Origin of the sequence: Anditalea andensis, from assembly GCF_000714815.1 — a bacterium.
Lineage (GTDB): Bacteria > Bacteroidota > Bacteroidia > Cytophagales > Cyclobacteriaceae > Anditalea > Anditalea andensis.
Window position 1 is genome coordinate 115,344 of the sequence record NZ_JMIH01000018.1, and the last position, 115,343, is coordinate 230,686.

Sequence of the window (115,343 nt, forward strand, 5' to 3'; positions counted from 1 at the left end):
GGTATAGACCACATCGCCCCTGATAGTGGTCAGGTACTCGCCCTTATTGACACAGGGAGGGAGTACTTTGGCACCTGTGCGCTTCAGCTCCTGAAAGTAAAACTCGGTGCTGTAGAAGCCGCCGAAATTATTGATCACCGCCACCATGAATTCCATCGGATAGTAGGTCTTCAGGAAAAGGCTCTGGTAGCTCTCCACCGCAAAGGAAGCCGAATGGGCCTTGGAAAAAGAATAGCCCCCAAAGGACTCGATCTGTCTCCATACCTCTGCCGTTATTTCATCCTTATAGCCTTTTCCCTTGCAGTTGGCAAAGAACTTCTGCTTGATCAGGTTGAAGTGGTCAAAAGAGCGGTATTTTCCGCTCATGGCCCGGCGGAGCACGTCTGCCTCCCCCATATCCATCCCTGCAAAATGGTGGGCCACCTTGATCACATCCTCCTGGTACACCATCACCCCATAGGTTTCCTTCAGCAGCTCCTCCATCTTTGGGTGAAGATACTCGATGGAAGTGGGATTATGATAGCGCTCGATGTACTGCCGCATCATACCTGACTTGGATACTCCAGGCCTGATGATGGAGCTCGCGGCTACCAAAGTAAGATAATCATCACACTTCAGCTTGGCCAACAGCTGCCGCATGGCGGGACTTTCTATATAGAAACAGCCAATGGTATCCGCATCCCTGATCTTATCGGCTACTTTGGGATCGCTAAAAAACTTCTCTACCTGGCGGATATCCACTTCCACCCCCCTGTTTTCCTTTACCAGGGAGACGGTGTCCTTGATATGGCCAAGCCCCCGCTGGCTAAGGATATCCAGCTTGAAAAGGCCGACCTTTTCTGCCAGGAACATGTCGATCTGTGCGGTACAGAAATTTTTGGGAGGCAGCTCCTTTGCCGTATAGGCGTAGATAGGTTGCTCACTGATCAGCATGCCTCCGGGGTGGATGCTGAGATGATTGGGAAAATTCTCCATCAGGGCTCCGTATTTCAGGAGTGCCCGCTGGATCTTGTCTTCCGGATAGTGGTTTCCCCTCATCACCAGCTGGTCTATTTCAGGCTTGGGCAGACCGAAAACTTTTCCCAGCTCCCGTATGATGGCCTTCCGCTGGAAGGTACTGTACATACCCAGCAGCGCCACATGTTCCTTTCCATAGCGCTTGAATACATAGTCAATGATCTCATCCCTGTCCTTCCAGCTGAAGTCCATATCAAAATCCGGAGGCGAGGTACGGTGGGGATTGAGAAACCGCTCAAAGTACAGGTCGAGCTTCATAGGATCCACATCTGTGATGCGGAGACAGTAGGCCACGATGGAATTGGCCCCGCTGCCCCTACCTACATAGAAGAAACCCCTGTTCTGGGCATAGCGGACCACGTCCACCACGATGAGGAAATAGGCATTAAAGTTCAGCTGATTGATGATCCTGAGCTCCTTGATCACCCGCTCCCGCGCTGCTTTGTTGTTTTTCCCATAGCGGCTGGCAAAGCCGTCCATGGTCAGCTTCTCGAGAAATATCCGGTCATCTTCCGCAGAGGCAGAGTAGTGTTTTTTATTTTTATCTGTATTGAGCTCCATCGAGAGGGTACAGGAATCCAATATCTCCTTAGTCCTCCGGAGAATGTAGGGATACTCCTGAAAAACTTCCTCCAATACATGGGCCTCTTTAAACTGCTCATCCACTCTGGCGATGTCCTCGGGCGTGAGCTTGGATACCAGCGTATTTTTGCCAATAGCCCGCAGCAACCGGTGGAGATTGAAATAGGTCTTGTTCTGAAAAGTCACCGGTTGCAGCACTACCCACTTCTCCGGATGGTGCTCCATTTTGACTCCGTAGAGTTTATTGACCTGATGGGGTCGTATGCCCAGGAGTTCATTTGCCTCCAAGACTTCCGGCGGATGCATTCCATACGCATAGATTACCCAGACCTGCTCCAGCGCCGGCCGCTCCGGAAAAAGAATTGCCCCCTGCAGGTGATGGGTGAGAAAACGGTTGATGTTCAGGAGACCTGTATCGTTTTTGGCCAGGAGGATATAGCAGAAAGCATCTTCATTGCGGATCTCGCAGCCCGGGATGGGTTTGATCTCTTCCCGCCTGCAGAAATCCACAAAATCCCAGACATCGGCCGTGCTGTTGATATTGGTCAGGGCAAGGGTTTCTACTCCCCTTTCCCTGGCCATCTTCACCAGTTCCTCCGTCCCGATGGTGCCGTACCGGTAGCTGAAATATGTCTTACAGTTGAGGTACATCAGCTTTTATTTGTATTGAGAGATACTGCCCTTTGTACCGCAGGCTCGCCATAGCGCTTCCGGATCTTGTCCATGGCCTGGTATAGGCGGACATTTTCTTCTGTATCATCAAAGAGGCTGATCTGCTGAAAGCCGCCCACCATATGGCTGACCCGCACCCCGAGCAGCCTCACCAGCATGCGCCGGTCATACAGTTTTACAAATAGCTCTTTGGCCTTGGACAGCAGTACATGGTCATTGGCCGTATAGGGGATCATGGTCTGGCGGGTGACGGTATCGAAATTCGCATAGCGGAGCTTCACCGTCAAGCAGCCGCAGAGTCTCCGCTGGTTGCGCAACTGGAAAGCCACACTCTCGGTCATACGGATCAGCTCGCTATAGAGAAACTTCATGTCAATGGTGTCACTGTTAAAGGTTTCCTCTTTGCCAATGCTCTTCTGCTCGGTATAGGGCACCACCGGGGCATCGTCCTGGCCGTTGGCTTTTCGGGAAAGCTCTATGCCGTTTTTGCCCAGCAGATTTTCCATCATGGGCACGGGTATCTCGCTCAATACCTTAATGGTCTCCACCCCCATCCTGCGGAGAAGGGAGGAGGTCTTGTTCCCCACACCCGGTATCCTTTCTATGGCGAGGGGTGCCAGATATCCTTTTTCATTGCCATAGGGTATGTAGAGCTGTCCATTGGGCTTGGCATCATCGGTGGCTACTTTGCTGATCAGCTTATTGGAAGCCAGCGCATAGCTGATGGGCAGCCCTGATTCCTTTAGGATGGTCTGCTTCAGCTCGGCGGTAAACTGCCGGCAGCCAAAGAAACGGTCCATACCCGTAAGGTCCAGGTAAAATTCATCGATGGAAGCTTTCTCCACCACGGGTACCCGGTCCCGGATGATATCTGTCACCAGATTGGAATACCGGCTATAGCTGTCCATATCCCCACGCAGGTAAACTGCCGAGGGACAGAGCCGCCTGGCCAGCTTCATCGGCATGGCACTGTGCACGCCAAACTTCCGGGCTTCATAACTACAGGACGCCACCACTCCCCGGTCGGAGTTCCCTCCTATGATCACCGGTTTTCCGTTCAATGCGCTGTTTCCCAACCTGGCCACACTTACAAAAAAGGTGTCCAGATCAAAATGCACCACGTTTCTTTCCATTGTCCTGAACATTCTATATATTTGGTATTATTAATATCAATACTGTGACATCTATAATATCAAAACTCTATGGATAATCAAAATGTTTTTTGGGCTGCCAATCTTAAATTTCTAAGGATGAGGAGGAAATATAGTCAGGATGAGATGGCCGAAAAACTTGGGATCAAACGCTCCAAACTGAACGCCCACGAAAACGGACATACCAAAAACCCACCTCTGGATGACCTGATGAGGCTTTCTTCATTTTTCAAGATGAGCATCGATACCTTGATCAGGGTGGATCTCTCGAAGCTCTCCGAACTGAAGATCCGTGATCTGGAGGCTGGAAACGACGTCTACATCACCGGCAGCAATATACGGGTGCTGGCCACCACCGTAAACCAAAACAACCTGGAAAATGTGGAGCTGGTCCCTATCAAGGCAAAGGCAGGTTACCTCGCCGGATACAGTGATCCTGATTTTATCAGTAAGCTGCCTGCCTTTCATTTGCCACAGCTGGATACGGATAGAAAATTCCGGATGTTTCCCACCGAAGGGGACTCCATGCTTCCGGTACCGGAGGGTGCGTTTGTGATCGGGGAATTTGTCCAGGATTGGAACACGCTGAAGAAAGGCGTGCCCTGTATCGTGGTGACCAGGGAAGAAGGGATAAGCTTTAAACTGGTGAGCAACCTGCTGGAAGAAAAGAAAGTCCTGCGGCTCGAATCACTCAACTCCCTCTACTCTCCCTATGAAGTGGAAGTGCAGGAAGTGCTGGAGATATGGAAATTCCATAGCTACTATACCGACACCATCCCCGAACCGGAGTCTTCCCTGCAGCAGCTTACACAGCAGGTGCATGAGATCAAATTGAGTTTAAGGAAGTTGACCGCGGGAAAACTCATCCTTTGATTAAGCAAGAGCTAAAACGCTCAGGGGACACCAAAGCATACTCCTCCCAGCATATCCAGGGAGGAGTTCCTTCCACATATAGAAAATTTTCTTGAACCAATCAAACTTGGACCGGCCGAAATAGCTGATCATTCCCCGGTATCAGCTCTGTTTATGACAGCGGCTATAACCATGAAAAGTCTCTGGGTAAATTAAGTAAACTATTGATAAATAAAATCTTATTATAGATTTATCTTTTAATTTTAATTATTATTTTTTAAGTTGATGTAGCGTTTGACAGGGATAAGGCGTCAAGACCTAAAAGATGTTCTACTTAATTTGTGTTTCTATGAAAATACGGGCCATATTACGGATTATCCTAATATTCTACTTCAGCGTATGATTACACAATACTTAAATTTTACCTTTGTCTAATTAAGCGACAGTGTTATGATGAAAAATTTTAAATTATCGGGATGGATTTTGACATTAATATATATTCCTTTTTTATGTAGTTGCGAAAAAGATGAAATAGAATGCTTGCCGTATGAAGGAGAAATTTTTCCTGTCTCTTATAAAGGATTGTTCGGCATGTCTTGTAACGGTATTGTTATTAAAGTGACCAACACTTCAGTAAATTCCTTTTTCGAATGGGAAGGGGTAAGGGAGGAGAACATTATAACCGTTCGTATTCCAAATGGGATGGGATTTGAAGAGGTTTTCGGGTTTCCCATCGACGAGAACATAGCAGGCCAAAGATTTTATTTTGATTTTAGGGAACTCCTCCCGGAAGAGTTTAATGTATGTACTATGGAATATGCTGAACCAACCAAGTTGGTCTATATGACCGATTTTTCTCTTATTAAATGTAATGGCAAACAGTTAAATAATATAACACAATAATCCAATAATCAACCTAACACACAACTTTATGAAAGGATTTTTTAAATGGTTTATGGTATCACTTATTGTAGTTTTTCTTTTTTCTAACAATGATGATATCCCTTATTATTGGGAGGGAGAAAAAAAACATTACTATGAAATTGATCCCAAAAAGATTTTAATTGAGTTCACAATTGACCGGATGGAAGAACAAAATCTAAAAGTTTCATTTCCGGAAGCGGAGACATACCGAATTAAAAATGATTCAACTATCCAGTTGATTACAAGTTCCGGACTAAAATTGATGGACAGGCTTTCCGACCAAAAGAATGTAATTCAGTATCCTGCTATCAGGGTCAAAGGAACCTATGGGACTTCATTTATTACCGATGAAATTTCAATCATGTTCAAAAGCCAAAAAAACGAATCAGAATTAAAAGAGTTTGCCGATAAACTGGATTTAAAATATCTTGAAAAAACAAGCTACGGTGCCCACCTTTTCATTGTTCCGAAAAGAACAAGTACTGTTGCCATTGCCAACTCCATTCAGGAGAATGAGCAGGTTTTATGGAGTAATCCTAACTTTGTGCATCTGATATCTCTTTTTAACGACCCTCTTTATCCTGACCAGTATTATCTAAACAATAATGCCCAAGGAGGAGGAACAGCCGATATTGATATCAATGCACCGGAAGCATGGAATATTTCCTTTGGGTGCAATGACATCCGGGTAGCGGTGATAGACGATGGAGTGGAAAATCACGAAGATTTTGAGGGTAGAGTGCTGGCTGGGTTTACAGCAGGTGGTAATAATACAGGAGGGTTACCCCTAAATGATCCTTCCAAAGGCCATGGACTTGCTTGTGCAGGTATACTAGCTGCTTCACATAACGAAATAGGGATTAAAGGAGTTGCCCCTAATTCGCAAATTATCCCTATAAATATTTTTCCAAACGTTCCAGATCTCTTAAATCCCGCCGGAGCAGCTACCAATGCGGAAATTGCGGCAGCTATAAATTGGGCATGGCGGCCTGACCTAGGCAATGCACATATATTGAGTAACTCTTGGGGTGGAGGGACTCCCAATGCTGATGTCACAACCCAAATTACAAATGCCAGAACAATTGGTCGAGATAATTTGGGAGCTATTGTCGTATTTTCATCGGGTAATTCACATGAGATTTTTAGCGGGGTGCTTTATCCTGCCACGATTAATGGCGTGATTACCGTAGTGCTATAAATAGAAACGGTAATATATGGAATTATAGTAGCCGAGGTCCTGAAATGGATTTGGTTGCCCCTTCCGGGAATGTAGGAGGTAACGGGGATGTTGTTACAACGGACAGAATGGGAAATTTGGGCTATGATCCAGGAAATTATACTTTTACATTCGGAGGTACTTCTGCCGCCGCACCTCAGGTTTCAGGTGTTGCAGCACTGATGCTTTCTGTAAATCCTAATCTGACAGAGGTTCAGGTAAGAACGATCCTTCAAAATACTGCCACTGATATGGGTCCTGCAGGCTTTGACAATACTTTTGGATTTGGCAGGGTAAATGCCCATGCCGCTGTGCAAGCCGCATTACCGATCTCCGGTCCCGACCTCCTCTGCTTGTCCAGTACCTATACCCTAGATGATGTGCCAGCGGGAAGTACGGTCACCTGGAGTGCGGCACCGGCTTTTCTATTTACCAACACATCAGGTTCGGGCAATACTTTTACTACAGCTCCGGCCTCTATCAACGGGCAGGGGACCATCACGGCCACCGTCACCGGAACGTGCGGGACTGCAAACCTTTCCCGCAATATCCAGGTGGGGCCTCCCACCAGTATCAATGGGCTTTCCCAAAACCAGATCATCTGTGATAACCAGTACATCAACTTGTCTTCAGAATTTGGTTATCTGTCCTATAACTGGACGGTTTTGGGAGGAACGGTCGTATCAGGACAGGGCACAGCCCAGGTCACCGTACTGACAGACAACAATCCCTTTCAGGGATACAACATGATTCCCGTCAGGCTGAACGTGACCAGTACCTGCATGGATGGCACTAACGAAATCACCGCTTATGTAAATAACTGTGGGGGAAGTCCTATTGACCCCATGATCTATCCCAACCCAGCGTCTGATGAACTGACCATTGAATTGAACCATATAGAGGAAGGAGTAAGAAAAGAAGAAAAGATGGTAGAACTCAGTCTTTTCGACCACAGAGGCACAGAGGTCTTCAAACAGACCACTTCCGAAGACAAGGTGGTACTGAATGTCCGCCATTTAAAAAATGGCTTCTACTACCTCCATATCCGGTATAAAGATGCCTTGATTAGGAAGCAGATACGGGTGGTGCGGTAAGGTATATGCCTGCCAGGTTATTCTAGTTTGGCTATTTACTAGTTGCAGGTCACAATACAGCCTTTGATAAGAATAATTTCCAATGACTACGGAATGGATAATTTGCTTTTTGCATTAATAGCTTTTAACCTATCCTATCCTTTTCAACGAAATATCTAATCCTATAGCAGTTCATTACCGTCTCGCCCAGATGGGTGATCAGTTTATAGTTAGCCACCGCACCAACAGGAGCACCAATTAAGGGGATGAGTTGAGCGAGTTTGACCAGGTCCAATTTAAAAACCTTAATAATATTCATACATCCTTCTCTCCAAAATAGAATAACCCCATTGGGGAGAATTTTCCCGTTCTTCCTTCAACCTACCTTCTTCATCATAAAAATACTGGAAAGCATCACCACCACCATGTATTGTAGTTTGCTTTGCCTGGAGTTGCTCCTGGTCATTATACCTGTATATATACTTCATGTATATAGACTCTCCAATAATATAATTCATTCTTACAAGAATATTATCTTCATATATATATTCATTGCGTTCTTCATCAGAATATTCTGTTACCTGGAGCAGTCCTCTTTCGTTATATATGTTTCTTAATCTAAATCTAGGTGGGGAGCCGTCAGAAAGGATTAAATCAACAGTCTCGATAGTGCCTTCTGCATTAAAGGTACTTCTTAGATTACCTGTCCATGAAAAGCTCCCTTCATTATAGCCATATGATTTTTTAGTTTCCAGCCTCCCTTGATGATCATAGAAATATATGCTGGCTCCTAAAGTATCTTTATCGTGATTTAAATTTACGGTCAGCACTGTATTCAAATCCTCATCATAATAGCGGTGTTGAACGCTTCTATAATCACTTGAATTTAATAAAAAAGTATAAACCATGGCCAATTCTCCGCTGGGCATTAGCAGATTTCCATTTAGAATATCGAAGAGCTCTTGGTTTTCAGTATTATCATCCACCATAGGATGCTCTTCATTTTGACATCCAAAAAGTAAAAACAGCAAAGGAAAATAAAGTGATATTTTGTAGGAAATTTTCACACAAGTTTTTAGTTTAGTCAAAACTAACAAATATTTTTAACTTTTATGATATTTTTATTTTGCACCAATTCGGTTTTTTCTCAAATTAAAACAGAAAAGGTTTCTTTTGAATAAATCCCGGTCAGAATAAATTCTATTCGGGAAAAGCCTATAGCTGTTGAAATTCCGGAGAAAAAAAGCAGACTGCTAAACATAGAAAGAAATATGCTTGAAAAAGAACTAGGAATAGATGAACTTGCATTTGGAATTTTCACAGATTTCTTTTTTGATATTAGTGCGATAAAACCATTTTGTGATCAAGGGATTTGTTACAAGGAAATTGAGATATTATCAGAAGGGTCTAATACACTTGGATTTGTTTTCAAAAGCCTTTACCTGTCAGAAAATTCAAAATTATATATAATAAATGATGATGCATCTTATTTGCAAGGACCATATACCAAAAACACAGTAAACCTGCCAGATAAATTTATATCAGGTCTCATACCAGGAGAAAAGTTACGAATCTTTTTAATTGAACCTTATATGGAGCAAAATAGAAGCAAAGTCGAGATTTCTCAAATATCTCATGGAATTTTAGATTTTTTTGGTGTACAAAAACATCAGTATTCTATTTCTCAATCAGATTGTCCGGGGTTCGATTGTTCCGCTATTTGTAATGAAAACATTAAATGCCATCAAGATCACACATTAGAATCACTTGGCGTAGCATTAATGTTGAGAAAATCGGAAAATACATATTACGCTCATGGCACTGGAACATTGATTAATAATGGGAAACAAGATTTTGAACCAATTATGTTAACTGCAATCCATGTTTCTTCACTTATTCTGTTAGACAGTATGCAATTTATGTTTCATTATAGAAGCCCACAATGTGCACCTACATCAAATGGTCCTATGAATATAACAGTTCAAGGTGCTGAAAATTTAGATATTGTGGCAGAAACTGATTTAAAACTTATTAAATTAAATGTGAATCCATATAATAATCCTGTATTTGCCAATAATCCTGTTTCATATCTCGGATGGAGTATTATTGACCAAAATATACCATATGTTACAGGGATTCATCATTCTTTAGGTGATGTCCAAAAGTTTATGGGAGGTAGTTCTCCATCTAAGGTAACAATAAATGATCAATATTTTTGGGAAACTCACTTAACCAATGGGCTTTTGGACATAATAGGTTCGGGGAGTCCACTTTTTGATCATAATAAAAGAATTATTGGAGCAAATCACGGAAGAAGGCCTGGTGTAAATTATGAATGTAATCATCCAGAAAGTCCACCGCTTTTATATGGAAGAATTGATAAATCATGGTACAAGTTTTGTCAATTTTTGGATCCAGATAACGAAGGGATTGTAGCACTTAATACAATTACTGACCAAGTAAGTACTAAAATAAAAACTGAAATTACTGGCCCCGACCTCCTCTGCTCTTCCAGTACCTATACCCTAGATAATGTCCCGGCGGGAAGTACGGTCACCTGGAGTGCGGCACCGGCTTTTCTATTTACCAACACTTCAGGTTCGGGCAATACCTTTACTACAGCTCCGGCCTCTATCAACGGGCAGGGGACCATCACAGCCACCATCACCGGAACGTGCGGAGCAACTACCATTTCCCGCAATATCCAGGTGGGGCCTCCCACCGGTATCATAGGACTCTCCCAAAACCAGATCATCTGTGATAACCAGTACATCAATCTTTCTTCCGAATTTGGTTACCTGTCTTATAACTGGACAGTTTTGGGAGGAACAGTCGTTTCAGGCCAGGGTACAGCCTAGGTCACCGTACTGACAGACAACAATCCCTTTCAGGGATACAATATGATTTCCGTCAGGCTGGACGTGACCAGTACCTGCATGGACGGAACTTCTGAAACTACTGCTTATGTAAATAACTGTGGGGGAAGTCCTATTGACCCAATGATCTATCCCAACCCAGCGTCTGATGAACTGACCATTGAATTGAACCATATAGAGGAAGGAGTAAGAAAAGAAGAAAAGATAGTAGAACTCAGTCTTTTCGACTACAGGGGCACTGAGCTCTACAAACAGACCACTTCCGAGGATAAGGTAGTACTGAATGTCCGCCACCTCAAAAACGGCTTCTATTACCTCCATATCCGGTATGAAGGGGCCCTTATCAGGAAGCAGATTCGGGAGGTAGGGAATAACCCTGCCCGGTTTTGAAAACCTGGCAGGGTTATTTTTGCTCTCTTAGCTTTGTTTGGAAATGATCATCTACCTTAGCCGTTTAAACATGCAAACCTTTGATAATTAGAATTTTATTTAAAATTTATCTTGCGCATATAAATATTAATAATTAAGTTGTTGTAGCGTTTGATCGGGCTATCGCGTAAAGGCTAAAACGATGTAATGGTTTAATTTTAGCATACAAAACAAACTAATAATGAAATTGAGAATGACAGAAGGCATCACGCATAAGGCTTATTATATCTCATGCAAGATTCTCTCGAATAAATTCGGGACAGGCTATCCCTACCTTCGTCTCGTAACAAGAACTGACTCATGCAATATTAAATTTTAACAAATGAAAAATTCACTGGTTATTTTAGGAACAATACTCTTAATGGGATTTAGCTGTGATAGAAAAGACATATATCCGGATAAAGCAGGATGTTATGATACAAATAAAACAATTAAAACTGCTTCCAACGCAAAAGGTATGATACAGATGATGGAAAAAGATGCGGAAATCATATGGTATATTTTATCCATGGAAGGAATAATCGGTGATGATAGACCAACCTTTGATGCCAGGGATGTGGTAATTCCCTGTAATCTCCAGGATCAATATAAGGAGATAGGGCTTAACGTTGTCTTTTCTGGAAATTTAGAGGATACTGGACAGGATTTTGGTGATTTTCCCCATATATATTATACCAAACTTAGTAAAATAAATTTAATAATAGACTGATTCATAATAGTAAGCTTAAATATTTATCAGGAAATGGACTTTACGACCAGACCACTTCCGGACCAACGACCACCTTAAATGTCCGCCATCTCAAAAACGGCTTCTACTACCTCGGTATCTGGTATGAAGGAGCCCTGATCAGAAAGCTGATCCGGGTGGAGCGGTAAATACACCTGCCAGGTTTATTTTTGCTATCCCAGCTTTCTTGGGAATGATCAAAATATCCTATCCTTCTCAGCAAAGTACCTCAACCTATAGCAATTCATCACCGTCTCCCCAAGGTGCGTGATCAGCTTATAGTTGGCCACCGCACCTACAGGGGCACCTATCACAGGGATCAACTGGGCGAGTTTGGCTAGGTCGATATAGTCGCGGTATTCTAGCTGAAAGGTACGCCAGTCGAAATCTTCTACCTTGGCAGGCAAGTTTTCACAATACAGGTCCCAGTTCTCTATTAAATTGATGATCTCCATTCTTCTTTTGGAGCTGGAGAAAGCCAGTTGAAAAGCATATAATAGAAACAAACGCTCCCGGTAATCCTTTACTGAATAGCCATATACAGATCCTATCTCCATCATCATTTTGAACTTGAGACTAAGAAAAGCAGCAAAATCCACCATACCCATCACTATACCCCCGGCACCGGTTACCGCGCCTTCCACGGCAGCGGTCTTTTTGTAAAACTGAATCCTTTCCCTTACCAAAGATTCCCTCATTTCCAGGGGGGTATTGGGAGCCAGCTCCGTATTGAAAAAAGATGAACCGAACTGGATTCCCTTCACCATTTTTTCAATGATATAAGTGATACTCTGATGGTACTTTTCGGGAAGCCAGCTATTGATTTTCTTTTGGATATAATTGGGCAACTGGCTGATCACTCCAGGTTCTTTCCGCAGGCCTATCTGCCAATAGGTTAAATCTTGCCGGATGGCATCTTCATAGAAGCTCATATTTAATGGATTATTTTAAAAATTACGTCAAATTATGAACCAGAAATTGAAAAATGTCGGTGGATCGATATGAGATGACCGAAGTAAAATATAGTAAGATGTAAAAACTGAGAAAGTAGAAGAAAATATGTACTTCTTTACCTTACATGTTTTGATCACCTTAGTCAAAACTCTAAAAAATAAAAAAGCAGGAAAATGTTTCCTGCCCTTTATAATGAAAACTAAACCAACTATTATTTAACTACCACAATTAGAACAAATTTAACAAAATATTCTATTTTTCATATTAATTTAAGTAATAATTCTCGTGTTGCCTATTTTTAGTTACCTATTTTAATCATATGCATAATTTAATTTGTACTAAGATATCTCTATATCATATTTAAAAACCCATCATAAACCCTATATATCCTACGAATCGTTTTATTATAAAAATTATTTGGAAGTATCCTATAATTGATAAATAGACAGCGTAAGTAAAAAAATAGAATGCTACCTTTATGCAAAATAGGTATGCATTCTAAGATTAGTGTAATATTCTCAATTAACATTTGTATAGTATTATGAGTATAGATCCTGAAAATCCGCTTATTATCAGAGATTATTTGGCCAGACAGCGGACACGTATGGCAAATGAACGTACGCTTTTGTCCTATATAAGAACCAGTTTATATTTTCTGGTAAGTGGTACTGCTCTTATAAAAGTAGAAGACTTAGACAATGTCAGTGATTTAGGCTATATATCCTTTGCAATTAGCATAATTTTGGTATTCCTTGGCTTTTTCGCCTTTTTTCGTGTAAAGAGAAAAATGAAAAAAGGATATTATCATAAAATGTAAGATGACTGTAGAAATCGGGATTGTTTTTTCCATTATAGCCTTGGCTATGTTATTGTTTATAACCGAAAAAGTATCAATAGATACCGTTTCAATTCTGGTTATGGTTTTATTTATGGTTACCGGGATATTGACTTTTGAAGAAGGCGTGTCTGGTTTTAACAACAGCGCCACCATCACAGTAGGGTCCATGTTTATCATCAGTGCAGCTATTTTTCAGTCCGGGGCATTGAATAATATCAACAGAATATTTCTGAGAATGAGCAAACAGAATGAATTTCTGTTTCTGCTCACGATGATGCTTTTTGCCGGAGCACTATCAGCTTTTATAAATGACACCGCTGTAGTCGCTATTTTAATGCCCACGGTGATAAAAATAGCCAAGGATACTAACATTTCGCCATCAAAACTTCTCATGCCCCTGTCCTTTGGTGCACTTATGGGGGGTGTCTGTACCCTTCTTGGCACCAGCACCAACATACTGGTCAGCGGAATAGCCGAAAAGCATGGTTTAGCCCCTTTTGGCATTTTTGAAATGAGTGGCATGGGGTTAGTATTTTTAACAGCAGGGATAGTGTATATGCTTACAGTAGGCAGATGGCTTACCCCTGACCGGCCTGTTCAAAAAGATCTGGCATCCAACTTTGATCTGGGTGATTATATCACTGAAATATCTATAACTGATGATTTTAAAGATATCGGTACTTCGATCAAATCATCACAATTCTTTAATGACTATGAAATTGAAGCTTTACAGATCATTCGCCAGGACGGAGAATTATTAAATGCCTACCCCTATTCTGTCTTAAAAGCAGGGGATACTATCCGCATAAGCTGCGATAAAGAAACACTAAAGGATTTGAAAAATTACCAGGGCGTAACTTTAAAAGTAGACCTCAAGTTCACCGATAAAGATCTGGAAACCAAGGACACCAAACTTTATGAAGCTGTCATTACCCCGCACTCTTTTCTAGTGGATAAGACGCTTAAATCCATCAACTTCCGAAATTTCTTTCAGGGCATTACGGTACTGGCCATACGTCACCGGGATGATATAAAAAAAACTAAACTGACAGACAGTAGGATATCAGCAGGGGATGTATTTCTGATAAGGTCGGAAGGGAAACTGATGGACAAATTAAGAGACAGGAATGAAGATATGCTCATCATATCCGAGGAGCCCAGCTTCAAATTTAATTTGCCGAAAATGATTTTGACCATTTCCATCGTACTGCTGGTCATCCTGCTGGCATCTCTGAAAATATTCCCGATAGGTATGGCTGCCATATTGGGCGTGATCATACTGGTACTCCTCAGGGTGCTGAACGTGGAGGAAGCCTATAGATCTATTGACTGGAAAGTAATATTTATGCTCGCCGGTATCCTCTCTATGGGAGTGGCATTAGAAAAAACAGGGGCTGCCGCTCTTTTAGGTTTGTTTATATCAGATCATTTGGGCCAGTTTGGACCCTCTGTGGTAATGAGCAGTATCTTTGGCATCACTTTTCTGGTGACCAATATTATGTCTAACAATGCTACTGCAGCACTACTGGCACCTATCGCCATATCTGTATCTTCAGCGATGGGGATAAGCGACAGGCCTTTACTGATGGCGGTGACATTTGCGGCATCCTTAAGTTTTATGACTCCGATGGGCTATCAGACCAATACCATGATTTATACACCTGGAAATTATAAGTTTAAAGACTATCTTATCGTAGGTACACCACTGAATATCCTTTATTGGATAATAGCGACAATAGCTATTCCCTACTTTTTCCCGTTTTAAAAAAAAAAAAAATGGATAAAAAAATTTTCGGGATAGCTTATTAATAGGATATTTTAAGGGAAATATACCTATTTATGAATATTGGTCATTTATTTGTAGTAGTGTTTTTATAAACAAACTTCACATTATTATGAAAACTTTTGGTATTGTTTTGATCGTAATAGGCATCATCATGATGGTGGTTACTGGTTTTTCTTATGTCACCCAAGAAACTATCATAGATGCCGGACCACTAGAGGTCACAGCTGACAAGGAAGAAAGTGTCAACTGGCCGCCATACATAGGAGGTATAGCATTGATTACAGGAATTATAGTCTTGGCAATGGGTAGAAAAAAATAACTGTTCAAAAAGAGGCTTCGCTAGAGGCCTCTTTTTTTGGGAACAGGGATTGTATGGTGGAATCAATCTCATTTAAGCTTTTAATTATAAATTCTAATCGGTAAATTACCTTTTTAAAATCATCCATTTTGAAATTAGCAGCAGTAGATATAGGGTCCAATGCAATTAGGCTCCAGATTACCAACGTGACCTTTTACGAAGGCAAAACCAATTTTAAAAAACTGGAATATTTAAGGTTTCCTTTGCGTCTGGGGCACGATGTATTTTTAAACCGAAAAATCAGTGACAGGAACAGAAGGAAATTTACCAAGCTGATGAAGGCTTTCAAGATCCTTATAGACCTATATGAAGTAGACGATTATATGGTATGTGCCACCTCTGCTATGCGGGAATCTGAAAATGGAAAGGAAATCGTAGAAGAGATCAAACAGGATATAGGGTTAAAAATTCAAATAATAGACGGTAACCGAGAAGCAGATTTAATCAATATGGCCCTTTGGAGTTATATAGATCAAAAATCATATCTCCATATTGATGTAGGAGGAGGCAGTACAGAACTCAACATTTACGTTCACAAAAAAAAGGTGGCCAGCAAATCCTTCAAAATCGGCTCTGTAAGGGTACTGGATGACTTGGACAGCCCAAAGGTCTGGAAAAGTATGTATAAATTTATAGAAACCCATATAGATGACAAAATGAAAATCACCTGTATCGGTACAGGAGGTAACATCAATAAGATTTTTGAACTTACCAAACCAGGAAAAAAACGCTACCTTGAAATAGACAAAATAAGGGAAATCCAAACCTATCTGGAGAGTTTTACCTATGATGAAAGGGTAAATAAACTAAATTTGAACCAAGACAGGGCCGATGTGATCGTCCCTGCATCTAAAATATATCTAGGGGTGATGACTGCTGCAAAATCTCAAAGAATGATCGTCCCTGACGTAGGTTTAAAAGATGGGGTTATGAACCTGTTATTCGAAAGGAATAAAAAAGGCCCTGTTTCATAGGGCCTTTTTTATCATTCAATCAAAACTACTTCAACTATATCTTCGGGGCGCAATAAAAAGAATTCTTTGTGTATATTGAATACCGCTTCACCTTCGGCAGGTTCTTTAGCCACATAATTACCATCTTCCTGCATCCTATAGGCATTTACATTATCTTTTAGGTTAAAGGATATTATATTCATCAGTTGCTTTTGGAGCAAAGGGGATTCGACCCGAAAAAGAGATTCGAGTCGCCTGTCAAAACTACGTACCATCATATCTGCACTTCCGACATACGTTCTGTACGAGCCCATATTATGAAAATGATAGATACGGGAATGCTCCAAAAAATCACCTACTATAGACAATACTTCTATGTTCTCACTTAGCCCTTCCCGTCCGGGACGTAAACAACATATCCCTCTTACAATTAGCTTTACCGGCACCCCTGCTTGAGATGCTCTATAGAGTGCATATATCACTTCACTGTCTTCCAGAGAATTGACCTTGATAAATATACCGCATTTTTCTCCCTTTCGGGCATGTTCAGCCTCCTCTTCTATAAAACTAATCAGTTGATTCCGCATATCACGGGGCGCTGTGATGAGATTTTGATAAGTAGACGGCATGCTATGTCCCGTGATGACATTGAAGAACTCTGAAACATCATTGGCCAAAACTTCATTAGTAGTAAGCAACCCAATATCTGTATATAGTCTGGAGGTATCTTCATTGTAATTACCGGAGCCAAGATGGACATATCTGGTGACCTGGTTTTCATCCTTCTTGACGATGAGCAATAACTTAGTATGGGTTTTCAGATTACTAACCCCGTAAATTACAAAACAACCTGCACGTTGGAGTTTTTTGGCCTCCCGCATATTATTCTCTTCATCAAATCTGGCCTTTACTTCAAAAAGTACCGACACATGTTTGCCATTTTCCACCGCCCGAAGTAAAGCAGTAGTAATCCTGGAATCCTTTGCCAAGCGGTAGATGGTCATTTTAATAGCCATGACATTGGGATCATCAGCAGCTTTTTCGATCAGATCCAGTATAGGATCTATATTATTATATGGATGATGCAGGAGCACATCTTTGTTCTGCAGCACATGGAAAATATCCTGGGTCCTTGCTTCCGGATAGGACAATGGCGGAACAGGGGCCGGTACAGCAGGGATTTTATCTTTAAATCTTTTGTTTCCTATCACCTGCCATAGTGCAGTAAAATCTAACATGCTGGTTTTAGCTACCTTAAATATGCTGTCTTCTTTAATAACCCACCTTTCTTTCAGCAGATTAATCATCCAGGTACTGTACCCATCTTCTATTTCTATTCGCACTACCCTGCCCGTCTTCCGTGCATTTAGTTTCCTCTTTACCTCTTCCAGAAAATTGGTATCCATGTCCTCACTTTCTTCGAGTGTAAAATCCCCGTTTCTGGTTATCCTAAATAGGTTAATGGACTCTATATCCACATTTCTGAACAGCGATACGATATGTTCTCTTATCATCTCCTCTATAGGGACATAGATGACAATATCCTCCCGCTCCACTTCAAAGAAGCGGGGAATATTGGAAGGGATCTGAACAAACGAGAGCTTTCTGTTGTCTTTTTTATCACCCGGACTAATGGTGACGACCCCAAAAATCAAAAGTTTGTTCATCAGAATAGGAAATGTATGATATCCATCAAATACCATTGGGGTAAGCATGGGGTATACTGCCTTATAAAAATATTCTTTGATATATTCCTGCTCTTCTGGATAAAGGTTTTTGACATTGCTCAGCATAAAATCCGAATCCTTCATGGAGGGCAATAGATTGTGCTGAAAATGAATATGTAGCCGTTCGTGAAAATCCTGGCACTCTGCCATAAGTTTAACCTTAAAGGGCTCTTCCCTCAATCCCGAATAGTCTACCCGTTCCTTATCATAATCCAGGTAGTTGTACAGGGATCCCACTCTGATCATAAAAAATTCATCCAGGTTAGAAGCAGCGATAGCCAAAAACTTAAGCTTTTCAAAAATGGTACGGCTATCCTTAGTGGATTGGTCAAAGACCCTGTCATTAAATTTCAACCAGCTCAAGTCGCGGCTGATCAGGTCACTGCTCTGTATTAAACTTTCTATTTTATCCGGTATTACCACTTTCATCTAATTCAATTATTTGAATTTAACCTACTTTATGCAGAATATACAATATGCCTGTATTAAACCTGCCATCATTTTCATGCCATATACCCGTAAATTACTTAAAAAGTTTGAAGGGAACAATTGGCCACAAAAAAGGGGCACATAGCCCCCTCTTTATTTATATTTTTACTGAAAGATCATGTATCTATTTTAGCATACTTGGCATTCTTCTCAATAAAATCTCTCCGGGGAGCAACTTCATCCCCCATCAGCATGCTGAACAGATGATCTGCTTCAGCAGCCGAATCAATCGTCACCTGCTTTAAGGTTCTGGTATTGGGATCCATAGTGGTCGTCCAAAGCTGCTCAGGGTTCATTTCCCCCAGACCTTTGTACCGCTGAATGGAAACACTTTCTTCTTTGCCATCTTTGGCCAGCTCTTTTATAGTAGCCTGTCTTTCTTCTTCAGTCCAGCAGTACCTTTCTTCTTTACCACGTTTTAGGAGATAGAAGGGAGGAAGGGCTATATAAACATACCCTTTTTCTATCAATGTCCTCATGTACCTGAAAAACAGGGTCAATATCAGGGTACGGATATGGGAACCATCGATATCCGCATCCGTCATGATGATGATCTTATGGTACCTAAGATGACTAAGGTCAAGCTCTCGCTCATCATTCATAGTTCCTATCTTGACACCTAGGGCTGTGAGTATGTTTTTGATTTCCTCATTGTCATAGATTTTATGCTCGTGCGCTTTTTCTACGTTAAGGATTTTTCCTTTCAGAGGTAGGATAGCCTGGAAATCCCTATCCCTTCCCTGTTTGGCTGACCCACCAGCTGAGTCCCCTTCCACTAGGTATATTTCACATACTGTCGGATCACTGTTGGCACAATCTGCAAGCTTACCTGGAAGGCCACCACCTCCCAATACATTCTTACGCTGTACCATCTCGCGGGCCTTTTTGGCTGCATGCCTTGCCTGAGCGGCTAATACCACTTTCCCTACGATTACCTTAGCCTCCCGTGGATGTTCTTCCAGCCATGACTGTAACACCTCAGATACAGAACTGTCCACTGCACCTACTACGTCAGAATTCCCAAGCTTTGTCTTCGTCTGACCTTCAAACTGCGGTTCGGCTACTTTTACAGAAATAACAGCTGTAAGTCCTTCTCGGAAATCATCTCCGGAAACTTCCAGTTTAAGTTTATCCAGCATCCCGGATTTATCCGCATAAGATTTGAGAGTTCTGGTAAGTGCCCTTCTAAATCCTGATACATGAGACCCTCCTTCATAGGTATTGATGGTATTCACATAAGATACCACATTTTCAGAATAAGAGGAATTATAACTCATGGCTACCTGTACAGGCACGCCGTTTTTCTCCGATTCTATGTATATGGGCTGCTCTATAATTTTCTCCTTATTTTCATCCAAGTATTGGACAAATTCTATCAGGCCGCCTTCAGAGAAAAATTCATCGGATTTTGGCTTTCCTTCCTCATCTTTATCTCTCAGATCAGTGAGTGTAATACGAATGCCAGCATTAAGAAATGACATTTCCCTCAGCCTGGTAGCGATTGTTTCGTATTTATAATCTGTTATTGCAAAGATTTCAGGATCAGGTAAGAAATGGATAGTGGTACCTCTTTTTTCGGTAGTGCCTATTTCTCTTACCGGATATTGCGGTGCTCCTTTGGAATATTCCTGTTCAAATATTTTACCCTGCCTGTACACGGTAGCATGCAGCATGATTGAAAGGGCGTTCACACAGGAAACACCTACCCCATGGAGTCCTCCTGATACTTTATAAGTATCTTTATCAAACTTGCCCCCCGCATGGAGGACAGTCATCACCACTTCTAAAGCGGACCGGTTTTCTTTTTTATGAAGATCAGTCGGTATTCCCCTACCGTTATCCTCCACTCTCACAGAATTATCTTCTAATATAGTAACATGGATGGTGTCGCAATGTCCTGCTAAAGCTTCATCGATAGAGTTATCTACTACTTCCCATATCAAGTGATGTAATCCTTTGATGCCGATGTCGCCAATATACATGGCAGGCCGTTTTCTTACTGCTTCTAAACCTTCTAGGACCTGAATATTGACTGCACCATAATCAGCGCGACTCTCTTCATTTTCTTGACTCATAATAATTTTAATAATATAAATAAAGAGGATAAACACCCTCCTGTATCAAAAGCTTTTCAATCTATAATAATACGTCTTTTTTGGCAATTAACCGCCTAATTTAAACAAAAATACCCATATTTTAAACTATAAATAATTCAATTCTGTACCTTACCTTTTACAGTTGATTTGTAATTAAATATAGGATGGATTATGATTCCCATTTCCTTTGGGTAAATGGCCTGTTAACTTTTTGATAATGAAGCTAAATATGAAATGATGGAACATTTAACCGCCCACCCTCGTGCCAATAGGCGGGGTATTTGGTGTTCATTTGGAATATACAATAAAGAAAACTACCTGGCGAATGATTTTGACGCCTCATAAGGTCTAGTACTGTCCAGAGCGCAACATGACCAGGGTACACCCTATCTCTACTTCAATCCCCTGCTTCCTGGCCATATCCATAAGTTCACGGTTTTCTGTTCCAGGATTGAATATGATCCTTTTGGGTTTTAAGGACAGAATATATGGATACCATTCAGGCTGATTTTGTGGACCTAAATATAAAGTAATGGTATCTATATCATCAATTTCTGGTTTTTCCTTAAGGTTCAATATCGCTTGACCTGCTATTTCACCTTTTTTGATGCCTACCGGCACTACTTCGTGATGATAATCCTTTAGCATGTTAGCGGCTATAAAAGCATATCTGGTGGGATTAGTTGATGCCCCGAGTACTACTGTTTTTTTACTTTCCATTTTGGCTTTATTTAAGTTCGGATCGTGCAGGAAGATATTTGGCGATCAACATTTCCGCGCACCTTTCTCCATCCATAGCAGCAGAAACTATGCCGCCTGCATATCCGGCACCTTCCCCACAGGGATAAAGCCTTTTGAGTTCCGGGTGCTCAAAAGTTTCCCTATCCCTGGGCACCCTTACCGGTGAGGAAGTCCGACTTTCTACCCCTATGATCTGGGCATCATTAGTCAGATAGCCATTCATTTTTTTTCCAAAAGACCTGAAGGCTTCCTTTAATCGACTGGAGATAAATTCAGGTAATACCGAATGCATATCCACAGACTTTAATCCTGGTTGGTAGGAGGTTTCCAAGAGATTTTCGCTTACTTTATGGTTTACAAAATCCAGCATCCTTTGAGCTGGGGCTACCTGGCTTTTCCCTCCAGCTTCCCAAGCTTTATGTTCTATATCTGACTGAAACATCATAGCTGCCAGGGGGCCGTATGACTGATAGCCTGGAAGATCCTCTAACTCTACCGCTACTACCATTCCCGAATTTGCAAACCTACTATCTCTCCTGCTAGGACTCATGCCGTTCACCACCACCTCTTCCTGTGAAGTAGCCGCAGGAACTATAAACCCTCCAGGACACATACAAAATGAAAATACTCCCCTCTGAATCCCTTTATAAATTGTCTGCTGGACCAGGGAATAGGACGATGCCGGAAGGAAAGGGCCCCTATCGGACTGGCAGTGATACTGGATCTTATCTATTAAATGCTGAGCATGCTCTATCCTAACCCCCAGTGCAAATGGTTTGGCTTCTATTAAAATTTCTTTTTGGTGGAGCAGGTGAAAAATATCCCTAGCCGAATGTCCCGTAGCCAAAATGACACCATGTCCTTTGATTTTTTCTCCTGATTGGGTCACTACTCCTACCAGGTGATCATGTTCTATTATAAAATCAACCACCTTGGTGTTAAAAAGTACCTCACCTCCTGCTTGCAGAATACTTTCTCTTAATTCTGCTACTAGCTTGGGTAGTTTATTTGTCCCTATATGGGGATGCGCATCGACGAGAATATCCTCTGTGGCTCCATGTGCCACGAGATTCTCCATTATCCTCCGGATATCCCCTCTTTTTTTGGATCGGGTATAAAGTTTTCCATCCGAATAGGTACCTGCTCCACCTTCACCAAAACAATAATTGGATTCAGGATTCACTATATGGTCTTTGTTGATCGCTGCCAAATCCCTCCGCCGGGCCCTTACATCTTGCCCCCGCTCTATCAAAATGGGCTTCACTCCCAGCTCTATAGCTCTTAGGGCAGCAAATAGCCCTGCAGGCCCTGCCCCCACTATGACAATCTGCTCTGCAGCACTTACATCCGGATAAGGAAATTTGTGGATACCAGTTCCTGTAGGGCTTTCATCAAAACATATTTCAGCTGTTATATTTACCTTTACCTGCCTGCCACGGGCATCAATAGACCTCTTCAGTGGCCTCACACTTACATGTGAAGCACCTAGTGGGACATTGGCCCTACGTAAGACTAAGGATTCAAAAACCTCGGGCTGAAAAGCTTCTTCAGGGCGCAGGGTCAAATTAATTTCTTTTCTCATTTTCTGTAAGGTATTTATCCTTAAATTCTCTCTTATTATTTAAACCAGAATGGCAGAAATATTTTAACTGAATACTTTATAAAATCCATAAGATGATGATTTATAAGTCATCATCCTTTATTCCATAAACTTCTTTTATCACCCAAGGTTTACCCCATTCTTCTTGCTCAGCTGATGTCCAGATATCGGGAAAGAAAATCACTTTCTGAAACCGGGGAGGGAGATATTTTTGCCAGTTGGTACCTCCTGTGGCGGAGATATCCATAGGGTCTTTTTGTAGGTACCTAACAGCTGATTTGTAATGGGCCAGGGGCCAGTGTACGTTAGCTTTAAGATCAAAGGCCCTCATCATCTCCTCCAGTTCGTCGTCTTTATCTTTGCAGCTTTGGTATTTCTTCCAGATATTGATCAGTTCATAATTGGCTATTAGATCTTTAAGTTCCTTCCCATACTTATTTTCAAATGAACGAAGAGTTAAAGTCTTTTCGCCGGTAGCAAGTTCTGTAGCTCCGGATTGCCAGTAAAGCGCATCAAACAGCTCCTCCACAGTAGCGTTTAACGGCAGATTGTCCCTGAGAAGCATGGCTGTCAAATATTTTGCATCAGTGGACATGATCTCTATTTTCCTATACTGGGCACTCTGAAAACCGCTGGAAGGCAATAAAGACATTCTGAACTTTAAAAACTGCTGTTTCTCCATTCCTTTCCACATAACCGCAAATGAACTGATCAAATGATCGAAGTACATGTTCACCCTGCCGAGCCTCTCTTTTAAAAACGTGGCAGAGATGTTTTGCTGCTCCGCTATCTGCTCCAACTCCCAAATAATCAATTTGAAATATAACTCAGTGATTTGATGATAGATTATAAATATCTTTTCATCTTTAAATGAAGTCTTAGGCTGCTGTAATGACAAAAGGGTCTCCAGGTTGATATAATCCCAGTATGTCAAATAATCCGCGTAAAGCAACCCTTCCAGATACGATGAAAGATCCTGGCCTGAAGATTTAAATTTATTTTCAAGCAATGCTATTTTGGAATAAATGTCACTTTGGGGCTGATCCTTATCCATATCGGCTAATTAATATCTATCTATTATAGTTTTTCCCCGAACTTCTTACGTAATTGAGGGTTTTAAAGGTTGGTTTGCTATCCATAGCGAAATGTAAAATTCTATTTAAAAACCCAATAAACCAAAATTATTATGCAGTCAGTTGAGTCTCAGAGAAATTCCCGGCGACATGACCTTTATGAGGGTGTGGATTTTTATAATATAGACGCGCTATTATCAGAAGAGCATAAGCTGGTGAGAAGTTCCATAAGGGACTTTGTAAAAAAAGAAATTTCTCCAAACATAGAAAAGTGGAGCCAAGATGCTTATTTTCCTTATGAAATAGTAAAAAAATTTGGTGATGTGGGAGCTTTTGGCCCACAGATACCCACGGATTATGGCGGAGGAGGGTTGGATTATATAGCCTATGGGCTGATCATGCAGGAGATAGAGCGGGGGGATTCGGGAATGAGATCCACTGCATCGGTACAGGGATCACTGGTCATGTATCCTATCTATAAGTTCGGATCTGATGAGCAAAGGAATAAATACCTTCCAAAACTGGCTTCTGGAGAAATGTTGGGATGTTTTGGCCTTACAGAACCTGACCATGGGTCCAATCCCAGCGGAATGACCACCCATTTTAAGGATATGGGAGACCACTATCTTTTAAATGGTGCTAAAATGTGGATCTCCAATTCACCCAAAGCCGATATAGCGGTAGTATGGGCTAAAGACGAAAACGGAAGAATCCATGGACTAATAGTAGAACGGGGCATGGAAGGTTTTACTACCCCTGAAACGCATAATAAATGGTCACTGCGGGCATCTTGTACAGGTGAGCTTGTTTTTAATGAAGTAAAGGTTCCTAAAGAAAACTTACTTCCCAATAAATCTGGGCTGGGCGCACCACTGATGTGTTTGGATTCTGCCAGATATGGTATATCATGGGGAGCCCTGGGTGCAGCTATGGATTGCTATGACTCAGCCAAAAGATATGCACTCGAGAGAATTCAATTTGACAAACCGATAGCCTCTTTTCAATTGATCCAAAGAAAATTGGCGGAGATGCTAACCGAAATCACCAAAGCCCAGCTATTGGTCTGGAGACTCGGGAAAATGATGGATGAAGGAAAGGCCAGTACTGCCCAGATTTCATTGGCTAAAAGAAATAATGTGGCTATGGCGCTGGACATAGCACGGGAAGCCAGGCAGATACATGGTGGCATGGGTATCACAGGAGATTACCCGATCATGCGGCATATGATGAATCTAGAATCTGTAGTGACTTATGAAGGTACACATGATATCCATCTATTGATCTTAGGCAATGAAATAACCGGCATACCGGCTTTCAAATAAAAAGGTGGTGCTACCGCATCATTAATCTGCGGTAACGCCTTCCTGGGACAATGAAAGTACTGATATCTTTATCCTGTTTTGGAGAATTGTTACATTGACTTCACGGACATCTTCTTCTACATCTCCATCTATTTGAAATTGTGCTCCTTCAAGGTTTTTTATTTTAACTTTATCTACCTTCCAAGTCCTAACCTGAGGATCTTCATCTATCGCACCTTTAAAAAGATTGAGGGAAAGGTTTAGTAATTCGTTAATCCCTGTAGGATTAAAAGCTATTATTTCAAACTTCCCGTCATCAAGTTTTCCGGTAGGATTGATAATGGCCCCTGTTCCGTACATTTTTCCATTAGCAATCAAAAGCATTCGGGCTTCTATTTCTATATCTTTCCCATCGATGGTCATCATGAATTTAGAAGCTTTATTATCAAAAAACTCTGATAAAGATCCCTTGAAATAAGACATCATTCCCCGGGTATCGGATTCGTCAAATTTTTTGACCAATCCTGCATTGAATCCAAAATCACTGAGGTGAAGGGATATATGATCATTAATATTAAGCACATCCATATCTATATAACTTGGCCTCTTCAACACTTCTATAGCAACATCCAGGTCACCTACTCCAAGGCATGTTGCCAATCCATTGGCAGATCCCAAAGGAAGCACAGCCAATGGGAAGTAGAAGTCATATTTTACCATTAATGCTACCAACCTTCTTATGGTACCGTCCCCCCCTCCTACTATCACTAGATCCCAGTTCTCTTTATTCAATATTATTTGCAGCTCCTCATTCCCTTCTTTCTTCTTTTCGAGCTTATGAACAGTAAGCCTCTGTCCGGGTTGGAGGCTATCATTTATTTTTTGGAGAATGTCGTTTTCCTGATAATTATGATTCCCCGATCGGGTATTGTATATAAATAATATAGTATTGCTCATGTTCTGATTTTAATTTAAAAATTTATGGTATTCAGCATGTTCGATCGCTTCTTCAGTATTCTTTACATAGGCTATCGCTATACGATCAGTATGCGCATCAAGTAGTTTCTTCCTTTCTTCATCCATTTCTCTTATGAGCCTGATGTAAACCGCTTTTACCCTTCCGGGATGTTTCTTTATAGCTTCGGCATATAGTTCAGGGTCATGCTGACCACTGTCCCCTATAAGGATAAATTGCATGTTCGGATACAGGTCAAATAAAAAATCAATTTTTTCTCCTTTATGGGCATGACTTCCTCCGCCAGATTTCCAAATATTCTTCAGATTGACATGCAAGTCCTGGAGCAATAATGGTCCTTTGGGAATGTCTCTATAATTTAAAAAATCTTTTATCATTTCGTTTAGATTCCAGTCACTGCTGGATACATAGAAGATAGGGTTCTCACCGTTATTGCTTAATTTTTTATAAAATTTACTGATGCCCGGAAATGGCCTGCGCGTATATGCATTCTTAGATACAGATAACCACAGCTTTTCTCCCACCTGTGTGGCTTTAGAAATTAGGATGGTATCATCTATATCAGAAATCACCCCGAAAGGATGTTCTGTTTTATAGCGCGTTACAGAAAATCTGACCTCTTCACTCTGAAACTTAACATCCTCCTCTTGTACGAAATTAAAACTCATTTTTTCTTCCACTTCTCCCGTGGAAGGGCAGTTGAAATAGCCCTCTACTATTCCTTCTCCATCACTTACCACTAGCACTTCCTGTCCTCCCAGTTTTACCCTTACTTTAATATCCGGCACACTGCTTCCAGAATACCTTCTTATGGCAGCCAGCATGTTTCTGGAAGCTGATTTTTTTTCTGAAGGTATACTTTGTTTATATCCTTCCACCACTCTAGCCTTAAAGTACACTTCTGAAGAATTACCAAAAGCGAATAAAGGCTCCAGCTGTATTGTGTCCAGTTTTCCTACCGCCCTTTTTACTTTAGAAAAAGTATATCTAATCGGAAAAGTCAATATTCTAAAAATCATATGTTGTTTTTTAACTGATTCTATATTCAAAAATCAAGCTAAAAAATATGAATTTTAATTAATAGATTAGATAGGTGGCTATTTAACAGAACTCTTTATTAAAATGGTCCGCGTGGGATTCAAGGGATCGTTGCTGAATATAGTTAGTGTTTTATGATCTATCCCTTGGCGTCCTTTTGGATCCAATGTCAACCTTAAAGTTTCTTTCTGCCCTGGCAACAGATCAAATCTAGGCAGATCATATTGTAAGCAATCACAATTTGATACTACTTTTCTAATATTAATGGGTTCAGAACCTGAATTGGTAAGGGTTACTGATTTAGTCACCTTTTGGTTGGCACTTACACTTCCCATATTTACATTTACTTCAGAGATAGCCAGTTTTGGCTGATTGTTTAATTCTGAGATGGGCAATGGGTCGAAGTATTCGTGGACCGTAGTCAGCAACCTTAAGTGCGTAGGTTCAGTATCTTTGGCGATATAAAAAGAAATATTTTCATCAAAGAAACCTAGGTCATCTTTAATAGCGGCATCGTAAGTGATTTCTAATATCCCCCTTGATTTGGCCGGTACTATGGATGGATTCATTTTCACCTCTATATGTTCTGGTAACTTTGTCCGTAAACTGATAGTGACAGGAATATCTTTAAAATTGTAAAAATCAACATATTTGGTTCTAGGCTCGTTATTAAAAACATTACCCATATTGATGGAATTAAATTTAAAACCCAGATCATTGACTAGGTTTGTGTAATGGCTTTCGACATTTTCTGGGTATGGGATATTATAACCTTCAAGAAACAAGGTATCTCCAGCGTAGTCAATATTAGTCTTTACTATAATCATTTTACTGAAGGCCCCTCCCCTATTGGTGGGGTCATAATCTATTACTACAGAACCGATTTTATCCTGGAAAAGAGTATCAGTAGTATAGGATGCTGTCGTACAGCCACAGTCAGTAGATATTTTATCAATAAAAACCGGAAAATTAGCCTTATTTACAAAATAGTACTCTGTACTGACCTTCCCATTCTCTTCCATCACGGTGCCTATATCAATTTTCTTCTTTTCCCAAATCAGGGGTTGCTCCATAATATCTTGAGCATAAACCAGATAAGGCATCAATGAAAGGGAAAAGATAAAGAAAGTATAAAGTATGTTTGTTTTCATATATGCAAATAACGTCAAAATTGCACCGTAATATGTTTACATTTCCTTAATTTGCGATAAAAAAATTTATCAATGGCACGAGTACTTACGGGAATCCAAAGTTCAGGTAGACCTCATTTGGGTAATTTATTGGGCGCTATAATTCCAGCTGTAACCCTTACCCACGAGCAAAATAACGAATCTTTTATATTTATAGCAGATTATCACTCTCTTACTACGATTAAAGATGCTGCTGTAAGAAAAGAAAATGTAAATGCAGTGGCAGCAGCTTGGCTTGCATTTGGCCTGGACATAACAAAAACGGTGTTTTATAGACAATCCAAAATAAAAGAAGTCACAGAACTCACCTGGTACCTCAGCTGTTACACCCCATTTCCTATGCTGGCCAATGCTCATAGTTTTAAAGATAAAGCAGATAGGTTGGCAGATGTCAATGCAGGGCTTTTCACCTATCCTGTACTTATGGCTGCAGATATATTATTATATCATGCTAATATAGTCCCTGTAGGAAAAGACCAGCTCCAACATTTGGAAATGACCAGGGACATTGCTACTTCTTTTAATCATAAAATAGGAGAAGATATCTTCACCATACCAGAAGCTAGGGTCAATGAAGAAGTAATGATCATACCTGGAACCGACGGACAAAAAATGAGCAAATCCTATAATAATTATATTGACATATTTCTACCGGAGAAACAACTTAAAAGGAACATAAACAGTATCATAACCGACAGCACTCCACTAGAAGAGCCCAAAGATCCAGAAACATGCAACCTGTTTAAAATTTACAGTCTAGTAGCAGAAAAAGAGCAGACTGAGGTATTAAGAGAAAAATATAGAGGGGGAAACTATGGTTATGGCCACGCCAAAAAAGAATTTCTTGAGCTCATTTTGGACAAGTATGCTGACCAAAGAAAAACCTTTGATTATCTGATGGCTCATCAGGATGAACTAGAGGCAAAACTGGCTGCAGGAGAAGATAAAGCTAAAGCTATAGCGGCTGCACTCATGGAGAAGGTAAGATTAAAATTAGGTTTTTAAACTAAAAAGGCTGCTTATAAAGCAGCCTTTTTGGTAACTTATAATCAGCGGGATCTCCATAGATCCTTTAAAGATACCCCATTTATCTGCATCACAAATCTTGCGGGATTAGGTATCAGCACTATCCTGACATCCTGTCTATCAAACTGTTCAGACTCCACAGGGACTCCTTCCGGACCTTTTACTTCATAGCTCACTATGCCGCGTGCATCTGCCAGCATAGGGGTATATTTATTGGCCAGATAGGCTGATGCCAATAAAACATCGTTATCAGGACAAAGCTTATCATATATTTTTTCCAGCTCTGCTTCCAAATGCTGGCTATAAGCCTCATTAAAATCATCCTCCAGATCATGAAGCTCCTCTTCTATATCATCATAATCGGGATCGGCATAAGACTTTTTACTAAGTATGATTCTTTTCTCTACAATAGTGGTCAGGTCCTTATCCAGTTTATCAAAATCCATATTGATCGTTTTAGTTTTTTGTTCTATATATGAAGGTAGATAAATAGAAAAAGGTTTCCAAAATCATTCCGCTAAAACTCCCCTTTTTACTGAAAAACCTTATAGAGGATTGGTTCAATAGAATTATTATTATTATCTAGAAAATTTTATCTTTGTATATGATAGAAAGTAATATAAACCCAAAAACTGACCGCATGCAACAAGATTTTCTTCCTATAAACGGTACTGACCATATAGAAATGTACGTAGGCAATGCAAAGCAATCGGCCTTGTATTACCAATATGCCTTTGGATTTGAACTTATAGCCTATGCGGGACCTGAAACAGGTATAAAAGACAGGGCTAGCTATGTATTGAAACAGGATAAGATACGACTGGTATTGACCACCCCCTTAATGCAGGATCACCCCATAGCAGATCATATCAAAAAGCATGGTGATGGTGTAAAAGTACTGGCCCTCTGGGTGGATGATGCGGCTAAGTCCTATCAGGAAACCACGTCAAGGGGAGCTGAACCTTATGAAGCCCCTAAAGTCCATTCAGATGAACATGGAGAAGTCCAGGTAGCGTCCATTCGTACCTATGGCGAAACCATCCATACCTTTGTGGAGCGAAAAAATTACAACGGCCCCTTTTTACCAGGATATATAGCTAAAAAAAGCTTGTACAATTCTGTGCCTATTGGGTTAAAATACGTAGACCACTGCGTAGGAAATGTAGGATGGGGAGAAATGAACAAATGGGTAGAGTTTTATGAGAAAGTGATGGGATTCAATCTACTGGTTACTTTTGATGATAAAGATATCTCCACAGATTATACTGCACTCATGTCCAAAGTCGTCTCAAATGGCAATGGCTATATCAAATTCCCAATAAATGAACCTGCAGAGGGCAAGAAAAAATCACAGATAGAAGAATATCTCGACTTCTATAACGGAGCAGGTGTACAGCATATGGCCATAGCCACGGATGACATTATCCATACAGTCACTGAACTCAGAGAAAGAGGCGTAGAATTCCTGGAGGTCCCAAGCACCTATTATGATGATCTATTGGACAGGGTGGGAACCATTGAAGAGGATATTGAGCCGCTAAAAAAACTCAACATATTGGTAGACCGAGATGAAGAGGGCTATCTCCTCCAGATTTTTACCAAACCAGTACAGGATAGGCCCACTCTTTTCTTTGAAATCATCCAAAGAAAAGGAGCTAAATCTTTTGGCAAAGGTAATTTCAAAGCCCTATTTGAAGCTATAGAAAGAGAACAGGAACTAAGAGGTAATCTGTAAAAAACTGAATGGTCAGGGTGCTGCATGCTCTCAGGCTTTAATGGTAAAGTAAAGGATTATACAAAAACATATCCAGTACATTAAATTTGCCTAAATCACTTCCTTCATTGGTAGGTCATAAACTATTATAAATTCCATATCTTTTTCTAGACAAGATTATGGATATTCAGGGCTAAATATATAAATTAGAAGATTCATTTAAACTTTTTATTAAAAAAATGGCAGACATAGCAATCATTCAAAAAGCCGAACATTGGCTCAATAGTGACATTGACGAACAGAGTAAAATTGAAATCCAACAGCTTTTGGCATCAGAAGACAAAACCGAATTGACGGATTCTTTCTATAAAGACCTTGAGTTTGGCACAGGAGGTTTAAGGGGACTGATGGGTGTAGGTTCAAACAGGATGAACGTCTATACGGTGGCCATGGCGACTCAAGGCCTGGCCAATTACTTACTTTCCTCTTTTCCTAACCAAGAAATAAAAGTAGCCATTACACATGACAGCAGGATAAACAATACACTTTTTGCGGATACCACTGCCAATGTTTTCACTGCCAATGGTATCAAGGTTTTGTATTTCAGAGACCAGCGCCCTACTCCTATGCTTTCCTTTGCCATTAGACATTTTGGCTGTAAAAGTGGCGTGATGGTAACAGCATCCCATAATCCTAAAGAATATAATGGTTATAAAGCCTACTGGGACGATGGCGCTCAAATAGTCGCTCCCCATGATACAAATATCATTCTAGAAGTTCAGAAAATCGATTCATTCGATAAAGTACGTTGGGATAAAAATGACAGTTTGATAGAGTACATTGAGGAAGATTTTGATCTGGTCTATCTTAACGAAGTTAAAAAACTAAGTATCTCTCCTGAGGCACTTATTACGCAACGAGATATGCCAATCGTTTTTTCACCGATCCATGGATCAAGTGGAAAAATGGTACCGGCTGCCCTTAAGGTTTTTGGTTTTGAAAACATTCATGTGGTAAAAGAACAGGCCGAGCCGGACGGAAATTTTCCTACCGTCATCTATCCTAATCCGGAAGAAGCCGAAGCGCTTTCATTGTCCCTGAAACTGGGTAAAGAAGTAAATGCTGAACTGGTGCTGGCCTGTGATCCTGATGGAGACAGATATGCTGCTGCCATTCCAAATGAATACGGTGAATTTGAACTACTCAATGGAAACCAAACCGGTGCTATACTCATTCACTACCTTCTCTCAAATATGAGAGAACATGGACGCCTTACTGGAGAACAGTTTGTGGTAAGCACCATAGTTACCACGGACCTGATAGGAGAGATCGCCAGAGAATTTGGGGTGAAATATTACAGCACCCTCACCGGATTTAAAAATATCGCCATGGTGATCAGAGAGAAAGAAGGAAGCGAAGTCTATGTAGGTGGCGGTGAAGAAAGTTATGGCTTCCTCATAGGAGACTTTGTACGGGATAAAGATGGTGTTTCAGCTTGTGCAATGCTGGCTGAAGCTGTGGCTCATTATAAATCCAAAGGCATGAATCTTTTTGATGTCCTATCAGAGATTTATTACAAGCATAATTTTTACAAAGAAGCCCTTATTTCTGTCACTAAAAAAGGAAAAGACGGAGCCGAACAGATTCAGCAACTTATGCAGGGATTCAGAAGTTCCAAACCTACCCACATCAACGGAATTAAAGTAAATAGAATTGTAGATGTGGACAGAGGTAGAATTTATGACCTGGAAAACGATACTGAACAGGAACTAATACTGGACAGATCAAATGTTCTACAATTCTATCTGGAAGATGGCAGCAAAATTTCTGCTAGACCTTCTGGTACCGAACCAAAAATCAAATATTATATCTCTGTCAATGAACCGCTTCCAAACAGAGGAGCTTACAGAAAAGTGGAGGAAATATTGGACAATAAAATTGCCGATCTGAAAAAATTCTTTGAATAATTCATCAAAAAAGGGGGGGGGGAATCTCCCCCTTTTTTAGTTTTTTATAAGCATACTATCTGAAAAAAAACCTTCATCATCCATAAAATCTTCCAATATCTTAAACCCTTTCTCTATTCCAAGCTGTTGAATATCCTGTAAACTGAATTTTCTGGATACTTCGGTAAATATGGGTTCAGCACGCACTATCTGAAACTTTTTATTAAGCGCTCCGATATTGACTGTCTGATCTTTTAGACTTACCAGATAACTTTTGCATTCTCCACTATCTGGGTTATAAACAGGCCAATGTTTAAATTGTGCCACATCAAAATCCGCATCTAACTCCTTGTTTATCCTATGAAGTAAATTAAGATTAAAATCCCTGGTGACACCTTTACTGTCATTATATGCATCCAATATGAGCTGAGGGTCTTTTTTGAGGTCAAAGCCTATTAATATGCCATCCTGGGGGTTAAGGGCATGGGTTATGTAATCCATTAAGTCTAAGGCATCCGATTCTACAAAATTTCCGAAGTTGGAACCCAAAAAAAGCATGAGATTAGGGAGGTTTTTTTCCCAGTTGCAGTCTGTGAGTGTAGCTCGGTAAGTTCCTTTGATCGGATATATGGTCAGGTTTGGAAATTCCAGGAGAAACGCTTCTTTTAATTCATCCAATACATTTCCTGAAATATCGATCGGATAATAATTAAATGGCACCTGCCTATCATAAAGGTATTTTATGAGGATTCGGGTCTTATACCCATTCCCGGCTCCAAGTTCTATCAGATTGAATTTCTCCCCTTTATTTATAAACGGCTGGAGAATCTGTCCTGCATATTTTTCTAATATCAAAAACTCTGTTCTCGTAAGATAATACTCCGGCAGGGCCATAATTTGTTGGAAAAGCTTATCGCCTTTTTCATCATAAAAGTATTTCGAAGGAAGGTATTTTACAGGAGAGGTCAACCCATTTAAAATATCTTGAGCAAAAACCTTATCAAATGCTGTAGTGGTGTTACTTTGGTTCATATATATTATTTAGCTAATCTAATACCTGAAAACTGCCATCTAGCGTAAGTATCGAAAAAATTACGATAGGTATTTCTTGAATGCCCAGGAGAAGTGGCGACAGAGGCACCCCTTAGTACCATCTGGTTGATCATGAATTTTCCATTATACTCTCCGATAGCTCCGGGGGCTTTGGTAAAATTAGGATATGGCAGGTAGGATGAATTGGTCCATTCCCACCGGCTGCCCCAATTGAATCTATTAGAAGCAGCTTCCCATTCAAATTCAGTAGGAAGTCTGCACCCTTTCCATGCTGCATAGGCTGCTGCTTCGAAGTAAGAAATGTGTGCGACAGGCGCTTCTTTATCCAATGGCTTAATTCCATTTAATGTATAATACATATACTCTCCATCTATTTCTTCCCAGTACAGAGGCTTGGCAATCTTCTCATTATTGATCCATGCCCAAGCCTCCGAGTGCCAGAGATTATGATCCTGATAGCCGCCATCTACTATAAATGAAAGATAATCTGCATTTGTGACCAATGTGCTGGATATACTAAAAGCATGCAAATAAACCTGATGTCTTCCCATTTCATTGTCATATGAAAATCCTCCACCCTGAAATCCTATGCGATATATCCCTTCCTCTGAGGTAATCCAATCATGAGTTTCCGCTTTGGGATATTCTTCCCTATCTGATACAGATGGGTAAAGCGGATTTAGTGATAGGTTATATTTTAAATCAGTAAGCAGCAGTTCCTGATGCTGCTGTTCATGATTAAACCCCAATTCGATAAGATCCGAAATCTGTGAATTTATAGCCGAGGAGTCAAAAAACAGTTGCATGGCCTCATCCACATATTGTCGGTATTGCATCACCTCACTGACAGTTGGACGGGTCATCAGGCCTCTGATATTCCTTGCGGTCCTATCGCCTTTACCATTATAATAACTGTTGAAAAAAAAATTAAAATGGGGGTTAAATTCTTTATAACCCGCCAATAGCTCTTTCAGTAAAAACGCTTCAAAAAACCAGGTGGTATGCGCCAGATGCCATTTTGCCGGACTTACAAATTCTTCTGCCTGTATTACAAAATCTTCATTTTCAAGATGTTTACACAAATTAACTGTATACGCTCTGATTTCGAGGTATTGTTCATAATTTACCATACTTCAGCATTTTGTAATTTAACACCATATATAGCATTTGGTTATTTTATTTTTGAGTTTTTATACACGTCCTATGTGGACGATGGCATCGCCTGCATTGATGACCGGCAGGTTGTTCAGTCCTACCACGTGTCCGTTCGTAGCGCTTTTTACCGGTACTTTTACTTGTCCATAGGGATCAGAAATTTTAGCCAGCATCTGCCCTTTCTTTACAGGGTCTCCCAATTTGACTGTTGGGATAAAAATCCCTGAAATCTTTGCCCTCAACCATGAGCTTTCTTTTATTATAAGGGGACTTTTATCTTCCAATTGCCCATCTAACATATTCAGATGCTGGAGTACGCGACGTGTACCCGCTATAGCTTCCTCTACAGATAAGTCATCCAGTCGCATAGACTCCCCTCCTTCATATACCAGGATATGTTTTCCGTTTTTGTATGCTTCTTTCCTAAATGATTTGTCTATATGGGGTGAATTGATCACAAAATGAGCTCCAAAAATCCTTGCTAATTCCGTTCCTTTTTCATCTTTGAAATCCACCCTGATCTGGGGGTAATTGGTAAGCATCCTACCCCCTGTATGTATATCTATGCCATAATCTATATGGGGAATAATCTCAGTGGTAATGATATGAGCGATCTGGGCGGCCAGAGACCCTTTGGTACTACCCGGAAAGCTTCTGTTCAGATCCCTTCCATCCGGAAAAGTCCTGCTATTACTTAAAAATCCATACACATTTACCAATGGAATAAATATAATGGTCCCGATTTTTGGTACGAACAGATTCTCTTCCAACATCCGTTTTACGGCCACCACACCATTGATTTCATCCCCGTGTACCCCTCCGCTTATCAGGACCACAGGTCCATCTAATTTAGAACGATGTATAAATACAGGCAGATCAATGAGGGTGTGAGTAGGTAACCTGGCTATGGCTATTTCTATATTAATGGACTGTCCAGGACGTATGCGAATGCCATTAATTATAATCTCTTTCATCTTTTAATAACTTTTTTTCAATGGTCACAGCTTGATCGGGACCGTAGGCAGGAATGAAATCCTGCATCGTTGACAGTCCTACCACGATGTGAAGCTTTTGCCCTAGTCGGTTTCAAGCTACTTTAATCAACTATCTAAAATTTTAAAAAAGCGATCCAAAGCATGTTTAGCTATTTGTCATCAGTCAAAAACGGTTAGTTTCTTTCTTATTGGCCAAAAACTTATTTACTTCGCAGGAATAACTTAAGCATGAATATACAAGAAAACATCTCATTAAGGGAATTTAATACCTTCGGATTCGATAAAAAGGCCAGATTTTTTATTGAAGTACATACTAATGAAGAAGTAAACAAGGCATTGGAATTTGCTAAAGATGTGGATTTACCGGTTTTTATCCTGGGAGGTGGCAGCAATATACTGCTCACACAGGACCTTCATGCGGTAGTGATCAAAATGAATATCCAAGGTCTGGAGTTGATCCAAGAAAACGGTGAAGCAATACTAGTAAAGGTAGGTGCAGGTGTAAGTTGGCACGAATTTGTCCTAAAGGCCATCAAGAACGGTTGGGCAGGCGTGGAAAATCTATCACTTATCCCCGGCACGGTGGGAGCCTCTCCCATGCAAAACATAGGGGCATATGGCGTAGAGATCGAAGAAGTGTTTCATAGTCTGGAAGCCATAGATAGAGCCTCAGGAACTATATCCTTATTTGATCACCCACAATGTATGTTTGGATATAGAGATAGCATATTTAAGCACGCAGCTAAGGATAAATATATCATCACATATGTATCTTTCAGGTTATATAAAACACCCAAGTTTAATATCAGTTACGGTGCCATCACCGATACCTTAAAAAAATTAAACCAAAAGGACCTAACCTTAAAGGCAGTGAGTGACGCTGTCATCCATATCAGACAAAGCAAACTACCTGACCCTAAACTAATCGGAAATGCCGGAAGTTTTTTTAAAAACCCTACCATACCTGCCGAACAATTTAAAGAACTCCAATCACAATATCCCCATATGCCCGGATATGAAAATGAAGCAGGTATAAAAGTACCTGCAGCATGGCTTATAGAACAGGCTGGATGGAAAGGCAAAAGATTTGGGGAAATAGGTGTGCACGAATACCAGCCATTGGTACTGGTAAATTATGGACAAGGAGACGGTCAGGAAATTGTCAAATTAAGCAAAGACATTCAAGCAGATATCCTTAAAAAATTTGGTATAACGTTGCACCCTGAGGTAAATTTTATTTAAATGAGCTTGTCATCAAAAACAATTTCTTTCTCATATTTCTCTATTGCTACGCCAAATTTACTAAGAAAGCTAAGCCCTTCATCTACAGGAAGACCTTTATATTCCGCATAAGAGTACAGATAGACCACCTTTGCTATTCCCATAGAATAAATTATTCTGGCACAGGCCAAGCATGGAGCCAGTGTGACATACAAAGTAGATCCGTCTACATATGTATTGTTTTTAACGGCATATAAAATTGCATTCTGTTCAGCATGGAGGGCCAGGGAACAGCTCCCTTTACTATCTCTGCTACAGCCATGTTCTGGAAACTCCTCATCGCAGTTGTGCGTTCCCGGAGGTGGTCCGTTATATCCTATGGATATAATTCGGGTTTCTTTTGTTAGGACGGCGCCTACATGTTTTTTAATACAATGGGAACGTTTGGCCAGATTTACTGCCAATTCCATAAATATATCATCAAAATCCGGTCTTGCCATCCACTTTCTAAAATGTTAAATAATCGCAAATGTAAGCATTGTAAGGGGATTTGATAAATTGGATCAGGATTTTTTCAAGCTTTGGTTCACAACTCTGCGCTTTCTCCTACGTTATTATAAATATAAATAAATTAGGAGGTATAAATGAAAAGTACAATAAAATTGGGCATTATAGCCTTTGGGTTGATTTGTGTATCAGCCTGCAGTCCAGTCAAAGTCTATACTGAAAAAAATGATTTTGTTGAGCAAAAGAGCTATCGAACCTTTGCCATTTTGAATGAGGTGAAGGGCAAAGCGGCCTTTAATTCCCCGATTATGGAAGAAAGACTTCAAAATCATCTGATAGCAGGTATGGAAAAAAGAGGTTTTCACTATAATGCAGATGCACCTGACCTGATCATTAGGTATAATACAGATGTTCAGCAAAACCAAAGAGTAGTATATCCATCCTATGGTGGATGGGGTATGTGGAACCCCTGGATGTGGGGAATGCCTATGGCCCCGGAAGTCCGAAATTATGACCAGGGTGAAGTCATTATAGATTTCATAGACCCACACATAGACCGGGTGATCATGAGGGCCACGGCAGTCGGCACTGTTAATAATCCGGATCAGAAACAGAAAAAAATCAATACTGCTGTGGAAAAAATCCTGAAAGAATTCAGCACTAAACTTGAGGTAAATGCCTAAATAATCCCTCAATAAAAACAGTAAGTCAAAAAGGTCCTGTATTATGCAGGACCTTTTTTTGGTATGTTAAACCTATTTTTAATATAAAACCAACATTATTCGAAAATAATAATCTGGAAAAAGTGATAAATCAAAAAAATAATTTATTTTTGCATAAACAATTTTGTTTCTCAACACCTGAATTTTGCATTTCAAAAATGGTAAAGATAGTATTAATAGATGATGACCCTATCAGTGCTTTTGTAACAGAAAAGCTAATTTCAAGAAACATAAGTGAACCTTTTGAATTCTATAAATTTGACAATGCCCCTGATGCATTGAAGGATATCTATGATATCAATCCCAACTATTTATTTTTAGATTTGAATATGCCGGAAATGTCCGGGTGGGAATTTTTAGAAGAATTTCATCCAACTGAAACGGACAATCCTGAAATATATATACTAAGTAGCTCTATAGATGAGCGGGATATCAACAAAGCACTGGATTACTCCATGGTTAAAAGATACCTATCTAAACCATTAATCAAAAAATACATTAAATCTATTTTTAGTTAATCCGAAAATCAGAATTTGGCATTTAAATAAATTTTAGATCAGTTATTTTTTAAAGATTTAAATCTCCTCTTGTGGGTAATTTTTCCGATATGGTTAGAGTAAATGACTCTTGTCTACTGATCAGGTCCATTCATACATTCCATTAATTTAATTTTATAATCAATAGAAAAAAAGATATCAAATTTACTTTTAATCCTCTAGGTATTTTTATTCCAATTAATATATTTGCAGTAATAAAAACCAGGTTTCCTATGCTAGAAGATTTTGAAGACGATATGGATGATTTCGATGATACGGATGATATCAACGAATTCGAAGATGAATTTCGAGAAGAAGTTTACGACTTAGATGAGGACAGTGAGTTCGTAGATGATAGCTTTATTGATTTCGATGAAGATGATGACATTGAATTCGATGATGATGATGACTTCGAAGATTTGGATGACGAAATTGATTAAAAAGAAACTATTTATCCAAACAAGGCCAATTTCTTTAATTGGCCTCGTTTTTTAAATAAAGCTTTGTGCTCTGGTATTCCTGTAGTAAATTGCACGACAGTAAGATCATAAACTTCTTTAGCTATGTTATTAGATATTTTCAGTGCTCCAATCGAAACTGGGGCTCAAACATTCATATTAATTGTATGTATCCTTATAGGTCTTGGAGCAGGCATCTCGGCCATAGATTTTAGGAAGACTGTTTTTAAGGAAAAAAAGGAAGATTCCACCGGGCATTGACAAAAAAAAGAGAGGTTTAAAAACCTCTCTTTTTTTTTGAGCGATAACATGCATTGTCATCTACTTCAGGTTAATGCACATTACCCATCAATTTCCTTATAGGTTTACTCAGTAGCAACAGGAGTACCGCTGCCCCCAGAGCAGTATATACAATTACCATGTACTGATCTGGCATCTGACTTAATGCTTCCTCCGTACCCCCACTTACTTCACCTGCAATTATTCCTGCAATAAGATTGCCCAAAGATATAGACAAAAACCAAATACCCATCATTTGCCCGCCAAACTTGGCAGGGGCAAGCTTGGTCACTAAACTCAATCCAACAGGACTTAAGCTCAGCTCCCCAAACGTGTGAAGCATATAGGTAAATATAAGCCAGGTGGGTGCCGCTAGGTCACCTGAAGCAGCAATTTTAGCAGCGAAGTACATGACCAAAAACCCAAGACCCAACAAGAATAGTCCTAAAACAAATTTCATCGGTGAACTGGGCTCCAAATTTCGTCTTCCCAGCCAAATCCATAAGGCTCCAAAAAATGGTGCAAATATGATGATAAACATGGAATTTACGGACTGAAAATACCCAGCTGGTATTTCCCATCCCAAAAAGTTTCTATTTGTAAAACGCTCGGCAAAAAGATTCAATGAGGATCCAGCCTGCTCAAATCCAGACCAAAACATTGCGGAAAATAAAAACAGGATGGCGATCACTATTACTTTATTGCGTTCCGCTGTGGTCAAACCACCGAATAAAATCACATAGCCCAAATACACAAATGCTACCACAGCAATGGTGACTCCTGAAATTCCGGCCAAAGCAGAAACTTCTACCGGGATCAAACCAGCAAAAAGCGCAAACAAAACCAGAATGGTAACGCCAATGATTCCTAAAATTACTTTCCTGAACTTTGCCTGCTGCAAAAGTTTTTCTGGGGAGTCAAAGGCCACAGCCTCCCCATACCCATCCAATGTCCTTGCAGATAATTTGTATTGAATCAAGCCTACAACCATACCTAGCCCTGCCAAGCCAAAACCCAAATGCCAATCTATGGCAGCCATAGTGGCACATGCCAGTGGCGCAATGAATCCACCCAGATTGATCCCCATATAAAATATAGAAAAACCGGCATCTCTCTTGATACTTCCTGCAGGATACAGCTGACCTACTATTGAACTGATGTTAGGTTTAAGTAAGCCAGTACCGATTACAATAAGGATAAGACCGATATAAAATGAATTGTAATCCAATGGAGAGACGCTTACTCGGGCATCCGATGTTTCAGTAAAAAGATCGATGACTCCAGGGATAGCCATAGTAAAATGCCCAATCGCGATAATAATACCACCATACCACACGGATTTTTTTAAGCCAAACAACCTGTCTGCCAACCAGCCTCCAGGCAGTGCCAATAAATAAACCCCCATCGTATATAGTCCATAGATAGCACCCGAGGTTTTATCATCAAGTCCAAGTCCACCGTCCACTACTGCTGCAGTCATAAATAATATCAATATCGCCCGCATGCCATAGTAACTAAATCTCTCCCACATCTCCGTAAAAAACAGGGTCATCAAACCCTTAGGATGGCCAAACAAGGTTGGTCCGGGAAAAAGATCCATAGGGGCACTGCTTAGATTTTCTTGTGAAGGCTTTTCCAAATGAATACTTTTTTAATATCAAGATTAGATTAAAGTGCAATGATAGCAGATTTTTTTTAATTAGGCTTAAAAGTTAGCATTATATCCATGGCCGGTTTTATAAAATTTGGAATAAACATTCCTGTAAATACTTAAAAGTTTGCCCATATTTCAATAATTAATTTTTTTGACTTTAAATTCTAAAACACCCTCCGAAATCGATTGAAATGATAAATAATATTCAATTTTTTAATAAAATAATTTCTTTAATTCCTATCTTTAGAACGCAATTAACGATCATTTTTATACCCAATAATCTCATGCAAGATCTCGAATTAAAATCCTCCAAAGAAAAGCTTTCCCTCATTGGTATTGAACAGGTTTCTCAGGTATTTTGGAATTTATCACCTCCAGAATTAATAGAACATGCCCTAAAAAACAAAGAAGGCCTGCTTACTGACACTGGCGCTCTGATGGCCGATACAGGCAAATTTACCGGTAGGTCCCCTAAAGACCGGTTTATAGTAGAAGATGAAACCACTGTAGACAGTGTCTGGTGGGGAGATACCAATATCCCCATCAGCCAGGAACATTTTGATAGCCTACACCAAAAAATGGTAGGTTTCTTAAAAGACAAAAAGGTATATGTCAGAGACGCCTATGCTGGTGTAGATGCTGATTACAGATTGAATTTAAGGATTATCAATACACATGCCTGGCATAACCTGTTTTGCAATAACATGTTTTTAAGGCCTGATGCAGATGATTTAAAAAGCTTTGATCCAAATTTCACCATCATCTGTGCCCCGGAATTTGAAGCAGACCCAGCTATAGATGGAACCAGGCAAAAAAACTTCGCTATCCTCAATCTTACTAAAAGAATGATCTTAATAGGAGGAACAGGTTATGCCGGAGAAATGAAAAAAGGCATCTTTTCTGTACTGAATTTTATTTTGCCACATGACCACCAAGTCCTTTCTATGCACTGCTCAGCCAATATAGGAGAGCATGGTGATACTGCTATATTTTTCGGGTTATCAGGCACAGGTAAAACTACCCTGTCTGCCGACCCAAAAAGGGGACTAATAGGTGATGATGAACACGGCTGGACTGAAAACGGTGTATTCAATTTTGAAGGTGGTTGTTATGCTAAAGCCATAAATTTGACCAGAGAAAATGAACCTGAGATATGGGATGCCATCAAGTTTGGCTCTATAGTGGAAAACACCCGATTTTATCCTGGCTCCAGAACAGTCGATTACACCAACGGCTCCGTAACAGAAAACACACGTACTGCCTATCCCATACACTATATTGCCAATGCAATTTCCCCCTCAATCGGTGATATCCCGAAAAATATCTTCTTTTTGACAGCTGATGCATTTGGGGTCATCCCTCCTATTTCCAAATTAAATACCAGCCAGGCTATGTACCATTTTATATCCGGGTACACTGCCAAAGTAGCGGGTACAGAAGTAGGAGTAAATGAGCCACAGAAAACATTCTCAGCTTGTTTTGGGGCAGCCTTCTTACCTTTACACCCTACTGCTTATGCTACCTTGTTCGGAAATAAAATGGAAAAACATCAAGTGAATGTTTGGTGGATAAACACTGGATGGACAGGTGGACCATATGGCATTGGAAGCCGTATGAAATTAAAATATACCCGGGCGATGATATCGGCGGCCTTAGACGGTCAGTTAGACCAAGTCCCATTTGAAAATCATGAAATTTTTGGAGTATCAGTACCCACGTCCTGTCCCAATGTGCCAGATAATATATTAAACCCAAAAAATACATGGGCAGATAAGGATGCCTATGACATTAAAGCACATGATTTAGCTAAATCATTTGTAGAAAATTTTCAAAAGTATGCATCCTTTGCAAGTGAAGAAATAATATCTGGAGCACCTAAGGTGAAAAATTAAATAACAGTAAACCCAAATATATAAGGGGATAACCTAGCAGTTATCCCCTATTTTTTAATCCTCCTCTTCTTTATCTAATCCATTTTCCATTTCGAATTTATTCCTTCGAATATCAAACCGCTCCAACTCCTCATTGAGCATATCCAGCGATTCATTATATCTGGTATATAGATCCCCCATGTTTTTTTCCATATTGGGGAAATTAAATTCCATAGCGTCTAGCTGTAACTGGGAGGATTTTTCTATCAGTGCTACCTGACTGTTCTTTAAATCTTCGAGAAGCCTAAGGGCCCTGTCCATTTTTTGCAATTTTTCACGGTTGTTCATGTTGTTTTTGGTTGTTTTGCCTCATCATAGCAAAAACCTATCCCAATATTGAGGATACTATCCCAAATCTTTCTTAAAATGAATTATTGGAGCAGCTTTTGTATACCTCTGAAGATTACTTATTTTTGAAAAAAAAACAAAATATGACTACAGGAGAAATACACACAGCAAAAGGAATAATGAAAGTATCTTTTTATGATGAAGATGCGCCTAATACTGTAAAAAATTTCGTAAAGCTTTCCAAAGAGGGATTTTATGATGGCCTTAATTTCCACAGGGTAATCCCAAATTTCGTTATACAGGGCGGATGTCCAAACGGCACAGGATCAGGTGGCCCAGGTTATAAAATAGACTGTGAACTTACCGGTGACAATCAATATCATGAAAGGGGTGTACTATCCATGGCCCATGCAGGAAGAAACACAGGAGGTAGCCAGTTTTTCATCTGCCACAGCAGAGATAACACCAGTCATCTTGACCGCAACCATACTTGTTTTGGTAAAGTTACAGAAGGCTTGGAAGTCATAGATCAGATCAAAGCTGGGGATAAAATAGAAAAAATTGTTATAAACGATTAAAAAACATTAAAACTCGCCCTTTAAAGGAGCGAGTTTTTTTTTAAATAGTATGTATTAGCTCAAAATTAACTACTGGGTATCTTTTTTCTTTTTAGTGATGTATGTACTGCCCCACTATAAAAAATAGCCAGCATATGTCATCCCCTCACCCAAACAGTGCGCCTGCTATAGTAGCGGTCATCATACAGGCCAGCGTGGCGGCCAATAAAGCCCGCATTCCCAGCTTCGACAGATTTCCCTGCTGGTTAGGCGCTATACTTCCTATACCTCCCACCTGGATGGCGATTGAACTAAAATTTGAAAAACCGCAAAGTGCATAAGTGGCAATTACGATTGATTTTGGAGCCAGGGTACCGGATTCTTTCATATCTGCAAGGCCTAAATAGGCTACAAACTCATTGATAACGGTTTTCTGACCAAGCAAAGACCCCACCTGTAAAGTATCTTTCCACTCTACTCCAATGATAAAAGCAAAAAGCCTAAAAACCTGTCCTAAGATATATTCCAAAGAAAATCCTTGAAATTGGCCATTTGTAGACGCTACTACAAAAGTATTTAACCCAGTGTATTCGCCAATCAGTCCTGACAAAATATAGTTCAATGCTGCGATAACCGCTATAAAGGCCAATAGCATCCCTCCCACATTCAGGGCTAATTTCAAACCTTCTGAAGCTCCTATTGACATGGCATCTATGAGATTTACTCCCATATTTTCTCCAGAAACCTCAAGTTTATCATTTATATTCTCTTTATTGGTTTCAGGTATGATGATTTTTGACATTACGATCGCTGCAGGAGCATTCATTATGCTGGCACCTAATAGGTAAGCCGCAAACCTACTTTGTTCTTCAAGGCTATCTCCTCCCAAAAAAGCAACATATCCTGCCAATACCCCTCCGGCTATGGTAGCCATACCTCCTGTCATCAGGCACATCAGTTCAGATCTGGACATCGTAGGTATAAATGGACGTACCAATAATGGGGCTTCTGTCTGCCCCAGAAAGATATTTCCAGCAGCAGAAAGGCTCTCAGCCCCGGATAGCCTCATGGTCCTGGACATGACCCACGCTATCCCAAACACTATTTTCTGTAAAACTCCAAGGTAATATAATCCCGCAGAAACAGTGGAAAAGAAAATAATGGTAGGCAATACCTGAAACGCAAATATAAACCCAAATGAAGAAGTGGCTAGATCACCAAATAAAAAAACTGCCCCATCCTCAGAAAAGCTTAAAAACTTCACAAATGCACGGCTGACTACAGCAAATATTTTGGCAACATAATCAACTTTGGTGATCAAAAATCCAAAAACACATTGCAGCACCACCCCGATTCCAACCAATCGCCAATCTACTCCCCGCTTACTGGAGGAAAAAACCAATGCTACTCCGAGGAGGACAATTATTCCTATTAAACCTCTTATATAATCCATTTATTTTTGTAATATACTTGGTGCAAATCTATGGGTAAATTGGGTTGTGGTCTAAATGAGTCGGTAAAGATAATGGAATTTGATTGTTATTAACATAATAAAATCAATTCGATTGATTTCAAATAACAATATTTAAGGAACAGATCCACATCATTAAATTATACAAATATAGCCTTACATGACATCATGACTATTATGATAGATAACCAAAAATTAAAATCCTCGATTTTAATAAGCTAAAAAAAAGGCCTGAAATAAATTCAGGCCTATATTATTTAATTTCTACGGTTAATTTCATCTCTTATGCGTGCTGCCCTTTCATAATCTTCGTTATTGATAGCCTTATCTAATAGTTCGTTTAGCTTATCCAGACTAAAATCTTTTAGACTGTTTTCGGTGGAAGATGTTTTTGATTTAGGTGCATCCTTCTTTTTGGAAGATACAGATTCCTTATTATCCTGATCTTCTTCAGAAAACTCTATTGCTGCTTCGGACATCACCTTTTGCGCACAATAAATAGGAGCATCAAATCTCACTGCAATAGCGATGGCATCAGAAGGCCGGGCATCGATCTCTACGCTTTTGACTGAGCTTTGACAGACAATCTTGGCGTAAAAAACGCCTTCCCTCATATCGGATATCAAAATATGATCAATGGAGAAATTAAAATTAGAAGAAAAAGATTTAAACAAATCATGCGTCATAGGCCTATTGGGTATGATCTTTTCTATTTCAATAGCTATGGCCTGGGCCTCAAACATTCCTATCACTATAGGAAGTCTACGTGTACCTTCCAACTCGCCCATTACCAGTGTAAAAGAACCTGATTGCGAGTGATTTGATGATAATCCTAATATTTCTAATTCTATGGTGTTTTCCACAATACCTTATTTTAATGCTTTAACTGCTTCGGTTAGTTTTGGCAAAACTTCAAATGCATCTCCTACTATACCGTAATCCGCTGCTTTAAAGAAAGGTGCATCAGCATCCTTATTTATTACCACTATATATTTAGAAGAATTTACTCCAGCCAAATGCTGAATGGCTCCTGATATCCCTATAGCTATATATAAAGTAGGAGCAACTTTTACACCAGTTTGACCCACATGTTCATGATGAGGTCTCCATCCTATATCGGATACAGGTTTGGAACATCCCGTAGCTGCCCCAAGTGATTTGGCCAAATCTTCAATCAAATTCCAATTTTCCGGCCCCTTCATACCACGGCCACCGGATACTACTATATCTGCCTCAGGTAGTAACACATCCCCTGTAGCCTGATCAGTAGATGTAATTTTAGCAGAAAAATCATCTTCAGATAAGGCTACCTCAAATAGTTCCACTTCAGCCTCTACTCCATCAGTTTTTAAATCTACGGCATTTTTTTTCACTGCCAATATTTTATGTTCTGTACTTATGGAAGTTTCAGCAAATGCTTTGCCCGTATATATACTTCTTTTGACTTTATATCCTGAACTTGTATCTGGGAGATCAGTTACATTGGAAACCAATCCTGCATTCAATTTGATCGCTAGCCTTGCTGCTACTGCATCCCCTAAAGATGATTTTGCTAATATCAGTGTTTTGGCTTCCACTTTTTTATATGCCTGTGCTACTGCAGATGCATGAGCCTGAATAATCCCTGCGTTCAACCTCTCATTATTTACATGAAGCACTTTATCTGCTCCTGCAGCTCCTACTTTTGCCAATTGGCTATTTTCTATACTCCCCATAGCTACAGCAGTCACGCCTGTACCTTCATTATCTGCAAGCGCTCTGGCATATGATACTGCTTCTAATGAGGTTTTCTTGATGGCCCCTTCAGCCTGTTCTATATATACTAAAATTGACATAATTTTTATATTTTATATTGAATGATTAGAGTACTTTGGCTTCATTTTTCAAAAGCTTAACCAATTCCTCTACATTATCTTTATCTATAAGCTTAACGGCTCCTTTGGCAGGGGGCAATTGGAAGGCATCCACTGCTGTGGACGTTTCTTCCGATATGGCCTCGACCACATTTAATGGTTTGGTCCTCGCCGACATGATGCCGCGCATATTTGGGATCTTCCATTCTGATATAGGCTCCTGGCAACCTGCTATAAAGGGAAGTGATACTTCCAAATATTCTTTACCTCCTTCTATCTCACGGGCCATTTTGCCTATATTACCTTCTATATCAAGTTTCATTACAGGCGAAATGGATGGCATGCCCAATATTTCTCCAACCATGCCGTGAACCATACCCCCATTAAAATCGATAGATTCTCTACCCATAAGAATAAGATCGTACCCTCCTTCTTTAGCGTAATGGGCTATCTGATTGGCTACAAACAAAGAATCTTTAGGAAAAGCATTTACTCTTATGGCTTCATCAGCGCCGATAGCCAGGGCTTTGCGGATAGTAGGCTCAGTCTCTGCTTCACCTACATTTAATACCGTAAGACTTCCCCCGCTCTGCTCTTTTAATTCTACTGCTCTGGCTAGGGCATAGTCATCATACGGCCCTATAATGAACTGAACACCGTTTTTATCAAATTTAGTATTATTATCTGTAAATTGAATTTTTGATGTTGTATCTGGCACATGCGTGATGCATACTAGAATTTTCATATATATTTCGGTTTATTTTTCTGTAATTTGTCGTGAATTTAACGAATACCACCTTAATTAAAAAACGTATCCATGAGCAATTTGAATCGTATAGATCAACTCTTAAAGTTTGCCGAAGAGGAACCTAATAATCCCTTCAATCTTTATGCCTTAGCCTTGGAATACCAAAACATCGATCAAGGTAAAGCTGACTTCTATTATGACAAACTATTAAAAGAGCATGAAAGTTATATCCCTACTTATTTTCATGCTGCCGCATTTTTTGTAAATCAGCGATCTTTGGTCCGGGCCAAGCAAATTTATGAAAAGGGAATCTTGCTTTCCAGACAGCAAAATCAACACCATGCATTAAAAGAACTTCAAAATGCCTATAACAACTTCCTATTTGAAGAAGATGTAGATTAAAGTAATCTAATAATTATTTTGCCCATTTGTGTACCTTCCTTCATCTTATCAAAAGCTTGAACAGCGTCTGCTAAGGGATATACGCTGTCTATGATAGGAGTAATTTTATGGACATTTACATATTCTACCATTTTTTTGAAATCTTCATCACTCCCCATCGTAGTGCCCTGTATGGTAATCTGATTCCAGAATACCCTTCTCATATCCACTTTTGAAGGATTGCCCAAGGTAGCCCCATATACCACCAGTTTCCCTCCCGGTATTAGAAGCGGTATCAATGTATCCAAAGTGTCCCCTACTGCACTGTCTACGATAAGATCAAAACCACCGGATGCTTTCTTCGCTTGATCAGCCCAATCAGGGTCATGATATATAAATCCCTCTTCAACCCCATACTGATAGGCCACCTGAAGCTTCTTTTTAATTCCACTGGTAACAAAGACAACCGCCCCTGCCTTCAGCGCAATTTGCGCGGCCAGCTGGGAGACCCCACCGCCAAATCCAGTGATGAGCACTTTATCTCCTGGACTGACCTGACCGTGATAAAATAAAGCCCTATATGCAGTAACCCCGGCTAATGGCAGCCCCGCAGCCTCCTCCATATTCAAATGATCTGGCTTTATCATTAGACGGTCGGCTTTTATATGCACATATTGGGCTAAGGTACCATGCGTGGGCATGCCCATTATTTTAAAATCAGATGATTGGGCTTTTTGGTAAGTCCCCCAGCCCATAGCTGCATTCATGATGACCTGCTTCCCTAGCCATATCGGACTTACCTCCGCCCCTACTTCTACCACTTCACCAGCTCCGTCTGAGCCTAGTATAATTCCGTTTTTTATATTTGGATAACGTCCTTCCCGGCACCACTGGTCACGGTGATTGAGTGCTGCAGCATGTATCCTTACTTTAACTTCATCCGCCCCCAAATCACCAAGATCCACCTCTTTAACAGCTATTTTATCGGGGTTTTCATCTGTCAGGATAATTCCTTTCATATATATTTTTGTTTTGATATGGACTGAAACCCTTCCATGCCTAGTAATACCAGTTAAGTTGAATTTGTTCAAAAGGTAATATTGTAATATATATTAAATGGCAAAATAAATTTCAGCTGCAGGCATGTGCGTAAACTTTACTTACCTTTATGCCAACTTTAACCGCCCGTTAGATGCGCCGTAAAGATTACACATACGGTATAAAACCCGGGCACCCACATTGCCATTCCAGTCTTCCCCATCCGGACCGGGAGCTACTTCTACTACATCAAACCCAATAATCTCTTTACCTGAAAGGACCACCATTTTCATCAGATAAAGCATTTCCTCCATTTCTAACCCACCCGGTACCGGTGTTCCGGTATTAGGACATAATTTGGGATCCAATCCATCTATGTCTATGGTAACATATACTTTGTCGGGAAGCTCTTTTACTATATCTTCACATATTGACTTCCATGACCTGCCCCCATATAAAGATTCTTTAATATCTTTATCATAGAAAGTAGCAATTCTCTTATCAGATGTAGCCATTTCAGCCTCAGATTCAGCATAATCTCTGATCCCTACCTGCACCAATTTACTTACCTGTGGAAGTTGTAGAGCATTGTAAGAAATTGACGCATGTGAATAGGTGAAATTTTCGTATGCAACCCTTAGATCGGCATGAGCATCTATTTGTAGTATTCCGAAAGCAGCTTCATCCTCTGCTATCGCTTTTAGCATCCCGAGTGGGGTAGAATGGTCCCCTCCCAAAAGGGCAACCAATTTGCCCATGGCCCTATAATGTTTGACCTGCTGATAAACCCAAAGGTTCATTTCCTCACTTGCCTTATTGATCAGGTCCGGTACAGCAGCCAATCTTAACATATCATGTTCCGGCTCACCCATTTCAAGAAACTTGATATAATTTTTAGCCAGAGTCCTATAGTTATCGCTTATTTTTTTGATATGTTCAGGTATTTCTATCATATGTATACCCATCTTCCAGGCATCTTTGATATCTCCCTGGTATAAATCTAGCTGGGGGGAAGCATTTAAAACTGTCTCTGGACCATTGACAGTTCCAGGCGAATAGGATACGGTGACTTCCCATGGTACTGGTATTACGATCACTTCTGCCGTTTCCTCATCGAAGGGCAAGCCAAACAAAGAACCTGAACTCCCAATCCCGCTCGGGTCAAACTTATCTATCAATTGGTGTTTTAAAGACATAAAAAGAAATTTTTAAGATTTTGGTTTAATCATCTCCTGAACAAAATTAGGCAGTACAAAAGCCGCGTGGTGCAGTTTAGTATTATAATATTTTAAATTAAATCCCGGTAAATGACCCTTTGCTTTTTCCTGTATCAATTCCGGATTGCAGGTCCCTTTGGCACTGTATGAAAATGACCACATGCCAGTAGGATAAGTAGGGATATGCACCAGATAGCAATGGACATTTTCTTTACCAAAAATACCTCTGTAGCAATCATATATTTCTACAAATACTTTTTCATTAAAACGAGGGGATTCGGATTGAGTTACCATAATGCCATCTTTTTTCAAAATCCTATGTACCTGAGCATAAAATTCCACAGTGAACAAGCCTTCACCAGGTCCTACAGGATCTGTACTGTCTACCAGAACTATATCAAAGGATTCATCTGGAGCTTCATTGACATATTTGATACCGTCTTCAATTTTCAAATTAAGTTTAGGATGCCCAAAAGCCGAAGCTATGGTTGGAAGAAATTCTTTGGAAGCCTCTACTACTTTCTCATCTATTTCAACCATTACTACTTCCTCTAAATCATCATACTTGAGTAGTTCTCGGGCTGTACCGCCATCTCCTCCTCCTATTACCAATACTCGCTTGGGGTTCGGATGAGACTGCATGGGCACATGGGAAATCATCTCGTGATATACATATTCATCCTTTTCGGTGGTCATTACCATCCCATCTAAAGTGAGCATATTACCATAAGCAAATGTTTTGTAAACTTCTACCTTTTGGAATTCGGAGTCTTCGTCATAAAGTTTGCCATCATGTTTAAGCGATAAGGCTATGCTCTCATTTCTTTCCGTAAACCAGACATCTTTGGTTCTCATCGGGGTACCGTCACCTGCAGATTTTTCATCTCTCATCTGATTGATGTCAAAATCCTTATGTGTGAGGAGTGCCATTTCCCCTCTTCTCAGTTCTACTGCAGATCCATGGGCAGCTTCAAATGCATTTTTGAGGTAATTATAGGAAATCCAGGGATTGACTGTTTCCCCACATGTAAACAGATCTACCGAGGCATATCCGTATTCGGGCCAGGTATGTATGGCCAGATGACTTTCCTGGATAACCACTACCCCGGATACACCATAAGGCGAAAAATGATGAAAGGTGGAGTTTATAATGGTAGCACTGGCCTCTTCAGCAGCTTCTTCCATACTGTTTTGGATATGAACTACATCATTCAAAATCTCTGGATTGCAATCATAAAATTCAACAATAATGTGACGTCCTAGTGCACTCATAATTCTATTTTCTTAATTTTATTAATCTTTAACACGTACAAAAAAAATAAAATTTTGTGGTTAAATAAAGAATATGCTCAATCAATAAGTAGATTTCTACTGGATCACTTCCAAAACTGAAGCACTGCCTTGGGTTATATGGGTCCAATCCCCTACATAAACCTCAAGTCTAACCATAGTGCCTGGCTGTACATGGATATGATAATCATTTGTTAGATAGTTTATTAAGGAGGTAATAGATGGATTATGCCCGATGATCAAGGCATTTGATGTTCCCACAGATTTGGTTTTTATGATTTGAAGCAGATTTTCCATGGAACTTTCATAAATAGAATCTTCTATTACTACCTTGGGAATGGAAACATGATCCAATAATAACAGGGCGGTCTCTACCGTTCTTTTAGAAGGACTTTTAAGTAAAAGATCGAAACTGGTATTACGGCTCTTGATTAAATTGGAGATCCTTAATATATCTTTTCTGCCTTTGGCGGACAGGGGCCTTGAAAAATCATCGGGTGCAGAATCCAAAGATTGAGCTTCACCATGTCGAAGTATTGTCAGTAATTTTTTCATGATTTGCTGAATGATAAACACAGCTATATTTAATAATCATGCCAGAATTGGATAACAAATCTTGAATAATTTGGACGAGAATATTATGCCATCTATTTTTACGGTTTTATATCCCTTTGCCAAAACAGGCTATTTAACCAAATCTCATACAGTATGTCCAAAAATTTAGTCATTGTCGAATCTCCTGCCAAAGCAAAAACAATTGAAGGTTATCTGGGTAAGGATTACAAAGTAGCTTCCAGTTATGGCCATGTCAGGGATCTGCCAAAAGGCGATAAGGCTATAGATATAAAAAACAAATTTGCCCCTACATATGAAGTTACCCCTGATAAAAAAGAGGTTATCAAACAGCTCAAACAATTAGTAAAATCTTCAGAAACTGTATACCTGGCAAGTGATGATGACCGCGAAGGGGAGGCTATATCCTGGCACCTGAAAGAGGTACTGGGACTGAAAGATGAAAACACCAAAAGAATAGTTTTTAGGGAAATAACAAAAAGTGCTATCACCCGGGCCATAGAAAATCCCCGGATAATAGATATAGACCTTGTAAATGCGCAGCAGGCAAGGCGAATTTTAGACCGTTTGGTTGGATTTGAACTGTCCCCTGTACTCTGGAAGAAAATCAAAGCCGGACTATCTGCCGGCAGGGTACAGTCTGTAGCGGTACGTTTTATCGTAGACAGAGAAAGGGAAATAGATAAATTTAAATCCAAAGCTACCTTTAAAATTACGGCTGAATTTAACGTAGATGGCAAAACACTACATGCCGAACTTCCTAAAAAATTCGAATTGGAAGCTGATGCAGAAAGCTTTTTAAAAAATTGCCTTCAGGCAGATTTTGCTATCAAAAACCTAGAAACAAAGCCCGGCAAGAAAACACCTGCCGCTCCCTTCACTACTTCTACCCTTCAGCAGGAGGCCAGCAGGAAGATGGGCTTTTCAGTAGCCCAGACCATGAGTGTGGCGCAGAAACTATACGAAGCCGGTAAGATTACCTATATGAGAACTGATAGCGTGAACCTTTCGGATGACGCCATGGCAAATGCCAAGAGTGAGATCATATCTAACTACGGGGACTCATTTCACAAAAGCCGGAAATTCACTTCCAAGTCGGAAGGTGCCCAAGAAGCGCATGAGGCCATAAGACCTACCAACTTTGCGGAGCAAAATGCAGGCTCAGACAGAAATGAACAGAGGCTCTATGAACTGATATGGAAAAGGTCCATAGCATCCCAAATGGCTGATGCCATCCTGGAAAAAACAAATGTGACCATCAGCATATCAAACCAAGAACAGACATTATCTGCCAGTGGTGAAGTGATCAAATTTGAAGGTTTCCTAAAAGTTTATTTAGAGACCACGGATGAAGAGCTGGAAGATGATGAAAACGATAATAAAGGACTACTTCCCCCCCTTCATATAGGACAGTCCTTAGAACTTACGGAAATGAAAGCCAGAGAATCTTTTACCCGTCCGCCTGCCAGGTATACAGAAGCTTCACTCGTAAAGAAATTGGAAGAAATGGGGATAGGAAGACCGTCCACTTACGCCCCTACCATTTCCACGATTCAAAAGCGAAACTATGTCATCAAAGAATCCCGTGATGGCATAGCCCGGAAATATGTGGAAATGAAGATAAAGGATCGAAAGTTTGTAAAATCTGAAAAAACCGAAACCGCAGGTGCTGATAAAAACAAACTTTTCCCCACGAATATAGCCATGGTGGTCAATGACTTTTTGGTAGAACATTTTCCCAACGTAATTGACTTTACTTTCACTGCCAGGGTGGAAAAAGAATTTGATGATATTGCGCATGGTAAACAGGAATGGGAAGAAATGATAGAGAATTTCTATTCCAAATTTCACAACAGGGTGGAGCAGACAGAAAATATTTCACGTGCTGACTCTACCAAAGAGCTGGGAACAGATCCCAAAACTGGCAAACCGGTCATCGCCAGACTGGGTAAGTTTGGGCCGCTGGTACAAATCGGTGATCAAGAAGATGAGGAAAAACAATTTGCCAGTCTAAAGAAAGGGCAGTTTATTGAAAACATCACATTGGAGGATGCATTGGAACTGTTTAAACTACCACGCGATGTGGGTCATTTTGAAGATAAAAAGATAGTGGCTGCCATAGGAAGATTCGGACCATACCTCCGTCATGACAGTAAGTTCGTATCACTAGGCAAAGAATGGGACCCTCTCAGCATTACAGAAGAGGAATCAATTGCTCTCATCAAGGCTAAACGGGAAGCCGATGCTCAAAAACACATCAAAACGTTCGAAGAAAACCCCGAAATTCAAATATTAAATGGACGATGGGGACCTTACATCAAGTTTAATAAAAATAATTTCAAAATACCAAAAGATAAGGAAGCTGAAACCCTTACCTATAAGGAAACATTGGAAATCATTGAAAACCAGCCGGATAAGAAAAAAGGCCGGGTAACTAAAAAGAAAAAATAAAAATATAAGCTCTCCCTATAAGGAGAGCTTTTTTATTACTGTAGTTTTTAGATAGCATTGGAATATCATTTGCTTTTGTCTATATTTAAATAACTCACGACCAACAATGCACTATCCATACCTTATTGTTTTATTATGCTCTATAATAGGAATATCATTTGCTATATACTATTATAAATCCCGCTCCCGAATAGAGGTTAAAGAAGATGATCCGGAGGATCACATCAAAGGAATGTATTTTCTTAAAATGCCCTATGAAAAGATCATCATTGGTTTTTTTGGTATCTCTTCCCTGGTCTATCTAGGAATGCTAATAGTGAACTTTAACATCAGATGGCTAGATCTGAGTATGCTGATTTTGGCGCTGACGATTGCACTTCTATTGGTATATAAGATAGGGATGGCTTTTTCTGAAGCAGGTAAATTTAAATGGGGTACATTAATATTCTTTATTCTTTCTGTGATTATCGCATATAGTATATATGCCCAAATTCCCGATTTTACACAGGTACTGAAAGATGCCAGGGAATACACCCTTACACTTCATCTCTTGGGAATGGTACTTGGATTGGGAGGTACGACAATTATAGACTTTATGATTTTTCATTTTATGAGAAATTATAAAATCAGTTCTCAGGAGGCTGTAGTAATGCACCTCATTTCACAGATTATCATTATAGGCCTCATATTTCTGATCATCAGTGGCGTAGCTATCTTCCTTACAGACATAGATGGCTATTTGGCATCAGACAGATTTCTAATGAAAATGACGGTACTGCTGGTGGTTACCATCAATGGTGCTGTACTAAATTTATATATCGCACCCTACATGGAAAAAATTTCATTGCGGGCGCCAGATCTTAAAAAAGACAATGTTTTTAAAAAAATATCTTTTGCTGTAGGGGCTATTTCTATGGTATCATGGTATTCTGCCTTTTTCCTGGCTATGATAAAAGATTTGAGCTATTTCCGATATACTACCTTACTTATTGCTTATTTGATATTACTGGGGCTAAGCATTGCCGTTAGTCAGTTTTTTAAGTTTTCTATGGAAAAGGAAGTAAAAGAAAAGTTATAACTCTCTATAAAGTGAAAAATTTAGTAGTATTAACCGGAGCAGGAATCTCTGCAGAAAGTGGCTTAAAAACATTTAGAGACGCTGACGGGCTCTGGGAGGGCCATGATGTCATGGATGTAGCCACCCCTGAGGCCTGGCAAAAAAATCAGGAACTGGTACTCAAATTTTATAATGATCGCAGAAAGCAGGCACTCTCTGCTCAGCCTAATAAAGCACATCTGGGTTTAGCAGCCTTAGAAAAAGATTATAATGTAACCATCATCACTCAGAACGTAGATAATCTTCATGAAAAGGCAGGATCCAGTAAAGTGATTCACCTGCATGGGGAGCTTTTTAAATCTCAAAGTACAGTAGATCCTCGTCTGCAATATGAAATAGAAGGCTCGGAGCTTAATCTGGGACAGTATTGCGCTAAAGGTTCCCAGCTCCGTCCATTTATCGTTTGGTTTGGAGAAATGGTTCCTATGATGGAGACCGCCATACATGAGGTCGCTAGAGCAGATATATTTGCCGTAGTTGGTACCAGTCTGCTGGTATACCCAGCGGCCAGTCTTATAGGATATACAAAAGCCGATATTCCAAAATATATCATAGATGTAAAGATTCCGGATATCAGTATTAAAAATAATTTTATTCCTATAGAAGATAAAGCCAGTACGGGAATTGCTACATTCATCCAAATGATCACTTAAATTAATCAGTAGCTAACTCTAAATTAAACTTATTATGAAAAGAAAAGCCACATCAGTTTGGAATGGTAACGGAAAAGATGGAAAAGGTAGTCTCTCCTCCCCCAGCGGATTTTTCGACAGTACCCCCTACAGTACAAAAACACGATTTGAAAATGAAGACGGTAAGCTGGGCACAAACCCTGAAGAACTCTTGGCCGCAGCTCATGCAGGGTGTTTTAATATGGCCCTAAGCTTCCAAATAGCAAGTAAGGGTTTTGATGCCGATGAACTTCATACTGTTGCTACAGTCACCATAGATAAGGAACAGGGCAGTGATGATTTTGGTATCCAAGAGATACATTTAAAATTAAAGGGCAAAGTAACAGGAATGACCAGAGAGGATTTCGATGTAGTAGCCCGAATAGCTAAAGATAACTGCCCTATCAGCAAAGCACTAAAAGCGGTGCCTATCAGCTTGGATATAGAGTTTGAAAATTAAACACAAGGTTGCCTGTCTAAAATCAGGCAACCTTTTTTTATCACCTCACCACTTTTTCCAAAGTGGCTAAATAAACCCATTTTTGATCTCTTGACTGCAAGCCTTTTTCCACCGCTCGCCTTTCTTCCTGAGAAGCTTCTATGTCCTCATATTCCATGGAATTAAAGAACTGAAGGTAATCTTTATAAATATTTATGGTCATATGGGTGGATCTGGCCTCACTGCCAAATGGCAATGCTGTCCTTAATAATCGCCAGGTAGCCATTAAATCATTCTCTATTTTCTTTTTATGAATGGGAAGAAACACTTCTTTTTCTGCTGTTTCATATTCCTCAAATCTGCCTTCTACTGCCTTCATCAGATCAAATGATGCCAGTACACCCGGTTGGAGCCTGAAATTATCTCCTACAGCTACTATTTCTTCCATATACGACCTTACTGCCAGGTCCCTGCTTTTATGTGCTTCAGATATTTTCTCGTGCAAAGCTTTGTGGTCCATATCTTTATACACTTCTTTGCCATAGCTTATGAGCTTTCCCAACGACAGGCCTTCCATCATTTTCACGGGATCATTATAATAGGTTACGGTAAGATAATGGAAATCCTCTTGCTCAGCCCCGGATTTCAGCGACCAAAAGTCCCAGCCCTTAATGTCTCCTTGATTGTTACTTTCCTGATATAATTTTTCCAAAAAATCTTTGTATTCGATATACGGCAGGGTATTACCTTTCTCTACTCTCATATATTCAAATACCAAATAATTTTTCTCTTGGGCGTAAGTGAGCGCCATACCTATGGCCAATAAAGTCAGTATTAGGCTTAACTTTTTCATAAGGTTATTATTTTGGGTAGAAATTTCTTTACCTTTATAATTTATAATATTTTTTCCATAAATAGGCGAATTCCCCTTATTGAATTATAAAACATTTTTATTTTTATATTCTATTGGTTTATTTACGTATTCAATATCTTATTCCGTAATTAACCCATTAAATAAATACATAAGCATTTAACCTTATAAATGAGAATATAAGTGATTTTACTTATAAATCAATAAATTCACATAAATTGCTTATATTTAAAATTATAAGCATATGCAGTAATAATTTTAGTATTATGATTTCAGTGATCACAGGGGACATCATTCATTCTAAACTACACAGACCGGATCTATGGCTGGAAACCCTTAAAACACTATTAGAGGACTCCAGTGATATCGTAGGCCAATGGGACATCTACCGCGGCGACGAGTTCCAGATAGAGGTCCCGGATGCTGAGAATGGATTACTTATGGCCTTGCTCATAAAAAGCGCCGTAAAAAAAACACCTACTTTGGATGTAAGAATGAGCATAGGGATAGGTGAAAAGTCCTATAAAGGCAAGAAAGTGTCTGAATCGAATGGACCGGCTTTCGTACATAGCGGCGAGCAGCTAGCTGGAATGAAAAAGCAGAAAATAAACATGCTATTCAAAAGTGGAAATGAATTGCTGGATAAAGAATTAAACATCATCATTAAACTTGGATCAGTGATTTGGGACAACTGGTCAGAGGTTTCAGCCGAACTTGCCCTTATGCTTTTGCAAAACCCAAACCAGGTGCAGGGAAAAATAGCACAGACTTTGGGAATCAAACAAGCAGCTGTAAGCCAAAGATTTAAAAGAGCAGAAATGGCACTGGTACTTGAAACTGAAAAATATTTTAAAGATAGAATACTTAATTTTAAAAATGAATGAACCTGTTTGTCAAGCTCTTAGTGGCACATTTATTAGGAGATTTTATTTTTCAGTCCAAAAAATGGGTCGAACATAAAATTGAATATACCTATAAAAGCAAATACCTATATATCCATAGTCTTCTACATGGGATATTATCCTGGCTGCTGGTGTTTCAGATAGCATTCTGGCCATATGTACTAGTCATCATGGTCACCCATTACTTCATTGACCTTACCAAACTGATCTTTCAAAAAAACGATAAGCAAAAAGCATGGTTCTTTATAGATCAAGCCCTGCATTTGATGGTCATTGGTATAGTTACCTGGACATATTTAGGTTTTGAAAAAATTCATTTTCCAGATCTCACTACCAAAACCTGGTCCATATGGGCAGCCCTCATTTTTCTCACCACACCTACATCCGTTGTTATTAAAATCCTGATGTCCAGCTGGACCCCGAAGGTAGGTGTTCAAGATAATTCCCTTCAAAATGCTGGCAAATTTATAGGCATACTGGAAAGGCTTCTCATCTTTACCTTTATCACCACCGCACATTGGGAAGGAATAGGGTTTCTAATAGCAGCTAAATCCATATTCAGATTTGGGGATCTACAGGAATCTAAAGATAGAAAGATGACTGAATATATATTGATAGGCACGCTTTTGAGTTTCGCCATAGCCACATTAACAGGCTTAATGATATCACTTTCAGACGATTAAACAAATAAAACAAACCATATATGAAATAGAAAGCCAACCTAAAAAAAATAGAATCCATTATTTAAAAATAAATATTTTACCATAATTAAATTCTTATTATTTTAGCAGATTGTTATAAGATAAATCAAAATTTTTATAGGTATTGTATTAAATAAAAAAAACATGTTTAATATAACTCAATACCCTGATTATTAATGGTATATCTTCTAAAACATAGAAGCAAATACCAGATTAAAAGTTTTAAAACCAATGAGCAATACAGAAGTACATGAAGAGAATAGGGTACTAGCACTCTTGTCATACAATATATTAGACACGCAGATGGAGCCTGAATTTGACCGTCTTACCCAACTGGCGGCATTGCTTTGTGAAACGTCTTATGCTACTGTGGCGCTCATGGATGACAAAAGAGAATGGTTCAAATCCAAAATTGGTATAACTATCACCGAATCCCCTTTGAATCAAGCATTTGGCTATAAAATCTTACAGACTTCTGAATATTTTGAAATTAAAGACACGCATGAAAATGACCTATTTAGCAGCAATCTTTTAGTAAATGATTCGCCCTTCATAAGGTTCTATGCAGGGTTTCCACTGATAGACCCGAGTGGTTTTGTCCTAGGAAGCCTAAATGTACTCGACTCCACACCAAAAACACTTACCCCATCCCAAAAAAATGCCCTGGAACTTTTGGCCCAAGAAGTAATGTCGGCTATAATAGAGCGTAAAAACAAAGAGGATTTAAAAGTATATGAATCCTTGTTTACTCTATCCCAGGATATTATGGCCATTATAGATAAAAACGGCCGATTTAAAAAAATAAATAAAGCATTTGTAAATATATTGGGCTGGGATGAGAACACCATCATCAACCAATCCCCGGAATTGATTCATCCTGAAGATGTGGATACCTCCCTTATGGAATGGGAAACCCTCGTAAAAGAAGGTAAAATAAATATTTTTACCCAAAGACTCAAAACCAAGTCAGGGAACTATAAGACGTTTCAATGGCAGACAAGTCCTGATCCTTCTACCGGAGACATTATAGCCGTAGCAAGAGACATTACCATGGAGCTACGGAATAAGATAGAACTTATAAAGCAAAAAGATTTTTTGGATAACATAGTAGAGGGCATGCAGGAAGGCTTTGCTTTGGCTAACCACAAGGGAACCAAAATGCGTGTAAATGATGCCCTCTGCAAAATGACAGGATACAGCCGGGAAGAACTGATCGGACAATCCACCCCTTACTCCTACTGGCCAGAGGATATGCATAAGAAAAATGAACTGGCTTTTGTAAGGGTATTAAAAGGTAAATCCACTAATGATACACAAGAACTGATATTTCAGAGAAAAAATGGCGAAAGGTTCCCTGTCTGTATCCGCCCATCAACCCTTCACAATCCTACTACAGGAAACAAATACATATTTACCACTATTCAGGATATAACTAAAAGCCAGCAAACTGAAAACGACCTTTTAGTGACCAAAAAAATACTGGAACAAACAAACCGGGTGGCCCAGGTAGGTGGATGGGATGCGGATTTAATCAAAAACACTTTGTATTGGTCTGATATAACCTATGAAATACATGAAGTGGACACCGATTTTGTTCCAGACATACAAAAAGGACTAACTTTCTATAAAAAAGAAAGCCAAGTCATCATGGAGAAAGCATGGAAAAACGCCGTAGATATAGGCATCCCTTTTGATGTAGAACTGGAGATCATCACTGCAAAAAACCATGACAAATGGATAAGAACCAAAGGCCAGTGTGAAATAAAAAACGGTAAGGTAATCCGTATTTATGGTACTTTTCAAGATGTAACCAAACGAAAATTTGCAGAGCAGGAGGTTATAAGGAAAGAAAAGATGCTCAAGGGGATCTCCTTGGCTACAAATGAATTACTTTCAAACAGGGATTTTAACGAAGCGATCACCAAATCCCTGGTAGTGCTAGCCGATACAGTGGAAGTAGATAGATTGTACATTTTTGAAAACCATACAAACAATGAAGGCCAGCTGGTGGCTTCCCAGGTATTTGAATATGCCACCCCAAACGTTATTTCCCAAAAAGGCAATCCCGCTTTACAAAACCTAGAACTTGAAAAATTTGAAAATTTCTACCGTCCTCTTTCTAAAAACAAACCTTATAAAGCCATATTAAAGAATCTGGATCCTGATTCAGATGAGGCACAATTCCTGGAAGCTCAAGATATTAAATCCATCCTGGTCATTCCTGTATTCTATAGTGATAAGCTTTGGGGCTTTGTAGGCTATGATGCTTGCACTTCGGAAAGAAAATGGTCGGATGCAGAGGTTTCTTTACTAAGAAGCTTTGGCATTACCATATCAAATGCTATAGACAGAAGAATAAAAGACAAATTCCTCGTCAAGTCCAAGGAACAGGCAGAGGCAGCCAACATAGCAAAATCAGAGTTTTTGGCCAATATGAGCCATGAAATCCGAACTCCTTTGAACGGTATTATAGGATTTACCGATTTAGTGCTTAAAACAGAATTAGACCCTACTCAGAGCCAATACCTGTCTATTGTAAATAATTCGGCAAATGCTTTATTAAGTATCATCAATGATATATTGGATTTTTCTAAAATAGAAGCAGGTAAATTAGAACTCGATATAGAGCGGTTTGATGTCTTTGAAATGGCTAGCCAGACAGCTGATATCATCAGTTACCAGGCACAAAGCCGACATCTGGAAATGCTTCTCAACATATCGTTGGATTTGCCAAGGTTTATCTTCGCCGATGAAGTTAGGCTTAGACAGGTATTGATCAACCTGCTGGGCAACGCTGTAAAGTTTACGGAAGTGGGCGAAATAGAACTTAAAATCGAAGCACTGGGCCCTATCGAAAATGAAGAGGTATATATCCGGTTTGAAGTAAGGGATACAGGTATAGGGATTAAAAAAGAAATGCAGGAAAAAATATTCGAAGCATTCTCACAGGAAGACGGGTCTACCACTAAAAAATACGGCGGGACGGGTCTGGGGCTCACCATTTCCAATAAGCTATTGGAGCTTATGGATAGCAAGCTCCAACTGAAAAGCAAGCCTGGAAAGGGAAGTAAGTTTTTCTTTGATATAAAAGTAAAAGTGGGTGAAGGTGAGGCGGACATTTTTGAAGATATAGACCAGATCAAAACAGCTTTAGTAGTAGATGATAATTTTAACAACAGAACTATTTTAAAGCAAATGTTAAAATTAAAAGACATCGAAATAGTAGAAGCCGCTAATGGATATGAGGCCCTTCAGCTATTGGACCAGGGAAATATCTACGATGTCATCCTTATGGATTATCACATGCCCTATATGGACGGTCTGGAGACCATCTCCAAAATTAGAAACAATATTACTGAGGCTATAAGTGAACATCCCATCGTTTTATTATACAGTAGTTCCGATGACGAAACAGTTCTAAAAGCATGTCACGACCTAAAAGTTGCCCACCGCTTAGTCAAACCCATAAAGATGCAGGATTTGTACAATATTCTAAGTAGGCTTCATAAGGTAGAAATACCAGAAGAAATACAGCAAACCGCTCCAGGATTTGAAAATTTCGGCAATTCCTTCAACATCCTTATTGCAGAAGATAACCAGATCAATATGTTTTTAGCTAAGACCATATTGAAAAGAATTTTACCCAACGCTACCATATTGGAGGCACCTAATGGTCAAGTAGCCCTAAACCTGTACATGGAAAAAAACCCTGACCTGATCATTATGGACATCCAGATGCCTTTATTGAATGGTTATGAAGTCACTACTGCTATCCGTGAAAAGGAACGTCATGGAAAAAGAGTGCCGATCTTGGCCCTTACAGCAGGTAATGTAAAAGGTGAAAAAGAAAAATGCATCCAGCTCGGTATGGACGATTTTATATCCAAGCCGGTAGTGGAAGAAACACTCGCACTCGTATTGAATAAGTATTTACCATTGAATTCAAATGATTTAATCAATGGGTTAAACCAAGAAGAAACTGCACCAAAAGCTGACAGGTTTGATATCTCTGTACTGGAAGGATATGTTAACAATGATCCTAACCTAATGAAGGTTTTCATAGACATCACTTTAAAAGAACTTGAAAATTCTAAAATAGAACTATTGGATAGCTTAGCACACCAAAATCTCCAGGACTTTAATGCCGCTGGACATAAGCTTAAAGGAACCGCATCCTCTGCTGGATTAAACTGGCTCTATGAAATAGGACTGGAAATCGAAAACATGGTTGATTTTGATTACCGAAAGGCTAAAATAAAAATCTTAAAGGCACATGATGAGATTGATCAGGTTATAAAGTTGATAAAACAAAAAAAGAACACATTATAACTGATTAGCAATAATTTTGGTCAAGAGGGGTATCTCCCAATAGATTTTCTTTAACCAACACCATATCCATTTTCTTACGGCTGAGAAAAGATTGTAAAATATGATGGGTTTCGTTGACCGGCTTTACTGATTTCAGATAACCGGACAGGTCTTCCAAGTTGTGGATATCGGCCTGACTATCTATGAAGCCATATGCTTTTAATATACCGCCTTCAAAAAGTATAGCCGCTTTTTCCTGCGGGTGTCTTCCTTCTTCTTTTATAAGTAGTTGGCCAGAATTATTGAAAATTGAATCAATCCAGTTTTTGGCTTTGAGATTATATAACACAGAAGACTCTTCTCCGGCACAGGCTCCTTGGCACCTACCTATAGGATGATCATAACAGGCCCGGGGAGTTTTCTGAATTCCACTAAGCTTTGGGCATAAGTTAAATGAAGCCACTCCAGCCAATAAATATGACCAAGCTTCAGCATGCGACACAAAACTTACCAACGGTTTATGACCTTTAAGCAGCTTACTTACCTGGAACCTGATGTACCCCTGTCCGTCTTCATATTGATAAACTCCCCACGATACGGATTTTACTTTTTGTGATCGGTTATATTTCGGCCATAGTCTTTTGATTTCCAGTGCTTCCAGCAGCAGTGCCAAAAATTCACTTCCCGCCAGCTCATAGCTGACATCATAAATGTCAGTCTTCAAATCAGTTTTGTTTTTGCCGGTAAAATGGCCTTTAAACCTGCTCTGAATATTTATGGCTTTACCCACATATATCACTTGGTTATTTTTATCATAAAAATAGTATATACCAGGTTTCTTAGGCAATGCATCATATTTTTCCTTGCTGATATGTGGGGGCAAAAAGGTTTCCCCTGAATTTTTATGTAAAGATTTATGAACCACATGGTCTTGGTCCCTCTCACAAATAAGTGTAAAAAGATGTGCCGTAGCCAAAGCGTCACCATAGGCACGATGTCTGTCTGTTATCTGGATACCAAGGTAAGAACAAATGGACCCCAAACTATATGATCGTACTCCGGGGAAAATCTTTCGGCTCAGTTTCACTGTGCATAATTTAGGCACCGTGAAATTTAACCCAACGTTCTGAAATTCTAAATGTAAAAAATTGAAATCAAAATTTACGTTATGGGCCACGAAAACTTTATCCTTTAATAGCAACAGTAAATCCTCGGCTATTTCATGGAAAAATGGTGCTCCCTCTACCATTTCATTGGATATGCCGGTAAGCCCTGTAATAAACCCGGGTATAGCGCGCCCTGGATTGATTAATGTCTGGTAAGTATCTGTAATCTGCGTACCATCATGAATGATCACCGCCACTTCTGTAATCCCCCCATTTTGGGATACCCCTCCGGTAGTTTCTATATCAACTATTGCATAGCGCATCATGTAAAGATAACGTATGTTTATCCCTTTTTGGTAAACTTATTTTGAAATTAAATCAACACTGATATTTTAAAATCTTTTAAATTTTATACTCATTTTCAGAATTCCAACCTTTATATTTGATAAGGTACCCTTATGAGCTTTCAATATTTATTGTGCTGCCTATACATCAATAGCTGTAACGGGTGAACAGAGCATTAAACTGATACCGGCTAGCTTTATAGGCAGCATAGACCAAACCTTTAAACCAAACATTATGGATTGGATATCCGCAATCAACCTCAACACTAAAAATTTCAAAGCTGAATTTGGCGATTGCACACCTGAACAGCTTCTGTTCAAACCTTCTGACCAAACATGGTCGATAGCTGAAAACATGCATCACTTAATTGTATTCAATCAATCCTATTTCCCTATTTTTTCACAGCTCATTGCTAAAACTTTTATCCCCTCATGGTCAAGTAGGTTCTCTTATATAAACAATTTATTTGGTAATTTAATATTGAACGCTGTGAGGGAGGACAGAAATAAAAGAATTAAAACTTTCCCCAAATGGGAACCTGTCAACCTGTTTCCAGACCAAGATATATTCACACTATTCACCATTCATCAATCAGAGCTGGCGGAATGGATCCAAAAACTAGAACCCTTATTAGGTAAAGATAAAATCATCCATTCACCTGCTAATAAACTGATAAGCTATTCCCTGGATAAAGCTATCGAAATCATCGTCACACATGAAAAACGTCACCTTAATCAAGCTATGGAGGTAAAAAAACATTTTAAATGAAAACTATACGATAAATAGAACAGTTTTCATTTAAAATGTGTATTTATAGTTTATCGCGCTGCTGATACGTATAAAAATTAGATCGTCTAACCATACCGATCCGGGCAAGAAACCCAGTATCCTTTAACTTTTATTTTCGTGAATTTCCTTGATTTTCCTTCTTAAAATTTTACCCACATTAGATTTAGGCAATTCATCTACAAAATATACTTCTTTGGGTATTTTATAATTGGTTAGTTCTTTTTTGGTAAAAGCGATAATTTCCTCTGCAGTGACCGATTTATCTTTAGGAACTACGTAAGCTATCACTTTTTCGGTAGATTTATCATCTGCCTGACCTATAACCCCTACCTCCAGCACCTTCTCATGGCTGGCTATTACATTCTCCACTTCATTTGGATAGACATTGAAACCTGATACCAGTATCATTTCTTTTTTTCTATCTACGATCTTCACAAATCCGGTATCCATGATAACAGCGATATCTCCCGTTTTAAACCAAGGTCCATCAAATACATGTTGGGTTTCTTCAGGCTTGTTCCAATATCCCTTCATCACCTGTGGACCTTTGATACAAAGCTCTCCTTTCTCTCCGGCCCCTACTTCATTACCCTCGTCATCGATAATTTTGATGTCGGTATTCGGCAGTGGGATTCCTATGGTACCAAGTTGTTCTGTACCGTCTATGGGATTACAGGTAGCTACTGGAGAGGTTTCAGTGAGGCCATATCCTTCTGCAATGGGCGTTCCGGTGACTTTTTGCCATTTTTGGGCTACCGATTCCTGAACGGCCATTCCCCCTCCTACCGCTATCTTTAAAGCACTGAAATCTAAATTCCTGAAAGCCTCCTGATTCAATAATCCATTAAATAAAGTGTTCACCCCTGTAATGACCGTAAACTTATGTTTACCTAATTCTTTTATAAAAGCCGGCATGTCACGCGGATTGGTTATCAATACATTATGAGCTCCTATTTTAAGCATTGCCAAACAATTAACCGTTAAAGCAAAAATGTGATACAAAGGCAGGGCGGTAATGACCACTTCCTTATGCTCTTTTAATTTTGGCGTCATCCATGCAGATATTTGTTGCATATTGGCAATGATATTAGCATGGGTAAGCTCAGCGCCTTTTGATAAACCTGTGGTCCCCCCGGTATATTGCAGAAATGCTGAATCTGAAGCGATCATTTCCTGCCGTCTAAAGGTACTTTTGCTTCCAGAGGCTATGGCATGCTTAAATGCATGTACATTATCCAGTTGGTAATCTGGAACCATTTTTTTTATATGTTTGACCACTAGATTGACTATACCGCCTTTCAGTGCACCCAGCATATCTCCTATCTGTGAGATAATAATATGTTTGGCATTTATTTCATTCCGGATTTCCTGTAGATTAGCCGCAAAATTGGCCAGGATTACTATCGCATCCACCCCTGCATCATTGAACTGGTGCTTCATTTCGGAGGGGGTATACAGGGGGTTGGTATTCACGACTATAAGCCCGGCTCTTAAAGCCCCAAACATCACCACTGGATATTGAAGAAGATTGGGCATCTGTATGGCTATCCTGTCTCCTTTTTTCATCTTCAGCTCATTCTGAAGATAAGCTGCAAAATTGATAGAATACTCATCAACTTCTTTAAATGTTAATTTTTTGCCCATGCATTCATAGGCTATTGCATTGCCGTATTTTTTGACACTTTCTTCAAAAAGATCCACCAGGCTGTTATAGGCGTTTACATCAACTTCTTTAGATACCGAAGGCGGGTAATGTTTAAACCACGGGTAGTCTTGCATATTTTTATATTTTGGATTTAAGGTAATGATTCAGGTTAATTTAATTCATACTAAGATATAATAATTCTCCTGTTAAAAAAAGAAACCACTTCTCTGATATAGAAAAGTGGTTTTTTGAGCAAAATGTTCATTCAATCAGCTCAGTATTTTTCTGGCGATCAGTTCTTTCATGATTTCATTGGTCCCGGCATATATCCGCTGTACCCGGGCATCTGCATAAGCCCTTGCCACAGGATATTCCCACATATAGCCATAGCCGCCATGAAGCTGTACACATTCATCGGCTACCTCACACTGCAGTTCAGTCATCATGTATTTGGCTGCTGAAGACATCGCTGCATCTACTTTTTTATCATTGTGGAGCATTACCAGCTGATCACAATAGATTCTCGCCTGCTCCAGTTTAGCCGCCATTTCAGCCAGTTTGAACCTAGAATTCTGAAAATCTGCTACTGTTTTGCCAAACGCAGGTCTGCTTTTTACATATTCTATCGTGGTCTTCAGCGTAAATTCTGCAAGAGATAGTGCTGCCAATGAGACTATCAGCCTCTCTTGAGCCAGTTCTGTCATCAGGTATTTAAATCCTTCCCCTACATTTCCGAGTAGATTGGATTTTGGTACCTTTACATCTTCAAAAAAAAGCTCACAGGTATCCTGTGCATGAAGGCCTACTTTTTCAAAAGGAACACCCTTGGTAAAGCCTTCCATTTTATTATCCACGATAAACAAGCTTATCCCCTTGGCTCCTTTGGTAGGGTCTGTTTTTGCTGCCACTACCACTACATCTGATAGATATCCGTTAGTAATAAAAGTTTTGGAACCATTGATCAGGTAGTGGTCTCCATTGTCCTCAGCGGTGGCCCGTATATTCTGCAGATCACTGCCTGCACCTGGCTCAGTCATGGCCACAGCGGAAATGTAGTGGCCGCTTATCATTTTGGGTATATATTTCTCCCTAGCTAATTCCGTCCCATAATGTAAGATATAAGGTAAAACTATATCACTGTGCAGCGGATAACCTATCGCCGGGCCAGAACACCCACTCAAACCGAGTTCTTCTGTGAATATAGCATTATACCGAAAATCCTGTATGTTCAATCCCCCATACTCCTCTGGTGCCTGAAGACATAAAAAACCATTCTCTCCTAGCTTTTGCCATGATTCCCGTGAGACCATTTTGTTTTTTTCCCACTCCGCATTGTACGGGGTGATTTCTTTAGCTATATAATCTTTAAGTGACTGGCGGAACATTTCATGCTCCTCATGGAATATTGTCCTGGGCAATCCAAACATAGTATACTGGGTTTATTTTAAGTTTCCGATTAAAATTGTTTATTTTGGGAATGATCAGTTAAGAACGGTTATTGCAAAGCTCTAACTAAAAATTAAAATTAGCATTTCGCCTATAGCTTTACAAGTATATATAAAACATTAATGTTTAATATAGCCTTTAAATTTAGACCAAAGCTTCTTCAATGGATTTAGTAATATTAACATCATCAGGTAGCAGAACGAAGAATCTTTTTAGACATAGGTATGTTTAAACCTCAAATATTCTGGGAACATCAAACCCTTAACATCATCACCTACTAAATGAAGCCTTTTATTTTCGGAATAGGAATTACCTTATTGGCAGTACTTGGAATTTACTTATGGATAGGTCAACAGGCCAAAAGTGAACAGGTAGAAGTAAACTCATCCATTATCAGAGAGCAAATCAACAATGTAGGCAAACTCGTGGTCGTGGAAGGAAACTATTCCCAGGTCCTTAATTATAAAAACACAAGGCAGAACTACCTACGTATATTTCCGGCCAGTAAAAAGGCGCTGGTGATCATAAATTCTAAAGTTACCGTCTCCTATGACATGAGACTACTTCAAACTGAAGTGGATGAAAACTCTAGGAGCGTTATCATACATTCCATTCCAGAAGAAGAAGTCAATATTTATCCGGAAATAGAATATTATGATATCTCCCAGGATTATTTTAACCAGTTTACAGCAGCTGATTACAATAAAATAAAAACTACAGTCCATCAAATCATAGAAGAAAAAGTAAACCAGTCAGATCTAAAAGAAAGGGCTCGTGCTAATTTTATAGCCGAACTACAGAGAATCTACCTCCTTACAAGTACTATGGGATGGACTTTGGTTTATAATGACCGACCTATAGAATCAGAAGAAATACTGCTGAACTTAAAATAAAATCATCCTTTTTGTAAATAAGCTTTAATAGTCTTCACTCTATGAGCTATAGTCATATCGCTTATATCCATCTGTAAAGAAATGGCCTTGAGATAATCTATTACTGCCCCCTGATGATCAGCCACTTTCCCCTCTGCTATCGTGACATATTTCAGGGTGGTCCACATCAGATTTTTCAGCTCACGTCGATCATCATCCGTCATATAATATTCGATGACAGCTGTATTATGGTCATGCCATAATACCCGTGACATGATCCTTACCCACTCTCCTACCCTAGCAGGCCGCACATAGCTGATATTGTGATTATATATGACCCATGTGGATTTATATTTTCTGATAAAATCCATCATTTCCACACCATATAACTTAGGGACCTGGTCTTCCCGTGCGTTAAAGTAATAATCAAAATATTTAGCATTGTTTAAATGCTGCAATGGATCACAATCCTGAAACCTGACTACTATACGGCTTTCAGTTTCTTTTGGATAGTGTTTTTCTGGATCAAATTCAAACATGTAATTTTCTTTTTTCTATGATTAATCAGCTAACTTTTGGATAATCAATACCTTTCCTTTATAACGTCCATATGGTGATTGAAATGGCCAATGATGATCGCTAAGCAAGCCCTGGAAGACATCACATTCCCGTTCACGGTACCCTGCCTCATAAAATCACGTTCAGAAAAATGTCGGATCATAGAGCGCAGAGAAAGCCTGGATACACGGAAATCCTCCATCAGTTCCTTAACTGGAATATCGTTAAAATGTGCCATTTTCACATAATCATTTTCATCAAAACCAGGTATGGTCCCCCGTTCACCTCTAGCCAAAGAAAGGCACCTGAAGGCAAATATTCTTTCTGTATCTATCACATGACCTATAAGCTCTTTGGGTGTCCATTTCCCCTCCTGATAGGGTATTAAGAACCAATCATCACTTTTGTTTGCTAGAATATCTTCCAGCTCATCTATCTGGGCGTAAATTAATCCGATTATATCCTTTCCATGAGAATAACTGACGTACTTTTCATAAAACGGATCATATTCGCCATATTTAGGCTTCACGGTGTCGTTCATATAAGAATGCTTTACGAATAAATAAAGATGCTTAAATTTAATCATTCAAAATCTTTAAGAGAATAATATGAAAAATATATTGATACTGCTGGCATTTTTCTCATCTACTCTTGGCTCAGCCCAGACCGTTTCTATCAATAGAGACAGCGAAATAGAAGCCATGGTTAATGAAATCAAAGCTGAAAATCTAGAAAAATACGTTTTAGAAATGGTAGGATTCGGTACACGGCATACCCTAAGCGGTACCCAAGGTCCTGATCGGGGTATAGAACCCTCTCAGGAATGGGTTCTCCGCCAATTTAAATCTTTCGAGGCTGAATCTGGAGGAAGGCTCACCTCTGAAATAGATAGGTTTCAGGTAGAGGCGGATAACAGAAGGATCCCGGAAAATGTCAATATAGGCAATGTGATGGCTACGCTCCGCGGTACTGACCCCAACGACGACCGTGTATTCATCATCAGCGGACACCTGGACAGCAGGGCATTGGATGTGATGGATGCTGAAATCGATGCTCCGGGTGCAAATGATGATGGATCCGGAGTAGCTGCTGTGATAGAACTGGCCAGAATCATGAGCAAAAGGAACTTTCCCGCCACCATCATTTTTGTAGCGGTATCAGGGGAAGAACAGGGGTTGATCGGTGCTACCCACCTGGCCAAAAAAGCCAAAGAACAAAACTGGAACCTGGTGGCTATGCTCAATAATGATATGATAGGAAACAGTTTCTCTAGCGAGACGCATCTTAATGATAATACCCGCATGAGGGTATTCAGTGAAGGCATTCCTCTGATGGAAACCGAGGAAATGGCAGCCCTGCGCAGATCTACTAATGGGGAAAATGACAGCAAATCAAGACAATTGGCCCGATACATCAAAGAAGTAGGTGAAAGGTATGTGGATCAGCTGGAAGTAAAGCTCGTTTACCGAAATGACCGATTCCTGCGAGGTGGAGACCACACCCCATTTGCAAGAGAAGGGTTTACAGCTATCAGGATGTGTGAATACAACGAAAATTATTACCAACAGCATGAAAATGTGCGGGTAGAAAATGGTATCCAATATGGGGATCTTCCAGAATTTGTAGACTTCCATTATGTCAAAAAAATAGCAGGGGTGAATTTGGCCACCCTTGCCAATTTGGCCATGGCTCCGGCCTCACCAGAAAACGTGGGGATAGATGTAAGTAAATTATCCAATACCTCATCTTTAAAATGGAATGCCCCTAATAATGGTAATGCAAAAGGATATTATGTACTGATGCGTGAAACAGATCAGCCGAACTGGCAAAAAAAGTTTTTCACAACCGGCACTGAATATAACCTTCCATATTCTAAAGACAATTACTTTTTTGCGGTACAGGCGGTAGGTGATGATGGACATGAAAGTCTACCTGTTTTTCCTGTACCATTGAGAAGGTAACTGAATCGACCGGATAAATAAAACGCAGATGGAAATCGACCTTTTTTATTTAATCTGTCAACTAATACGAATCTATTGGTGTTAGTTTTTTGATTTACTGTTAAATTTTAAAATAAATATTATTTAAATATGAACCCTCTTCTTTTACAGTTTGATACCCCTTTTGAAACACCTCCATTTGACCGCATAAAAACAGCACATTTTCTCCCAGCGATAGAAGAAGCCATCGCACTATCCAAAAAGGAAATCAATGCCATCAAAGCTACTGATAAGCCTACCTTTCAAAATACCATTGAAGCATTGGACGGAGCCGGAGAAAGACTGAATGTGGTCAGTGCTATATTCTTCAACCTTAATGCGGCAGAAACATCAGAAGAAATCCAAAAACTAGCCAGGGACATATCCCCTTTGCTTACGGCCCACAGTAACGACATATTACTGGATAAGGAATTATTTGAAAAAGTTCAAGCAGTTTACCAACAAAAGGACTCGCTCGACCTCGATGAGGAGCAGCTTACCCTTATAGAAAAGACCTACAAGTCATTTGTGAGAAATGGGGCAAACCTGGGTGAGGAAGATAAGTTGAAATTAAGGGAAATAGACAAAGAGCTATCCCAACTAAGCCTTCACTTCGGTGAAAACGTACTGGAAGAAACCAACAAATATGAAATGGTGCTCGATAATGAGGAGCAGCTGGACGGACTTCCTGGACCGATCAAAGAAGCCGCATCTCAGTTAGCTGCCGAAAAGCAAAAAGAAGGCAAATGGATCATTACCTTGGCTTATCCGAGTTATATACCTTTCATGACCTATGCCCATAACAGGGAACTCAGAAAAGAACTTTTTATAGCTTATAACACGAAAGCTTCTAAAGGCGATGAGTTGGATAATAAATCGATCATCCAATCTATTATAAGATTAAAAAATGAGAGGGTAAAACTACTCGGATACCAAAAGTATGCTGACTTTGTATTAGAAGAAAGAATGGCCAAAAGCCCTGATGCCGTCTTGTCTTTTCTTTATGACCTTCTGGAGAAGGCTAAGCCCCACGCCCAGCAAGAAGTGAATGAGCTTGAAGCATTTGCCAAAAAGCTCCATCAAATTGACAGATTGGAAAAATGGGACTTTGGATATTATGCAGAGAAGCTGAAGAAAGAGAAATTTCAGGTAGATGATGAACTGCTCCGTCCCTATTTTAAATTGGAAAACACAGTAAATGGTGTATTTGCGACAGCAGGTAAACTATTTGGCCTCAAGTTTGTCCAAAATGACAAAATCCCTGTTTATCATACTGATGTCACTGCCTATGAAGTCACTGATACAGAAGGCAGGCATGTGGCCGTATTCTATGCTGATTTTTTTCCGCGTCCCGGAAAAAGAAACGGGGCGTGGATGACAAGTTATAGGGGCCAAAAAAATGTGGGGGGAAAAGAACAAAGGCCGCATGTCAGCATTGTCTGCAATTTTACCAAACCGACAAAATCGCAGCCATCCCTATTGACGTTCAATGAGGTGACTACCCTATTCCACGAATTTGGACATGCCCTTCATGGAATGCTGGCGGATACTAAATATGAATCTTTATCAGGAACCAGCGTATTTTGGGATTTTGTGGAATTGCCTTCCCAGATCTTTGAAAACTGGTGCTATGAAAAAGAGTGCCTTGATTTATTTGCTGCGCACTATGAGACCGGAGAAAAGATTCCTGCCGAACTTATTGATAAGATCAAAGCTTCGAGTAATTTCCACCAAGGATACCAGACCATGCGTCAGATCAGTTTTGGATTATTGGATATGGCCTACCATAGTTGCGATATATCCGAAATAGAAGATATACCTCGTTTTGAAAAGGTAACCATGTCAGCAACCGAACTTTTACATCCTTTGGAAGGGACATTAATGAGCACTTCCTTTTCACATATCTTCCAGGGAGGTTATGCTGCCGGTTATTATAGTTATAAATGGGCCGAAGTACTGGATGCTGATGCATATGAACTGTTTCAGGAAAAAGGAATTTTCGATAAGGATGTAGCAGATGCATTTAAACTTCACATTTTATCTGCAGGGGGAAGTAAGCACCCTATGAAGTTATATAAAAATTTCCGCGGAAGAGAACCAAAACCAGATGCCTTACTGAAAAGGGCAGGACTGGTAAGGGAATAGTGTAAAAAATATCCATATCTAGAAAAAACAATGCTGGAGGGGTCTTCCCTCCAGCAATTATTTTTTATTCCTACCCTATCTTCAAAAGAATCGTAAGCATAGGAATCCCAAAGACTCTTTGTGCATAGAACCTTATATAACTATAATGATTCCAACGATCACTGCCCAAATGACAGCCGATACAGCTATCATAATCCGAAATTGTTTGTCCTCATTCATTTGATATAAAATTATTGTATCTGTATGCAAGATACAAATCTATTAATACATTTTCAATTCATTTTTCTGTAAACCCTTGAAAATGAATTAAATCTTGCTTGCCATTCTAAACAAATATACATTAAATATAAAATAATTTTTACAAAATATATAATATTTATTATAGTACACAAAGAAATTTATACCATTTTTAAATATTATTAAACAAAAATAAAATAGCGGTTTAAACAATATTTTTTTATAGCGAAGCGTTTTAAAATGTTTATTAAAAAAGCAACACTGCTATTCAATCATGGTTAGTATAATAAGGGATAAAAATAAGGTTACTCAGTAGGCATAAAACAGTTGGAAATGAAAGAGATCAAATTGCATATTTGATGTTCATGAAGAAACAGCTTGCTAAAAAAACAAGTATAGCCGCAGCGCTAAAATCTTATTTTTTCGAATATTCGTGGTAGTGCTTTTGGTTTTTGGTCAGGTTGATGATGTCCCAAGTGATCTTTTTTTGTAGAGGTTCCTGTCTAACAGCACAATTTTCTACCTGACAATAATGGCAACATTGGGAGGGAACACATGGATCGGCATGGACAAATACTTCTACATATCCACGCATTTCATCTTCTAGGACATTCTCGACGGATTCTACTTCATCATGTACCATTTTAAGATCAAAATAATAGGGCAACGTCAAATGTAAATCTATGTGTCTATCGGTACCATATTGCTGTACACGCATATTATGGATGTCTATCCAGTTGTTTTTTCTATGCTTCTTAAGTGTATAAACTACCGCATCCATAGCCAAAGGATCTGCTTCATCCATTAGGCCCGCTACCGATTTCCTAACTAAAAAATAACCTGTATAAATGATGTATATGGCAAAAACCAAGGAAAAGAAACTGTCCAGTATATAGTAACCCGTAAAATAAATTATACTTACCCCTATGACCAGAACCGCACTGCTAAAAGCATCTGTCATGATATGCTTCCCATCTGCTTCCAGGGTAAGGCTATTTAGTTCTCTTCCATTTTTTATTAAAAAATATCCCAATAAGCCGTTTATTATACCACTGAAAGCTATTATGACAATACCTATGGGCAAACTATCTAAATCCTCTATAAAAAAGAAATTGTAAACAGACTGATAAATGATAAATATACCAGCCAATATAATAAGAACACCCTCAATCCCTGCACTAAAAAACTCGATCTTTCCATGGCCATAGGGATGATTGGTATCTTTTGGGATTGAACTGAGGTATATGCTATAGAATGCAAAACCAGATGCTACTACATTCACTATACTTTCTAAAGCATCAGTGAGTATAGCGGTGGAATTTGTTATATAGTAAGAATAAAACTTCAGGATTAGCAGTACCACGCTAATGATAAAAGAAGCTACTATCCAGTTCCTTTTTTTATTTTGCAACACTTTATCTGTTAAAAGGTAATAAAAGTCCAAAGCTACAAAATATATTTAATCAATAGGATGCACTAAAATACCCTATATGTTAATTAAACAAGTTGAAAGAAAAAATAAATCCACCAAGGACGGATCATTCCAAACAAATTGGCCGACATTTAGCTTAAGCCATCTCAGTATCTATAGATACATATAAAAGACCATAAGTATGGTTAACAATATAAAGCCTTATCATCATCTACCACCAATCTTCCTTCACCTCCATGGGAAAAATAGAACTTCCAGGTTACTTAAAAGTACTCTCCATTACCGTTCTGATCATTATTATAGTCTTTATTCTGATCACGGGCAGAGCTATTCTTATCCCGGTGTTTTTGGCAGGATATATAGCCATGCTCATGACGCCTGTCTGTAACTGGATGGAAGCACGCAAAATCCCCAGGACAATCAGTGCAGTATTGTCCCTGCTGGCAGCCATTGCGATTATCGTAGGCATCATTCATACTGTGATCGTTCAGGTGAAAGGCTTCACAGCAGACCTGGAAGGTGTAGATCAGAGGCTCAATTTTTACCTTGACCGAATTAATGTATTTTTAACATCAAATCTGGGAATTGAGACCGGCTTTGGGGGAGGCATAGAAAGAGATCAGATTGGGCAGTTTCTCCAGTCCAATAGTGCCGCCTTATCGGATTTTGTACTCAATGCCATAGGCTCTCTCGCCGGAGTCATATTGGTCCCTGTATTTATATTTTTTTTCCTGATCTATAGGGATCATTTAAGTGTATTTGTAGCTAAATTCTTTGATCGGCGCAAAGAGGGTGCCGTACAGGAAGAACTCCATTCTATCAGGAAAGTAGTGCAGTATTATATATTAGGGATGTTTAAGGTAATGGCTATATTGGCCGTATTGAATACAGCAGCTTTATATGCACTCGGTGTGAAGCATGCCCTATTCTTTGGACTATTTGCCGCTCTTTTAAATATTATCCCTTATCTGGGGCCATTTCTGGGAGCCATCCTGCCTTTTACCTTTTCGTTTCTAACTACTGACAGTCTATTTACTCCTTTAGCTGTAGTGGCGCTCTTTACATTCATACAGATGATCGAAAGCAACTTTTTGACACCAAAAATAGTAGGCAGTAATGTACAGCTCAATGCTTTGATTACCTTTGTGGGACTGCTGGTGGGCGGGGCCATATGGGGAGTGGTGGGAATGATTTTGATAATCCCCATCATGGCTATATTAAAAAGGACCTTTGAACTCATTCCGTCAGCAGAACCTTTCGCCCATCTGTTTGGTGAGGAAAAAAAACTAATCAAAACACCTATTGAAAAATGATCAGATTATTGCTTATCCCTATTATCACCTTATGTTTATTCAGCTGTGATACTGCTGAGGATAAAAAAGGACGCTTTTTTCTTAAGGGAAATGCCAAAATCCAGGAAAATGATTTTCCGGGTGCCATTAAATATTATAATGAAGCTTTGGCCCTGGATGAAACCTATGCCGAAGCTTATTTTAACAGAGGTATCTCCTATTACAAAACAGCCAATTATGAAAAAGCCATTTCAGATTTTACCCAGGCCATTAATAATCGGCCCCTTTATCTGGAAGCATATTTCCAAAGAGGTATGGCTCATCTGGACAATGGTGAAAACTATAAAGCTTTGGCAGATGCCAAAGCAATGATAAAATCTTCTCCCGAAATCGCTAATGGGTATTTTTTACAGGGATTGGCGCAGGAAGCACTAAAAAACCACCAAGAAGCATTATTGTCTTTTGAAATGGCCATTGAATTGGATGATAACAACCCAGATTTATATGTAAACAGAGCCACCATATATTTTTACATGCACCGGTATGAAGAAGCCAAATCTGACCTAGAGAAAGCAAAAGCACTCAATGCTCAGGAGCCTAATATATACAATCTGGAATCTATGATCGCCTTTGAGGACAAGGCATATCAGAAAGCTCTGGACGCTATAGAAAAGGCTATAGAACTGGATGCCCGACAACCCTTCTTTTACAATAACCGTGGACTTTATCTCCTATTTTTAGGGAAATTAGAAGAAGGGATTGAAGATATAAATTTCAGCCTGAAACAAAACAGCAGAAATTTATATGCGCTCAGAAATAAAGGAATTTATTATGTATTGGTTTCAGAAAAGGAACAAGCCATTCAATATTTGGGTGAAGTGGTAGAAAAAGATCCGAGCATCCCCATGGCCGCCCACTATTTCGAAAAAGCTAATATGCTTAATTGAAAGCTACCAGACTCTGAATCTGGAGAAGGAGTTGTTCTGCATCTATCGGTTTAGATACGTATCCATCAAATCCGTTTTCCTGGATTTCCTCCTTTATTTCGCTTTTTGAGGCTGCAGTAAGTGCTATGACAGGCACTTTTGAGATGGATTTGATGGTTTCTGTAGCCAATAAGCCATTCATTACCGGCATCTGTATATCCATCAATATCACATCATACTTTTTTTTCCCCACTGCATCCACTGCCTCAAGCCCATTGGAAACCCTGTCATAGTCAAATCCCCAGCGCCTAATGATCTTACCTAATACCAGAGCGTTGACCTCATTATCTTCTGCTACCAATATGCTCAGCTTAGGACTGTAATGATCATGAGGCACCGGTGCATCCTTCACTATGGGTACTGCTTCAGATGTGTTGACTTCCAGATTTATGGTGAAGTAAAACTTACTTCCCTGACCAACTTCTGATTCAAGATAGATGGTGCTATCCATCCGGGTTAATAGCTTTTTAGTGATAGACAGCCCTAACCCTGTACCACCATACTTCCTACTAAAAGAATTGCTCACCTGCTCGAAATCATGGAAGATCTTTTCATGGAATTCAGCAGGTATGCCCACTCCTGTATCTTTAACTTCAAAATAAAACGAAACCATATTATCCTTCAATCCCACATTAGACACTTTTACGTCTACCTTCCCACCTTTGGTAAATTTAAGCGCATTGGTAATGAGGTTATTCAGAATCTGCCCTATTCGGACCTTGTCCCCCAATACTTCTATATCCATATTCCCCTCAAACCATAGGTTGAGTTCGTTTCCGGTATCTTTAGCATGGTGCGTTAAGCTATCTACCACCATTTGGGCCAATTTCTTTACCTGAATAGGTCTCTTCTCTAATGTAAGTTTACCAAAATCTAACTTCTGAAAATCCAATAGATCATTGATGATGGTAATCAGGTTTTCAGTAGCAAAATTTATCGTACTTAAAGAAGAAGCTAAATGTTGGGGTAGGGCCTCCTGAAGCATGGAGTATACTGATCCGGATATTGCATTTAAGGGTGTGCGGATCTCGTGGCTTATCATGGAAAGAAAATCAGACTTGGTTTTATTGGCTTCTTCTGCAGCTATTTTGGCCTTTTCTAAACTGTCCTCTGTTTTCTTTATATCTGTTATATCCGTAAAGTACCCATACCAGGTAATTTCACCGTTTGAAAGTTTTTCGGGTATCGAGGAAGCCTGGACCCATTTGTATTTTTCACCATTCTGAGAGAGGATTCTAAACTGTCCATCCCAAGATTTGAAAGTCTGTGCAGACTGTAGTATTCCTTCTACAAAATCATCCACATCCTTAGGATGTATCCGGTTTAACAACGCCTCAAACCCACCGTGCTTTTCAAATTCTTCATCTGATATTCCAAATATCCTATTGATCCCACTACTTATATAAGGAAAATGCAGCTTCCCATCTTCTCCGAATACTAGCTGATACAATACACCGGGCATCTGATCGGTCACCCGTTCCAAAAACCTGGTGGATTCTCGCAATGAGGATTCCAAAGAGATTCTTTCTGATATATCCCTGGAAATGACCAGAACATATTCCTTTTCTTGGATCAAGACCAATGTGGTGTTCAATTCCACCTGCACGGGAGATTTGAGATCATTCAGATGCTCACTGAGCGTAAGCATTGCCTTATTTTTTCTTAATAGATCAATATGTTTTTCCCAAGCTCCAGTTTTATGGAATACCGGTTCGATGTCGCGAAAATTCATAACTGCAGGGGAAGAAGCAGATCTTTCCTCTAGGGCCCTTGCCTTTGCTACTTTGTTTTGAAAAATAAGCTTCCCATCCAAATCGGTAATATGAACAGAATCAGGTGTCAAATCTAAAAGTTCTTTATATAAACGAAGCTCTCTTACCATATCCTCTTCCTCAGTGATATCCTGATAGGTACCAAAAGCTTTAATAATCATATTTCCTGACATCTCTCCCTTTCCGATGATTCTCACCCATTTCCGCTCATTATTATAGGTGGAGATCTGTACCTTCATATCAAAATGCCTCCCTGTTTCTAACAAATTGCCGAAAGAACTTTTCAAATGGCTTTGATACTGGGGCAGGCATAATGATATCCATTCAAAAATATTGAATACCCTTCCCTCTTCTACCTGGTGGATATCATATATTTCCCTGCTCCACACAGTGTTATAGGTATTCAGGTCTATTTCCCATACACCAAATTTTGCCGCCCCTTCCCCCATTCTAAAAAGTTGGTTTTGGGAGTCCAGCCTGATCTGGTCTTCCTTGACCTGATGGATATCTCTCCCTACAGCATGAAATTTATCCTGGATGTAAATAACATTCCACTCCATCCACTTATACGCACCAAATTTAGATTTAAACCTATAGGTATAGGTGGCTACCTTATTGAGGCTTTTTAAGTTATTCAGTTCGGTTTTAAACCCTTCTCTATCCTCTGGATGGACAAATAATACTAAACTAGTATCAGTAAATTCAGAAGGCATATAATCCAGGACAGTAGTAACCGAATTACTCACCCAGGTAAAACTGGTACCTTCCCCTACGCCAAAGACATCCAGACTATTTTCAAAAAAAGAACTGAGGTTATCTGTTAAAGAAATATTGGGTTCCTTTACCAAAACTCCCTTATGAAAAAGCATATAATTTTCGCCAAATCCCTGGTGATGTTTATATTCAAAGGAAAGATGGCGATTTTTAATCTGAATTTTAACGCGCTGATTATCCCTAAAATCGGTTAAATCTACTCCTAAATCTACCAGTGTTTTATCTACTACCGATTCGTTCAGTACTGCTTCAAATGACTTATTGCTGTAAAAGATTTGGAAAGGGTATTGTCCATCAGCCAAAAAAATCAAATCCGTAGATTCGTCTATGATTTTTTTGAATGTGAAATGAACACCTCTGTTTTCCATAATGCTTTTTGTATTTTATTATAGCTTTTTTGTATTTCATACAAAATTGCAGAAAAATTTTTAATTTACAAGCATTGTTAAAAAATTGAATCAAAGAAATAAAGAATTATATTTAATTCACTTTATTAACGGATTTTACATAAGGGCGTATTAATGCGGGTTTCCGTACACCTGGATATTTATTTCATTTCTATGGATAACTGATTTAAATTCCAAAAAACACCTACTATAATTCACCTAAAACGCAAAAAAAGACATGCTTATTAAGCATGTCTTTTTATTCATTTCAAACATCAGTATTCAACTTATTTCTTATTATTTTCCTTGATTATATTCAAAGCAGAACCAGCTTTAAACCATCCGATTTGGCCAGCATTATAGGTATGCTGTACTTTGATCTCATCTGAGGTACCATCTGCATGGGACAGAACCACAGTAAGTGGTGTACCAGGAGCAAAGAATTCCTCCAGTCCTATGATATCAATATTATCATCTTCCTGAATAAGATCATAATCACTAGGATTATCAAATGTCAATGCCAACATACCCTGCTTTTTGAGGTTGGTCTCATGTATACGGGCAAATGATTTTACCAATATAGCCCTCACACCCAAAAACCTAGGCTCCATAGCTGCATGCTCTCTAGAAGACCCTTCTCCATAGTTCTCATCACCTACTACTATTGACCCAATATTATTGGCCTTATAATAGCGCTGTACTGCAGGAACTTCCCCATATTCTCCGGTAAGCTGGTTTTTGACCGAATTGGCTTCGTCATTAAAGGCGTTAATAGCCCCTATCAGCATGTTGTTTGATATATTATCAAGATGACCTCTGAACCTCAGCCAAGGGCCTGCCATGGAGATATGGTCAGTGGTACACTTCCCTTTAGCTTTGATCAATAATTTAAGGCCTTTCAGATCTGTACCTTCCCATGGCTGGAAAGGATCCAAAAGCTGTAAACGGTCAGACTGCGGATCCACGATAACACTGACATTTGATCCATCTTCAGCAGGCTGCTGGTATCCAGCATCCTCTACTGCAAACCCTTTGGCCGGCATCTCTAAACCAGTAGGCTCATCCAGTTTCACCTGCTCCCCGTTCTCATTGGTAAGGGTATCTGTGAGTGGATTAAAGCTAAGGCTACCGGCTATAGCCATAGCCGTGACGATCTCGGGAGATGCTACAAAAGAATGTGTGTTTGGATTGCCATCTGCTCTTTTGGCAAAGTTTCTATTGAAGGAAGTAATGATGGAATTCTTTTCTTTTTTCTCTGCCCCATGTCTGGCCCACTGGCCTATACATGGTCCGCAGGCATTGGCCAGTACCACACCGCCCATAGCACCGAATGTGTCCAGGAATCCGTCTCTGTCTACTGTAAATCTAACCTGCTCAGAGCCCGGCGTGATGGTATATTCTGACCGTGCTCTCAGTTTTTTATCTACTGCCTGCTGCGCCAAAGATGCTGCACGGCTTATATCCTCATAGGAAGAATTGGTACATGAACCTATCAGACCCACTTCCAGTTTTTCAGGCCATCCATGCTCTTTCACCGCTGCCGCAAACTGAGATATAGGCCAGGCCAAATCCGGAGTAAATGGACCGTTGATATGTGGTTCAAGTTCTGAAAGATTGATTTCAATTACCTGATCAAAATAATTTTCAGGATTGGCATAAACACCTTCGTCACCAGTAAGGTGTTCCTTGATGGTATTCGCTAAATCTGCTATATCACCTCTCTCGGTCCCACGCAGATATTCTTCAGATTTTTCATCATATCCGAATATAGAGGTGGTGGCACCTATCTCCGCACCCATATTACAGATAGTACCTTTGCCTGTGGCTGAAAGCGATCTCGCACCCTCTCCAAAATATTCCACTATAGCTCCTGTACCTCCCTTTACCGTAAGGATCCCTGCTACTTTTAAAATCACATCTTTAGCAGCCGTCCATCCAGACATTTTACCCGTAAGTTTAACTCCGATGAGCTTAGGAAATTTTAGCTCCCATGGCAATCCAGCCATCACATCACAGGCATCAGCTCCACCTACTCCTATGGCGATCATACCAAGACCTCCTGCATTTGGGGTATGTGAATCCGTACCGATCATCATACCTCCAGGGAAGGCATAGTTTTCAAGTACTACCTGATGGATAATCCCTGCACCGGGCTTCCAAAAACCAAGTCCATATTTATTAGAAACGGAAGAAAGAAAGTCATACACTTCTTTATTCTTGTCTTTTGCTTTGTTCAGATCAGCAGTAGCGCCTACTTCTGCCTGAATCAGGTGATCACAGTGAACTGTAGAAGGTACGGCCACCTTGTCTCTACCCGCCTGCATAAACTGTAAGAGCGCCATCTGAGCAGTAGCGTCCTGCATGGCCACCCTGTCTGGCTGAAAATCCACATAGTTTATACCTCTTTCATATCCTTGATCAGCTTCACCTTGTGATAAGTGGGAATAAAGAATCTTCTCTGTTAGTGTAAGAGGTCGGCCCACTATTTTTCTAGCAGTCTCTATACGCTGTGGGAATTTAGCGTAAACTGCTTTGATCATTTCTATATCAAATGCCATTTTTGAAATGAATTATGTAAAGAATTTATTTAATTGCGTATTAATATCTGGCAAAGATAAAAAAATAGGGGGATTTTAGAAGCAATTTCAACCGCTGATTCTTATTTATAAAGAGTATAAAGCATAATATAACCCCTCGATGTCACTATTGAAGCGCATATGAAATCACATCATTATCCTATTGGCGCATTCCAGTAGGAATGATACTTGAATCTACCCCTCACACTGTCGTTTTGACCGCTATACCTTTCTATTTCCAAAAACCTGTATGCTTAATTATTACCCATATAAATACCCATCCCATCCTTTTATTTCATGCGGTTATAAATATCCCCCCAATCATGAGAACTTCACTTTTTATACAGGCCTGCCAAAAACTCCATGGTATCAACATTATCAGCATATTCGTTTACCTTTGGATTCTGGGCTTCACCAAAGGGAATACTTCCGGGAATCAATCCTAATCTGCTTACTTTACACTGGATTTTATCCTCTTCACTTTCTATAGCTTGCATTACAGCTTCCTCATTTTCATATAATTCATAATAAAGAACCGCTATCGGTGAAACCAGACTACTGTTCTTAGTCAATAGTAAGAACCCGTTATCCAGATGGGGCTGCTGGTTTACCAAATAGATGGATTTATTGTAATCATAATTATTACGGTACTTGTGATGATGTATGATGGGATTGAACTCCTCTATTGACGCCAGAAAATTTTGCAGTTGCGATTCATCTTTAAGGTAAATCTTAGATATGTTTCTACACCCTAAGCCATAGTATTGAAAAATATCCTTTGCAAGTGATACATAATCCTCCTTACTTTCTTTACCGTCCAGTATGGCTACCGAGGTACGGTTCTTCCTGATGATATGCTCATACTTACCAAAATAATATTCAAAATAACGGGCAGTATTATCACTTCCTGTAGCGATATAAGCATCTTTTCCTTTGAGCATTTCCTCAAAAGTGAGAAAGGGCCCAAATGCTGGCTCTATTTTCAGTAATTCTGCTGCCAACCATTTTATTAGGACCTCATCCGAGGTACTGGGCTTAGCGTGCAGTTCATGGCCTGTCATGAGCACACATAACAGATCATGGAATCCTACAGCAGGCACATTGCCCGCCATCATTACGCCTACTTTCTTTCCTTTTAGGCGATCTGGTATATCATACTGCCCAACCCAATCTTTAAGTGACGAGGCTTCCAGCATAACAGTCAATGCTTTTAGGGCATCAGAGATACTTGCTGAAGTAAACCAACTGTTACCGTTTTCTGCCCTTCTGGCCAGCGATAAAAATTCGTCACCTTCCAATGCTTTTATCCTTTCACCCAATGCTATAAATGCCTTTATTCTTTGTTCTAGTCTCATCTTAAAGTTATTTCTACCTTACAAATATATTTTATAATGCTGACATGATCATTTATAAGCTTAAAATTGTCGCCATCGGATCTATCGGAGATAAGATAGTTATCATGATGAATGATCTAATGCAAATCAATCCTAGATGGCAAAAAGGGGCTGGTCTTCAGATAACATATGTATGGTTCATCCTGCAGTAATATCACACATGAAAAAATGATCTAAAAAACAATTGATTAAAAAGGTGATAAAAAGGGCATTTTAAGCTAGATTCGTTATAAATTATTTAGCATGACAACAATATTTTTGTGAGATTGTTAAATGGTTAGTAGATTTGAAAAAAAAATAGAATAAAGATGGCCATAATGATAACCGACGAATGCATCAACTGTGGTGCATGTGAACCTGAATGTCCCAATACTGCTATATATGAAGGCGGAATAGAGTGGACATGGGCTGGAGGTACCAATTTAAAAGAGGTAGTATTAGAAGATGGAACTGTAGTAGATGCAAGTGAAAAGCAAGAACCTGTTTCAGATGAGTTTTATTATATAGTAACTGACAAATGTACCGAGTGCATGGGTTTCCATGAGGAACCGCAATGTGCTGCAGTTTGCCCAGTGGATTGCTGTGTAGATGATCCTGATCACAGGGAATCAGAAGAAAGACTCCTTGAGAAAAAGAAATTAATGCATGGCGAATAAAATAGGGGTTAAATAACCCTTATTATATCTTATGATGTCGATTTCACAGGGTGATAGGGAATGACACTATCTTTCTTACTCTAAAAGGTAAAAAAAATACCTAAATATTTTGATTTTAATAAGTGAAAACCTTTAACTTGTCTTGATTTTATTTATTGAAGAAAGTAAACTAAATTTTGGACAGTGGAAGAGAAAAATGGAATGAATAGAGAAGAGATTTTCTCTAAAAAAGTAAAAGCAGGTAAGAGGACGTACTTTTTTGACGTCAAGTCGACTCGCTCAAATGATTATTATCTTACCATCACTGAAAGTAAGAGAAAAACAAAAGACGATACGTTCGTTTACGAAAAGCACAAGATTTTTTTATACAAAGAAGATTTTGGGAAATTTGTAGAGGCTTTACAGGATGTGGTTGATCATGTAAAGAACGATTTGATGTCTGATTTTGATTTTTCACAATTTGACGAGCCTGAGGCAGATGCCGAGGTGGTTCCTACTCCATTTGGAGATGAACTGAAGTGGGAATAATTTCCCCAAAAATATTGGTTAGGCATTCTCTCTAGATGATAGAGGGAATGCTTTTTTTTATCTGCCCATAAAGGTCACTATGTAAACATCGTTTATCGACCTCATTTTTGGCCTATTGAATTTGCCTGAAGCCTGAATAAAATTGGAGAAAACACAATTTTCGTGTGGCGCTTTTTATATATTTACTGGGAGGTTATACGATCCATTAGGAATACTTCTCTGGTACATGGGGCAGTCCCGGTCTAACTATACTTTTGTTTTTAATGAATAAACTATTAATATCCATTTTCATCCTAATTCTTATTTTAGTGTTATTGGGATGGTATTTTTCCAATATTACACTTTATTTTTTGTTTTCGGTGGTTGTTGCTGCAGCATTACGTCCACTTACCAATAGGATTAACAGTATACATATATTTGGACAGCACATCCCAAGGTGGACAGCTATTCTGATCTCATTTATAGCCATCATTTCAGTGATTTCATTAGTAAGTCTTTTATTCATCCCGTTAATCAGGGCCCAGATCGGAATCATATATGAAATGGATATTGATTTTTTATATGAGCAGATCCAGCGCCCGCTGAGCATGGTAGAAGACATTCTGATCAGATGGGACCTGGTCAGAAACGAACCTGGCTTCCTTATCAGTATGGTGAGAAATAACCTCATGATGAGCTTCAGTGAAATTAATATCCAGGGATTTATTAATGGCATTATCAATGTGACCAGTAACTTTTTAATAAGTCTGCTGGCCATAAGTTTTATATCCTTTTTTCTACTGCTGGAAAATGGCCTGCTTAGAAGAAATATCATCAATTTGGTCCCCAATAAATATTTTGAGCTATCTGTAGGAACATTTCATCAGGTTGAGACCCTTTTATCCAACTATCTTATAGGCCTATTGATTCAGATGACGGCTATTTTTTCTATGGCAGCTCTTGGTCTGAGCTTAGTGGGGGTGGAATATGCATTCACTATAGCCATTTTTGCAGCGGTCGCCAACCTGATTCCTTATGCTGGCCCCCTGCTTGGTGCCATTTTTGGTATATTGGTAGGGCTGTCCACAGGAAATTTTGGAGGAAGTACGGATGTTATCTTTTTCGCTATCAGAATCATAACGGTATTTTCCCTAGTCCAGGTTACTGATAATATTTTGTTACAACCAATTATTTTTTCTAAATCGGTAAAAGCACACCCACTTGAAATATTTGTTATTATCTTTGTCGGGGCAAAAATTGCTGGAGTTCTTGGGATGATTTTTGCGATCCCTATATACACTATCTTTCGTGTATCATTTAAAGAATTCTACAAAGGGTACAAAGAGTACCAGATATTTAAAATTAATTAAGATTAAGATTATAATTCATGGCATTACAATGTGGGATAGTAGGATTACCCAACGTAGGTAAATCAACTTTATTTAATGCATTATCCAGTGCAAAAGCAGAAGCAGCTAATTTTCCATTCTGTACGATAGAACCAAATGTGGGGGTAGTAACAGTACCCGATCATAGACTTCAGGTATTGGAGAAGCTGGTCAACCCAAACAGGGTATTGCCTACAGTAATAGAATTTGTCGATATCGCTGGTCTGGTAAAAGGTGCCAGCAAAGGTGAAGGTCTGGGCAATAAGTTTTTAGCAAATATCAGAGAGGTCGATGCCATAGTTCATGTGGTAAGGTGCTTTAAGGATGATAATGTCGTCCACGTAGCAGGAGGGGTCGATCCAGTTTTTGATAAAGAAGTCATAGATTCCGAGCTACAGCTAAAAGACCTGGAATCAGTAGAGAAAAAAATACAGCGAATAGAGAAAATCGCTAAATCTGGAGAAGCCAAAGCCAAAAGGGATTTGGAAATCCTTAACAATTTCAAAAAATGTTTGCTTGAAGGCAAGAATGCCCGCGCTCTGGACGTTGATAAAGAAGAGATTGAAGCAGTGAGGGATCTACATCTTCTGACGATTAAACCAGTCCTATATGTAGCCAATGTAGATGAATCCAGTATACTGACCGGAAACCAATACGTAGAGCAACTGAAAGAGAGCATCAAGGATGAAAATGCCGAAATCATTGTACTCTGTGCAGCTATAGAATCACAAATCGCTGAATTTGATGACATGGAAGAAAAGGCCATGTTTCTATCAGAATACGGGTTAGAAGAAAGTGGTTTGAACAAATTGATAGCTGGGGCATACAGTTTGCTTGATCTTATTACCTATTTCACAGCCGGCGTACAGGAGGTAAGAGCATGGACGATCAAAAAAGGTTGGAAAGCTCCCCAGGCAGCTGGCGTAATCCATACGGATTTTGAAAGAGGCTTTATAAAGGCAGAGGTGATAAAACTGAAAGACTATGAGCAGTTCAAATCAGAAGCCGCCTGTAGGGAAAATGGAAAAATAGCTATAGAAGGCAAAGAATATATAGTCCATGATGGTGATATCATGCATTTTAGGTTCAACGTTTAGTGTTTTTAACATTATATTCGCTAATTTTGGAGAATGCTATAAACCACACCCTTTATATATTAAATTTAATTATTGTTTAACTTTTCATTTTTAAAACCGTGAGAATAAGACTTATATTTTCGTTAAAGAACAAAGGAGCTTATTTACCCTTTCATCACCAGTATATATTGGCTCAGTTCCTCAAAGGGCTGATAGTAAAAGGTGGACGTGAAGAGTTTTTTAACTACAATTACTTCAACTTCTCTGGCCTTAAGGGTCAGACCAAAGTAAGTAGAAGTGGCCTGCACTATTATTCCAGTTTAGTCACCCTCGTGCTTTCTTCTCCCAATGAAGACTTTATGGACTACCTTCTGGAGCAAGTGTTTAATACGCCAAAAATTGAGTTAGGAAATCTGATCATTTCCCCAGAATACACCGAGCAGGAAATTGAACCTACTTTAGAGACATCAAACAAATTTGTTTGTATATCTCCCCTGGTATTACTCACCCCATCATTTAATGATGATTCAGGTAAACGTTTTATTAATCCGGATACGGATGAGTTTTCTGACCTGCTCTATGAATCGACTTTGACCCGAATGGAAAAGTCAGGATGGTACACCCAGGAACAAATGGAATCCTTCTATAAATTCCAGGTAGTGCCTGACATGAACTATGTAAACAAGCTCCGTGAACAACAGAAAAAATTTGCTAGAATCTATTCCGTATATGACATGGATGTCAAATATGAAGTAAGAGGTTATACCCTACCCTTTACATTATACGCTGCTCCGGAAGTTCAGGACTTTGTCTTTAGATGTGGACTGGGTGCTTTTACGCATAAGGGATTTGGTATGCTGGATTTAGCCAACCATGCCCCTAGCCAAAAAACAGAACCTTACAAATTTAAAAGGGAAGGATTTATCCCTTATAGAGCACAGGAAGGCAGGCCTCCAAGGCAGGCACCATCCAGTGATGATCAGCCACCTATAGAGGATTAAATAAAAATACCCCAGCTAATAATATAGCTGGGGTATTTTTATTTAAAGCTTATGTAAAAGGGGAAAAGAGAAAGAAGCGGATAACACTCTTTGGGACTATGGCAGCCAATGCGGTCAAGATAACCAAAGAAGTAGCCCTCCGGTCTGAAGGCCGTTTAAAACCAGCTAGGAACAGCCAATCATGGGACCGGTGCGTCCAAACTTAAAATACTAGCTGGATTACACAGAAATGCTCGGTTAGATTGTACTTTGCCGAGCAAAAAAAGAATTTAACAGAAATAGCACAAACAAAAAAAATACAATAATATTTTAAATAAGCTTAATTGTCTTTGGCTGAATGAATTTTCCAAGGATTTAATCTTATGTAAAACGCAGCGCTTTCATATTTTTACATCAGGTAAATATTATGAATTTAAAACCTTCTCTTATTAGGATTCACCACCTGATACCCTATCAATTCATCATACCGGGAACCCATATCGCGGTAATAGATAAAAACCTCATACTCATTTTCAGTCTGAAAATGGGTGCCTTCTAATGGCTGCATATCCCAGCCAAGATTGGTTTTGTATCCATACTGATAGTCATACCAACCCTGCTTAAGAAGTAAAGTAGCCTGGTAGGTACCGGTCTTTTTATTTAACATCATCTTAGCTTCCGCCTCCTGACCCCAGTTGCTTAAAGCTCCCAGAATGTAGGGTGTTTCTGTGATGTTCTCATCCTTCAGATTAAAAGTGACTAAAAGGTATTCACTTTCTAAGTGGTGGTTTTGACGCTCCACATTATAGATCCCAAACTGCCCATTAAGATCAAGGTATTCCACATAGGGCTGAGCCCTACGTACCCTGTCCACTACTGCCTCACCAAATACCACGTCCTCTTCCATTTCTATCTTGACCATGTTTTGGCCGGGCGTCCTCACAAAGCGCAGATCTATAAATCGGAATTCATTTCCACCATCAAAAACGTTGGATCCATCAAAAATCTTATATTCGATTAACTTTTGATCTTCTCTGATAAAGGTAGGCCTTAAGCCATAGATGGCATTGTCCCACCTTTGGTTCTGTCGGATGATTATTTTCACATTTGATAGCGGATCTACCAGTTCCCTGTTATTATAGTTTACCTGTAGGTCCAGCTGCTGACCCGCTCTCCTGTCTTCGGTACGGCTGGAGGGCACCACTGCCGCCCCTACAGGTAACTGACTGTCAAATACCATAAACCTTTTGGTGAGGATGGTCTGACTTTCATCCCTTCCCCGGTATACCTTCAGTACATAGTTTCCAGATCTGGTCAATCTGGGAACCTGAAAAGTATAATGGATATAGGGAATCCGGGTATTGATGGCATACTCATAATCGTTCACATTAAATTCATTGAATTGGATTAAATAATCAGCATCTTTGAGGGGTGAAGGTTTCCAGTCTACATTGCAGTGGATAATCTTGGCAGAATACATGTCTGCATCGTATGCCAGATCATCAAATTCCAGTACAAGCGGCACAGGACTATTCATGGCAATGACGGATGCATTAAACTGACTGGAAAATTCAGCTGTCTTGGGATAAAGTCTCACCGACTGTATGTTCTCTTCAAAAACCCTATCAATCAACTGTGCCCTTACCTGAAATGACAAAAGCAGCAAACAAAAAGGTAACAGTAGTATTTTATTCATTGTATGTGTTATCGTACTATACCGAAATCCGCAGACATTATATTTCATCGACTATGTCAGCATGTATAACGTAAAGGTTTCAGGCAAGTTGCTCCTGTAGCAGTTCTATCTCTTCAGCCAACTTTTCCCATTGTTCATTATATTTTTGCTCTTGGAAAGTAACGTCCAGATATTCTTTATTGGCCGATTCCAGGTCAGATGGACGATCATAAATCGTAGGATCTGCCAAAATGAACTCAATTCGCTTTTTTTCAGCCTCTAATTTTAATATTTCCCCTTCTACTTCCTCAAATTCTTTTTCCAGTTTCTTTAGCTGTTTTTTGGCTTCATTGGCCTCCTCCACAGAAGCGCTTTTTTTGGATTCTTTCTTGGCCACTGGTTCTTTTTTGGGTGAAGGCGCTTTGGAGTCATCATGATCCACCTGCTTAGATTTCCAGTCCACATATTCATCATATGTGCCTAGATACTCTTTGATCTCATGGTTTTCTATATACCAGATCTTATTTGCTACTCCTTTAATGAAGTGCCTATCATGCGATACAGTGATAAAAGTACCTTCAAACTGTTCCAAAGCCTGTATAAGAATATTTACAGACTGCATGTCCAGGTGATTGGTAGGTTCATCCAATAATAGAAAATTTGATTCGGAAATAAGGGTCTTGGCTAGTGCTACCCTTGATTTTTCTCCTCCGGATAGAACCTTAATCTTTTTAAATACATCCTCATTAGTAAATAGGAAGCAGCCGAGCACCCCTCTTAGTTCCATCTCAGACTTGTCCGATCCTGCCTGTACCATTTCCTGAAGGATTTCATTATTGACATTAAGGGCTTCCAGCTGGTGCTGGGCAAAAAAGGATTTGATTACATTATAACCTTCAGATCTTTCCCCTTCTATTTTTTCGGTGCCATCTATAATTCTTAGAAGCGTTGATTTACCTTTACCGTTTGCTCCGATCAGGGCTATCTTGTCCCCTCTCTCGATTCTGATGGTAGTATTCTTTAATATCGTCAGGTCTCCATATGATTTGGATACATTGTCCAGCACCACTACATCCCTACCTGATTTTTTGGAGAACTTAAATTTAAAATTTACCGCAGCATTGTCATCTATCACTTCGTTCACCCTGTCCATTCTTTCCAGTGCTTTCACTCTGGACTGAACCTGATTGGATTTAGAAGCTTTGGCACGGAAGCGTTCGATGAACTTCTCTGTCTGCTTGATCATCTGCTGTTGATTTTCAAAAGCATTTTGTTGGATTTCCTGCCGTTCTTTCTTTTCTTCTTTATAGAAAGAATAATTGCCTGAATATGCTGTAAGTGTCTGTTGGGAGACCTCCACCGTGGTTTCTATACACCTGTCCAGAAAAGTCTGATCGTGGGACACCACTATGACGGCACCTTCATAGGTTTTGAGGTAGTTTTCTACCCATTGGATCGATGGCAGATCAAGGTGGTTGGTAGGTTCATCCAGCATCAGTAAAGATGGCTTTTCCAAAAGCAGCTTGGCCAGCATGACCCTCATCCTCCACCCTCCAGAAAATGTCTTAAGGGGACGGGATAGATCTTTTGTGACGAAACCTATACCTTCCAGTACTTCTTCAGCTTTGGCCTTAATAGTATATCCTTCATTGGCTTCAAATCTATCCTGCAGATATGCCAACCTATTGATAATCTCATCGGAATAATCTGTCTCCATTTTTTTTAACACCTCCTCTATCTCATCATGAAGCGAAAGTGTATCTTTAAATGCAGCAAGCGCTACATCCAATATACTCTCATCAGACTGATATGATAGGAGATCTTGATTCAAAAATCCTATGCTGCAGTCCTTCGCCTTTTGGATTTCCCCACTGGAAGGCTGGATATTCCCGGCTATGATTTTCAAAAGCGTAGATTTCCCTGTTCCATTAAGACCTACAAGACCGATTTTATCTTTCGGTTTGATATGAAGAGAGGCATTTTCGTAAAGCGGTCTTCCGCCAATATAATATGAGAGATTATTTATCGATAACATTCTGCAAAAATAAGGATTCTCCCGTTCATAAATAAATACCTATAAGTATTTAACAAAATTCTTAACTTGTAATCGAAAAAATAAAAAAACGCAATTATATTCTAAATCATATACTAAATGATGAAATCAAAAATATTTTTGGCTGCGCTGTCCCTATCTGTCACCATTTCCTCCTGCAATTCAAGGGAAACAGACCAGGGGGCTACCGTAAAAGCAGTGGAAAGTGAAAACAGAACGGATATCAGTCAGGCTACAGCCGAAGTTCAATTAGATAAGATCAAATTGCCTGAAAACTTTCAGATCGAAGTATGGGCGGCTGATGTTCCCAATGCCAGGTCACTGGCCATGAGTGATAACGGGATCATTTTCGTGGGTAACAGGCAAGGTGACAAAGTATTTGCCCTACTGGATAGCAACGGTGACGGCAAAGCAGATTTCCGCTACACACTGGCCGAAGGCTTGTTTATGCCAAATGGTGTAGCTTATAAGAATGGAGATCTATATGTGGCGGAAGTAAACCGCATATTGAGGTTTAGGGATATAGAAAACCACCTAGACCAACCCAGTTATGAAGTAATATATGACCAGTATCCCAGCAAAGAACACCACGGCTGGAAATTTATAGCATTTGGGCCGGATGGCAAATTATACGTACCAGTGGGGGCTCCCTGTAATATATGTGAATCTGAGGAAGATATTTTTGCTAGCATTACCCGTATAGATGTGGATGCTGAAAATATCCAACCCGAAATATTTGCTCATGGCGTCCGAAATACCGTAGGTTTTGACTGGCATCCGGGTTCTAAGGAACTTTGGTTTACGGACAATAACCGTGATATGATGGGTGATGACATACCGGACTGTGAACTTAACCATGCTCCTCAGAAAGGCATGCATTTCGGATACCCTTACTGGCATGCAGGGGATGTAGAAGATCCTGATTTCGGCCCCAAAGGTAAAGGACAAGGTGCCTATGAAGCACCTAAGGTAAAATTGGGAGCACACGTAGCACCTTTGGGCATGAGGTTTTATACCGGTGATATGTTTCCCGCCGCCTATTCAAACACCATATTCATAGCCAAACACGGATCATGGAACCGAAGCCTTAAAGTAGGCTATAATATTACCACTGTCTCTTTAGAAGGAAATGCTGATGCCAATAGTCATGAAGTATTTGCTGAAGGATGGCTGGATGAGGCTTCTCAGGAAGTGTGGGGAAGACCTGTAGATGTCATGGTACTTCCTGACGGCAGCATGCTGGTGTCAGATGATATGGCCAATTGTATCTACCGGATCAGTTATACCGATTAATCCATAAGAATTATCATGTATTTCAAAGCCTGTTCTATTTTGGAACAGGCTTTGTTGTTTTAAAAAGTAAAAATATAAATTAATCAATAATCTATACATGATATTTGGCTTCAGCCTAGGATCTCCTAGCCGGTGGCACAAGCATGGAAGCTTCCATTTTACCAATTAAAACAATTTTAAAAACATGAAAATATACTATTCGATATTTATTGTCGCATTGATGATCATGGTCTCCTGTAGACCCAGTACAGAAGTTACAGCCGTATGGAACACACCCGAACCTGAAAGATCAAATTACAACAGTATCTTTTTGGCTGCCCTTACGGAAGATTTATCATTAAGGCAAAATTTAGAACAGGAATTTGCCAGCAGGCTCACCAATAGGAATGTAACCACTACCAAAAGTGTCGAAACCTTTCGTCCAGATTTTTATGACGAAAGGTCTCCAGAAAGAAACCGGCTGGAAGAAATCATAAGAGAAACCGCCTGTGAAGGCATTCTTACCATCACACTGATCGATGTAGAACAGGAAGAAAGATTTGTTCCTGGAGGAGCTGCCGGCATGGGGGGTATGTATCAGCCTATGGGAAGATTTGGCTATTACGGCACTTTCCCGGGTTATTTTAACCATTGGCACGGCGCTGCTTTCAACACAGGCTATTACTCCACGGACAGAAGGTATTTTATGGAGACCAACCTATATGATGCACAAACCATGGAACTGGTATGGAGTGCCCAATCCAAAACCTTAAACCCAGCCTCAGATGCAGCTTTTGCCAGAGAATATGTAGATGCTGTAAAAGCCGAACTTAGAGAAAACGGACTTGTCCAGTAATCCATATTATAAATAATCCCCCAAATAAAATGCCCTCATTAAGTGTCAAACTTTATGAGGGCATTTTATATACATACTATAATTTTTCTTCTTGATAAATAAGGCCTTTATTTTAACCAATCGGGCTTGGTTGTTCTGATTTTAGCGCCAAGTTGATTTAACAGGTTATAAATACCGAAATAGGTTCTGTTGATATACAGTCCATGTCTTGATCCCCTAGCCTGTTTGGATTTTTTAAACATCCTGTCATTAGAAATCCTATCCCCCATTGTAAATATTTTATTAAAATAGGCATCCTCCGCAAAATCAAATTCCTCAGCATGAAAAGGCTCCCCTAATAAAGAAATCATTTCCTTAAACACACTTTTGAAATATACCTGTTCTTCTAGGGTATCTTTATTGCTGACAAAGCCCAGATCAAAGAATATCTGGTTCAATTCCTCCTCTTTAATAAGTAGATCTTTTTTGATTAGAGAAAAGTACCCATGATAAAAGTCCTCAGGAATTACTTTGACACAGCCAAAATCTATTATGCCAAGATTGACTCCATCCTGAATGATGAAGTTGCCAGGGTGTGGATCAGCATGCACCTGCTTCAGGTTATGTACCTGATGATGGTAGAAATCCCAGAGAGCCTGCCCTATCTGATTTCGATCTTCTTGGGAGGGGTTGGTTTCCAGCCACTCCTTGATATGCCTGCCCTCCAACCAATCCATAGTAATGATTCGCTCACTGCTCAGTTCGGGATAGTAATTAGGGAATTTAAGATGGGCAATATGGCTACAGGCAGCTGAAATTTCCTTAGACCTGATCACCTCAAGTTCGTAGTCAGTTTCTTCCAGTAGTTTTTCCTCCACTTCATCCATATAGTGATCTAGTTCCTGTTCATTCATATTCAGGAGACGATAGGCAAACGGTCTGACCATTTTCAAATCGGAACTGACACTGTCCGCCACTCCTGGATACTGGATTTTTACGGCAAAATCCTTACCGTCTTTAGTGGCCCTATGCACCTGCCCTATAGAGGCAGCATTTACTGCAGATTTAGTAAAGGTATCAAACATAGCTTCAGGCAATGTACCGAAGTACTTCTGAAATGTCCTTACTACCAATGGATAGGATAATGGCGGAGCGCTATATTGAGCCATTATAAATTTATCCTGGTAGGCCCGGGGAAGAATATTCTTATCCATAGACATCATCTGGGCTACTTTAAGTGCACTTCCCTTTAACTCACTCAGTGATGAATAGATATCCGCGGCATTACTGGTATGCAGATCATCTTTGGTCAGCGAAGGGTTGACCATCTTTTTTGCATAATGTTTTACGTAATTACCACCGACCTTTGCACCGGCACTGATAAACTTAGATGCCCGCTGTACCTTTGAAGTAGGAATGTTTTCTTGTTCTTTAATCTTATCCATGTAGGAATTATTTTGATTGATAGAGAAACTTGGCAAAATCCAACAAGGAATCTACTGCACTTTTCCCCATCAGGTCGAAGGCGAGATTTACAGATTTCTCTACTGCTACATCTGTCTTTTCAAATGATGTAGAGGTATCTTTGAGCCAGTATTGGAAGATAAACATCGTTTCAAGCCAAAGCGCATCTTCGTAACGGTCCGAAATAAAAGCTCTATCGGCGATCTGCTCCGTTTCCTTACCTTCCAGGATAATCTCCGTAGAGAAATCTTTAAATTTTCTTCTGAAACTTTTCAGTTCTTCGGGCATGCTTTTTCTGAATCCTGTATGCCCTTGATAAAGTGCCAAAAGATAACTCCTGTTTTTCTTCAGTTCCTCTATCCAAGTAAAATAAAAAGATAACAGCTTTTCTTTGGCTGAATAGGTCCTATAAACTTCCTGGGCCTCCATCATAGTTATCGTCTGATCAAATAACTGATCCCAGACACCGCTTTTTACACCCTGAAAAGAGGTATAATGATTATAAAATTCCTCCTCTTTAATCTTGATGCTCTGAGCAAACTTGAATACCGAAGATGGCTCTTTGCCATGCTCCAATACATACTGAATATATGCGCTGAGAATCTTGGTCTTTATATCTACTTTATTGCTCTTTTTTATTTCTATATTTTCCATAACCTTTTGATTTTCCCTTCCCTAACAGAAAAGCATACGGAGAAGTTTAAAGAAAGATTAAATATTTATGGCAGTGAATATTTAGAAATTAAATGTTCCTGTATTAGAATATTCAAAAAATAAATTACATTTACCGAACTGGTTTGGAGACATTTATCGTATATATGTACCCATATAATTCTATCATATGAACAAATTATCTTCATTATTAATAAATATAATATCGCTGGTCCTAATAGTTACCGTCCTTTCTTCCTGTAATGAGGAAGTAGAAGATGCACAGACCATCCCCCAAACTGAAGATAAGGTAAAACTTGCCATATTTGAGAGTATGAAGGAATGGTATTTCTGGACTGACCAATTACCGGAGACCATTAACGTAAGTCAATATAGCTCAAATGATGTACTCCTTGATGGCATTATCCATAAGCCCTTGGACAGGTGGTCCTACCTGACCACACAGGATGCTTTTTACAAAGCTTTTACTGGTCAAAATGCCGGTCATGGTTTTGGCTGGGGTCTTGACGAAAATGAACATCTTTATATCCTGTTTGTGTATGATGCTTCTCCTGCAGGAAAAGATGGCTGGAAAAGAGGCTGGAGGGTACTGGAAATAAATAATAAACCTATTTCCCAATATAAAACTGCCAGTGGTTATGATTTTCAGATAGGCCCCAATACACCAGGTTTGACCAATTCTTTTAAATTCAAACTTCCTGACGGCAGTGAAACTGTCAGGACCATAGACAAGCAAGATTATCAGTCAAATTCTGTCCTTTTAAAAACAGTATTTGAATCTGGTAATAAAAAAATTGGATATTGGGTCTATAACAGCTTCCGTGCCTCTCCAAATGCCCAGCCAGCTAACAGCATGAGCTTTGAGGTAGATGAAACATTCAACTATTTTGAATCAAAACAAATCAATGAACTGATCATAGATCTTAGGTATAATGGAGGTGGTTCTATAGCTGTCACCCAACAGATCCTTAATTACCTAGTCCCCTCTGCAGCAAACGGAGGGTTGATGTACACCAATACCCATAATTTAAAAAAGGCCAATCAAAACAATTCCGCTACATTTGCCAAAAAAGGTCAACTGAATCTTCCCAGGCTATTTATCATCACTTCCAGAAGCTCAGCTTCTGCCAGTGAATTGCTGATCAATGTGCTGGAACCCTATATGGAGGTCATATTAATAGGTGCTAACACTTATGGCAAGCCTGTAGGTTCTTTCCCACTTTCTTCCTATAACAGGACACTGCGAGAAAACAATGTGGAACTGGTTCCCATTACCTTTTCTATAGCCAATAGGAATGGCAGGGCAGAATATTTTGATGGATTCCCCGTTCATGTGGCCGCTGCTGATGACCCTTCCAAAAACTGGGGAGATCCTACCGAAAGAAGGTTTAAGGCTGCTATAGATTATATTATAACAGGTGCGCCGATTTCTCACGGCGGCAGAATGCTGACCTACCAGCCCCATTGGGAAATGATAGATGACTTCCGGGGTTTACTGAAAGAGTTCCCGGCCTATTAATAATATATAGCCATTAAAAAAGGTGATCCTGTATTAGGATCACCTTTTTTATTTATGGTGTCTTTGGATCAGCACTTGCATGACTTCATCCAGTTCTATTTCTTTAGCCTCCAAAAGGATGAGGTAATGAAACAGAAGGTCTGCAGCTTCGCCTAAGAAAAGATCTTTATTATCATCTTTAGCTTCTATGACGATTTCTACAGCCTCCTCCCCTACTTTTTGGGCCACTTTATTGATACCGCTGGTAAATAACGAGGAAGTATAGGATTTTGGAGATGGATTGAGCTTTCTTTCTTTTATAATCGATCTAAGATGATCAATAAAAGCCGTTTTAGATTCATTGGACTCTGCAAAGCAGGTATCATCTCCTGTATGGCATACTGGCCCCACCGGTATTACTTTGACCAATAGCGTATCTTGATCACAGTCCAGCTCAATGGACTCCATGTTTAAAAAATTACCAGAAGTCTCACCTTTCACCCATAACCTATTTTTAGTTCTACTGAAAAAGGTGACCTTTCCAGAAGATATGGTCTGGTCCACCGCTTCTTGATTCATGTATCCCAGCATCAGCACTTTATTGGTTGCTGCATCCTGGATGATGGCAGGGACCAGACCGTTTACCTTTTCAAAATTGATATTCATTATTTCTATTTTATATAAATATTACTTCAACCGAACACTTATCCCCTGCTCTCCAAGATAGGCTTTAAGATCGGGGATGCTGATCTCTTTAAAGTGGAAAATACTCGCAGCTAATGCCGCATCCGCTTTTCCTGCTGTAAATGTATCCTTAAAATGCTGCATATTTCCAGCCCCACCTGAAGCAATGATAGGAATCGGAAGCATTGTGGAGAGTTCACTGATGATGTCATTGGCAAAACCGTTTTTAGTCCCATCATGGTCCATAGAGGTCAAAAGTATTTCTCCCGCTCCTCTACGGCTTACCTCTGCTGCCCATTCTTGGGTTTGTAGGATAGTAGGTTTGCGTCCCCCATGCGTGTGGACGAAATCCAGACCGTCAATGTTTTTGGTATCAATGGCCACTACTATGCACTGGCTGCCAAATTCAGCTGCCATCTGATCTATAATATCAGGATTTTTAACTGCCGAGGAATTGATGCTGATTTTATCAGCGCCAGCTATCAGTAGCGCCTTCACATCTTCTACGGTACTGATCCCCCCACCTACCGTAAAGGGAATGTTGATGGCCTTTGCTACTTTTGTAACCAATTCTACCAGCGTTTTTCTTTTGTCTACGGTAGCGGTTATATCCAGAAAAACCAATTCATCAGCACCTTCATCAGAATAGATTTTAGCCAACTCCACTGGATCTCCGGCATCTTTGAGTGCCACGAAATTAATACCTTTTACAGTCCTGCCTTCTTTTATATCTAAGCAGGGTATTATTCTTTTTGTCAGCATGGTAGATTATTTTTGAAAAGAAGCCAGCTCTTCAAGTGTAACTCTGCCTTCATAAAAAGCTTTACCGACTATGGCACCATATACACCTATATTTTCCAGTTTCTCCAGATCCTGATAGTCAGATACACCTCCACTCGCAATAAGTTTGATCTCTGGTATGGCTGCCATTATTTCTTTATACAACTCAATAGATGGCCCCTGAAGCAGTCCGTCTTTGGCCACATCAGTACATATGACATACTGTACCCCCAATTTCATATAGCTGTTGATAAATTCGATGACATCCACTTCAGTATTTTCCTGCCAGCCACTGATGGCTATTTTTCTATCTTTTACATCAGCACCGAGGATAATTTTTTCTGCCCCATATTTATTGATCCAGCTTTCAAACAAAGAAGGTAATTTAACCGCTATGCTGCCACCCGTGATCTGGTGGGCACCTGAACTGAAGGCCAGTTCTATGTCCTCATCCGACTGTACACCACCCCCAAAATCCACCTGTAAAGAGGTGCCCTGAGCTATGCTTTTCAGCACATCCTGATTAATGATATGTTTTTGCTTAGCGCCATCTAGATCTACCAGGTGCAGCCTTCGAATGCCTGCTTCTTCAAAAGTTTTTGCCATTTCCAAAGGCGAATCGCTGTATGTTTTCATCTGGGAATAGTCCCCTTGGGTCAGTCGGACACATTTTCCCCCGATGATATCGATTGCTGGTATGATTTCCATGTTATTTTAAATTTAGAAAATTGCGTAAAATAATTTCTCCTGTCAATCCACTTTTCTCTGGGTGTGCCTGCATGGCATAAAAATTATCCCGGTGAAGTAGTGCACTGAAGTTATCCATATAGTGGGTACTCGCGATGGTAAAGGGAGACAATTCAGCATAGTAACTGTGCACATAATATACAAAAGCCTCTTCATCAAGTCCCTCAAGTAGAGGTGATTTAAGGTTTTCCAGATTATTCCAACCTACATGGGGCACTTTATCTATCGGTGGGAATTTTCTTACTTTAACGGGAAATATCCCGAGGCATGTAGTGTCATTCTCCTCAGAATGCTCACAGAGAAGCTGCTGGCCCAGGCATATTCCGAAAAAAGGCTGTTTCAGCTCTTTGATCAGCTGATCAAGTTTCCTTTCTTTCAGGTACCTCATGGCCGAACTGGCTTCACCCTGTCCCGGAAAGATTACTTTTTCGGCCCCTTTGATTTTCTCCCAATCATCGGTAAGCTCGGCCTCTATACCCAGCCGCTCCAAAGCATATAGAACGGACCTGACATTGCCTGAATTATATTTTATAATCGCTACACGCATCTTTAATAAATAGTATAAAAACCCCCTCTATGAATTTACGGAGGGGTATTTCGCAAGAGAATTATTGTTTGTATTGGTCCACCGGACCTTCTCCGATCATGATATCCAGGATCCTTTCTATCTCTGGCAACGATTCAAAGAGTTGCTCATAGGAATCAATGATAAAGTATTTATCCTGGAATTTATCTTTCCAGTATGATGTCCTCATAATTTTTTCAACATTATATTCAAGGTGCATGGGCTCATCAGAAAGGCTGAATTTGGTCTCTCCAGCAGAACTTAGTATTCCTGCTCCATATATCCGTAATGCACCGTTTTCTCTGATCAGACCAAATTCTATGGTAAACCAATAGATCCTGGACAATAATTGTATGGCCCATTTGTTTTCAATATGTTTGAGTGCTATTCCACTTAATTTTTCTAGAAAGTCCACATAAGGCTGGTTGGTCAATAGTGGCATATGGGCGAAGGCATCATGAAACATATCAGGCTCTTCAAGATAATCCAGCTGTTCCATTTTTCTAAGCCAGGTAGATGAGGGAAACTTTCTGTTATTCAGCAGCCCAAAGAAAAGATCATCATCTATAAGTCCGGGAACTACCTGTATGGCCCAATCAGTGGATCTGGCCAGGACCTGGTTGGCCTGTTCAAAATTTGCTATTCTGTCAGCGGTAAAATTGATCTCTTTAATACCATCCAGGTAAGCAATCGAGGCTGCCTGGGGTAAATTTACAATCTGCCTGTCGTATAGGATTTTCCATACCTGAAAATCTTCAGGGGTATAGGCGGCATAGTCCTGCTGCATGTTTTGGAGTCGGGGGTCCTTAAAGACCCAATCCTGGGTTTTGGTAGTCATATTTACTTGGGTTTATATAAATAATAATCATCTTTAAAGGAGTATCGAAAAATAAAGCCTAATCCATTTATAGGGATTAGGCTTGACATTATATGTATTACAAATAATAGCAGGCACTCATCCCTGTACAGAATGATGATGGTGGCTTATATTTAAGTAAATTTTCTTCTTCATACTGCTAAAGTAAGCATAAGCATCAACTTAAGCAATTTTCCTTATTTTATAAAACAAAGGAATTACGGAGTGCAAAGGTCTGACGTATCTGGTCAGCCAACAAGGCGCTTTGATGGAAATCCAGCGTTTGCTGCCCATCGGAATAGGCCTTTTCTGGTACCTCGTGCGTCTCATAGATCACCCCATCAGCTCCTGACATTACCCCTGCCAGTGCCATATGTGAGACAAACTGCCTAATACCTATTCCATGTGAAGGATCTACCACTACAGGCAGATGCGATTTACTTTTCAATATGGGAATAGCATTTAAATCCAAGGTATTTCTGCTGGCCTTTTCATAGGTCCTGATTCCCCTTTCACAGAGGATCAGCTTTTCGTTTCCTCCTGAAAAAACATATTCGGCAGACTGAAGCAACTCCTCTATGGTACCTGAAATACCTCTTTTGATCATAACTGCTTTGTCTACCCTTCCCAGTTCATCCAGTAGGTTAAAATTCTGAGTATTACGTGCACCTACCTGATAGATGTCCACATAGTCATACATTTCCTCTATCTGAGACACCTGCATTACTTCAGTGACGATTTTGATACCGGCCGCCTTGGCGTGTTGATGCCAAAGTTTCAACCCTTCCAAACCCAATCCCCTGAAAGCATAAGGACTGCTTCGAGGTTTATAAACCCCTCCACGCATGATCTTGATACCGGTAGCTTTTAGATGGTCTATGACTTTGATGATCTGTTCTTCTGTTTCTATAGAACAGGGTCCTGCCATGAGGGCCATATCGCCATCTTTAATATGTATTCCATCCCCGAGATCTATAGATGTAGGTTTTACCTTCCATTTTTTGGATACCAGCTTATAATCATCTGAGACGATATGGATGTCCTGAATGCCTTCTTTATGACCAAATTTCCTGATATCAAAATTTGCCGATCCTATCCCGATAAGATAGGTACCAAGCTGGGTTTGCACTTCTGTAACTTTATAACCGACCTTATTCACTTCGGTAATGATATCCTCCTTTTGCCTATCGGATATATCTGTTTTAACTTGAATGATCATAATTGTATTTTTTCACTTCCTGTATATATGTCTGTATATCCGATTTAAGCTCTTTAGCACTGCTAAGCACCTTAATAAAGGCACTTCCGATGATGGCACCATGAGCATATCCGGAGACTTTTTCAAATGATTCATGATCTGATATACCAAATCCTATCAGTCTGGGATTGTTCAGATCCATGTCTTTCACCCGCTGAAAATACTCCAGTTGCTGATCTGAAATACCCGATTTTGCTCCAGTGATACTGTGAGAGGACACCATATATATAAAACCATCAGAATGCCTGTCTATCTCTCTGATCCTGTTTTCACTTGTCTGAGGCGAAATCAAAAAGGTATTTTTCAATCCATATTGGTCAAATACCTCCTTAAATTCATCCAAGTACTGCTGCATGGGAAGGTCCGGTAGGATCAAACCATCCACGCCCACCTCCTGACACTTGCTGCAAAATGCCTCCATTCCATACTGGATAATAGGATTAAGGTACCCCATCAGCACTACCGGCGTAGATATTTTTTCTCGCATGCCTTCCAACTGTCTGAAAAGAAGCTTTAAAGTCATACCATTCTCCAGGGCCAACTTGTTGCTTTCCTGTATGGTGGGCCCATCTGCTATGGGATCTGAAAAAGGAATGCCGATTTCTATTACATCCCCTCCGGCTGCGGCAATAGCTTCCATAATAGGAAGCGTATCGTCTATCTTAGGATATCCTGCCGTAAAATATATAGAGAGGATCTTCTCTTGTTTTTCTTGAAATAATCTATCTATTCTGTTCATGAAAAATTAAATTTAATGTCAGCTATGGCAAAGAAACCAACTTAATACTTACCCCATTTGATGTAAGTCTCAAGGTCTTTATCACCCCGTCCTGATAGGTTGATGACGATAATGTCATCTGGTTTATATTCAATTTGGTTGAGCGCATATAGGGCATGGGCTGATTCTATAGCGGGAATGATACCTTCCAGTTTGCTCAGTTCTATACCTGCTTCCATGGCATGTTTATCTTCCACACCTACAAACTCGGCCCTTCCGATGTCAAAGAGGTGCGCATGTATGGGACCTATACCAGGATAGTCCAGACCGGCAGAAATGGAATGGGGTTCTACTACCTGTCCATCTTCAGTTTGCATCAATAAGGTTTTGCTTCCGTGAAGTATGCCCATTTTTCCAAGTGCTGTGGTGGCAGCAGATTTTCCACTATGGATGCCCAGACCGGCAGCTTCCACGGCGATTAAGCGTACATCAGGTTCATTGTAATAGTGATAAAAGGCCCCTGCTGCATTACTTCCCCCTCCCACACAGGCGATGACCATATCTGGGTTTTCTCTTCCTTCCTTCTCCTTTAGCTGTATTTTAATCTCTTTACTGATGACAGACTGGAATTTAGCCACCATCTCCGGGTAGGGATCAGGGCCTACCACTGAGCCAATGATATAGTGGGTGTCTACCGGATCGTTGATCCATTGCCTCATCGCTTCATTAGTAGCGTCCTTTAAAGTTTTGCTTCCAGAGGACGCAGGAATCACCTTAGCGCCAAGGATTTTCATTCTTTCTACGTTCGGTCTTTGGCGGGCAATGTCTACTTCCCCCATGTATATGGTGCAGTCCATTCCCATGAGTGCACAGACCGTAGCGGTAGCCACCCCATGTTGACCTGCACCGGTTTCTGCGATGATCCTTTTCTTTCCCAGTTTTTGGGCCAAGAGAATCTGTCCTATGGTATTGTTTACTTTATGGGCACCTGTATGGCAGAGATCCTCCCGTTTCAGGTAGATTTTAGCCTTGTATTTTTCAGAAAGGCGGCTGGCTAGGTAGAGGGGTGTAGGCCGTCCCACATAATCTGTCAGCAGGTTGTCAAACTGGGACTGAAAGGCTTTGTCTTCGATGATAGCAACATAATTTTGTTTCAGCTCCTCTATATTTGGGTGCAGCATTTCAGGAATATAAGCACCTCCAAATTTCCCATAAAATCCTTTATCATCTATTCCTATCATAACTTATCTGATTAGTTGTATTTTCTCTGATTATATTGATAAACTGGGCTACTTTATCGGGATCTTTTATGCCCGGTATGGTCTCAAACCTGGAATTGATATCTATCCCGGCCATCTTTGGATGGCTATTATACATTGAAATCAAACCGGTAGTATGCCCTAAGTCTATGCCCCCACTGAGGATAAACGGTGTATTCAAACTATAGGCTTCCAGGATTTGCCAGTCAAATGTATAGCCCGACCCACCATACTGGGGTGTCTGGGTATCAAAGAGAAAGTAATCAACCCAGGGCTCATATGGTGCCATTTTATTCTCATCAAGTTTATCTGATACCCGAAATACTTTTATGATTTTCAAATCTGTCCGCTCTCTCAATTCCCTGATATAAGATACCGCTTCATCTCCGTGTAACTGCACCCACCCAAAACCGAATATACGCTGCCTATCTATAATCACATCTATATCGGTATTCACAAAAACCCCCACTGTAGCTATAGGCCTATTCACCTCACCTCTTACGGTAAAAGGTATTGATCCGATGTACCGCTGGGATTTCTCATAAAAGATCATACCCAGAAGATCGGGACACTGCGGGGAGAGTAGTTTTTCTACATTGTCAGTATCTTTGAGGCCACAGACTTTTATGAGCATCAGTATACCTTTTGATCTTGGAGCAATTTCTTAAACTGTGTGATGAACTGATAGGCAGCATCATGAGGCCTGCTGGCTTTCATAAAATTCTCCCCTATCAAAAAGCCATCATACCCTGCTGATTTCAGTTGGACCAGGGTTTCAGGGTTGCTCAAGCCGCTTTCGGAGATCTTGGTAAATTCATTTGGTATCTTATCCACCAGGGAAAGGGATGTCTGTACAGAAACATCAAAAGTTTTTAAACTCCTATTGTTTACCCCTATCAGATCCAAATGGCTGTTCAGGTACGGCTGCAGTTCATCCTCATCATGTATTTCCATTAAGACTTCCAAACCCAAAGATTTGGCAAAATCAGCCAGTCCTTTTAGCCGTTTTGGTTCTAAAGCTGCCGCTATCAGGAGGATACAGTCAGCACCTATGGATTTGGCCTCCACGATCTGGTATTCATCTATGATAAAATCCTTTCTTAGGATCGGACAGAAATTATATTTTCTGGCTAAAGTCAGGTCCTCATTCGTACCTCCAAAGAACTCCTTGTCTGTAAGGATAGACAGGGCAGATGCACCCGCCTGCATGTAACCGATACTGGTACCTTCCACATTGGAGCTGACATTGATCATGCCTTTGGATGGAGATTTCCGTTTAAATTCGGCTATGATACCTGACTTCTCCGGGTGGTGTATGTATTTTTTCATAGACACCACTTCGCTTTCAAAAAAGATGCTTTGCTCCAGATATTTTACCGGGATCAAGCTTTTTCTCTCTGCTACTTCCTTATGCTTATGAAGGATTATTTTTTCTAGGATATTCATTTATATACTGTTTAAGCTAAGCTGATGGAAACTTTAGGACTTATCAGGGATTTAAATACCTGAAGGGCTTTGCCTGATACCAGGGCTTCGCGTGCTTTATCAACAGCTTCGGTCAAAGAAAGATTGCTATCCGCTGTCCTCAGGGCTATGGCTGCATTGGCCAATACTACCTCATTCTGCCCATTGGTCCCTTTTCCCCTCAATATATCTTCAAATATTTTTGCTGATTCAGCTATGGTTTTGCCCCCTTCGATATCGGAAGCCGCTAATCTGCCCAGCCCTAGGTGCTCGGGTGCCATTAATTCCTCCCCTTTGTTGGATATCAATTTGAAATCTCCCGTCAGGGATACTTCGTCATATCCATCCAAGGCATGCAGAACACTGAATTGGATATCATTGTTTTGATAAAGATAGCCATATAGCCGGGCCAGTTCCAAACTGAAGACTCCGACCATCTGTTTTTTAGGAAAGCTCGGATTGACCATTGGCCCGAGCATATTGAAGAATGTCTTTACTCCCAGTTCTTTTCTGATAGGGGCTACATTTTTCATGGCCGGATGAAAAAGTGGCGCATGGAGAAAGCAAATACCAGCTTCGTCCATATTTCTGCGAAGGGAGGAAGCATCATCAGAGAAGGTATGACCAAAATAGGCCATCAAATTGGAAGATCCACAGATAGAGCTTACGCCCGTATTTCCGTGTTTGGCCACGTGCTGTCCACAGGCGGCCACTACAAAGGAAGATAGGGTGGAAATATTAAAGGTATCCTTGCCGTCACCGCCGGTACCGCAGAGGTCTATGGCATCATATCCTTCCAAATCCACCGGTACACAAAGCTCCAGCATGGCTTCTCTAAACCCCATCAGCTCATGTACGGTAATGCTCCTCATCAAATACACCGTCAGAAAGGCCGCTATCTGACTCTGATTGTAAACATTGGAAGCTATATTTTTCAAAATGTCCTTCGCCTGATCTTTCTCCAAGGTCCGGTGTTCAAAAAGGTGGTTCAAAATCTCTTTCATTATCAGTGGTTTATGGTGCTATCAAACTTTATTTTAAATCCAAGAGCTATCCGGAAATCCAGTTTTGGATCATATGTTTACCATGTTCTGACAGGATACTCTCTGGGTGGAACTGCAGTCCTTTTACTTTATAAGTTTTATGGCGCACCCCCATGATCTGGCCATCCGGTGTCTTGGCGGTTACTTCCAGTTCGGGTGTGAGGGTACTTTCATCGATTACCCAGCTGTGGTACCTGCCTATTTTAAAGCTAGGTGGCAATCCGCTAAAAATGGAGTCCGGGTTTACCCTCACCTCTGTAGCCACTCCATGGACTACTTCGGACAGGTTAATGATCCTCGCACCATACGCTTCTCCTATGGCCTGATGCCCCAGACAGATACCCAGGATATCTTTGGTTGGGCCATATTTTTTGATCAGGGCAGGCATGATGCCTGCTTCTGAAGGCACACCGGGTCCGGGGGACAATAGTATCTTATCATAAGCCCCGACATCCTCCAGACTTATCTTATCGTTTCTATAGATGTCCATACTTTTGCCAAAGCCCAGTTCTCGTAGCAGGTATACCAGGTTATAGGTAAAAGAATCATAATTATCCAGCACTAGTATTTTCATATCCAAATAAAATTAAACATTTTCGGCCATTTTCAATGCTATTCTCAGCGCTTCCAATTTATTGGTCACTTCCTGCAGCTCGCTTTCTATAGAAGATTTTGCGACCACACCCGCTCCTGCCTGAAACCTGAGCTGGTTATTTTCAGATACAAATGATCTGATAAGGATAGCATGGTTAAAGTCTCCTCTGAAGCCCAGGTATCCAATAGCGCCACCATAAAATTTACGGGATGTGTTTTCCAGTCCATCTATAAGGGTCATGGCCTTATATTTTGGAGCTCCCGAGAGGGTGCCTGCCGGAAAAGTATCCGCTACCAACTGTAGCGGATTGGCTCCTTCTGGGAGTTTTCCTGTCACTTTGGACACTAAATGTATGACATGGGAGTAATATTGGATCTCTTTGAACACCTCCACATTCACTTCTTCCGAAGTCCTGCTCAGGTCATTTCGGGCCAGGTCCACCAGCATGACATGCTCCGAATTCTCTTTTGGATCGTCATATAGCTTTCTGGCCAGCTCTGCATCAGCCAGGTCGTTACCGGTCCGTTTGAAGGTCCCCGCTATAGGAAATATGGTGGCCATATCATTTTTTACCACTATCTGGGCTTCCGGAGAACTGCCGAACACCTTAAAGGAACCATAGTCAAAATAAAAAAGGTATGGAGAAGGATTGATCGACCTCAGAGCACGATATACATTGAATTCATCTCCTTTAAATCCGGTTTTGTACATCCTTGAAAGCACTATCTGAAAAACATCCCCTTTATAACAGTGGTCCCTTCCGGTTTTTAATATTTCCAAAAATTCAGCATCTGTATAATTGGATACCTCGCCCCCTGCCAATGAGAAAGTATATGAAGGTATGTTTCTGCTTTTCAGTAAGGTCTCAATCTGGCCTATGCGGCTTGCTTCCCCATTGACGGAATGTTCAAAAATATAAAGCTCATTTTTAAAATGGTTGACCACAATGACAAACCTGTATACTGCATAATGCATCACAGGAGTACTGGAATCAGTTGGGTTCTGTAAGTGGATATCCTCAAACTGGTTGACCGCATCATACTGGGTATACCCAAAGAGACCATTCGAAATAAACTTAAACGGAAAGTCTTCTGCACCAAAAGCTGCAGAAAAAGACCTGAGCCTATCCATGAGCTTTTCACCCGGTTGAAGTGGTTTTTCCATTTTTTCTTCCATAGGATATTTTTCATATACTTTGCCGTTATGAAAAGTAAAGGAAGCCAGTGGGTCAAAACAAATGTAGGAATAGCTGTTTTCCTGCCCGTGATAGTCTGAGCTTTCAAGCAATATCGGATTGGAATACCTGTCCCTGACCTGCAGGTAAATGCTTACCGGGGTCAAAGTATCGGCCAATAACTTTTTGTATTCGGTATGTAATTTGATCTGATCCATAGTACGTAGGCATTAAAGAAAAGTAAAAAAAAAGGCTTGCCGGAATCCAGCAAGCCTTGAGTGATATATAATAATACTCAAATATTAGGCATAAGTTAGCTGACTCCTTTTTTCCAAAAGTAAGTGATGCCACCACCAATATTGAGTAAGATTTGAAATCATATTTATTTGTATTTGCAACAAATTTAGAAAAGGTTTTATTTTTACAAAAATATTTGCATAAAAATTATCAAAAACTTTGAATATGATATAGGTCATGTAACAAATTACCCGAAGCGGTATGCACATGTCCCGGATGTTTATCCGGCTGGATTTATGGGATAAGCATGGCTATAAAAAAACAATTTAAAAAGAAGCCATCCAGCATGACAAAAACCTTTAAATCAAGACATGACCCCAATAATATCAGAGTATCCTGCCAGATTTCTCCTATTCATAAAAAACAAATAAAAAAAAGATGAAAGATACCATTGCTCAATATTTTAAAAGGGTATTCGATGACTATAAAGTCTTGGTCAAGGTAAACCAAGAAGATTTTACCGGCACTGAACTGATCATCCATCCGGATGGAAAAGTGGAAAAAACAGATTTAGATTTTGATGAGGAAATCTTTGAGGACCTTGCTGAGGATGAATTTACTCCATGCAGCCCATTGGAATTCAATTTACACCTTAAAGGTCTAAGTTAACATCAATTCCCGGAATCTAGCGGATCGTTGTTATGGTGCCAAAGCGGGGCGATTTCGCGTTCCTCAATATGGGTGAGTGCCCTGTCCTCAAAAGTAGCCAATACGTAAAACCTGTCGTCCCGCTGTACCCTATAGACTTTGGTATTTCCTTCCAGTTGGCTGATGACCGCAGCAGGGTTTCTTCTCAGGAACTGGTTTTCAGACATACCGAGCCGAAACTCATTTCTTTGGGTGAAAATAGCACAGGAACTTAAAAGGGCTATCATACTTAAAATTAACAACAGATTTTTCATAATTCGAATTATACAATTATACTGCCATTTTTTTTGGCTTGATTCCTAACCAGTTAAAGTGAGGGGCTACTTATTTTTGTACTTTATTTTGGATGGAAGGGCTTTTTGCGTACCTTTGTTTCAAGCGGCACGACCAGCTCCTGCTGAATCCCCCAGGTCCGGAAGGAAGCAAGGGTAAGTGGTTGTAGCGGTGCGATGCCGCTTACTTTTTTTTATACCTTATTCTTTATATCAAACTAAATTTTTCAAGGTATTTCGCAATATTCTATTAATTTTGTCAGAGTTAATTTAAACCTTTAAACCTCTTTTTATAATGAAGTTCTTTATTGATACCGCTAATCTTAGTGAAATAGAAGAAGCCTATGACATGGGTGTACTGGATGGTGTGACCACCAATCCATCATTGATGGCCAAAGAAGGCATCACAGGAGAAGAAAACGTACGCAACCACTATAAAGCCATCTGTGATTTAGTAGATGATAAAGTAAGTGCTGAAGTCATCGCCACTGATTATGACGCTATTATCCGAGAGGGTAAAGAACTTGCTAAAATCGATGATAAGATAGTAGTGAAAATACCGATGATCAGAGACGGTATCAAAGCCATAAAATATTTCCACAGCGAAGGCATCAGGACAAACTGTACATTGGTCTTTTCAGCAGGTCAGGCCATACTGGCAGCTAAAGCAGGTGCATCCTACCTATCTCCATTTATAGGCCGTTTAGATGACATATCCTATGACGGTTTGGAACTGATCCAGCAGATCGTACATATCTACGGGAACTTTGGTTTTGAGACAGAAGTGTTGGCTGCTTCGGTTAGACATAGCATGCACTTGGTAAAATGTGCTGAAATAGGTGCTGACGTAGTGACTTGTCCATTAAAAGTCATCACAGGTCTGCTTAAGCACCCTCTGACAGATTCTGGATTGGCCCAGTTCTTATCAGACCATAATAAAGCTGCCGGAAAATTGACCTAAGCCTTTACTCCATGTGTCATCACATGGATCAGCATATTTAACAAAAGGCGCAAATTAATTTTGCGCCTTTTGTAATATAGGGACAATCAATGTTTATGCCCCGGCTTGGAAGACCTTTGATCATCCACATCCCCTTTATCAGCTTTCTTTTTCTTGCCTGCATAACCAACCCATACGAATATACCAATGATGATCAGCAGTAATAATATTATCAGTTCAATACCCATAGTATATAAAGTTTAGTGTTCTAAGATAAAACATGGCAGTAATCATTATGTTTTTAGAGCTGTAGCGCATAAAGGTATAGGTAGCTGGTCAACTTTCTTTTTTAAAAAAATTTTTATCCATTTCTCTTTTACTTAAATTTCGGACAAAACACATTTAGCCACCCTCTCCTATGTATATTATCAAAGTAAAAGGAAAAGCCAAAATACCGGATTATATTCAGATCAGAGATGAAAACTTTGTCTTAGTGGCTTACTTTAGAGCCGATAGACCCATGAAAAATATTGAAAAATTCGGATGGGAAGGGAAAGAGGCAGCACTGGAAGAAGTGATCAATTCCCTGCCATTTGGCAAACTGCAGAAGCTTGAACTGTAAATCCTCCTTTATAATACAAACTTTTCTGCTCAGGTCCGTTTAACTACATACCTACCACCAAAGAATAACAACTAACTTATAATGTTTTCAAGTGACCCTATAGTTCAAGTAAGAAACGCCTGCATTTTCCAAGGGATGAATACCGTATTGCAAGATGTGTCTTTCAATATAGAAAAATATGAATTTGTATTTCTGATAGGAAGGACCGGCAGCGGCAAAAGCTCCCTTTTAAAAACATTGTATGCTGATCTCAAACTGCAGATGGGAGAAGCGGAAGTGGCCGGCTACACCATACATAATATTAAAATTAAAGAGATCCCCTTCTTAAGAAGAAAAATAGGCATTGTATTTCAGGATTTCCAGCTTTTCACAGACAGGAGTGTGGCCGAAAACCTACTTTTCGTCATGAAGGCTACCGGGTGGAAAGACAAAACCAAAATGAAAACACGCCTGGCAGAAGTACTGATGCGGGTAGGCCTGGGAGGTGCCGCTACCAAGATGCCCCACCAGCTATCCGGCGGAGAACAACAGCGTGTGGTGATCGCACGGGCATTGCTCAATGATCCCTCTATCCTACTTGCCGATGAACCCACAGGAAACCTGGATCCTGAAGTGGCAGACGGTATATTTCAACTGTTTCAGGATATCAACAAACAGGGTACCGCCATACTTATGGCTACCCATAACCATGAGCTGCTCAAAAAACACCCCTATAGGGTACTGAAATGCGAAAAAGGAAAGCTTCTGGACAGCAAAACCTCAGACTTTACCTTGAGCACCTCCCAGTGAGGGAAGTGCTTATATTAATCTGCCAAAGTAAAGCTATGTGGTATCCTGCTAAGCTGTAACCCTGCTCCTTTTTTATTTTTTGCACGTAGGAATGCCTCTAATCATACCCT

105 protein-coding genes and 1 other RNA gene (1 of these 106 only partly in view) are annotated in these 115,343 nt (G+C 39.9%); 49 read left to right on the top strand and 57 right to left on the bottom strand.

Features of this window, described 5'->3' with window-relative positions:
- Together EL17_RS10860 and dinB are read right to left on the bottom strand one after the other, a co-directional pair.
- On the bottom strand, nt 1-2,250 hold the 5' portion of the coding sequence (locus EL17_RS10860; protein ID WP_035073792.1) for a DNA polymerase III subunit alpha. The gene continues 669 nt to the left of window position 1, outside the view; only the first 2,250 of its 2,919 coding nucleotides appear in the window; the start codon lies at nt 2,248-2,250; its stop codon lies beyond the left edge, outside the window.
- A complete protein-coding gene (gene dinB / locus EL17_RS10865; protein WP_205623555.1) occupies nt 2,250-3,404 on the bottom strand; it encodes a DNA polymerase IV in 1,155 nt (384 codons plus the stop codon). The genes EL17_RS10860 and dinB overlap by 1 nt, the downstream gene beginning before the upstream one ends.
- 69 nt (nt 3,405-3,473) lie before the next feature.
- Between dinB and EL17_RS10870 the strand changes: the two genes are divergently transcribed.
- The 4 genes from EL17_RS10870 to EL17_RS24355 all read left to right on the top strand — a co-directional run bounded on the left by EL17_RS10870 (nt 3,474) and on the right by EL17_RS24355 (nt 7,508).
- Nucleotides 3,474-4,295: an XRE family transcriptional regulator gene (locus EL17_RS10870; protein WP_035073796.1), complete on the top strand. Its 822-nt coding sequence runs from the start codon at nt 3,474-3,476 to the stop codon at nt 4,293-4,295.
- Nucleotides 4,296-4,724: 429 nt separating this feature from the next.
- Complete coding sequence (locus tag EL17_RS10875; RefSeq protein WP_164675057.1) at nt 4,725-5,177, top strand: hypothetical protein; 453 nt, start codon at nt 4,725-4,727, stop codon at nt 5,175-5,177.
- A gap of 28 nt (nt 5,178-5,205) precedes the next feature.
- A complete protein-coding gene (locus EL17_RS24350; protein WP_051719954.1) occupies nt 5,206-6,396 on the top strand; it encodes a S8 family serine peptidase in 1,191 nt (396 codons plus the stop codon).
- Between the two features lie 44 nt (nt 6,397-6,440).
- Nucleotides 6,441-7,508 (top strand): S8 family serine peptidase, encoded by a 1,068-nt coding sequence (locus EL17_RS24355; RefSeq protein WP_051719955.1) that lies wholly within the window; start codon nt 6,441-6,443, stop codon nt 7,506-7,508.
- A gap of 124 nt (nt 7,509-7,632) precedes the next feature.
- Here EL17_RS24355 and EL17_RS23115 read toward each other — a convergent pair whose 3' ends face one another.
- Together EL17_RS23115 and EL17_RS10885 are read right to left on the bottom strand one after the other, a co-directional pair.
- Nucleotides 7,633-7,806 (bottom strand): EcsC family protein, encoded by a 174-nt coding sequence (locus EL17_RS23115; RefSeq protein ID WP_084166195.1) that lies wholly within the window; start codon nt 7,804-7,806, stop codon nt 7,633-7,635.
- On the bottom strand, nt 7,793-8,554 hold the full coding sequence (locus EL17_RS10885; RefSeq protein ID WP_035073803.1) for a hypothetical protein: 762 nt from the start codon (nt 8,552-8,554) through the stop codon (nt 7,793-7,795). The genes EL17_RS23115 and EL17_RS10885 overlap by 14 nt, the downstream gene beginning before the upstream one ends.
- Before the next feature lie 900 nt (nt 8,555-9,454).
- Between EL17_RS10885 and EL17_RS23500 the strand changes: the two genes are divergently transcribed.
- From EL17_RS23500 to EL17_RS10900, 3 genes are all read left to right on the top strand, one after another.
- Nucleotides 9,455-10,345 (top strand): hypothetical protein, encoded by an 891-nt coding sequence (locus EL17_RS23500; RefSeq protein WP_164675058.1) that lies wholly within the window; start codon nt 9,455-9,457, stop codon nt 10,343-10,345.
- 42 nt (nt 10,346-10,387) lie between these two features.
- Nucleotides 10,388-10,753 (top strand): T9SS type A sorting domain-containing protein, encoded by a 366-nt coding sequence (locus tag EL17_RS10895; protein ID WP_035073807.1) that lies wholly within the window; start codon nt 10,388-10,390, stop codon nt 10,751-10,753.
- Nucleotides 10,754-11,114: 361 nt separating this feature from the next.
- Nucleotides 11,115-11,501 carry a hypothetical protein gene (locus EL17_RS10900; RefSeq protein ID WP_164675059.1) on the top strand — a complete coding sequence of 129 codons (387 nt, stop codon included), beginning with the start codon at nt 11,115-11,117 and terminating at the stop codon, nt 11,499-11,501.
- 215 nt (nt 11,502-11,716) lie between these two features.
- Here the strand turns inward: EL17_RS10900 and EL17_RS10905 are convergent, their stop codons facing one another.
- A complete protein-coding gene (locus EL17_RS10905) occupies nt 11,717-12,451 on the bottom strand; it encodes an EcsC family protein (RefSeq protein ID WP_035073812.1) in 735 nt (244 codons plus the stop codon).
- A 563-nt stretch (nt 12,452-13,014) separates the two neighbouring features.
- Between EL17_RS10905 and EL17_RS10910 the strand changes: the two genes are divergently transcribed.
- The 4 genes from EL17_RS10910 to EL17_RS10925 all read left to right on the top strand — a co-directional run bounded on the left by EL17_RS10910 (nt 13,015) and on the right by EL17_RS10925 (nt 16,429).
- Nucleotides 13,015-13,290 (top strand): YidH family protein, encoded by a 276-nt coding sequence (locus tag EL17_RS10910; RefSeq protein WP_035073815.1) that lies wholly within the window; start codon nt 13,015-13,017, stop codon nt 13,288-13,290.
- A gap of 1 nt (nt 13,291) precedes the next feature.
- Nucleotides 13,292-15,076 (top strand): SLC13 family permease, encoded by a 1,785-nt coding sequence (locus EL17_RS10915; protein ID WP_035073817.1) that lies wholly within the window; start codon nt 13,292-13,294, stop codon nt 15,074-15,076.
- 130 nt (nt 15,077-15,206) lie between these two features.
- Nucleotides 15,207-15,416, top strand: a complete 210-nt coding sequence (locus tag EL17_RS10920) for a hypothetical protein (RefSeq protein WP_035073819.1) — start codon at nt 15,207-15,209, stop codon at nt 15,414-15,416.
- 128 nt (nt 15,417-15,544) lie between these two features.
- Nucleotides 15,545-16,429: a Ppx/GppA phosphatase family protein gene (locus EL17_RS10925; protein WP_035073820.1), complete on the top strand. Its 885-nt coding sequence runs from the start codon at nt 15,545-15,547 to the stop codon at nt 16,427-16,429.
- A gap of 11 nt (nt 16,430-16,440) precedes the next feature.
- Here EL17_RS10925 and ppk1 read toward each other — a convergent pair whose 3' ends face one another.
- From ppk1 to EL17_RS10950, 5 genes are all read right to left on the bottom strand, one after another.
- Nucleotides 16,441-18,564 carry a polyphosphate kinase 1 gene (ppk1, locus tag EL17_RS10930; protein WP_035073822.1) on the bottom strand — a complete coding sequence of 708 codons (2,124 nt, stop codon included), beginning with the start codon at nt 18,562-18,564 and terminating at the stop codon, nt 16,441-16,443.
- A gap of 176 nt (nt 18,565-18,740) precedes the next feature.
- Nucleotides 18,741-20,699 carry a DNA topoisomerase (ATP-hydrolyzing) subunit B gene (gyrB, locus tag EL17_RS10935; RefSeq protein ID WP_035073824.1) on the bottom strand — a complete coding sequence of 653 codons (1,959 nt, stop codon included), beginning with the start codon at nt 20,697-20,699 and terminating at the stop codon, nt 18,741-18,743.
- A 369-nt stretch (nt 20,700-21,068) separates the two neighbouring features.
- Nucleotides 21,069-21,440, bottom strand: coding sequence for a CoA-binding protein (locus EL17_RS10940; RefSeq protein ID WP_035073827.1), 372 nt, complete (start codon nt 21,438-21,440; stop codon nt 21,069-21,071).
- 7 nt (nt 21,441-21,447) lie between these two features.
- Nucleotides 21,448-23,043 (bottom strand): NAD(P)/FAD-dependent oxidoreductase, encoded by a 1,596-nt coding sequence (locus EL17_RS10945; protein WP_035073828.1) that lies wholly within the window; start codon nt 23,041-23,043, stop codon nt 21,448-21,450.
- A gap of 100 nt (nt 23,044-23,143) precedes the next feature.
- Entirely contained in the window at nt 23,144-24,115 is a 972-nt protein-coding gene (locus EL17_RS10950; protein ID WP_035073830.1) for a tryptophan 2,3-dioxygenase family protein, read from the bottom strand.
- A gap of 132 nt (nt 24,116-24,247) precedes the next feature.
- Between EL17_RS10950 and EL17_RS10955 the strand changes: the two genes are divergently transcribed.
- Nucleotides 24,248-25,456 (top strand): acyl-CoA dehydrogenase family protein, encoded by a 1,209-nt coding sequence (locus tag EL17_RS10955; RefSeq protein WP_035073832.1) that lies wholly within the window; start codon nt 24,248-24,250, stop codon nt 25,454-25,456.
- Nucleotides 25,457-25,477: 21 nt separating this feature from the next.
- On the opposite strand, the gene EL17_RS10960 is transcribed toward EL17_RS10955, so the two are convergent.
- The 3 genes from EL17_RS10960 to EL17_RS10970 all read right to left on the bottom strand — a co-directional run bounded on the left by EL17_RS10960 (nt 25,478) and on the right by EL17_RS10970 (nt 28,600).
- On the bottom strand, nt 25,478-26,392 hold the full coding sequence (locus EL17_RS10960; RefSeq protein WP_035073837.1) for a diacylglycerol/lipid kinase family protein: 915 nt from the start codon (nt 26,390-26,392) through the stop codon (nt 25,478-25,480).
- Between the two features lie 9 nt (nt 26,393-26,401).
- Nucleotides 26,402-27,430, bottom strand: coding sequence for an App1 family protein (locus EL17_RS10965; RefSeq protein ID WP_035073839.1), 1,029 nt, complete (start codon nt 27,428-27,430; stop codon nt 26,402-26,404).
- A gap of 78 nt (nt 27,431-27,508) precedes the next feature.
- The gene (locus EL17_RS10970) at nt 27,509-28,600 is read right to left on the bottom strand and encodes a DUF1573 domain-containing protein (RefSeq protein WP_035073841.1); all 1,092 of its coding nucleotides are present in this window, start codon (nt 28,598-28,600) and stop codon (nt 27,509-27,511) included.
- Nucleotides 28,601-28,672: 72 nt separating this feature from the next.
- Here EL17_RS10970 and trpS point away from each other — a divergent pair, with 72 nt between their 5' ends.
- Nucleotides 28,673-29,644, top strand: a complete 972-nt coding sequence (gene trpS / locus EL17_RS10975; RefSeq protein ID WP_035073843.1) for a tryptophan--tRNA ligase — start codon at nt 28,673-28,675, stop codon at nt 29,642-29,644.
- 44 nt (nt 29,645-29,688) lie between these two features.
- Here the strand turns inward: trpS and EL17_RS10980 are convergent, their stop codons facing one another.
- The gene (locus EL17_RS10980) at nt 29,689-30,111 is read right to left on the bottom strand and encodes a hypothetical protein (RefSeq protein ID WP_035073845.1); all 423 of its coding nucleotides are present in this window, start codon (nt 30,109-30,111) and stop codon (nt 29,689-29,691) included.
- A gap of 194 nt (nt 30,112-30,305) precedes the next feature.
- On the opposite strand from EL17_RS10980, the gene hppD reads away from it, so the two are divergent.
- A complete protein-coding gene (hppD, locus tag EL17_RS10985) occupies nt 30,306-31,400 on the top strand; it encodes a 4-hydroxyphenylpyruvate dioxygenase (RefSeq protein ID WP_035074062.1) in 1,095 nt (364 codons plus the stop codon).
- Between the two features lie 218 nt (nt 31,401-31,618).
- Nucleotides 31,619-33,346: a phospho-sugar mutase gene (locus EL17_RS10990; RefSeq protein WP_035073847.1), complete on the top strand. Its 1,728-nt coding sequence runs from the start codon at nt 31,619-31,621 to the stop codon at nt 33,344-33,346.
- A 36-nt stretch (nt 33,347-33,382) separates the two neighbouring features.
- Here the strand turns inward: EL17_RS10990 and egtD are convergent, their stop codons facing one another.
- From egtD to EL17_RS11005, 3 genes are read right to left on the bottom strand one after another with little or no spacing between them, the layout of a single operon-like run.
- Nucleotides 33,383-34,357, bottom strand: a complete 975-nt coding sequence (gene egtD, locus EL17_RS10995; protein ID WP_035073850.1) for an L-histidine N(alpha)-methyltransferase — start codon at nt 34,355-34,357, stop codon at nt 33,383-33,385.
- A gap of 5 nt (nt 34,358-34,362) precedes the next feature.
- The gene (gene egtB, locus EL17_RS11000) at nt 34,363-35,508 is read right to left on the bottom strand and encodes an ergothioneine biosynthesis protein EgtB (protein ID WP_035073852.1); all 1,146 of its coding nucleotides are present in this window, start codon (nt 35,506-35,508) and stop codon (nt 34,363-34,365) included.
- A 60-nt stretch (nt 35,509-35,568) separates the two neighbouring features.
- Nucleotides 35,569-36,507 (bottom strand): succinylglutamate desuccinylase/aspartoacylase family protein, encoded by a 939-nt coding sequence (locus EL17_RS11005; protein ID WP_035073855.1) that lies wholly within the window; start codon nt 36,505-36,507, stop codon nt 35,569-35,571.
- Nucleotides 36,508-36,756: 249 nt separating this feature from the next.
- Here EL17_RS11005 and murB point away from each other — a divergent pair, with 249 nt between their 5' ends.
- Nucleotides 36,757-37,770, top strand: a complete 1,014-nt coding sequence (murB, locus tag EL17_RS11010) for a UDP-N-acetylmuramate dehydrogenase (RefSeq protein WP_035073858.1) — start codon at nt 36,757-36,759, stop codon at nt 37,768-37,770.
- Here the strand turns inward: murB and EL17_RS11015 are convergent.
- Entirely contained in the window at nt 37,767-38,249 is a 483-nt protein-coding gene (locus EL17_RS11015; RefSeq protein ID WP_035073861.1) for a deoxycytidylate deaminase, read from the bottom strand. The genes murB and EL17_RS11015 overlap by 4 nt on opposite strands.
- A gap of 144 nt (nt 38,250-38,393) precedes the next feature.
- On the opposite strand from EL17_RS11015, the gene EL17_RS11020 reads away from it, so the two are divergent.
- From EL17_RS11020 to EL17_RS23505, 4 genes are all read left to right on the top strand, one after another.
- A complete protein-coding gene (locus tag EL17_RS11020) occupies nt 38,394-38,939 on the top strand; it encodes a DUF4136 domain-containing protein (protein WP_035073863.1) in 546 nt (181 codons plus the stop codon).
- Between the two features lie 197 nt (nt 38,940-39,136).
- Nucleotides 39,137-39,496, top strand: a complete 360-nt coding sequence (locus tag EL17_RS11025) for a response regulator (RefSeq protein WP_035073866.1) — start codon at nt 39,137-39,139, stop codon at nt 39,494-39,496.
- A gap of 251 nt (nt 39,497-39,747) precedes the next feature.
- Complete coding sequence (locus EL17_RS11030) at nt 39,748-39,954, top strand: hypothetical protein (protein WP_035073868.1); 207 nt, start codon at nt 39,748-39,750, stop codon at nt 39,952-39,954.
- Nucleotides 39,955-40,077: 123 nt separating this feature from the next.
- Nucleotides 40,078-40,233, top strand: a complete 156-nt coding sequence (locus tag EL17_RS23505) for a hypothetical protein (protein ID WP_164675060.1) — start codon at nt 40,078-40,080, stop codon at nt 40,231-40,233.
- Nucleotides 40,234-40,303: 70 nt separating this feature from the next.
- Here the strand turns inward: EL17_RS23505 and EL17_RS11035 are convergent, their stop codons facing one another.
- A complete protein-coding gene (locus EL17_RS11035) occupies nt 40,304-41,851 on the bottom strand; it encodes a peptide MFS transporter (RefSeq protein WP_051719961.1) in 1,548 nt (515 codons plus the stop codon).
- A 338-nt stretch (nt 41,852-42,189) separates the two neighbouring features.
- On the opposite strand from EL17_RS11035, the gene pckA reads away from it, so the two are divergent.
- Complete coding sequence (gene pckA, locus EL17_RS11040) at nt 42,190-43,797, top strand: phosphoenolpyruvate carboxykinase (ATP) (RefSeq protein ID WP_035074063.1); 1,608 nt, start codon at nt 42,190-42,192, stop codon at nt 43,795-43,797.
- A 54-nt stretch (nt 43,798-43,851) separates the two neighbouring features.
- Here the strand turns inward: pckA and EL17_RS11045 are convergent, their stop codons facing one another.
- The gene (locus tag EL17_RS11045; RefSeq protein WP_035073872.1) at nt 43,852-44,124 is read right to left on the bottom strand and encodes a hypothetical protein; all 273 of its coding nucleotides are present in this window, start codon (nt 44,122-44,124) and stop codon (nt 43,852-43,854) included.
- Between the two features lie 143 nt (nt 44,125-44,267).
- Between EL17_RS11045 and EL17_RS11050 the strand changes: the two genes are divergently transcribed.
- Nucleotides 44,268-44,702 carry a peptidylprolyl isomerase gene (locus EL17_RS11050; protein WP_035074065.1) on the top strand — a complete coding sequence of 145 codons (435 nt, stop codon included), beginning with the start codon at nt 44,268-44,270 and terminating at the stop codon, nt 44,700-44,702.
- A 145-nt stretch (nt 44,703-44,847) separates the two neighbouring features.
- Here the strand turns inward: EL17_RS11050 and EL17_RS11055 are convergent, their stop codons facing one another.
- The 4 genes from EL17_RS11055 to EL17_RS11070 form a co-directional block, all read right to left on the bottom strand.
- On the bottom strand, nt 44,848-46,134 hold the full coding sequence (locus EL17_RS11055) for a NupC/NupG family nucleoside CNT transporter (RefSeq protein WP_035073875.1): 1,287 nt from the start codon (nt 46,132-46,134) through the stop codon (nt 44,848-44,850).
- A gap of 275 nt (nt 46,135-46,409) precedes the next feature.
- Nucleotides 46,410-47,015: a bifunctional nuclease family protein gene (locus EL17_RS11060; protein WP_035073878.1), complete on the bottom strand. Its 606-nt coding sequence runs from the start codon at nt 47,013-47,015 to the stop codon at nt 46,410-46,412.
- A gap of 6 nt (nt 47,016-47,021) precedes the next feature.
- On the bottom strand, nt 47,022-47,987 hold the full coding sequence (locus EL17_RS11065) for an electron transfer flavoprotein subunit alpha/FixB family protein (protein ID WP_035073880.1): 966 nt from the start codon (nt 47,985-47,987) through the stop codon (nt 47,022-47,024).
- A gap of 25 nt (nt 47,988-48,012) precedes the next feature.
- Nucleotides 48,013-48,750 carry an electron transfer flavoprotein subunit beta/FixA family protein gene (locus EL17_RS11070; protein ID WP_035073882.1) on the bottom strand — a complete coding sequence of 246 codons (738 nt, stop codon included), beginning with the start codon at nt 48,748-48,750 and terminating at the stop codon, nt 48,013-48,015.
- Nucleotides 48,751-48,822: 72 nt separating this feature from the next.
- Here EL17_RS11070 and EL17_RS11075 point away from each other — a divergent pair, with 72 nt between their 5' ends.
- A complete protein-coding gene (locus tag EL17_RS11075) occupies nt 48,823-49,155 on the top strand; it encodes a hypothetical protein (protein ID WP_035073885.1) in 333 nt (110 codons plus the stop codon).
- On the opposite strand, the gene EL17_RS11080 is transcribed toward EL17_RS11075, so the two are convergent.
- From EL17_RS11080 to EL17_RS11095, 4 genes are all read right to left on the bottom strand, one after another.
- Nucleotides 49,152-50,153, bottom strand: coding sequence for a quinone oxidoreductase family protein (locus EL17_RS11080; protein WP_035074067.1), 1,002 nt, complete (start codon nt 50,151-50,153; stop codon nt 49,152-49,154). The two genes, EL17_RS11075 and EL17_RS11080, sit on opposite strands and share 4 nt — an antisense overlap.
- 147 nt (nt 50,154-50,300) lie before the next feature.
- Nucleotides 50,301-51,368, bottom strand: coding sequence for an agmatinase family protein (locus EL17_RS11085; protein WP_035073887.1), 1,068 nt, complete (start codon nt 51,366-51,368; stop codon nt 50,301-50,303).
- Between the two features lie 12 nt (nt 51,369-51,380).
- On the bottom strand, nt 51,381-52,661 hold the full coding sequence (gene speE / locus EL17_RS11090; RefSeq protein ID WP_035073889.1) for a polyamine aminopropyltransferase: 1,281 nt from the start codon (nt 52,659-52,661) through the stop codon (nt 51,381-51,383).
- 96 nt (nt 52,662-52,757) lie between these two features.
- On the bottom strand, nt 52,758-53,234 hold the full coding sequence (locus tag EL17_RS11095; protein WP_164675061.1) for a SixA phosphatase family protein: 477 nt from the start codon (nt 53,232-53,234) through the stop codon (nt 52,758-52,760).
- A 153-nt stretch (nt 53,235-53,387) separates the two neighbouring features.
- On the opposite strand from EL17_RS11095, the gene topA reads away from it, so the two are divergent.
- The 4 genes from topA (at nt 53,388) to EL17_RS11115 (ending at nt 57,951) form a co-directional block, all read left to right on the top strand.
- Entirely contained in the window at nt 53,388-55,703 is a 2,316-nt protein-coding gene (gene topA, locus EL17_RS11100; protein WP_035073895.1) for a type I DNA topoisomerase, read from the top strand.
- A 106-nt stretch (nt 55,704-55,809) separates the two neighbouring features.
- On the top strand, nt 55,810-56,781 hold the full coding sequence (locus EL17_RS11105) for a hypothetical protein (protein WP_035073898.1): 972 nt from the start codon (nt 55,810-55,812) through the stop codon (nt 56,779-56,781).
- Between the two features lie 11 nt (nt 56,782-56,792).
- Nucleotides 56,793-57,473, top strand: coding sequence for an SIR2 family NAD-dependent protein deacylase (locus tag EL17_RS11110; RefSeq protein WP_035073901.1), 681 nt, complete (start codon nt 56,793-56,795; stop codon nt 57,471-57,473).
- Between the two features lie 34 nt (nt 57,474-57,507).
- Nucleotides 57,508-57,951, top strand: a complete 444-nt coding sequence (locus EL17_RS11115; RefSeq protein ID WP_035073903.1) for an OsmC family protein — start codon at nt 57,508-57,510, stop codon at nt 57,949-57,951.
- Between the two features lie 40 nt (nt 57,952-57,991).
- On the opposite strand, the gene EL17_RS11120 is transcribed toward EL17_RS11115, so the two are convergent.
- Nucleotides 57,992-58,783 (bottom strand): hypothetical protein, encoded by a 792-nt coding sequence (locus tag EL17_RS11120; protein ID WP_035073904.1) that lies wholly within the window; start codon nt 58,781-58,783, stop codon nt 57,992-57,994.
- A gap of 284 nt (nt 58,784-59,067) precedes the next feature.
- On the opposite strand from EL17_RS11120, the gene EL17_RS11125 reads away from it, so the two are divergent.
- The 3 genes from EL17_RS11125 (at nt 59,068) to EL17_RS11135 (ending at nt 64,733) form a co-directional block, all read left to right on the top strand.
- A complete protein-coding gene (locus EL17_RS11125; RefSeq protein ID WP_035073906.1) occupies nt 59,068-59,685 on the top strand; it encodes a SatD family protein in 618 nt (205 codons plus the stop codon).
- On the top strand, nt 59,682-60,386 hold the full coding sequence (locus EL17_RS11130) for a DUF3307 domain-containing protein (RefSeq protein ID WP_035073908.1): 705 nt from the start codon (nt 59,682-59,684) through the stop codon (nt 60,384-60,386). Before EL17_RS11125 ends, EL17_RS11130 begins: the two co-directional genes overlap by 4 nt.
- 249 nt (nt 60,387-60,635) lie before the next feature.
- The gene (locus EL17_RS11135; RefSeq protein ID WP_035073910.1) at nt 60,636-64,733 is read left to right on the top strand and encodes a response regulator; all 4,098 of its coding nucleotides are present in this window, start codon (nt 60,636-60,638) and stop codon (nt 64,731-64,733) included.
- 4 nt (nt 64,734-64,737) lie between these two features.
- On the opposite strand, the gene EL17_RS11140 is transcribed toward EL17_RS11135, so the two are convergent.
- The gene (locus tag EL17_RS11140) at nt 64,738-66,144 is read right to left on the bottom strand and encodes an exonuclease domain-containing protein (protein ID WP_316932659.1); all 1,407 of its coding nucleotides are present in this window, start codon (nt 66,142-66,144) and stop codon (nt 64,738-64,740) included.
- A 253-nt stretch (nt 66,145-66,397) separates the two neighbouring features.
- On the opposite strand from EL17_RS11140, the gene EL17_RS11145 reads away from it, so the two are divergent.
- A complete protein-coding gene (locus tag EL17_RS11145) occupies nt 66,398-66,931 on the top strand; it encodes a DinB family protein (RefSeq protein ID WP_035073912.1) in 534 nt (177 codons plus the stop codon).
- A 123-nt stretch (nt 66,932-67,054) separates the two neighbouring features.
- On the opposite strand, the gene EL17_RS11150 is transcribed toward EL17_RS11145, so the two are convergent.
- Complete coding sequence (locus tag EL17_RS11150; protein WP_035073914.1) at nt 67,055-68,731, bottom strand: AMP-binding protein; 1,677 nt, start codon at nt 68,729-68,731, stop codon at nt 67,055-67,057.
- 135 nt (nt 68,732-68,866) lie between these two features.
- Nucleotides 68,867-70,024 (bottom strand): acyl-CoA dehydrogenase family protein, encoded by a 1,158-nt coding sequence (locus tag EL17_RS11155; protein WP_035073916.1) that lies wholly within the window; start codon nt 70,022-70,024, stop codon nt 68,867-68,869.
- A 300-nt stretch (nt 70,025-70,324) separates the two neighbouring features.
- Between EL17_RS11155 and EL17_RS11160 the strand changes: the two genes are divergently transcribed.
- Nucleotides 70,325-70,936 carry a DUF4230 domain-containing protein gene (locus EL17_RS11160; RefSeq protein WP_051719957.1) on the top strand — a complete coding sequence of 204 codons (612 nt, stop codon included), beginning with the start codon at nt 70,325-70,327 and terminating at the stop codon, nt 70,934-70,936.
- 2 nt (nt 70,937-70,938) lie between these two features.
- On the opposite strand, the gene EL17_RS11165 is transcribed toward EL17_RS11160, so the two are convergent.
- Both EL17_RS11165 and EL17_RS11170 read right to left on the bottom strand, forming a co-directional pair.
- Complete coding sequence (locus EL17_RS11165; protein ID WP_035073918.1) at nt 70,939-71,454, bottom strand: acyl-CoA thioesterase; 516 nt, start codon at nt 71,452-71,454, stop codon at nt 70,939-70,941.
- Between the two features lie 44 nt (nt 71,455-71,498).
- Entirely contained in the window at nt 71,499-72,014 is a 516-nt protein-coding gene (locus tag EL17_RS11170; protein WP_035073920.1) for a DinB family protein, read from the bottom strand.
- Nucleotides 72,015-72,081: 67 nt separating this feature from the next.
- Between EL17_RS11170 and EL17_RS11175 the strand changes: the two genes are divergently transcribed.
- Nucleotides 72,082-73,434 carry a M28 family metallopeptidase gene (locus tag EL17_RS11175; protein WP_035073922.1) on the top strand — a complete coding sequence of 451 codons (1,353 nt, stop codon included), beginning with the start codon at nt 72,082-72,084 and terminating at the stop codon, nt 73,432-73,434.
- 129 nt (nt 73,435-73,563) lie between these two features.
- Nucleotides 73,564-75,597 carry a M3 family metallopeptidase gene (locus tag EL17_RS11180; protein WP_035073924.1) on the top strand — a complete coding sequence of 678 codons (2,034 nt, stop codon included), beginning with the start codon at nt 73,564-73,566 and terminating at the stop codon, nt 75,595-75,597.
- A gap of 652 nt (nt 75,598-76,249) precedes the next feature.
- On the opposite strand, the gene EL17_RS11185 is transcribed toward EL17_RS11180, so the two are convergent.
- Nucleotides 76,250-77,245 (bottom strand): cation diffusion facilitator family transporter, encoded by a 996-nt coding sequence (locus tag EL17_RS11185; RefSeq protein WP_035074073.1) that lies wholly within the window; start codon nt 77,243-77,245, stop codon nt 76,250-76,252.
- A 257-nt stretch (nt 77,246-77,502) separates the two neighbouring features.
- On the opposite strand from EL17_RS11185, the gene EL17_RS11190 reads away from it, so the two are divergent.
- Nucleotides 77,503-78,579 carry an AI-2E family transporter gene (locus EL17_RS11190; RefSeq protein WP_035073926.1) on the top strand — a complete coding sequence of 359 codons (1,077 nt, stop codon included), beginning with the start codon at nt 77,503-77,505 and terminating at the stop codon, nt 78,577-78,579.
- Entirely contained in the window at nt 78,576-79,505 is a 930-nt protein-coding gene (locus EL17_RS11195; RefSeq protein ID WP_035073935.1) for a tetratricopeptide repeat protein, read from the top strand. The genes EL17_RS11190 and EL17_RS11195 overlap by 4 nt, the downstream gene beginning before the upstream one ends.
- Here the strand turns inward: EL17_RS11195 and EL17_RS11200 are convergent.
- The 3 genes from EL17_RS11200 to EL17_RS11210 form a co-directional block, all read right to left on the bottom strand.
- Nucleotides 79,498-82,458 (bottom strand): PAS domain-containing hybrid sensor histidine kinase/response regulator, encoded by a 2,961-nt coding sequence (locus EL17_RS11200; RefSeq protein WP_035073938.1) that lies wholly within the window; start codon nt 82,456-82,458, stop codon nt 79,498-79,500. The genes EL17_RS11195 and EL17_RS11200 overlap by 8 nt on opposite strands.
- Before the next feature lie 305 nt (nt 82,459-82,763).
- Nucleotides 82,764-85,034 carry an aconitate hydratase gene (locus EL17_RS11205; protein ID WP_035073940.1) on the bottom strand — a complete coding sequence of 757 codons (2,271 nt, stop codon included), beginning with the start codon at nt 85,032-85,034 and terminating at the stop codon, nt 82,764-82,766.
- Nucleotides 85,035-85,384: 350 nt separating this feature from the next.
- Nucleotides 85,385-86,407, bottom strand: coding sequence for an acyl-CoA reductase (locus tag EL17_RS11210; RefSeq protein WP_035073942.1), 1,023 nt, complete (start codon nt 86,405-86,407; stop codon nt 85,385-85,387).
- Nucleotides 86,408-86,754: 347 nt separating this feature from the next.
- Between EL17_RS11210 and EL17_RS11215 the strand changes: the two genes are divergently transcribed.
- The 5 genes from EL17_RS11215 to cas6 all read left to right on the top strand — a co-directional run bounded on the left by EL17_RS11215 (nt 86,755) and on the right by cas6 (nt 91,074).
- Nucleotides 86,755-87,102 carry a 4Fe-4S dicluster domain-containing protein gene (locus EL17_RS11215; RefSeq protein WP_035073944.1) on the top strand — a complete coding sequence of 116 codons (348 nt, stop codon included), beginning with the start codon at nt 86,755-86,757 and terminating at the stop codon, nt 87,100-87,102.
- A gap of 183 nt (nt 87,103-87,285) precedes the next feature.
- Nucleotides 87,286-87,630 (top strand): DUF3276 family protein, encoded by a 345-nt coding sequence (locus EL17_RS11220; protein WP_035073946.1) that lies wholly within the window; start codon nt 87,286-87,288, stop codon nt 87,628-87,630.
- Between the two features lie 263 nt (nt 87,631-87,893).
- On the top strand, nt 87,894-88,979 hold the full coding sequence (locus tag EL17_RS11225; RefSeq protein ID WP_035073947.1) for an AI-2E family transporter: 1,086 nt from the start codon (nt 87,894-87,896) through the stop codon (nt 88,977-88,979).
- A gap of 17 nt (nt 88,980-88,996) precedes the next feature.
- Entirely contained in the window at nt 88,997-90,094 is a 1,098-nt protein-coding gene (ychF, locus tag EL17_RS11230) for a redox-regulated ATPase YchF (protein ID WP_035073949.1), read from the top strand.
- Nucleotides 90,095-90,192: 98 nt separating this feature from the next.
- The gene (cas6, locus tag EL17_RS11235) at nt 90,193-91,074 is read left to right on the top strand and encodes a CRISPR-associated endoribonuclease Cas6 (RefSeq protein ID WP_035073951.1); all 882 of its coding nucleotides are present in this window, start codon (nt 90,193-90,195) and stop codon (nt 91,072-91,074) included.
- Nucleotides 91,075-91,486: 412 nt separating this feature from the next.
- Here the strand turns inward: cas6 and EL17_RS11240 are convergent, their stop codons facing one another.
- Together EL17_RS11240 and EL17_RS11245 are read right to left on the bottom strand one after the other, a co-directional pair.
- The gene (locus tag EL17_RS11240; protein WP_035073953.1) at nt 91,487-92,749 is read right to left on the bottom strand and encodes a type IX secretion system plug protein; all 1,263 of its coding nucleotides are present in this window, start codon (nt 92,747-92,749) and stop codon (nt 91,487-91,489) included.
- A 79-nt stretch (nt 92,750-92,828) separates the two neighbouring features.
- Nucleotides 92,829-94,763, bottom strand: a complete 1,935-nt coding sequence (locus EL17_RS11245) for an ABC-F family ATP-binding cassette domain-containing protein (protein WP_035073954.1) — start codon at nt 94,761-94,763, stop codon at nt 92,829-92,831.
- Between the two features lie 117 nt (nt 94,764-94,880).
- Here EL17_RS11245 and EL17_RS11250 point away from each other — a divergent pair, with 117 nt between their 5' ends.
- Together EL17_RS11250 and EL17_RS11255 are read left to right on the top strand one after the other, a co-directional pair.
- Nucleotides 94,881-96,074, top strand: coding sequence for a PQQ-dependent sugar dehydrogenase (locus tag EL17_RS11250; protein ID WP_035073956.1), 1,194 nt, complete (start codon nt 94,881-94,883; stop codon nt 96,072-96,074).
- 184 nt (nt 96,075-96,258) lie between these two features.
- Nucleotides 96,259-96,909, top strand: coding sequence for a hypothetical protein (locus tag EL17_RS11255; protein WP_164675062.1), 651 nt, complete (start codon nt 96,259-96,261; stop codon nt 96,907-96,909).
- Nucleotides 96,910-97,016: 107 nt separating this feature from the next.
- On the opposite strand, the gene EL17_RS11260 is transcribed toward EL17_RS11255, so the two are convergent.
- Together EL17_RS11260 and EL17_RS11265 are read right to left on the bottom strand one after the other, a co-directional pair.
- On the bottom strand, nt 97,017-98,333 hold the full coding sequence (locus EL17_RS11260; protein WP_035073960.1) for an ABC1 kinase family protein: 1,317 nt from the start codon (nt 98,331-98,333) through the stop codon (nt 97,017-97,019).
- A gap of 7 nt (nt 98,334-98,340) precedes the next feature.
- On the bottom strand, nt 98,341-99,006 hold the full coding sequence (locus tag EL17_RS11265) for a TetR family transcriptional regulator C-terminal domain-containing protein (RefSeq protein WP_035073962.1): 666 nt from the start codon (nt 99,004-99,006) through the stop codon (nt 98,341-98,343).
- A 187-nt stretch (nt 99,007-99,193) separates the two neighbouring features.
- On the opposite strand from EL17_RS11265, the gene EL17_RS11270 reads away from it, so the two are divergent.
- Complete coding sequence (locus EL17_RS11270) at nt 99,194-100,543, top strand: S41 family peptidase (protein WP_035073964.1); 1,350 nt, start codon at nt 99,194-99,196, stop codon at nt 100,541-100,543.
- Between the two features lie 48 nt (nt 100,544-100,591).
- Here the strand turns inward: EL17_RS11270 and hisIE are convergent, their stop codons facing one another.
- The 13 genes from hisIE to EL17_RS11335 form a co-directional block, all read right to left on the bottom strand.
- Complete coding sequence (gene hisIE / locus EL17_RS11275) at nt 100,592-101,188, bottom strand: bifunctional phosphoribosyl-AMP cyclohydrolase/phosphoribosyl-ATP diphosphatase HisIE (protein ID WP_394332162.1); 597 nt, start codon at nt 101,186-101,188, stop codon at nt 100,592-100,594.
- Nucleotides 101,189-101,209: 21 nt separating this feature from the next.
- Nucleotides 101,210-101,968: an imidazole glycerol phosphate synthase subunit HisF gene (hisF, locus tag EL17_RS11280; protein WP_035073968.1), complete on the bottom strand. Its 759-nt coding sequence runs from the start codon at nt 101,966-101,968 to the stop codon at nt 101,210-101,212.
- A 6-nt stretch (nt 101,969-101,974) separates the two neighbouring features.
- Nucleotides 101,975-102,694, bottom strand: coding sequence for a 1-(5-phosphoribosyl)-5-[(5-phosphoribosylamino)methylideneamino]imidazole-4-carboxamide isomerase (hisA, locus tag EL17_RS11285; RefSeq protein WP_035073970.1), 720 nt, complete (start codon nt 102,692-102,694; stop codon nt 101,975-101,977).
- 1 nt (nt 102,695) lies between these two features.
- Nucleotides 102,696-103,280 carry an imidazole glycerol phosphate synthase subunit HisH gene (gene hisH, locus EL17_RS11290; protein ID WP_035073972.1) on the bottom strand — a complete coding sequence of 195 codons (585 nt, stop codon included), beginning with the start codon at nt 103,278-103,280 and terminating at the stop codon, nt 102,696-102,698.
- Nucleotides 103,281-103,341: 61 nt separating this feature from the next.
- A complete protein-coding gene (locus EL17_RS11295; RefSeq protein ID WP_035073974.1) occupies nt 103,342-104,136 on the bottom strand; it encodes a phenylalanine 4-monooxygenase in 795 nt (264 codons plus the stop codon).
- Nucleotides 104,137-104,356: 220 nt separating this feature from the next.
- Nucleotides 104,357-105,373 carry a 3-deoxy-7-phosphoheptulonate synthase gene (aroF, locus tag EL17_RS11300; RefSeq protein ID WP_035073976.1) on the bottom strand — a complete coding sequence of 339 codons (1,017 nt, stop codon included), beginning with the start codon at nt 105,371-105,373 and terminating at the stop codon, nt 104,357-104,359.
- Complete coding sequence (gene trpA, locus EL17_RS11305; RefSeq protein ID WP_035073978.1) at nt 105,357-106,151, bottom strand: tryptophan synthase subunit alpha; 795 nt, start codon at nt 106,149-106,151, stop codon at nt 105,357-105,359. Before trpA ends, aroF begins: the two co-directional genes overlap by 17 nt.
- 41 nt (nt 106,152-106,192) lie before the next feature.
- A complete protein-coding gene (gene trpB / locus EL17_RS11310) occupies nt 106,193-107,371 on the bottom strand; it encodes a tryptophan synthase subunit beta (RefSeq protein ID WP_035073979.1) in 1,179 nt (392 codons plus the stop codon).
- Nucleotides 107,355-108,023 carry a phosphoribosylanthranilate isomerase gene (locus tag EL17_RS11315; protein WP_035073980.1) on the bottom strand — a complete coding sequence of 223 codons (669 nt, stop codon included), beginning with the start codon at nt 108,021-108,023 and terminating at the stop codon, nt 107,355-107,357. The genes trpB and EL17_RS11315 overlap by 17 nt, the downstream gene beginning before the upstream one ends.
- The gene (gene trpC / locus EL17_RS11320) at nt 108,023-108,835 is read right to left on the bottom strand and encodes an indole-3-glycerol phosphate synthase TrpC (RefSeq protein WP_035073981.1); all 813 of its coding nucleotides are present in this window, start codon (nt 108,833-108,835) and stop codon (nt 108,023-108,025) included. Before trpC ends, EL17_RS11315 begins: the two co-directional genes overlap by 1 nt.
- Before the next feature lie 11 nt (nt 108,836-108,846).
- Nucleotides 108,847-109,857, bottom strand: coding sequence for an anthranilate phosphoribosyltransferase (gene trpD / locus EL17_RS11325; RefSeq protein ID WP_035073982.1), 1,011 nt, complete (start codon nt 109,855-109,857; stop codon nt 108,847-108,849).
- Between the two features lie 46 nt (nt 109,858-109,903).
- Nucleotides 109,904-110,470, bottom strand: coding sequence for an anthranilate synthase component II (locus EL17_RS11330; protein ID WP_035073983.1), 567 nt, complete (start codon nt 110,468-110,470; stop codon nt 109,904-109,906).
- Nucleotides 110,471-110,482: 12 nt separating this feature from the next.
- Nucleotides 110,483-111,883 (bottom strand): anthranilate synthase component I family protein, encoded by a 1,401-nt coding sequence (locus EL17_RS11335; protein ID WP_035073984.1) that lies wholly within the window; start codon nt 111,881-111,883, stop codon nt 110,483-110,485.
- A gap of 457 nt (nt 111,884-112,340) precedes the next feature.
- Here EL17_RS11335 and EL17_RS11340 point away from each other — a divergent pair, with 457 nt between their 5' ends.
- Entirely contained in the window at nt 112,341-112,571 is a 231-nt protein-coding gene (locus EL17_RS11340; protein WP_035073985.1) for a hypothetical protein, read from the top strand.
- Nucleotides 112,572-112,573: 2 nt separating this feature from the next.
- Here the strand turns inward: EL17_RS11340 and EL17_RS11345 are convergent, their stop codons facing one another.
- Nucleotides 112,574-112,864 (bottom strand): hypothetical protein, encoded by a 291-nt coding sequence (locus EL17_RS11345; protein WP_035073986.1) that lies wholly within the window; start codon nt 112,862-112,864, stop codon nt 112,574-112,576.
- Nucleotides 112,865-112,983: 119 nt separating this feature from the next.
- Between EL17_RS11345 and ffs the strand changes: the two genes are divergently transcribed.
- An RNA gene (gene ffs, locus EL17_RS23120) (signal recognition particle sRNA small type) lies at nt 112,984-113,074 on the top strand.
- Between the two features lie 103 nt (nt 113,075-113,177).
- Nucleotides 113,178-113,843: a fructose-6-phosphate aldolase gene (gene fsa, locus EL17_RS11350; RefSeq protein ID WP_035073987.1), complete on the top strand. Its 666-nt coding sequence runs from the start codon at nt 113,178-113,180 to the stop codon at nt 113,841-113,843.
- A gap of 86 nt (nt 113,844-113,929) precedes the next feature.
- On the opposite strand, the gene EL17_RS23510 is transcribed toward fsa, so the two are convergent.
- On the bottom strand, nt 113,930-114,070 hold the full coding sequence (locus EL17_RS23510) for a hypothetical protein (RefSeq protein WP_164675063.1): 141 nt from the start codon (nt 114,068-114,070) through the stop codon (nt 113,930-113,932).
- A gap of 170 nt (nt 114,071-114,240) precedes the next feature.
- On the opposite strand from EL17_RS23510, the gene EL17_RS11355 reads away from it, so the two are divergent.
- Nucleotides 114,241-114,444 carry a hypothetical protein gene (locus EL17_RS11355; RefSeq protein WP_035073988.1) on the top strand — a complete coding sequence of 68 codons (204 nt, stop codon included), beginning with the start codon at nt 114,241-114,243 and terminating at the stop codon, nt 114,442-114,444.
- A 78-nt stretch (nt 114,445-114,522) separates the two neighbouring features.
- Nucleotides 114,523-115,233 (top strand): cell division ATP-binding protein FtsE, encoded by a 711-nt coding sequence (locus tag EL17_RS11360; protein ID WP_035073990.1) that lies wholly within the window; start codon nt 114,523-114,525, stop codon nt 115,231-115,233.
- The last annotated feature ends 110 nt before the right edge of the window (nt 115,234-115,343 follow it).

Coding starts and splice junctions, on each gene's coding strand:
- EL17_RS10960 (WP_035073837.1), bottom strand. CDS start 26,392: ATGAGCAATACTATATTATTTATATACAATACCCGATCGGGGAATCAT.
- EL17_RS11225 (WP_035073947.1), top strand. CDS start 87,894: ATGAATAAACTATTAATATCCATTTTCATCCTAATTCTTATTTTAGTG.
- EL17_RS11180 (WP_035073924.1), top strand. CDS start 73,564: ATGAACCCTCTTCTTTTACAGTTTGATACCCCTTTTGAAACACCTCCA.
- EL17_RS11240 (WP_035073953.1), bottom strand. CDS start 92,749: ATGAATAAAATACTACTGTTACCTTTTTGTTTGCTGCTTTTGTCATTT.
- EL17_RS23505 (WP_164675060.1), top strand. CDS start 40,078: ATGTTATTAGATATTTTCAGTGCTCCAATCGAAACTGGGGCTCAAACA.
- ppk1 (WP_035073822.1), bottom strand. CDS start 18,564: ATGAAAGTGGTAATACCGGATAAAATAGAAAGTTTAATACAGAGCAGT.
- EL17_RS11135 (WP_035073910.1), top strand. CDS start 60,636: ATGAGCAATACAGAAGTACATGAAGAGAATAGGGTACTAGCACTCTTG.
- EL17_RS10990 (WP_035073847.1), top strand. CDS start 31,619: ATGGCAGACATAGCAATCATTCAAAAAGCCGAACATTGGCTCAATAGT.
- EL17_RS11070 (WP_035073882.1), bottom strand. CDS start 48,750: ATGAAAATTCTAGTATGCATCACGCATGTGCCAGATACAACATCAAAA.
- murB (WP_035073858.1), top strand. CDS start 36,757: ATGAATATACAAGAAAACATCTCATTAAGGGAATTTAATACCTTCGGA.
- EL17_RS11085 (WP_035073887.1), bottom strand. CDS start 51,368: ATGTCTTTAAAACACCAATTGATAGATAAGTTTGACCCGAGCGGGATT.
- EL17_RS11355 (WP_035073988.1), top strand. CDS start 114,241: ATGTATATTATCAAAGTAAAAGGAAAAGCCAAAATACCGGATTATATT.
- EL17_RS11035 (WP_051719961.1), bottom strand. CDS start 41,851: ATGGATCTTTTTCCCGGACCAACCTTGTTTGGCCATCCTAAGGGTTTG.
- hisH (WP_035073972.1), bottom strand. CDS start 103,280: ATGCGTGTAGCGATTATAAAATATAATTCAGGCAATGTCAGGTCCGTT.
- EL17_RS11340 (WP_035073985.1), top strand. CDS start 112,341: ATGAAAGATACCATTGCTCAATATTTTAAAAGGGTATTCGATGACTAT.
- EL17_RS11265 (WP_035073962.1), bottom strand. CDS start 99,006: ATGGAAAATATAGAAATAAAAAAGAGCAATAAAGTAGATATAAAGACC.
- EL17_RS11150 (WP_035073914.1), bottom strand. CDS start 68,731: ATGCAAGACTACCCGTGGTTTAAACATTACCCGCCTTCGGTATCTAAA.
- EL17_RS24350 (WP_051719954.1), top strand. CDS start 5,206: ATGAAAGGATTTTTTAAATGGTTTATGGTATCACTTATTGTAGTTTTT.
- EL17_RS11115 (WP_035073903.1), top strand. CDS start 57,508: ATGAAAAGAAAAGCCACATCAGTTTGGAATGGTAACGGAAAAGATGGA.
- EL17_RS11205 (WP_035073940.1), bottom strand. CDS start 85,034: ATGGCATTTGATATAGAAATGATCAAAGCAGTTTACGCTAAATTCCCA.
- trpB (WP_035073979.1), bottom strand. CDS start 107,371: ATGATAGGAATAGATGATAAAGGATTTTATGGGAAATTTGGAGGTGCT.
- EL17_RS11080 (WP_035074067.1), bottom strand. CDS start 50,153: ATGAAAGGAATTATCCTGACAGATGAAAACCCCGATAAAATAGCTGTT.
- EL17_RS10895 (WP_035073807.1), top strand. CDS start 10,388: ATGATTTCCGTCAGGCTGGACGTGACCAGTACCTGCATGGACGGAACT.
- ychF (WP_035073949.1), top strand. CDS start 88,997: ATGGCATTACAATGTGGGATAGTAGGATTACCCAACGTAGGTAAATCA.
- EL17_RS10870 (WP_035073796.1), top strand. CDS start 3,474: ATGGATAATCAAAATGTTTTTTGGGCTGCCAATCTTAAATTTCTAAGG.
- topA (WP_035073895.1), top strand. CDS start 53,388: ATGTCCAAAAATTTAGTCATTGTCGAATCTCCTGCCAAAGCAAAAACA.
- EL17_RS11130 (WP_035073908.1), top strand. CDS start 59,682: ATGAACCTGTTTGTCAAGCTCTTAGTGGCACATTTATTAGGAGATTTT.
- EL17_RS11055 (WP_035073875.1), bottom strand. CDS start 46,134: ATGGATTATATAAGAGGTTTAATAGGAATAATTGTCCTCCTCGGAGTA.
- hisF (WP_035073968.1), bottom strand. CDS start 101,968: ATGCTGACAAAAAGAATAATACCCTGCTTAGATATAAAAGAAGGCAGG.
- aroF (WP_035073976.1), bottom strand. CDS start 105,373: ATGATCATTCAAGTTAAAACAGATATATCCGATAGGCAAAAGGAGGAT.
- EL17_RS23510 (WP_164675063.1), bottom strand. CDS start 114,070: ATGGGTATTGAACTGATAATATTATTACTGCTGATCATCATTGGTATA.
- hisA (WP_035073970.1), bottom strand. CDS start 102,694: ATGGAAATCATACCAGCAATCGATATCATCGGGGGAAAATGTGTCCGA.
- egtB (WP_035073852.1), bottom strand. CDS start 35,508: ATGGTAAATTATGAACAATACCTCGAAATCAGAGCGTATACAGTTAAT.
- EL17_RS11145 (WP_035073912.1), top strand. CDS start 66,398: ATGGATTGGATATCCGCAATCAACCTCAACACTAAAAATTTCAAAGCT.
- EL17_RS11005 (WP_035073855.1), bottom strand. CDS start 36,507: ATGAAAGAGATTATAATTAATGGCATTCGCATACGTCCTGGACAGTCC.
- trpA (WP_035073978.1), bottom strand. CDS start 106,151: ATGAACAGAATAGATAGATTATTTCAAGAAAAACAAGAGAAGATCCTC.
- EL17_RS11175 (WP_035073922.1), top strand. CDS start 72,082: ATGAAAAATATATTGATACTGCTGGCATTTTTCTCATCTACTCTTGGC.
- EL17_RS11270 (WP_035073964.1), top strand. CDS start 99,194: ATGAACAAATTATCTTCATTATTAATAAATATAATATCGCTGGTCCTA.
- EL17_RS11170 (WP_035073920.1), bottom strand. CDS start 72,014: ATGAACGACACCGTGAAGCCTAAATATGGCGAATATGATCCGTTTTAT.
- hppD (WP_035074062.1), top strand. CDS start 30,306: ATGCAACAAGATTTTCTTCCTATAAACGGTACTGACCATATAGAAATG.
- EL17_RS11335 (WP_035073984.1), bottom strand. CDS start 111,883: ATGGATCAGATCAAATTACATACCGAATACAAAAAGTTATTGGCCGAT.
- EL17_RS10950 (WP_035073830.1), bottom strand. CDS start 24,115: ATGGATAAGGATCAGCCCCAAAGTGACATTTATTCCAAAATAGCATTG.
- EL17_RS11160 (WP_051719957.1), top strand. CDS start 70,325: ATGAAGCCTTTTATTTTCGGAATAGGAATTACCTTATTGGCAGTACTT.
- EL17_RS10965 (WP_035073839.1), bottom strand. CDS start 27,430: ATGATTTTTAGAATATTGACTTTTCCGATTAGATATACTTTTTCTAAA.
- EL17_RS11065 (WP_035073880.1), bottom strand. CDS start 47,987: ATGTCAATTTTAGTATATATAGAACAGGCTGAAGGGGCCATCAAGAAA.
- EL17_RS11245 (WP_035073954.1), bottom strand. CDS start 94,763: ATGTTATCGATAAATAATCTCTCATATTATATTGGCGGAAGACCGCTT.
- hisIE (WP_394332162.1), bottom strand. CDS start 101,188: ATGAATATCAATTTTGAAAAGGTAAACGGTCTGGTCCCTGCCATCATC.
- EL17_RS11345 (WP_035073986.1), bottom strand. CDS start 112,864: ATGAAAAATCTGTTGTTAATTTTAAGTATGATAGCCCTTTTAAGTTCC.
- EL17_RS11020 (WP_035073863.1), top strand. CDS start 38,394: ATGAAAAGTACAATAAAATTGGGCATTATAGCCTTTGGGTTGATTTGT.
- EL17_RS23500 (WP_164675058.1), top strand. CDS start 9,455: ATGAATATAACAGTTCAAGGTGCTGAAAATTTAGATATTGTGGCAGAA.
- trpC (WP_035073981.1), bottom strand. CDS start 108,835: ATGAATATCCTAGAAAAAATAATCCTTCATAAGCATAAGGAAGTAGCA.
- EL17_RS10955 (WP_035073832.1), top strand. CDS start 24,248: ATGCAGTCAGTTGAGTCTCAGAGAAATTCCCGGCGACATGACCTTTAT.
- EL17_RS10980 (WP_035073845.1), bottom strand. CDS start 30,111: ATGGATTTTGATAAACTGGATAAGGACCTGACCACTATTGTAGAGAAA.
- EL17_RS11125 (WP_035073906.1), top strand. CDS start 59,068: ATGATTTCAGTGATCACAGGGGACATCATTCATTCTAAACTACACAGA.
- EL17_RS11260 (WP_035073960.1), bottom strand. CDS start 98,333: ATGGATAAGATTAAAGAACAAGAAAACATTCCTACTTCAAAGGTACAG.
- EL17_RS23115 (WP_084166195.1), bottom strand. CDS start 7,806: ATGAATATTATTAAGGTTTTTAAATTGGACCTGGTCAAACTCGCTCAA.
- EL17_RS11210 (WP_035073942.1), bottom strand. CDS start 86,407: ATGAGACTAGAACAAAGAATAAAGGCATTTATAGCATTGGGTGAAAGG.
- EL17_RS10945 (WP_035073828.1), bottom strand. CDS start 23,043: ATGAGAAAAGAAATTAATTTGACCCTGCGCCCTGAAGAAGCTTTTCAG.
- EL17_RS10970 (WP_035073841.1), bottom strand. CDS start 28,600: ATGAAAACAAACATACTTTATACTTTCTTTATCTTTTCCCTTTCATTG.
- dinB (WP_205623555.1), bottom strand. CDS start 3,404: ATGGAAAGAAACGTGGTGCATTTTGATCTGGACACCTTTTTTGTAAGT.
- EL17_RS11295 (WP_035073974.1), bottom strand. CDS start 104,136: ATGACTACCAAAACCCAGGATTGGGTCTTTAAGGACCCCCGACTCCAA.
- pckA (WP_035074063.1), top strand. CDS start 42,190: ATGCAAGATCTCGAATTAAAATCCTCCAAAGAAAAGCTTTCCCTCATT.
- EL17_RS11250 (WP_035073956.1), top strand. CDS start 94,881: ATGATGAAATCAAAAATATTTTTGGCTGCGCTGTCCCTATCTGTCACC.
- EL17_RS10905 (WP_035073812.1), bottom strand. CDS start 12,451: ATGAGCTTCTATGAAGATGCCATCCGGCAAGATTTAACCTATTGGCAG.
- EL17_RS11030 (WP_035073868.1), top strand. CDS start 39,748: ATGCTAGAAGATTTTGAAGACGATATGGATGATTTCGATGATACGGAT.
- EL17_RS11105 (WP_035073898.1), top strand. CDS start 55,810: ATGCACTATCCATACCTTATTGTTTTATTATGCTCTATAATAGGAATA.
- trpD (WP_035073982.1), bottom strand. CDS start 109,857: ATGAAAGAGATTTTGAACCACCTTTTTGAACACCGGACCTTGGAGAAA.
- EL17_RS11140 (WP_316932659.1), bottom strand. CDS start 66,144: ATGATGCGCTATGCAATAGTTGATATAGAAACTACCGGAGGGGTATCC.
- fsa (WP_035073987.1), top strand. CDS start 113,178: ATGAAGTTCTTTATTGATACCGCTAATCTTAGTGAAATAGAAGAAGCC.
- EL17_RS11025 (WP_035073866.1), top strand. CDS start 39,137: ATGGTAAAGATAGTATTAATAGATGATGACCCTATCAGTGCTTTTGTA.
- EL17_RS11095 (WP_164675061.1), bottom strand. CDS start 53,234: ATGAAAAAATTACTGACAATACTTCGACATGGTGAAGCTCAATCTTTG.
- EL17_RS11050 (WP_035074065.1), top strand. CDS start 44,268: ATGACTACAGGAGAAATACACACAGCAAAAGGAATAATGAAAGTATCT.
- EL17_RS10900 (WP_164675059.1), top strand. CDS start 11,115: ATGAAAAATTCACTGGTTATTTTAGGAACAATACTCTTAATGGGATTT.
- EL17_RS10915 (WP_035073817.1), top strand. CDS start 13,292: ATGACTGTAGAAATCGGGATTGTTTTTTCCATTATAGCCTTGGCTATG.
- EL17_RS11195 (WP_035073935.1), top strand. CDS start 78,576: ATGATCAGATTATTGCTTATCCCTATTATCACCTTATGTTTATTCAGC.
- speE (WP_035073889.1), bottom strand. CDS start 52,661: ATGAGTGCACTAGGACGTCACATTATTGTTGAATTTTATGATTGCAAT.
- EL17_RS10920 (WP_035073819.1), top strand. CDS start 15,207: ATGAAAACTTTTGGTATTGTTTTGATCGTAATAGGCATCATCATGATG.
- EL17_RS11045 (WP_035073872.1), bottom strand. CDS start 44,124: ATGAACAACCGTGAAAAATTGCAAAAAATGGACAGGGCCCTTAGGCTT.
- EL17_RS11255 (WP_164675062.1), top strand. CDS start 96,259: ATGAAAATATACTATTCGATATTTATTGTCGCATTGATGATCATGGTC.
- EL17_RS10910 (WP_035073815.1), top strand. CDS start 13,015: ATGAGTATAGATCCTGAAAATCCGCTTATTATCAGAGATTATTTGGCC.
- EL17_RS11200 (WP_035073938.1), bottom strand. CDS start 82,458: ATGGAAAACAGAGGTGTTCATTTCACATTCAAAAAAATCATAGACGAA.
- EL17_RS10875 (WP_164675057.1), top strand. CDS start 4,725: ATGATGAAAAATTTTAAATTATCGGGATGGATTTTGACATTAATATAT.
- egtD (WP_035073850.1), bottom strand. CDS start 34,357: ATGAACCAAAGTAACACCACTACAGCATTTGATAAGGTTTTTGCTCAA.
- EL17_RS11075 (WP_035073885.1), top strand. CDS start 48,823: ATGAGCAATTTGAATCGTATAGATCAACTCTTAAAGTTTGCCGAAGAG.
- EL17_RS11155 (WP_035073916.1), bottom strand. CDS start 70,024: ATGTTTGGATTGCCCAGGACAATATTCCATGAGGAGCATGAAATGTTC.
- EL17_RS11330 (WP_035073983.1), bottom strand. CDS start 110,470: ATGAAAATACTAGTGCTGGATAATTATGATTCTTTTACCTATAACCTG.
- gyrB (WP_035073824.1), bottom strand. CDS start 20,699: ATGAGTCAAGAAAATGAAGAGAGTCGCGCTGATTATGGTGCAGTCAAT.
- EL17_RS24355 (WP_051719955.1), top strand. CDS start 6,441: ATGGATTTGGTTGCCCCTTCCGGGAATGTAGGAGGTAACGGGGATGTT.
- EL17_RS11015 (WP_035073861.1), bottom strand. CDS start 38,249: ATGGCAAGACCGGATTTTGATGATATATTTATGGAATTGGCAGTAAAT.
- EL17_RS11315 (WP_035073980.1), bottom strand. CDS start 108,023: ATGCTCATAAAAGTCTGTGGCCTCAAAGATACTGACAATGTAGAAAAA.
- EL17_RS11190 (WP_035073926.1), top strand. CDS start 77,503: ATGGGAAAAATAGAACTTCCAGGTTACTTAAAAGTACTCTCCATTACC.
- EL17_RS11165 (WP_035073918.1), bottom strand. CDS start 71,454: ATGTTTGAATTTGATCCAGAAAAACACTATCCAAAAGAAACTGAAAGC.
- EL17_RS11120 (WP_035073904.1), bottom strand. CDS start 58,783: ATGAAAAAGTTAAGCCTAATACTGACTTTATTGGCCATAGGTATGGCG.
- EL17_RS11215 (WP_035073944.1), top strand. CDS start 86,755: ATGGCCATAATGATAACCGACGAATGCATCAACTGTGGTGCATGTGAA.
- EL17_RS10940 (WP_035073827.1), bottom strand. CDS start 21,440: ATGGAAAGTAAAAAAACAGTAGTACTCGGGGCATCAACTAATCCCACC.
- trpS (WP_035073843.1), top strand. CDS start 28,673: ATGGCACGAGTACTTACGGGAATCCAAAGTTCAGGTAGACCTCATTTG.